Annotated in this window: 78 protein-coding genes (1 of these 78 cut by a window edge); 39 read left to right on the top strand and 39 right to left on the bottom strand. The window is 72.2% G+C overall.

Annotation, left to right across the window (positions count from 1 at the left end):
* Both ACGFIO_RS29160 and ACGFIO_RS29155 read left to right on the top strand, forming a co-directional pair.
* A partial coding sequence (locus tag ACGFIO_RS29160; protein WP_392830497.1) for a M36 family metallopeptidase occupies nucleotides 1–1668 on the top strand: 1668 nt, incomplete at its 5' end.
* Between the two features lie 37 nt (nucleotides 1669–1705).
* Nucleotides 1706–4744, top strand: coding sequence for a M14 family zinc carboxypeptidase (locus ACGFIO_RS29155; protein WP_392830494.1), 3039 nt, complete (start codon nucleotides 1706–1708; stop codon nucleotides 4742–4744).
* Nucleotides 4745–4956: 212 nt separating this feature from the next.
* Here ACGFIO_RS29155 and ACGFIO_RS29150 read toward each other — a convergent pair whose 3' ends face one another.
* Genes ACGFIO_RS29150 through ACGFIO_RS29125 form a run of 6 tightly spaced genes read right to left on the bottom strand, consistent with a single transcriptional unit; the run spans nucleotide 4957 to nucleotide 14540 of the window.
* Entirely contained in the window at nucleotides 4957–6132 is a 1176-nt protein-coding gene (locus ACGFIO_RS29150) for an MFS transporter (RefSeq protein WP_392830491.1), read from the bottom strand.
* A 22-nt stretch (nucleotides 6133–6154) separates the two neighbouring features.
* Nucleotides 6155–7642: a hypothetical protein gene (locus ACGFIO_RS29145; protein WP_392830489.1), complete on the bottom strand. Its 1488-nt coding sequence runs from the start codon at nucleotides 7640–7642 to the stop codon at nucleotides 6155–6157.
* Nucleotides 7639–9903: a Clp protease N-terminal domain-containing protein gene (locus ACGFIO_RS29140; RefSeq protein WP_392830488.1), complete on the bottom strand. Its 2265-nt coding sequence runs from the start codon at nucleotides 9901–9903 to the stop codon at nucleotides 7639–7641. The genes ACGFIO_RS29145 and ACGFIO_RS29140 overlap by 4 nt, the downstream gene beginning before the upstream one ends.
* On the bottom strand, nucleotides 9900–12878 hold the full coding sequence (locus tag ACGFIO_RS29135) for a hypothetical protein (RefSeq protein ID WP_392830486.1): 2979 nt from the start codon (nucleotides 12876–12878) through the stop codon (nucleotides 9900–9902). The genes ACGFIO_RS29140 and ACGFIO_RS29135 overlap by 4 nt, the downstream gene beginning before the upstream one ends.
* On the bottom strand, nucleotides 12868–13866 hold the full coding sequence (locus tag ACGFIO_RS29130; protein WP_392830484.1) for a hypothetical protein: 999 nt from the start codon (nucleotides 13864–13866) through the stop codon (nucleotides 12868–12870). Before ACGFIO_RS29130 ends, ACGFIO_RS29135 begins: the two co-directional genes overlap by 11 nt.
* On the bottom strand, nucleotides 13863–14540 hold the full coding sequence (locus tag ACGFIO_RS29125) for a DUF6338 family protein (RefSeq protein WP_392830482.1): 678 nt from the start codon (nucleotides 14538–14540) through the stop codon (nucleotides 13863–13865). Before ACGFIO_RS29125 ends, ACGFIO_RS29130 begins: the two co-directional genes overlap by 4 nt.
* 83 nt (nucleotides 14541–14623) lie before the next feature.
* On the opposite strand from ACGFIO_RS29125, the gene ACGFIO_RS29120 reads away from it, so the two are divergent.
* Together ACGFIO_RS29120 and ACGFIO_RS29115 are read left to right on the top strand one after the other, a co-directional pair.
* Entirely contained in the window at nucleotides 14624–14833 is a 210-nt protein-coding gene (locus tag ACGFIO_RS29120; RefSeq protein WP_392830480.1) for a hypothetical protein, read from the top strand.
* Entirely contained in the window at nucleotides 14815–15186 is a 372-nt protein-coding gene (locus tag ACGFIO_RS29115; protein WP_392830479.1) for a YciI family protein, read from the top strand. The genes ACGFIO_RS29120 and ACGFIO_RS29115 overlap by 19 nt, the downstream gene beginning before the upstream one ends.
* 59 nt (nucleotides 15187–15245) lie before the next feature.
* Here ACGFIO_RS29115 and ACGFIO_RS29110 read toward each other — a convergent pair whose 3' ends face one another.
* The 5 genes from ACGFIO_RS29110 to ACGFIO_RS29090 form a co-directional block, all read right to left on the bottom strand.
* Complete coding sequence (locus tag ACGFIO_RS29110; protein ID WP_392830477.1) at nucleotides 15246–16136, bottom strand: hypothetical protein; 891 nt, start codon at nucleotides 16134–16136, stop codon at nucleotides 15246–15248.
* The gene (locus ACGFIO_RS29105) at nucleotides 16133–16504 is read right to left on the bottom strand and encodes a hypothetical protein (RefSeq protein WP_392830475.1); all 372 of its coding nucleotides are present in this window, start codon (nucleotides 16502–16504) and stop codon (nucleotides 16133–16135) included. Before ACGFIO_RS29105 ends, ACGFIO_RS29110 begins: the two co-directional genes overlap by 4 nt.
* Before the next feature lie 10 nt (nucleotides 16505–16514).
* Complete coding sequence (locus tag ACGFIO_RS29100) at nucleotides 16515–20378, bottom strand: CHAT domain-containing protein (RefSeq protein WP_392830473.1); 3864 nt, start codon at nucleotides 20376–20378, stop codon at nucleotides 16515–16517.
* Nucleotides 20375–21136: a hypothetical protein gene (locus tag ACGFIO_RS29095; RefSeq protein WP_392830471.1), complete on the bottom strand. Its 762-nt coding sequence runs from the start codon at nucleotides 21134–21136 to the stop codon at nucleotides 20375–20377. The genes ACGFIO_RS29100 and ACGFIO_RS29095 overlap by 4 nt, the downstream gene beginning before the upstream one ends.
* Nucleotides 21137–21219: 83 nt before the next feature.
* Nucleotides 21220–21378, bottom strand: a complete 159-nt coding sequence (locus ACGFIO_RS29090; RefSeq protein ID WP_392830469.1) for a hypothetical protein — start codon at nucleotides 21376–21378, stop codon at nucleotides 21220–21222.
* Nucleotides 21379–21448: 70 nt separating this feature from the next.
* Between ACGFIO_RS29090 and ACGFIO_RS29085 the strand changes: the two genes are divergently transcribed.
* The 5 genes from ACGFIO_RS29085 to ACGFIO_RS29065 all read left to right on the top strand — a co-directional run bounded on the left by ACGFIO_RS29085 (nucleotide 21449) and on the right by ACGFIO_RS29065 (nucleotide 26029).
* Complete coding sequence (locus tag ACGFIO_RS29085; protein ID WP_392830467.1) at nucleotides 21449–22396, top strand: metal ABC transporter substrate-binding protein; 948 nt, start codon at nucleotides 21449–21451, stop codon at nucleotides 22394–22396.
* Between the two features lies 1 nt (nucleotide 22397).
* Nucleotides 22398–23150, top strand: a complete 753-nt coding sequence (locus ACGFIO_RS29080) for a metal ABC transporter ATP-binding protein (RefSeq protein WP_392830465.1) — start codon at nucleotides 22398–22400, stop codon at nucleotides 23148–23150.
* Nucleotides 23147–24034, top strand: coding sequence for a metal ABC transporter permease (locus ACGFIO_RS29075; RefSeq protein WP_392830463.1), 888 nt, complete (start codon nucleotides 23147–23149; stop codon nucleotides 24032–24034). Before ACGFIO_RS29080 ends, ACGFIO_RS29075 begins: the two co-directional genes overlap by 4 nt.
* Nucleotides 24018–24851 (top strand): metal ABC transporter permease, encoded by an 834-nt coding sequence (locus ACGFIO_RS29070; RefSeq protein WP_392830461.1) that lies wholly within the window; start codon nucleotides 24018–24020, stop codon nucleotides 24849–24851. Before ACGFIO_RS29075 ends, ACGFIO_RS29070 begins: the two co-directional genes overlap by 17 nt.
* An 83-nt stretch (nucleotides 24852–24934) precedes the next feature.
* A complete protein-coding gene (locus ACGFIO_RS29065) occupies nucleotides 24935–26029 on the top strand; it encodes a hypothetical protein (RefSeq protein ID WP_392830459.1) in 1095 nt (364 codons plus the stop codon).
* 17 nt (nucleotides 26030–26046) lie between these two features.
* On the opposite strand, the gene ACGFIO_RS29060 is transcribed toward ACGFIO_RS29065, so the two are convergent.
* The 4 genes from ACGFIO_RS29060 to ACGFIO_RS29045 form a co-directional block, all read right to left on the bottom strand.
* Nucleotides 26047–27126, bottom strand: coding sequence for a hypothetical protein (locus ACGFIO_RS29060; protein WP_392830457.1), 1080 nt, complete (start codon nucleotides 27124–27126; stop codon nucleotides 26047–26049).
* Entirely contained in the window at nucleotides 27123–27839 is a 717-nt protein-coding gene (locus ACGFIO_RS29055; protein WP_392830455.1) for a TIGR03943 family putative permease subunit, read from the bottom strand. Before ACGFIO_RS29055 ends, ACGFIO_RS29060 begins: the two co-directional genes overlap by 4 nt.
* Complete coding sequence (locus tag ACGFIO_RS29050; protein WP_392830453.1) at nucleotides 27836–28867, bottom strand: permease; 1032 nt, start codon at nucleotides 28865–28867, stop codon at nucleotides 27836–27838. The genes ACGFIO_RS29055 and ACGFIO_RS29050 overlap by 4 nt, the downstream gene beginning before the upstream one ends.
* Nucleotides 28868–29187: 320 nt before the next feature.
* Nucleotides 29188–30690, bottom strand: a complete 1503-nt coding sequence (locus tag ACGFIO_RS29045; protein ID WP_392830451.1) for a carboxylesterase/lipase family protein — start codon at nucleotides 30688–30690, stop codon at nucleotides 29188–29190.
* Nucleotides 30691–30753: 63 nt separating this feature from the next.
* Between ACGFIO_RS29045 and ACGFIO_RS29040 the strand changes: the two genes are divergently transcribed.
* Entirely contained in the window at nucleotides 30754–31350 is a 597-nt protein-coding gene (locus tag ACGFIO_RS29040) for a TetR/AcrR family transcriptional regulator (RefSeq protein WP_392830449.1), read from the top strand.
* 172 nt (nucleotides 31351–31522) lie between these two features.
* Here ACGFIO_RS29040 and ACGFIO_RS29035 read toward each other — a convergent pair whose 3' ends face one another.
* Nucleotides 31523–31702, bottom strand: coding sequence for a hypothetical protein (locus ACGFIO_RS29035; RefSeq protein ID WP_392830447.1), 180 nt, complete (start codon nucleotides 31700–31702; stop codon nucleotides 31523–31525).
* Between the two features lie 206 nt (nucleotides 31703–31908).
* On the opposite strand from ACGFIO_RS29035, the gene ACGFIO_RS29030 reads away from it, so the two are divergent.
* Complete coding sequence (locus ACGFIO_RS29030; RefSeq protein WP_392830445.1) at nucleotides 31909–33507, top strand: alpha/beta fold hydrolase; 1599 nt, start codon at nucleotides 31909–31911, stop codon at nucleotides 33505–33507.
* A 70-nt stretch (nucleotides 33508–33577) separates the two neighbouring features.
* Here ACGFIO_RS29030 and ACGFIO_RS29025 read toward each other — a convergent pair whose 3' ends face one another.
* Complete coding sequence (locus tag ACGFIO_RS29025) at nucleotides 33578–33940, bottom strand: MerR family transcriptional regulator (RefSeq protein ID WP_392830443.1); 363 nt, start codon at nucleotides 33938–33940, stop codon at nucleotides 33578–33580.
* A 58-nt stretch (nucleotides 33941–33998) separates the two neighbouring features.
* Between ACGFIO_RS29025 and ACGFIO_RS29020 the strand changes: the two genes are divergently transcribed.
* The 3 genes from ACGFIO_RS29020 (at nucleotide 33999) to ACGFIO_RS29010 (ending at nucleotide 36566) form a co-directional block, all read left to right on the top strand.
* Nucleotides 33999–34709: an SDR family oxidoreductase gene (locus tag ACGFIO_RS29020; RefSeq protein WP_392830441.1), complete on the top strand. Its 711-nt coding sequence runs from the start codon at nucleotides 33999–34001 to the stop codon at nucleotides 34707–34709.
* Between the two features lie 78 nt (nucleotides 34710–34787).
* Nucleotides 34788–35669, top strand: a complete 882-nt coding sequence (locus ACGFIO_RS29015; RefSeq protein ID WP_392830439.1) for an LLM class F420-dependent oxidoreductase — start codon at nucleotides 34788–34790, stop codon at nucleotides 35667–35669.
* 54 nt (nucleotides 35670–35723) lie between these two features.
* Complete coding sequence (locus ACGFIO_RS29010) at nucleotides 35724–36566, top strand: SGNH/GDSL hydrolase family protein (RefSeq protein WP_392830437.1); 843 nt, start codon at nucleotides 35724–35726, stop codon at nucleotides 36564–36566.
* A gap of 15 nt (nucleotides 36567–36581) precedes the next feature.
* On the opposite strand, the gene ACGFIO_RS29005 is transcribed toward ACGFIO_RS29010, so the two are convergent.
* The 3 genes from ACGFIO_RS29005 to ACGFIO_RS28995 are packed head-to-tail and all read right to left on the bottom strand — an operon-like array spanning nucleotide 36582 to nucleotide 40854.
* The gene (locus ACGFIO_RS29005; RefSeq protein WP_392830435.1) at nucleotides 36582–37208 is read right to left on the bottom strand and encodes a hypothetical protein; all 627 of its coding nucleotides are present in this window, start codon (nucleotides 37206–37208) and stop codon (nucleotides 36582–36584) included.
* Between the two features lie 31 nt (nucleotides 37209–37239).
* On the bottom strand, nucleotides 37240–38037 hold the full coding sequence (locus ACGFIO_RS29000; RefSeq protein ID WP_392830433.1) for a hypothetical protein: 798 nt from the start codon (nucleotides 38035–38037) through the stop codon (nucleotides 37240–37242).
* Nucleotides 38038–38076: 39 nt separating this feature from the next.
* Nucleotides 38077–40854, bottom strand: coding sequence for a BTAD domain-containing putative transcriptional regulator (locus ACGFIO_RS28995; RefSeq protein WP_392830431.1), 2778 nt, complete (start codon nucleotides 40852–40854; stop codon nucleotides 38077–38079).
* Nucleotides 40855–40924: 70 nt separating this feature from the next.
* Between ACGFIO_RS28995 and ACGFIO_RS28990 the strand changes: the two genes are divergently transcribed.
* The 11 genes from ACGFIO_RS28990 (at nucleotide 40925) to ACGFIO_RS28940 (ending at nucleotide 52885) form a co-directional block, all read left to right on the top strand.
* A complete protein-coding gene (locus ACGFIO_RS28990) occupies nucleotides 40925–41452 on the top strand; it encodes a hypothetical protein (protein WP_392830429.1) in 528 nt (175 codons plus the stop codon).
* A 103-nt stretch (nucleotides 41453–41555) separates the two neighbouring features.
* Nucleotides 41556–41723 (top strand): hypothetical protein, encoded by a 168-nt coding sequence (locus tag ACGFIO_RS28985; protein ID WP_392830427.1) that lies wholly within the window; start codon nucleotides 41556–41558, stop codon nucleotides 41721–41723.
* A gap of 290 nt (nucleotides 41724–42013) precedes the next feature.
* On the top strand, nucleotides 42014–43435 hold the full coding sequence (locus tag ACGFIO_RS28980; RefSeq protein ID WP_392830425.1) for a glycoside hydrolase family 15 protein: 1422 nt from the start codon (nucleotides 42014–42016) through the stop codon (nucleotides 43433–43435).
* A 34-nt stretch (nucleotides 43436–43469) separates the two neighbouring features.
* Nucleotides 43470–44384 carry a myo-inosose-2 dehydratase gene (iolE, locus tag ACGFIO_RS28975; protein ID WP_392830424.1) on the top strand — a complete coding sequence of 305 codons (915 nt, stop codon included), beginning with the start codon at nucleotides 43470–43472 and terminating at the stop codon, nucleotides 44382–44384.
* 50 nt (nucleotides 44385–44434) lie between these two features.
* A complete protein-coding gene (locus ACGFIO_RS28970) occupies nucleotides 44435–45466 on the top strand; it encodes a sugar phosphate isomerase/epimerase family protein (RefSeq protein ID WP_392830422.1) in 1032 nt (343 codons plus the stop codon).
* Nucleotides 45466–46293, top strand: a complete 828-nt coding sequence (locus tag ACGFIO_RS28965; RefSeq protein ID WP_392830420.1) for an MBL fold metallo-hydrolase — start codon at nucleotides 45466–45468, stop codon at nucleotides 46291–46293. Before ACGFIO_RS28970 ends, ACGFIO_RS28965 begins: the two co-directional genes overlap by 1 nt.
* A 29-nt stretch (nucleotides 46294–46322) precedes the next feature.
* Entirely contained in the window at nucleotides 46323–47981 is a 1659-nt protein-coding gene (locus tag ACGFIO_RS28960; RefSeq protein ID WP_392830418.1) for an alpha-keto acid decarboxylase family protein, read from the top strand.
* Nucleotides 47982–47990: 9 nt separating this feature from the next.
* A complete protein-coding gene (locus ACGFIO_RS28955; protein ID WP_392830417.1) occupies nucleotides 47991–49394 on the top strand; it encodes a glycoside hydrolase family 15 protein in 1404 nt (467 codons plus the stop codon).
* Nucleotides 49395–49422: 28 nt separating this feature from the next.
* Nucleotides 49423–51300 (top strand): GMC family oxidoreductase, encoded by a 1878-nt coding sequence (locus ACGFIO_RS28950; RefSeq protein ID WP_392830415.1) that lies wholly within the window; start codon nucleotides 49423–49425, stop codon nucleotides 51298–51300.
* Between the two features lie 14 nt (nucleotides 51301–51314).
* Nucleotides 51315–52421 (top strand): ferritin-like protein, encoded by a 1107-nt coding sequence (locus ACGFIO_RS28945; protein ID WP_392830413.1) that lies wholly within the window; start codon nucleotides 51315–51317, stop codon nucleotides 52419–52421.
* Nucleotides 52418–52885, top strand: a complete 468-nt coding sequence (locus ACGFIO_RS28940) for a hypothetical protein (protein ID WP_392830411.1) — start codon at nucleotides 52418–52420, stop codon at nucleotides 52883–52885. The genes ACGFIO_RS28945 and ACGFIO_RS28940 overlap by 4 nt, the downstream gene beginning before the upstream one ends.
* Here the strand turns inward: ACGFIO_RS28940 and ACGFIO_RS28935 are convergent.
* Nucleotides 52807–53838, bottom strand: coding sequence for a LysR family transcriptional regulator (locus tag ACGFIO_RS28935; RefSeq protein ID WP_392830409.1), 1032 nt, complete (start codon nucleotides 53836–53838; stop codon nucleotides 52807–52809). The two genes, ACGFIO_RS28940 and ACGFIO_RS28935, sit on opposite strands and share 79 nt — an antisense overlap.
* Nucleotides 53839–54012: 174 nt before the next feature.
* Between ACGFIO_RS28935 and ACGFIO_RS28930 the strand changes: the two genes are divergently transcribed.
* Nucleotides 54013–54957, top strand: a complete 945-nt coding sequence (locus tag ACGFIO_RS28930) for an NADP-dependent oxidoreductase (protein WP_392830407.1) — start codon at nucleotides 54013–54015, stop codon at nucleotides 54955–54957.
* 45 nt (nucleotides 54958–55002) lie between these two features.
* Here ACGFIO_RS28930 and ACGFIO_RS28925 read toward each other — a convergent pair whose 3' ends face one another.
* From ACGFIO_RS28925 to ACGFIO_RS28915, 3 genes are all read right to left on the bottom strand, one after another.
* The gene (locus ACGFIO_RS28925; protein ID WP_392830405.1) at nucleotides 55003–57186 is read right to left on the bottom strand and encodes a glycoside hydrolase family 97 catalytic domain-containing protein; all 2184 of its coding nucleotides are present in this window, start codon (nucleotides 57184–57186) and stop codon (nucleotides 55003–55005) included.
* A gap of 76 nt (nucleotides 57187–57262) precedes the next feature.
* On the bottom strand, nucleotides 57263–58198 hold the full coding sequence (locus ACGFIO_RS28920) for a trypsin-like serine peptidase (RefSeq protein WP_392830403.1): 936 nt from the start codon (nucleotides 58196–58198) through the stop codon (nucleotides 57263–57265).
* An 82-nt stretch (nucleotides 58199–58280) separates the two neighbouring features.
* Nucleotides 58281–59150 (bottom strand): helix-turn-helix transcriptional regulator, encoded by an 870-nt coding sequence (locus ACGFIO_RS28915; RefSeq protein WP_392830401.1) that lies wholly within the window; start codon nucleotides 59148–59150, stop codon nucleotides 58281–58283.
* Between the two features lie 99 nt (nucleotides 59151–59249).
* On the opposite strand from ACGFIO_RS28915, the gene ACGFIO_RS28910 reads away from it, so the two are divergent.
* The 5 genes from ACGFIO_RS28910 to ACGFIO_RS28890 all read left to right on the top strand — a co-directional run bounded on the left by ACGFIO_RS28910 (nucleotide 59250) and on the right by ACGFIO_RS28890 (nucleotide 64287).
* A complete protein-coding gene (locus tag ACGFIO_RS28910; RefSeq protein WP_392830399.1) occupies nucleotides 59250–60287 on the top strand; it encodes a zinc-binding dehydrogenase in 1038 nt (345 codons plus the stop codon).
* Between the two features lie 250 nt (nucleotides 60288–60537).
* A complete protein-coding gene (locus tag ACGFIO_RS28905; protein WP_392830397.1) occupies nucleotides 60538–61464 on the top strand; it encodes an ABC transporter ATP-binding protein in 927 nt (308 codons plus the stop codon).
* On the top strand, nucleotides 61461–62309 hold the full coding sequence (locus tag ACGFIO_RS28900; RefSeq protein WP_392830395.1) for an ABC transporter permease: 849 nt from the start codon (nucleotides 61461–61463) through the stop codon (nucleotides 62307–62309). The genes ACGFIO_RS28905 and ACGFIO_RS28900 overlap by 4 nt, the downstream gene beginning before the upstream one ends.
* A 26-nt stretch (nucleotides 62310–62335) precedes the next feature.
* The gene (locus ACGFIO_RS28895) at nucleotides 62336–63619 is read left to right on the top strand and encodes a histidine kinase (protein ID WP_392830393.1); all 1284 of its coding nucleotides are present in this window, start codon (nucleotides 62336–62338) and stop codon (nucleotides 63617–63619) included.
* Entirely contained in the window at nucleotides 63616–64287 is a 672-nt protein-coding gene (locus ACGFIO_RS28890; RefSeq protein WP_392830391.1) for a response regulator, read from the top strand. Before ACGFIO_RS28895 ends, ACGFIO_RS28890 begins: the two co-directional genes overlap by 4 nt.
* On the opposite strand, the gene ACGFIO_RS28885 is transcribed toward ACGFIO_RS28890, so the two are convergent.
* Complete coding sequence (locus ACGFIO_RS28885) at nucleotides 64284–64943, bottom strand: TetR/AcrR family transcriptional regulator (RefSeq protein ID WP_392830389.1); 660 nt, start codon at nucleotides 64941–64943, stop codon at nucleotides 64284–64286. The two genes, ACGFIO_RS28890 and ACGFIO_RS28885, sit on opposite strands and share 4 nt — an antisense overlap.
* Before the next feature lie 81 nt (nucleotides 64944–65024).
* Between ACGFIO_RS28885 and ACGFIO_RS28880 the strand changes: the two genes are divergently transcribed.
* Together ACGFIO_RS28880 and ACGFIO_RS28875 are read left to right on the top strand one after the other, a co-directional pair.
* Nucleotides 65025–66683: a CocE/NonD family hydrolase gene (locus ACGFIO_RS28880; RefSeq protein ID WP_392830387.1), complete on the top strand. Its 1659-nt coding sequence runs from the start codon at nucleotides 65025–65027 to the stop codon at nucleotides 66681–66683.
* Nucleotide 66684: 1 nt separating this feature from the next.
* A complete protein-coding gene (locus tag ACGFIO_RS28875; protein ID WP_392830385.1) occupies nucleotides 66685–67425 on the top strand; it encodes an SDR family NAD(P)-dependent oxidoreductase in 741 nt (246 codons plus the stop codon).
* 206 nt (nucleotides 67426–67631) lie between these two features.
* Here ACGFIO_RS28875 and ACGFIO_RS28870 read toward each other — a convergent pair whose 3' ends face one another.
* On the bottom strand, nucleotides 67632–69407 hold the full coding sequence (locus ACGFIO_RS28870) for an ATP-binding protein (RefSeq protein WP_392830383.1): 1776 nt from the start codon (nucleotides 69405–69407) through the stop codon (nucleotides 67632–67634).
* Between the two features lie 199 nt (nucleotides 69408–69606).
* On the opposite strand from ACGFIO_RS28870, the gene ACGFIO_RS28865 reads away from it, so the two are divergent.
* Nucleotides 69607–70260: a DUF4386 domain-containing protein gene (locus tag ACGFIO_RS28865; protein WP_392830382.1), complete on the top strand. Its 654-nt coding sequence runs from the start codon at nucleotides 69607–69609 to the stop codon at nucleotides 70258–70260.
* Here ACGFIO_RS28865 and ACGFIO_RS28860 read toward each other — a convergent pair.
* From ACGFIO_RS28860 to ACGFIO_RS28835, 6 genes are all read right to left on the bottom strand, one after another.
* Complete coding sequence (locus ACGFIO_RS28860; RefSeq protein WP_392830380.1) at nucleotides 70257–70931, bottom strand: SDR family oxidoreductase; 675 nt, start codon at nucleotides 70929–70931, stop codon at nucleotides 70257–70259. The two genes, ACGFIO_RS28865 and ACGFIO_RS28860, sit on opposite strands and share 4 nt — an antisense overlap.
* A gap of 22 nt (nucleotides 70932–70953) precedes the next feature.
* Nucleotides 70954–71892 (bottom strand): RNA polymerase subunit sigma-70, encoded by a 939-nt coding sequence (locus tag ACGFIO_RS28855; RefSeq protein WP_392830506.1) that lies wholly within the window; start codon nucleotides 71890–71892, stop codon nucleotides 70954–70956.
* Nucleotides 71893–72106: 214 nt separating this feature from the next.
* A complete protein-coding gene (locus ACGFIO_RS28850) occupies nucleotides 72107–73240 on the bottom strand; it encodes a Dyp-type peroxidase (protein ID WP_392830378.1) in 1134 nt (377 codons plus the stop codon).
* Complete coding sequence (locus ACGFIO_RS28845) at nucleotides 73237–73785, bottom strand: copper chaperone PCu(A)C (RefSeq protein WP_392830376.1); 549 nt, start codon at nucleotides 73783–73785, stop codon at nucleotides 73237–73239. Before ACGFIO_RS28845 ends, ACGFIO_RS28850 begins: the two co-directional genes overlap by 4 nt.
* Nucleotides 73709–74281: a hypothetical protein gene (locus tag ACGFIO_RS28840; RefSeq protein WP_392830375.1), complete on the bottom strand. Its 573-nt coding sequence runs from the start codon at nucleotides 74279–74281 to the stop codon at nucleotides 73709–73711. Before ACGFIO_RS28840 ends, ACGFIO_RS28845 begins: the two co-directional genes overlap by 77 nt.
* Nucleotides 74278–76251, bottom strand: coding sequence for a cytochrome c oxidase assembly protein (locus tag ACGFIO_RS28835; RefSeq protein WP_392830374.1), 1974 nt, complete (start codon nucleotides 76249–76251; stop codon nucleotides 74278–74280). Before ACGFIO_RS28835 ends, ACGFIO_RS28840 begins: the two co-directional genes overlap by 4 nt.
* Nucleotides 76252–76509: 258 nt before the next feature.
* Between ACGFIO_RS28835 and ACGFIO_RS28830 the strand changes: the two genes are divergently transcribed.
* Nucleotides 76510–77088, top strand: coding sequence for a copper resistance protein CopC (locus ACGFIO_RS28830; protein ID WP_392830373.1), 579 nt, complete (start codon nucleotides 76510–76512; stop codon nucleotides 77086–77088).
* 144 nt (nucleotides 77089–77232) lie between these two features.
* Here ACGFIO_RS28830 and ACGFIO_RS28825 read toward each other — a convergent pair whose 3' ends face one another.
* The 7 genes from ACGFIO_RS28825 to ACGFIO_RS28795 form a co-directional block, all read right to left on the bottom strand.
* Complete coding sequence (locus ACGFIO_RS28825; protein WP_392830371.1) at nucleotides 77233–78753, bottom strand: PepSY-associated TM helix domain-containing protein; 1521 nt, start codon at nucleotides 78751–78753, stop codon at nucleotides 77233–77235.
* An 89-nt stretch (nucleotides 78754–78842) separates the two neighbouring features.
* Nucleotides 78843–79808 carry a GlxA family transcriptional regulator gene (locus ACGFIO_RS28820; RefSeq protein WP_392830370.1) on the bottom strand — a complete coding sequence of 322 codons (966 nt, stop codon included), beginning with the start codon at nucleotides 79806–79808 and terminating at the stop codon, nucleotides 78843–78845.
* On the bottom strand, nucleotides 79798–80574 hold the full coding sequence (locus tag ACGFIO_RS28815; RefSeq protein ID WP_392830369.1) for an ABC transporter ATP-binding protein: 777 nt from the start codon (nucleotides 80572–80574) through the stop codon (nucleotides 79798–79800). Before ACGFIO_RS28815 ends, ACGFIO_RS28820 begins: the two co-directional genes overlap by 11 nt.
* Complete coding sequence (locus ACGFIO_RS28810) at nucleotides 80574–81644, bottom strand: FecCD family ABC transporter permease (RefSeq protein ID WP_392830368.1); 1071 nt, start codon at nucleotides 81642–81644, stop codon at nucleotides 80574–80576. Before ACGFIO_RS28810 ends, ACGFIO_RS28815 begins: the two co-directional genes overlap by 1 nt.
* The gene (locus ACGFIO_RS28805) at nucleotides 81641–82600 is read right to left on the bottom strand and encodes an ABC transporter substrate-binding protein (protein ID WP_392830366.1); all 960 of its coding nucleotides are present in this window, start codon (nucleotides 82598–82600) and stop codon (nucleotides 81641–81643) included. The genes ACGFIO_RS28810 and ACGFIO_RS28805 overlap by 4 nt, the downstream gene beginning before the upstream one ends.
* Entirely contained in the window at nucleotides 82597–83196 is a 600-nt protein-coding gene (locus ACGFIO_RS28800; protein WP_392830365.1) for a DJ-1/PfpI family protein, read from the bottom strand. Before ACGFIO_RS28800 ends, ACGFIO_RS28805 begins: the two co-directional genes overlap by 4 nt.
* Nucleotides 83197–83357: 161 nt before the next feature.
* Complete coding sequence (locus ACGFIO_RS28795) at nucleotides 83358–83906, bottom strand: sigma-70 family RNA polymerase sigma factor (protein WP_392830364.1); 549 nt, start codon at nucleotides 83904–83906, stop codon at nucleotides 83358–83360.
* Between the two features lie 263 nt (nucleotides 83907–84169).
* Here ACGFIO_RS28795 and ACGFIO_RS28790 point away from each other — a divergent pair, with 263 nt between their 5' ends.
* The 4 genes in view from ACGFIO_RS28790 to ACGFIO_RS28775 are tightly spaced (at most 31 nt apart) and all read left to right on the top strand, a layout consistent with a single transcriptional unit that may run on beyond the window.
* A complete protein-coding gene (locus ACGFIO_RS28790) occupies nucleotides 84170–84748 on the top strand; it encodes an ABC transporter substrate-binding protein (RefSeq protein ID WP_392830362.1) in 579 nt (192 codons plus the stop codon).
* Nucleotides 84726–85802 (top strand): FecCD family ABC transporter permease, encoded by a 1077-nt coding sequence (locus tag ACGFIO_RS28785; RefSeq protein ID WP_392830361.1) that lies wholly within the window; start codon nucleotides 84726–84728, stop codon nucleotides 85800–85802. The genes ACGFIO_RS28790 and ACGFIO_RS28785 overlap by 23 nt, the downstream gene beginning before the upstream one ends.
* The gene (locus tag ACGFIO_RS28780) at nucleotides 85799–87406 is read left to right on the top strand and encodes an ATP-binding cassette domain-containing protein (RefSeq protein ID WP_392830360.1); all 1608 of its coding nucleotides are present in this window, start codon (nucleotides 85799–85801) and stop codon (nucleotides 87404–87406) included. Before ACGFIO_RS28785 ends, ACGFIO_RS28780 begins: the two co-directional genes overlap by 4 nt.
* 31 nt (nucleotides 87407–87437) lie before the next feature.
* Nucleotides 87438–88194, top strand: the 5' portion of a protein-coding gene (locus tag ACGFIO_RS28775; RefSeq protein ID WP_392830358.1) for a tannase/feruloyl esterase family alpha/beta hydrolase. It continues 968 nt past the right edge of the window; only the first 757 of its 1725 coding nucleotides appear in the window; the start codon lies at nucleotides 87438–87440; its stop codon lies beyond the right edge, outside the window.

Raw genomic sequence — 88194 nt, 5'->3', positions numbered from 1 at the left:
GACCACCTCGAAGCCGCCCCGATCGGGTTCACCCCCGCCGCGGGTAACTACGAGACCGCCGACGGCGACCCGATCGAGGTCAACGCCGACGACGGCGCCGACACCGCCGACGGTTTCCCCGACATCGGCCACGCCGACAACGCCAACATGACCCCCACCCCCGACGGCGTGCCCGGCAAGATGCAGATGTATCTGTTCCCCGACCCGTCCTGGGCGCAGGACCCGTTCCTGGCAGCGAATTCCGGCGACGAGGCCGACGTGGTCTACCACGAGTACACCCACGGCATGTCGAACCGGCTCGTGGTCGACGCCGCCGGCAACTCGACCCTGACCGGTATCCAGGGCTACGCGATGGGTGAGGCCTGGAGCGACTGGTACGCCTTCGACCACCTGGTCGCCGGCGGCTACCAGAGCGACACCGCCAAGCCCGGCGAGGTCCTGGTCGGCCGCTACGTCAGCAACGAGCAGAACCTGATCCGGACCCAACCACTGGACTGCACCGTCGGCGCCTCCGCCGACGTCTGCCCCGGCACCGAGGGCGCCGGGGCCGGCGGCTACACCTACGGCGACTTCGGGAAGATCATCGGGTTCCCGGAACCCCACGCCGACGGTGAGATCTGGTCACAGACCCTGTGGGACCTACGCGCCGCGGTCGGTTCCACGCTGGCCGAGTCACTGATCACCCGGGCGATGGAACTGTCACCGGCCAACCCGTCGTTCCTGGACATGCGCAACTCGATCGTGATGGCCGACAAGGTCGTGCGAGACGGCCGCGACCAGGGCAAAATCTGGAAGACCTTCGCCGGCCGGGGCATGGGCTGGTTCGCCGCCGACCTCGGCGGCAACGACATCACCCCGATCGAGGACTTCTCCACCCCGCCGCGCCGTGACGCGTCACGAACCTCGATCACCGGCACCGTCACCGACACCGACACCGGCACGCCCGTCGCCGGAGCCACCGTCACCTTCGCCGGACACGCGTCCGGGTTCGCCGACTCCTACCAGGCCACCACCGACACCACCGGCAAATACACCATCACCAACGTGCTACCCGGCGGCACCTACCCCGAGGTCACCGCGACCGCACCCGGCTACGAACCAGTCAGCCGGGACCTACCCGTACACCAAGGCACCAACAAAACCGACTGGCAACTACGACGCGACTGGGCCGCGACCAGCGGCGGCAGCACGATCACCGAGGCCAACGGCGAGGACTACACCGTCATCGGTTGCGGCCCCGACGCCGCCCTCGACGGCCGGCAATCCACCGGCTGGAGCACCGACGCCGTCTACACCACCGACGGGAAAATCGACCCACGGCACCTGACCGTGCAACTACCAGCCACGATCGACATATCCCAAATCGCGATCAACCCCACCGGCAACTGCGGCGACGACGCCAGCGCCTCCACCGGCGACTACCGCCTCGAAACCTCAACCGACGGCCACACCTGGACCACCACCTCCGAAGGCCACTTCAACATCGACAACCGCAACAAAATGAACCCCCTCCCACTCACCCCCGGCACCACCACACAGATCAACTACCTGCGCTACACCATGCTCAGCACCCAAACCACCGAAGAAGGCATCACCTGCCCCGACCTCTACGCCGGCTGCTACTACGTCGACACCATCGAGGTCGGCGTCTACGGCACCGCCCACTGAGCGAACCCGTCCGGCCGTTTCGTTGTGAAGGAGACCCGTGCGCTGGTCACGTTGGTCCTTGCCCGCAGTCGTCGTACTGCTCGCAGCTGTTTTGAGTGTTCCGGTTTCGTCATCAGCTCAAGGTGCGTCCACGCCGGGAGACGGGTTCGAGGTCTACGTGGCCACGCTCAACCTCGCGCAATGGCGGAAACTGAGTGCCGCCGGTGTCGACGCCGGCGAGGTGAGCCGGCGGCCGGCTGCCGATGGCCGGCTGGCGGTCGAGGCGATCCTCGCGCCGGAGCAAGCGGCGAGACTGATGGCGGCCGGTCTGCCGTTGCGGGTCAAGCCGGTCACGCCACGGGTGCGGGCGTTGAAGAGACAGGCGCCGACGGTGTTCCGCCGGTACGGTGGGCCCGGCGGCATCCGCGAGGAGCTGTCGGCCACCGCGGCCCGCTATCCGCGGCTGGCCAAGCTGGTGACCGTCGGCCGTACCCTGCGCGGGGTGCCGATCGAGGCGGTCAAGGTGACAGTCGGCGCGCAGTCGGTGCCGGACGGGCGGCGGCCGGCCGTGCTGTACTTCGGAGCGCAGCATGCCCGGGAGTGGATCACCCCGGAGATGACGCGCCGGCTGATGCACCACCTCCTGGACGGCTACGGCACCGACCCGGCGATCACGAAGCTGCTGGGCAGCACCGAGCTGTGGTTCATGCCGGTCGCCAACCCGGACGGCTACGACATGACCTTCACCGATGACGAGCTGCGTTACCTCCGCAAGAACCTGCGCGACACCAACGGCGACGGCGAGTTCACCCCGGGGGAGGGGGTCGACCTGAACCGCAACTTCGCCGAGAAGTGGGGATACGACAACGAGGGCTCGACCGACGACCCCGTCGACGACACCTACCGCGGGACCGGCCCGAACTCCGAACCGGAGACGCGGGCGATGGACGCGCTGTTCCGGCGGATCGGCTTCAAATTCCTGGTCAACTACCACTCGGCGGCCGAGATGCTGCTGTGGGGAACCGGCTGGCAGGTCGCGACGATCAACCCCGACGACCAGATCGCGATGGCGCTGGCCGGGAACCGCGCCAACCCGGGCGTACCCGGGTATCAGCCGATGGTGTCGGCGCAGATGTACACCACCAACGGTGACACCAACACCCACGCGCAGGCCCGGTACGGCACCATCGGTTTCGCTCCGGAGATGTCGACCTGCCAGACGGCCGCCGCCTCGGACCCGCGCGACGGGTGGGAGCCCGACGACTGCCGGACCGAATTCGACTTCCCGGACGACGAGAACCTCATCCAGGCCGAGTACGCCAAGAACGTGCCGTTCGCGATGTCGGTCGCCGCCTCGGCCAAGGACCCGGCCCACCCGGTGTCGGCGGTCGGGCACACCAGTGACTTCGCCGTGCGTACGTTCACCGACTCGTTCGGTTCCAGCCAGCAGGTCTCGGTCATCGCGAGGCGGTCCCTGGGCAAGGTCCGGATGCACTACGTCGTCGACGGCGGCCGGGAGCGCTCGGTGGCCGTCCGCGAATGGCACGGCGGGAAGCGGTACGGCGGCACCGTGAACGAGTACTTCACCGAACTGCGTGGCACCGTGCCCCGCCAGCGGCCCAAGGACAAGGTCACCGTGTGGTTCACCGCCGCCGGCGCCCAGCCGAGCCCGCCGTTCAGCTACACCGTTGCCGACCGGATCGGTGGCGACGTCCTGGTCCTGGCCACGGAAGACGTCACCGGCATCGAGCCGGCCAGCACCGACGGCGCGACGTCGGCCCGGTACGCGGACGACATCGTGGCCGCGCTGCGGCACACCGGCCGTAGCGCGGACGTCTACGACATGGACCGGCACGGCCGCCGTGCGCCCGACGCGCTCGGCGTGCTGTCCCACTACCGTGCGGTGGTCTGGGAAACCGGCGACGACATCGTCCCGCGAAACCCCGGCCAGTCCGACTTCACCACCACCCGCGCCGAGGCCGACACCGAGACCGCCGTCCGCGACTACCTCAACGAAGGCGGCAAGCTGCTCTACACCGGCCAGTACGCCGGTTACGCCGAGGACAACGCCTACTATCAGCCCGAGGGCCCGAAGGAGTGCGAGGACCTCTTCGAGGATCAGACCTGTCAGCTGCTGAGCGACGACTTCCGCCAGTACTGGCTGGGCGCGGGCACCTACTACGACAACGGCGGCAGTCCGGCGGTGACCGGCCGCTCGGACGGGCTGGCCGGGTACGCGGCATCCGTCGGCGCCCAGCAGCACACCGCGTCGTTCCTCAGCACCTCGGCGATGCTCCCGGCGGCGCAGTTCCCGCAGTTCACCAGCACCGTCCCGCTGACCTGGCACCGTGACGCCCCCGGAGGGTTCGACCCGGTGGACGGCGACTGGTATCTGTTCAGCGGGCCGGCCACCGTCTTCACCGCCGCGTACAAGCGCCTCACCCGGACGGTCGACCTGACCGGCGCGGCACAGGCCCACCTGCGTTTCGCCTTCTCACGCGACGTCGACGGCGACGACTTCCTGTTCGTCGAGGCGCACGAGGTGGGCACCGACAACTGGACCACACTCCCCGATACGGGCGGACTGACCAGCACCGATGTTGGTTTCGGGTGCCAGTTCGACGGCTTCGGCCCGCATCCGTTCCTGGCTCACTACTGGGGACCGGACTGCGGCCCGGCCGGCACCACCGGCACCTGGAACGCGGTCAGCGGCCGCAGCGGCGGCTGGAAGAACTTCGACGCCGACCTGTCCGCCTACGCCGGCAAACGTGTCGAGCTGTCCATCACCTCGATGTCCGACCGGTACGCCAGCGGCTTCGGAAGCTTCCTGGACGATGTCGGCGTCGAGGTCGACGGGGGCAGTGTCACGCGGACCTCGTTCGAGACCGATCTGGGCGGCTGGACCCCGTCCGGACCGCCCACGGGCTCGCCGGCCAACCGCGAGGACTGGGCCCGCAGCCGGCAGGCCTACGACTTCGGCGCCGCGACGGCGACGGCGGACACCCTCTACCTCGGCTTCGGGATCGAGCGGCTGGCACCGGCCGACCGGGACGAGCTGATGTCACGGGCCATGCGCCACCTGCTGCCCAAGGGCTGACGCCGGCCGCGGGCCGTGGGCGGCGTGTGGCCGTGTGCGGCGTGCGGGCCGCGGAAGGTGATGCGTCGGTGTGCTCAAAGCGCTCTGAGCACACCGACGCATCACCTTCGCGGCCCCCGCACGCCGGCCGCCGCGGCGGGCGCTACGGGTGGATGCCGAAAGGGCCGACGAGCCCGGCCCTCGCCCGCGGTGTCCGGGCCGCCGCCCGGACGTCACGGGGCGACGGAGCTGGAGGTTCGGCGTCCGGGGCGGAGGGCGCCGGCGCTGGCCGCGACGAAGGCGGCCAGCACGACCGGGATCCACAGCGCCGTGGGCAGCCCGACCACGGTGGCGGCCGACCCGATGGCGATCGGCCCGATCAAAAAGCCCAGGTAGCCGATGCTCACCACGATCGACAGCGCCTGCCCGGCCCGACGTGGGTCGACTCCGGCGGCGGCCGAGAAGAACTGCGGGGCCACGCAGGACAACCCGATCCCGAGAAGGCCGAACCCGGCGACACCGGCCACGCGGTGGTCCAGCACGAGTCCGGCGCCCAGGCCGGCCGCGGCGACCAGCCCGCCCGTCCAGACCACGGCGACCGCCCCGAGGCGGCGGGCGAACCAGTCACCGAAGATCCGGCCGACGGTCATCATGACGGCGAACGCGGCGTAGCCGTACGCCGCGAAGGCTTCCGTGGTGGCGAGGTGGTCGCGGAGGTAGACGGCGCTCCAGTCGGCGGCCGCGCCCTCGCCGACCAGCGTGCAGAGCACCACCACGCCGTAGAACACCAGCAGCAGGTGGCGACCGCCCGGCGGCGGGCCGTCGGGGCCGGCCGCCGGGTCGGTCGGCGCCGGCCCGGACCGCAGCACCCAGCGGGACGCCGCCGCGGCCAGCAGCACCGCCGCCAGACCGACGCTGAGCAGGGTCACGCCGGCGCTCAGGCCGGCGCGCGCGAACAGGCTGCCCACCACGGCGCCGAGGAACCCGCCGATGCTGTAGGTGGCGTGGAAGGACGACATGACCGGCCGCCCCATGGCCCGCTCGATCTCGGCCGCGTTGGCGTTCATGGCGATGTTGAGGGTGCCGTGGACGGTGCCGAAGGCGAACAGCGCCACGCACAGCGTGACCAGGCCGGGGCTGACGCCGGGCGGGACGAGGAGAACACCCTCCAGAACCGCGGCCGGGACGAGCACCCGCGCGCTGCCGAACCGGTCGGTGAGCCGGCCGATCAGCACCATCCCGGCGATGCAGCCGGCCGCGAACGCGAGCAGCGCGAAGCTCAGCCGGCCGTCACTGAGCCCGAGATCCTCCTTGACCGCCGGGATGCGGGCGGTCCACACCCCGAGCGCCGTGCCGAACAGCAGGAAGATCAGGGAGGTGGCGATCCGGCCACGGCGCAGGGCGTCCATGGGCAGCACAGTAGACGGGCGCTCAGCCTCGCCGGGTGCGCGATTCGAGCACGGTTGCGGATCCGGCCGGATCGCGTCCAGCCAGAACGCGCAGCACCTCGGTGTGTTCCCGGGCGATGTCATCCGCGACTTCGGGCGGTGCGGCAGCCAGGGCCCGGGCGTGCAGGTCATGGAGGGCGCGGGCGATCGCCGGCAGCGGATCCTGGCCGGACATGGCCGCGAGCCGGCGCTCCGACGCCACGGTCGCGGCGGTGGCGCTGGCCCAGTCGCCCTCGGCCAGGTGGATCGCGGCGATCTCGTCGCCGAGGCGCCGCACGGTGTCGCGGCCGGCCTCGGTGGTGTCGTTGGCGCGGTACAGCTCGGCCGCCTCGGTCAGCGCGGGGATCCGGCCGTAGGTCTCGCCGACGTCCCGCCGGCAGATCGCGTTCCGGCGGAGCACCCAGGCCATGCTCGCCCAGTCGAGCGCGTCGTCGGTGCCGGTCTCGGAGCGAGCGATCCGCAGTTCGGCGCGCGACGCTTCCAGCGCCAGCCGGGGATGGCCCATGCGGTCGCCGTACACGGCCACGGTGCGTACGGTGATCCGGTCGCCCGGAGTGAACTGGGCGGGGTCGGTGGCACGCATCCGACCGAACACGTCGATCAGCCGCGGCACCAGTGTCGCGACGTCCTCCGGTGTGAGCCAGCCGCGGCCGGGGTCGCCGTCGACCAGGTCGCACCAGCGCTTCACCACCGATTCGTCGGAATACCAGCACAGGCTGGCGTTGCGCCGGTCCGCAGGCAGAAGACCGGGCGCCAGCCGCATCGCGCGGTCGGTCGCTCCCCGGGCCGCGAGCGTCGCGGCGGCGAGCGCGGCGTCCGGTGCGGAGGGGCCCTGAGCGGCCACCGCGGTGGCCCAGCCGAGCTCGGTGAGGGCCTCGGCGTACCGGCGCGCGGACGGTCGTCCCCGCCGGCGCAACCGGCGTACCGGCCGGAGCCGTTCGAATCCCGCGCGCGCCAGGCGGAACTGTTCGGCGGCCTCCGGGCCCTCCTCCCGGCTGCTCAGCGCCTCGGCCCATGCGAGCCGCGCGAACGGCCCACCGCCATTGCGCCACGCCGGGCCACCGTCGCCGGCGTACGCGCCGACGACCGCCTGGGTGAGCCGGACGCGGCGCCGCAGCGACGGGCTCCACCGGGCCCGCCCGCCGGCGTCGTCGAGCTCCCGCCGGGCCCGGTCGGTCCGGCCCTGTCGTGCGTCGGCCACGGCCATGAGCAGCAGAGCGGGCGTCGCGGCCCGGCCCAGGACGGCTTCGTCGACGGCGGCCTGCGCGCAGACCCGGGCCAGTTCGGGACAGCCCAGCGCGTACGCGAGATCCGCGGCCTCCATCAGGATCGGCCGGCGGCAGTAGGTGGTCTCGGGCTCGTGCTCGGCCAGGACGGCGAGGTAGTCGTCGAGCGCGGCCGCGAAGTCACCGCGGGCCCGCCGCCGCCGGGCCCGCTCGAGGGTCTCGCCGCCGTGCCGGCATCGCTTCACGACCGGCTCCGGGCGTCCGCGTGGGCCCGCCGCGCGGCCGGGGTCAGCACCGGCACCGGCATCAGGGGATGCCCGCTGTGCGTCGCGGCCGCGACGATGTCCTCGGGCGTGACGAAACGCTCGCCTCGCCTCGCCGCCCGTTCGCAGGCCGCCCGCGTGCTCGGCCCACCGGCGTGCTCGGCCGGATCGTCGCCGCGCAGCGCCCGGCGCAGATGTTCCAGATCGATGCCCCACTCGCCGGCCGCGTCGGCCGCCGATCGCGCGCCGGTGAGCACCACGCGAGCCGGGTGGCTGATCCGCACGGTGCCGCGACTTCCGCTTCCCGCCGGGATCAGAACCCCGCTCGGGTACGCGTCGGCGCCGCGGGCCAGATCGTCGGCGCCGAGGATACGGCCGGGCGTGGCGGCGGCGTGGTCGATCGCGTGACCGATGGCCAGCCAGGCCGGCAGGGTGAGCCGGTGCTGGTGGACGATCACACCGGCGGTGAACAGCGGAGCGGCCCGCCGCAGCAGGGCCGGGCCGGCGAGGGTGGCGTCGACGCGTACCCGGAGCTCGTCCAGGTCGGCGCGGGCGGCCCGCAGCACGGCGGCTCCGGCGTTCCGCTCGTCGGCGACCACGGCCATGAGCAGGTGGGCGGCGGACACCCGGGTGGCGCCGAGCCTGGCGGCGATCGTGGCCGCCCGCCCGGCCAGGGCGGTCAGATGCGGATCGAGGTCCGGTGCGGTGGTTCCGGAGCGGTCGTACCAGGAGGCGACGATCGTGCGCAGGTCCGGTTCGGCCAGGCCGAGACCGGCGAGGATCTCGGCGCAGTCGCCGTCGCGCGCGACCGCGAGCAGCAGATGTTCCGGGCCGACGTGGCCGTGGCCGAGCTCGCGGGCCCGGTCGAGCGCGAGCGGCAGGGTCCAGCAGCGGTCGCCGGCGGCCGCCGTCAGCAGTTCCATCCAGGACGGGTCAGGCTGGTGGACGCGCGGTACGGCCGGCTGGGCGGCTTCCGGTTCTTGCTCGCGCTCCGGCTCCGGTTCGGTGGTGACGGCGACGTCGAGGTTCGGCGCCAGCCGTTCCCGGGCCGGGCCGAACGTCTCCGGGTCCAGGACGGCCAGCCGGTCAAACAGCACCTCGGCCCGGGCCCGGGCGGCCTCGGCCTGCTCGCGTTCCGAGGCGGTGACCGGCCAGGGCGAGGTGACCGGGGGTTCCGCGACGCCCGAAGCGGAGTGCGCCGCGGCCGCGAGCTGCTCGCGCAGGCGTACCCACTCGATCTGCCGCCTCTGGTCGGTGAACGCGTGCAGGCTGAGGTCGGCGAACCGCCGGGCCCGCCGGATCCGCTCGGCGGCCTGCGTGGCCCGGCCGTGGCCGAGGTCGAACCGTGCCCGGTCCAGCAGCATCCGCGCGCCGGTCAGGTCCTCGTCGAGATACCAGGCCAGCTCGGTGGCGATGTCGGCCGCCGCGCTGTAGTCGGCGGAGAGCTCCTCGTCGCGTGCCAGCATCGCCGCGACCTCACCGGCCAGGGCGAGGGTGAACGTACGCCAGGCCTGCTGATGCTTGGCCGGAACCTCGACGGTGCCGTCCGGCTGCTCGGCCCACGAGGCCGACGGGTCGAGTTCCAGCTCCTCACCCACCACCCAGAACGCCAGCTCGGCGCCGTTCTGGTCACCGCTCTCAGCCAGCCGCCGGGCCAGCGCGATGGTCAGCCGGTCGAGCTCGAAGGACTGCCGGGCGGTCAGTTTCTGTTCGGTCAGGGCGCCGGCGAGCTCCTCGCTGAACTCGTGGTGGGTCCTGATCCGGCGGCCGGCCAGGCGCACCTCGGCCGCGATCCATCGCACGTACCGTTCGGTCGGCCGGCTGGGCTGGGTGATGCGCTGGGCCTGGCGGAGGCCGGCGGCGGCCGCGTCGAGATCGCCCAGCGCGGCGCGGGCGGCCGCTCGGGTCGCGTGGGCCCGTACGGCGATCACCGCGTCCCGGCCGATCGGATCGCGGGGCATTCCGCGTGCCGCGGCCGCGCTCAACTCGGCCGCGAGCGTGTGGTCGCCGGCGTAGCGGGCCGCCTCGGCCGTTCGCAGCCGGAGGATCCGGTCGCACGGGGTCGGGGCCGGATGGTCAGCGATGATCGCGAGATAGGCGTCGGTGGCCGCGTCGGCCAGCCCGATGCCGGCCATCCGCTCGGCGTCCCGGATCCGCCGGCCCAGGTCGTGCCCGCAGCGCAGGCGCGGTGCGGGTGCCGGCAGCCGGATGTGCCACTTGCGGGTACCGATCAGCTTCGTCACGGCGCGTCCCACCCGGTTCCGACGTACGCCAGCGACAACCACAGCATCGGATACGTGCGCTGCCCGTCCCGCCAGCGGGCCAGCTCGGCCAGCTGCACCCGGCGGAGTCCGGTCACCGGCGACCCGCCGGACGACAGGCCCGCGACCAGCGCGTCGGTCATCCGCTTGAGGTCGCCGCCGGCGTAGACGGTGTAGAGCGTGCAGCACACGTGGGAGGCGCCGGCGAGGACGACCGCCGATCCGATGCCGAGCCACTCGCCGGCCGGGGCCTGCCCGGCGATCAGGCTCGGGGGAGGGCCGATGCCGATGCTGCCGCAGGCGATCAGCACGACCCGTTCCGGCATGTCGAAGGACCGGCCGTCGGCGGCCGGGACGACCAGATCGTTCATGGTCAGCCGGTCCGGCCGGCCCGGCTCGGCGGCGGACAGGCGCAGCCCGCCGGCGGCGGCGTTGCCGGGCACCGTGTCGACGTGACCGATCAGGGTCAGCAACCATGCGCGATCGCCGTTCAGGGCGTACAACAGGTCGCGGCACTCCTGCTTGGTCAGCGGACCGCGGACGATCCGGTCCACGCCCGCCGGTTGTTCGAGCACCCGCAGATCGTCGTCGCCGTGCGGGGACACGATGGCCAGCCGGGCCGGCCAGACGTCCGGCGCCGGGCCGGGATGCGATCTGCCGGCCGCGTGCACGACACCCCAGGACGGCATGTGCACGACCGCCGCGCGTTCGACGACGCGAACGTCGCTGTCCGGGCCGAGCGGCAGTCCGGCCACGGGCAGGTGTCCGAGGGCGGTCGGCAGCGAGACGACGAGCGTCGCGGGAGCTGTCGTACGCCGTAGTCCCTCGGCCAGCGGCGGCGGCAGGAAGGCGGCGGCGACCCGGGCGAGCAGCGTGAACTCCGCCCGTGGCCCGGCGGTGCGGCCCAGTGCGCCGGCCACCACCCGGGCGCGCACCTGTGCGGCGTCCTCGCCGGGCAGTGCGAAGGGCAGGGCGTCGAGCAGGCTCTTGTACGCGGACGCGGCTGCGGTGCCGGCCGAGAGTGGGATGCGACCGTGGCTCCACCGACCGGCCGGGTCGCGCACGGCCCAGTAGCAGTCGTCGAGGACCGTGGCGGCGCTCCAATACCAGGTCCGGGGTCCGATGGCGTCGAGCTCGCGGTCCAGGGCGATCTCGGTGATGTCCGGGTCCAGGGCGGGCAGCCGCAGCCCGGAGCCGATGCGGACGCGCGGCGGCTGGCGTACCGGGCTGAGCCCTTGCAACGCCGCGACCACGGCGACGGTCCCGGCGACCTCGGCGACCTCCGGCCCGGCGACGTGCTCGACCTCGTCGGCGGTGGCGTCCAGGGCGGCGAGCGCCGACAAGGCACGCGCGTCGCTGACCGCCGGCAGCACCTCACCGCGGGTCAGCTCGATGATCTCCGCGACCAGGGCGCTGTCCTCGCCCGCGGCGGCCAGCGACAACGTCGTGGCATGCGCGTCGAGCTGGGTGCGGCTCCACGAGTCACGCCAGGCCGCCGACGGCAGCATGTACCGTCCGTGCTGCGCGGCGGCCAGGGCCGAGCCGGCCTGGGCCAGGGCCGACGCGCGTTCGCCGGCCGCGTCGTCGAGCTTGGCCAGCAACAGACGGCCGGTCGTGGCGGCGAGCGGCCGGGCGCCGGCGTCGAGCATCGCCATCGCGGTGACGACGTCGCGGCGCGGGTCGGCCTTGGCCCGGTCCAGGCGGTCCAGCTGCACGCTGGCCCGCAGCAACAGGTCGCTCGCGGTCTCGTCGCGGAGGCTGAACAGCGCGGTCCGGCCGTCTTCGCCGCCGACCAGCTGTTCCAGGGTGACGGCGGCCTCCTCGACCAGGCCGTGCGCGATCATCATCCGGGCCAGCCACATTTCGGTGAGCTGCAGCAGATCGAACTGGCGGCGCCGGACCGCGAGCAGCCGGTGGTGGTGCACCACGCGGATCGCGTCCTCGAACGGGGCGGCCACGACGTACTGCTGCGCCTCGGCCAGCCGCAGCCTGCGCGAATAGCGACGGCACGAGCGCGGGGTCAGCAGTTCGATCGCCTCCCGCCGCCACCGGCCGGCCTCCGGGTTGCCGGTCGCGGCCAGCAGGCCGGCGAGTTCGGCGAGACACCAGCCGCGGACCGTGTCCGGCATCGGCCGCTCGCGCGCGGTGGCCCGGGCGGCTCGGGCCAGCGCGTCCTCGATGTCGCCGCGGTCGAAGGCGATCAGGGCCCGGCCGATCTCCACCATCGGCTGCACGCCGGCCGGCAGGTCGTCGCAGCGGGCGACGAACGGCGCCGCCACCCCGGCCCGGGCCGAACCGGCCAGGTCGATGGCGTCGGCCAGCCGGGTCGACCCTCCGGTGAGCAGCAGCCGGATCCGGACCGGCAGCGGGACCACGCCGAGCACCGGACCCCGGTCCCACCACGGTCCGCGCAGCAGATCGGCCAGACCGCGGTAGGTGAACAGGAGCCACGCCAGCGGCACCGTCAGCAGGCAGTACCACCAGCCGCCCGGGCCGGCCGCGATCGCGCCGGCCACCGCGAGGACGACGAGAAGGATCGACGGCCGGTCCCGCCGACCGGCCAGGAGCAGCCCGGCGGCGAGGATCGTCAGCTGCAGGACGGTACGGAGGTCGGGCGGCCGCAGCAGCACGAGCAGGCCGGCCACGATGGCCAGCACCGTCGCGACGCGGTACAGCAACGGTGCCGCGAGGTCGCCGAGCGTCGGCCGTACCAGGTCGGCCGCGAACCAGCCGAACGCGTGCCGTCGGGTGCCCGCGGCCCGGATCGCGCCGCGGGCGCCCAGCGCCTCGAACAGGATCCCCACCGCGGCCCGGAATCCGATCATGCGCGCGGCGACCACCACGTCGACGTAGGTGAACAGGTCGTCGAGCTCGAGGCCGCGGGCGGCGTACCGCCGCAGCCACCGGGCCGGGTCGGTTCCGGCGTCCGGAAGACCCGTCCGGCGGTCATTCGTCATCGTCGGCCCCGAGCTTGCGCCACAGCATGGCCTCACCGGTGCGGCGGGTCGCGCGGCGGATGTCACCCAGCGTCGTCCCGGGCCGGCCGAGGTCGACGCGTTTCATCGCGAGCTCGTACCCGGCGCTGATCGCTCCGGCCGCGGCCGTCACACCGACCGCTACCGCGACCGGCACGGGGCACAGGATCAGCGCGGCCGCGTTGAAGGCCAGCCAGATCTCGGTCCGCAGGTTCATCGGCGTGCCGAACGCAGGAACCACCAGCAGGAAGAGCCACCAGTCGAGGCCGAAGCGCAGCGCGATCATCGCCGTGACGAGCACCGACGCCTGATGGACGACGTGGCTCCGGGCCCAGCGCCGCGCCCGTGCCATGCCGTACGGGGTCGACGTCGCGTCCGGCCCGGCCGGCATCCGGGTGTCCAGCAGCTGTTTGGCCGCGGCCGAACGGCTGCGCCTGGTCCGGGTCCGCAGGTCGGCGAGCTCGGGCGTTTCCGGGGCCAGGAACGCTGGTGGGGCCGGCAGCGGCGCGAACGCCCGGTCCTCGCGGGACGGGGTCGCGGTGACCCGGGCGGCGCCCGTACGCAGAAGGTCGAGATCTATGTTCCGGGCGCGAAGGGGCGCGAGCCCGGGATCGTCGGAATCCGCCAGCGCCGCCGTCACGTGAACTGAACCGATGACGTCGTCCCTGGTCCGGCGGCGTTGCTGGTCGGCGCGGGCGAGCAGGGTCCTGATCCGTTCGTCGGCCTGCTCCGCGCCGGCCGGCTCGGACGCGGGCCACTCGTCGAGCAGTTCCCGCGGCGGGAGGCCGACGGCGGTCAGCGCCGCGCCGGCCAGGCTGTCCGGCATGGACAGGACGGCAACGGCGATGTCGGAGAGCCGGGGCGCGGGCTCGTTCCGGAGCGCCGCACGGCCGCGGGCCTCGGCGAGCGCTCCCGACAGGACGTGGTTGACCTCGTACGCGCCCCACGACTCGGGCACGACCGCGGTCACGAAGGCTCCACATAGGTGACCGTGAGCAGGACGAGGCGCCGGGCACTGACCGTCACGGCGTTGACCGCGGGGAGGATCGCGGCCTCCGGGTCGTCCGGCGCCCGGTACGTGATCTCTCCGCTCAGCGTCAGCTCACGGTCCCCGTTCTCCACCGGGGCCTTGCTGTAACTGTGCAACCGTCCGGCGACGTAGGTGCCGTCGTCGAGCGAGCACCCGACGTGGATGGACGACTCGGGATGCTCGTGGAACAGCAGCCACCAGGCCGACTGCTGGTCGCGGACGCGGCGCGCACGGTCGTGGCGCCGCCGCTGCCAGCGCTCCGGGAGCCATCGCGCCCCCGGCTCCAGGCCGGACAGCACGGCGATGGCGATGGCCAGGGCGACGAAGGCGAGCAGCCACCAGCTGACCAGGGCCAGGTGCGCGGCGCTGTACTTGGCCGGTTCGAGCAGGAACCGGGACAGGTCCGGCGTGCGGGGCGCGGCCACGGCGGTCACCACTCCCAGCACAGCGGCCGCGACGAGATCGATGATCACGCCGACGAACACGATGGACAGCAGTTCCTGCACGGCGGTGTCCACTCGTTCGGGCCGCTGGCGCAGCACGAGCCTGTGGTACACATAGCCGGGAAGAGCGAAGACGACGGTGAGGAACAGACCGACGACCGTTGTTGGCATGCGCTCTCCAGATCATCGATTCCCGATGTCACGCACAGTAGGTTCGGTCTCACCGCGCTGTCCATAGCTCTCGAAGGCGGCAAATGTCAGACGATCAGCGGGCCGCTGACGACAACTCGACGTCCCTCGACAATCGTCCGGACGATGACGACCTGGGTGGTCCGCTCGGTCAGACTCCCGTGTCGACGGCCAAACCGCCGACCTCGCCGGTGGCCCCGCCGCCCTTGCCTCCGCGCGGCCCACGGTCCGAGCCGGACGCTCCGCCGAAGAAGAAGTGGCGCTTCAAGCGGTGACACCCGAGAAGCAGTCGGCCCTTCCGCAGTTCATGATTCTCATCTACGAACGCGAGGTACCGGACAGCGTGCGAGCCGCCCCGCCCACCGTCCTCGAGACCCACATGCGGCTACCGGGACGGATCGCCGAGACGGGCGGCCGGATCATCGGCGGCAACGCCCTCCGCCCCGCGTCGAAAGCCATCTCGGTGCAGGACAACGCCGTGGTCAGCGGCTCGATCGCCGGCTCGGCGCACACCCTGGCCGGCTACTTCATCGTCGAGGCGTCGGACCTCGACCACGCCGTCTGGATCGGCCGCATGGTTCCGGTCGCCGACGGCTGGGTCGAGGTCCGGCCCGTACTCATGAGTTGAACCATCGCCGGCCGGGAAGTGAATGGCCCGACGGCCGGAATCGGCCTTGGCCGCTCCGGTCAGCCGGGGAGCCGCAGGGGGAGATCCTTGCGCAGGGCGGCGGTCAGAGCCCGGCCGGTCTCGGCGTCCAGCCGCCCGGTGACCGTGAATCCCATGCGCTGGGCCAGCGTGGCCACGTGCAGGTCGACGGTGGACTCGACCATCTCGGCCAGCACGGCGGCGGCCCGCCGGATCCGGAACCGGGCGACCGCCAGCACCACCGCCCCGGCCACCGCGGACGGCGACCAGAGCAGGCCGAGCGCGAGGTAGAGCACGCCCCAGCCGGAGAGTCGCAGCGCCGCCCCGTAACCGTCCTGGGCCGCGCTGACCTGGGCGCGCGCCGGTTCGTCGGCGATCAGCCACAGCCGGGGCCAGACCGCGGACAGATCCAGCGCGTACGCCTCGGCCACCCGCTGGTCGACGGCCAGGAAACGGTCGGCCACCCAGGTCGGGCGGGCCGGTTCACGCAGACCGATCGCGTCCCGGGCCCGCAGGGCGTCGGCCAGTGGCGGGTACGGCCGGGTCACATCCCCGGCGGCGTGCCGCAACGCCTCCCGGGCCCGCTGGTCGGCCCGCTCCCAGCGGCGCCGCCGCCACCGGACCAGCGGCCCTGACCGCGCCTCGCACCAGCGTCCCGCGGCCGCGCCGAGCGCTCCGGCGGCCAGCCCGGTCGCCCCCGCGGCCAGCAGCGCACCGGCCGTCAGCAGCAGCACGGTGCCGCCGTTGCGGGCGGTCGGCGAGCCGGCGAGCGCGTCGAGCCAGCGGGTCAGCCGGGCCGCGTCGAACGGGTGCCGCTGCCCGAGCCGGACCGCGACCACCGCCGTGCCGAGCAGCAGCAGGCCGGGCAGGACGACCGTGGCCAGCCAGCGTTCGGCCAGCTTCTTGCCGAGTTCGCCGAGCAGCCCGGTCACGTCGGCAGCCGGACCGGGCGCAGCGGCCGGCCGGCGACACCGCAGGGCGGGGCCGGGTCGGCGGTCGAGGCGATCCGCGAGCAGCGCTCCAGCGGGCACGCGTACACCTCGACCACCGGATGCCCGGGGAGCCCGGGCAGCGGCCGGTAGGTGCGGCCGGTCCGGTCGAGCCCGTCCAGCCCGGCCCGGGCCAGCAGATCGTCGAGGTGGTCGAGCTCCCCGACCGGCGCGGCGGCGCCGGGGTCGTTCAGGGCGGTGACGATGCCGGTCAGTACGCCGGAGGCGCCGGCCTCGGCGGCCAGCGGCCGGAAACCGGGATCGTCGAGCGCGGCGCAGAACGCGGCCACCGCCGACCTGGCAACCTCCACTGTGCCCTCCTCACGCGCCGACGTGGACATGCGCCGCCCACCGGCTCGGCGTGGCCGGATATCTCTCGCGCAGCGCGCCGACCGCCGCGTCGAGGGCCTCGGCCGCTCCGTTACCACGCAGCAGAGCCGGGTAGACGGCCGCGGCGACCTGCGCGGCCGGCCGGTCGCCCAGAGTCCACATGGTAGCGATGACGTGCCGGTAGCCCGCCATCCGGAACGCGCCGGCCACGTGCACGGCCTCGTCGGCCAGCCGGTCGGTCGAGCGGGCGCTGTCACAGGCCGACAGGTAGGCCAGCTCGGCGCCGGGGATCCGCAGCGCCGCGATGTCGGCCGGCGTCACTGCCCGCCGCTCGTGGTCGTACAGCAGCAGCCTGATCTCGTCGGTCCGCACCGCCGAGCGGGTGATGTGACAGGCGAAGTGCACCCACCGGTGGGCCGGCAGCTGTGCGCGGACGGCGGCCCAGGTCGCCTCCTCGTCGGCCAGCACGGTGGCCGAGGGCAGCAGCCCGCGTACCGCCGCGGCCTCGGTCGCCGCCTGCGGGAGGTCGGCGGCCCCGGGAGTCCGGCCGAGCGCGACGACCAGCAACGGCGGCGGCACCGGCCGGTCCGCGGCCGTGGCACCACGCGGCGTCTCCGGCGGGCCGGGCAGGGTGCGGACGGTCGGGAGGTACGAGCTGACCGCCCGGTCCAGCACCGAGCGGCCGTCGCCGGGCCGGTCGTGGTGGCCGGCGGCGTGCAGCGGCAGGTCGACCAACGGCCCGGTGGGGATCCACCACAGGCGCGGTCGCCCGTGCGGCGTCGGAGTGAGGGCGGCGTCCAGAACGGGCCGGGCGATGGTGTCCCACAGCCAGACCAGCAATGCGCTCACCGATCGCTGAGCCGCCACCCGGTCGGCGACCGGTCCCTCGCGGGTGGCCGCCAGCGCTACCCGGAACGTGCCGGCCTGTGCGCGCACGGCGCCCAGTTCGGCGCCGGGGAGGCGGATCACCCGCGGTGCCGGCCCGGAGAGCAGGAGGGCGTCGGTACGGGTGTCGGCCACGTTGATCAGTACGACCGGGCGGCCGGCGCACCGGGCGATCAGGTCGGCGGCCGTCGGCGGGGCCAGGAACTCGGCGCCCCCGGGCCGGCGGCGGATCTCGGCGACCAGTTCGTCCAGGCGTTCCTGGAGGTCCCGGCGGCGTTGCGCGGACCGGGCCGGTGACTCGGCCGGGTCCGGGTCGAGGGCGTCGACCAGCGCGGCGAACTCGGCCGCCCGCTCCGGGCCGGCGACGGCCGGCCGGGACGGCCCCAGCGCCTGGTCGAGCAGCACGCCCCGGCCCTGCTCGAGCCACCGCAGGGCCAGGCCGGGGTCACCGGCGTCCAGGGCGACGGCGGCCGCCCGCGAGGCCAGACCGGCGAAGGCGCCCAGGTGCCGCTCGCGGTCGCCGCGGGTGAGACTGCGCCGGGCGGTGACCGGCAGCAGGGCGATGGCCTGGTCGTACGCCCGCACGGCGCCGTCCCGGTCGCCCAGGGTGAGCGAGACCGTGGCCCACTGGTCGGCCGCCCGCACCCGTTCGGTGGCCGGGACGTCCGGGTGGGCGGCCACCGCAGCCAGCTCGATCCGGGCCGCGAGCATCTCCGGCGCGTCCCCGGTCGCGACGGCTCGGGCCGCCAGCAGCCGGGCCACCGTGGTCCGGGCCGCGTCCCACTGCGGATGCCCCGGCGGGGTGGCCGCCGCCCACGTCTCGGCCGCCGCGACCGCCTCGTCCAGCGGTCCCGTCCCGGCCTCGAGGATTCGGGCCAGGACGCCCAGCCGGTCCGGGCGCTCCGGGTGGCCTTCCGGGGTGGCGGCGACGGCGACCCGGGCCAGCTCGGCCGCCCGCCGCCGGGTTCCGGGCGGACCGCCGCCGGCTGCGACCCGGTGCAGCGCCTGGGCCGCCGCGGTGGCGAATTCGGGCCGGCCCGGCTCGGCCCGCACCGCCGACAAGGCCAGCGCGGCCGCCTCCGGCGCGTGATCGTCGTCGGTCGCCAGCAGCAGCGCGGCGCTCAGCTCGGCCGCCGCCGCGGGCCGCTCCGGGTGGTCCTCGGGCAGGGCGCGCAGGGCGGTCCGGAACAGCTCGACCCCTTCCCGTACGGCCGGTGAGTCCTGTGTCGCCGCACCGACCTCGACGGCGATCGCGGCCAGCGCGCGTTCGTGTCCGGGGGCCGCCGTCCGGGCCAGCGCGAGCGCCCGCCGCAGGTCGTCGCGCCCGCCGCGACGCCGTACGCGCAGCCGCAACGCCTCGGCCAGCTCCAGCGGTGACCGGTCGAGCAGTTCGATCGCCTCGTCCAGGGTCGCGGGGTCGCCGGTCCGCCGGTAGAGCAGGGTGAGCGCGGCGCCGAGCAGCGACCGGTCGCCGCGCCGGCGCAGCCCGGTGATGGCGTACGTCAGCAGATCGAGCTCGCCGTCGCGGCGGTAGCGTTCCAGCGCCTCCTCGGCGGTGGCCGGCGGCGGGCCGGTCGGCGCCGTCGCGGCGATCAGGGCAGCGGCCACCCGGGACTGATACCGGTGCGCGGCGGGCAGAGCGGTGCGCGCCTCCTCGAGCAGGGCCCGGGCCTCGTCCCGGGTGGCCGGCGGCCGGTCCCAGCGCAGCAGCGCCTCGGCCAGCAGGATCTGCCGGACGGCCCGTTCCGGCGCGTCCGGCGGCGTGGCCGCCACGGCGGCCCGGTGGGCCAGGACGGCCGCCTCGGTCCGGCCCGCGGCCAGCAGCGTCTCGCCGTACCCGGACTGGATCTCGGCCGTTCGCGGGTCGCCCGGCCCGACCGCGGCCACGGCCCGCTCCAGCAGCGACCGGGCTTCGTCCGCCGACGGGGTGTGCCGGGCCAGCGTGACACCGAGCCGGGCCACGGCCAGCGGATAGCTCTCGTCGGTCGGCAACGCCTCGTCGACGGCGGCCCGCCCGTTCCGCAACGCCGCCGCCAGCACCGCTCGATCACCGTCGTGTTCGAAGGCCAGCCGTTCCAGGTCGCCGAGCAGCGACAACGCGCCGACGCGGGGATCGCCGTGCTGTTCCTCGGCTGCCCACCCGGCCAGGTCCCGGCCCAGCCCCAGATGGTCCGGCTGGCCGGTGGACAGGAAGACGCCGCGGGCCCGGGCCGCGCTGCCGGCCGGGTCGGTCAGGTCCACCGTGAGCGGTGACCGTGGCCGTGCCGGGTCGGTCGTTTCCACTGTGAGCGGTGACCGTGGCCGTGCCGGGTCGGTCGTTTCCACTGTGAGCGGTGACCGTGGCCGCGGCGGGTCGGTCGTTTCCACCGTGAGCGGTGACCGTTGCGGCGCCGGGCCGGGCGGGGACACCGGCCGCGCGCCGGTGGCGTCCGCCAGAACCCGGGACAGGAACGGCAGCTGCTCGGCCACGAGCGGGCTGTTCCAGTCGGCCGCGCGGCCGATCCAGGCCGCCGCCTCGTCCGCCCGCCCGCTCAGCGCCAGCTTCATGACCAGCGGATACAGCGCTTCCGGAACGGCCCGCGCGGCGGCCCGCCGGAAGTGGTCGAGGGCCCGCGCCTGGTCGCCGCGGCGCTCGTAGAGGGTGCCCAGGTTGTTGAGCGCGTCGCCGTCGCCGGCGTCGGCGGCCCGCCGCAACCACTGCTCGGCCTCGGCCAGCTCGTCGCGGCGGCGCAGCAGCGTACCCAGATTGTTCATGGCCGGCACCGAACCGGCCGCCGCCGCCCGGCGATAACAACCCTCGGCCCGCTCGGGGTCGTTCAACCGGCGCTGATAGATCGCACCCAGATCGAACAGCACCCGCGGATCGTCGGTGCGGGCCGCCTGCGCGAACCAGCTCCGCGCCCCGCTCTCGTCACCGTTGTCCAGGGCGGCCAGCCCGGCGCCGACCAGTTCCCGGTGGTCGGGGCTCACCCCCGGCCCAGCTGCCCCAGCTCGACCTGGATCTGCAGGCTGATCGTGGTGCCGGCGGTGCCGAGCGTGCGGGCCACCACCAGCCCCCGCTCCAGGGCCGTGCGGGCGAACCGGGTCTGGCCGGTGAGCCGGTACAGCTTGCCGCTGAGCAGCAGCGAGTTGGCGTGCTCCCAGTCGGCCACCGACGGGTGGGGGAGAGCCGCGGCCCGCTTCTGCCGGATCTTGACGGCCTCGGCCGCCGCGGTGGCCGCCCCGGCCCGGTCGCCGTGGTCGGCCAGAGTCACGGCCAGGTTGTGCTGGGCCACGCCGAGTTGTTCGGCGCCCTCCGGGTGTCCGGCCCGGACCAGCTGCTCGCTGAGCCCGACGGCCCGCCGGGCGTGGGCGACGGCCTGCTCGGAGTCGAGCGGCAGGGCGAACATGGCCAGGTCGGCGTAGCCCTGTGCCATCTCCCGGACCAGGCCGATGTCGCGGTCGCCCGAGCCTTCCAGCAGACCTTCCCAGATCATCGCCGCGTCCAGGCCGGCCGCCAGCGCGTTGGGGGCGGCGCCGATCGCGGCGTACGCGTTGGCCTGCCGCCACAGCGTGCGGGCCTCGCCCCGGCGGGCGGCCTCGTCCGGGCCCAGGGCGGCATAGATCTTCTGCGCCTGGTCGAGGACGGACAACGACCGGCGCAGGTCCCCGCCGCGCATCGTCGCGACGCCCTCGTCGAACAGCCGGTCGGCCTCGGCCAGCGAACGCGTACGCCGGAACAATCCCATCCCGTCAGGGTCCCCGCCATCGGCAACGACCACAAGGGAGGAACGGGCGCTTGGCCGCAAACGGTCACCGACGGCTCGGCTCGTTACTCGTCCGGGAGGCTCTTGGTTTCGCGGCGCAGCCGATCGGTGTCATCCCGGTCGGCCGCGCCGTGCGTCACTGGGGTGGGGTGCGCGGGATGTTCGACGGTGACCCGCGGTTCGAGGTGCTCGGCGAGGCTGCCGACGGCGCGCAGGCTCATCATCGTCTTGCCATTAGACGATTGATTGTGAAAACCATTACCGTTTTGCTCCTCAGGGACAGGAGCGAGACCCATGAATCACCGGCAACGCATGCTCTCGGTCGTGGCCGCCACGGCCCTCACCGCTCTCGCCGCCTGCGGCACCGGCGCGGATGACACGGGTCGGGCGGCTCCCGGCCCGTCCGGCGCGGCGCCGCTGGCCGTCGTCGCCACGACGCCCGAGGTGGCCGACTTCGTCCGCGACATCGGCGGGCCCGACGTGACCGTCACGCAGATCATCAAGCCGAACGTCGACCCGCACGAATTCGAGCCCACCCCGGCCGACATCAAGGCCATCGGCGAGGCCAAGGTGGTCGTGAAGAACGGCGTCGGGCTCGAAGGATGGCTCGACCGCACGATCGAGGCGTCCGGGTTCAAGGGCGCGGTGGTCGACTCCAGCCACGGCGTCACCCTGCGCGAGGGTGACGAAGAGGGCGAGGAACACGATCCGCACATCTGGCACGACCCGCGGAACGCCAAGATCATGGTCGCCAACATCGAGAAGGGGCTGGCCACGGCCGACGCCGCCCGGGCCGGCACGTTCGCGGAGAACCTGACCACGTATTCGGCCGAACTGGACCGGCTGGACGCCGCCAACCAGGCCGCGTACGCCAAACTGCCCGCGGCCGCCCGCAAACTGGTCACCAACCACGACGCGTTCGGCTACTACGTCGACCGCTACCGGCTCGAGTTCGTCGGCTCGGTGATCCCCAGCCTGGACACCTCGGCCGAGCTGTCCGCCAAGCAGCTCGCCGACCTGGTGGCAAAGATCAAGGCGACGGGTACGAAGGCCATCTTCACCGAGAGCTCCCTGCCGCCCAAGAGCGCCGAGGCGATCGCGCAGCAGGCCGGCGTCAAGGTCATCGGCGGCGAGGACGCCCTCTTCGGCGACAGCCTCGGCGAGCCCGGCACCCCGGAGGGCACCTATCTGGGCGCCGAGCGCCACAACACCGAGGTCATCGTCTCCGCGCTGGCCGGCTGAGATGCGCATCGCCCTGCGCTACACGGGGGTGAGCGTCGGCTACCACGGCACGCCGGTGCTCACCCACGTGGACCTCGAACTGCGGCCGGGACAGCGGCTGGCCCTGGTCGGCCCGAACGGCGCCGGCAAATCCACCCTGATCAAGTCGGTGCTCGGCCTGGTGCCGGTCCTCGGCGGTACGGCCGAGGTGCTGGGCCGTGAACCGGCGGCGGCCCGGGGCCGGGCCGGATACGTCCCGCAGACCGACACGCTCGACGCCGACTTCCCGGTCACCGTCCGCCAGGTCGTGATGATGGGCCGCTACCGGCGGATCGGCTGGTGGCGCCCGGCCCGCCCGGCCGACCGGGACGCCGTCACCGGCGCCCTGGAGCGGGTCGGGCTGGCCGCCCGGGCCGGGCATCGCTTCGGCACGCTCTCGGGCGGTCAGCGCCGGCGTGTGCTGCTGGCCCGGGCGATCGCCGCCGAGCCGCGGCTGCTGCTGCTCGACGAGCCGTTCAACGGCGTCGACGCGGTCAGCCGGGAGGCGATCGTACGGGTGCTGCGCGAGCTCAGCGCCGGCGGCACCGCGCTGGTGTTCAGCACCCACGACCTGAGCGTGGCCCGGGACCTCGCCGACCTGGTGTGCCTGGTCAACGGCCGGCAGCGGGCGGTGGGGCCACCGGCCGAGACCCTCACCGCCGAACCGCTGCGGCGGACGTACTCCGGCAACGCCGTCGACCTCGGCGACGGCGGCCTGGTGCTGGTCGAGCCGTGATCGAGCCGTTCGCGCTGCCGTTCATGGCCCGGGCCCTGGCCGAGATGCTGCTGCTGGCGCTGATCTGCGGCCCGGTCAGCGTGTTCGTCTTCGCCCGCCGGCTGTCGTTCGCGTCGGACGCGCTGACCCACACCGTGTTTCCCGGCGTGGTCATCGGGTTCCTGGCCGGCGGCGTCGAGGGCGTGTTCACCGGTGCGCTGATCGCCGCGATGCTCACCGCGGCCGTGCTGACCCTGCTCACCCGGGGCGGGCGGGTCTCCGACGACGCCGCCACGGCGGTGGTGCTGACCGCGATGTTCTCGGCCGGCGTGCTGCTGGTGTCGCGGCGGTCCTCGTACACCGCGGATCTGACGTCCTTTCTCTTCGGCCGGCTGCTGACCGTGACACCGCGGCAGATCGCCGAGACCGCCGTGCTCACGGCCGTGGTGCTGGTCGCGTTGCTGGTCGGCGCCCGCGCGCTGCTGTTCCGCACCTTCGACCCGGGCGGCGCGGCGGCGGCCGGGTTCCGGATCGGCCGGCTCGACCTGTGGCTCAACCTGATCGTCGCGCTGGTCGTGGTCGCGGCGGTCCGCGCGGTCGGCACGATCCTGGTCGTCGCGTTGCTCATCGTCCCGGCGGCGGCGGCCCGCATGGTTACCGACCGGCTGGTGGTCATGGCCGTCGCCGGTGCCCTGTTGATCGCCGGGGCCGGGTACGCCGGGCTGCTGCTGAGCTGGACGGCGTCGCTCGGCCGGGGCATCGCCCTGACCTCCGCCTCGTCGGTGGTCCTGTTGCTCGTCGCCGCCTACCTGCTGCTGATCCCGGTGCGTCTGCTGCGGACGGGCCGGCGCCGGGGGCGGCCGCCGGTCGTGGGAAGGAGCTCCGTCCATGAGCTGGTGGGATGACGCGCTGCACCGGGCCGTGGCCGAGGTGATCCTGGCCGGTGCGCTGGCCGGACTGGTCGGCGTGCACGTGGTGCTGCGCCGGCTCTCGTTCTTCACCCTGGCGCTCACCCACGCGACCTTCCCCGGCGTGGTCGCGGCCGCGATCATCGGGGTCGACATTCTGATCGGCGGGGCGGTGGCCGGGGGAGTCGTCGCGCTCGGGGTCGCCGCCCTGAGCCGGCGTCGCGGCCAGGATGCCGCCGCGGCCACCGGCGTCCTCGTGTCGGCTGGCTTCGCGTCCGGCGCCGTGCTGGTCGCCACGCAGAACGGGTTCAGCCGGGATCTGTCGTCGTTCCTGGTCGGATCGATTCTGACGGTCAGTGCCCGGGACCTGGCCACCACCGCCGCGGTCCTCGTGGTCGTCCTGGCCGTGCTGGTGGTGGCCGCCCGGCCGTTGACGCTGGTCGGGTTCGACCCTGCCGGGGCGAGGGCGGCCGGTCTGTCCACCGGGGCCTGGGACGTCGTGCTGCTGCTGACCATCGAGGTGGTCGTGGTGACAGTGGTACCCGCGGTCGGCACCATTCTCGCGTTGTCGCTGATCGTGGCGCCCGCCGCGGCGGCGCGGCTGTGGTCGGCCCGGCTGCCGGTGCTGACGGCGCTCGCGGTCGTCTTCGCCGTCGGCAGCGGACTGGCCGGCCTGTGGGTGTCGGCCCGCTGGAACGTCGCCGCCGGGGCGAGCATCTCGCTGGCCGCCGCCGCGATCCTCGCCGTGTCGTGGCTGCGTGCCCTCCCGGGACGGGCGCTGCGGGCCGGGCGGATCCGGGCGGCGCGGATCTGACCGGCCGACGAGGCCACGGTCCGGTCGCTCGACGAGGCGCCGCGGCACGCCGGCGACTGACCGCGCCTGGCTACAGTGTCGGTGTGACCGGAGCGGTTTCCGCGGGTTTTCGTGGCGGGACGAAGACGCTGCTGAGCCTGGTCGCCGCCGTGGCGGCGAGCAGCGTGCTGGTGCTGGCGCCGCCCGGCTCCAAAGGCTCCTCGGCCGCGCCGCTGACCGCGGGTATCGCCTGGCCCCGGGCCGAGCGCGGCTCCCTTCCGGCGACGCTGCCCGACGGCACCGCGTACACCCCGGCCTGGTTCGTCGACGCCCGCACCTCGATCGGCACCGCGCCCAGCCGCGACGGCGCCTTCCTGAGGTTGCTACTCCGCCGGTCCGACGGGTCGCTGCGACAGCTGCGCCGCCTGCCCGTCCGCGGCAATCCGTCGTTTACGGCGGTCACGGCGGCCGGGGACGTGGCCGCCTGGGCCGAGGGCGACGGAGGCCTGCGCCCGCAGCTGTGGGCGGTCAACCTCCGCGATGGACGGCCGCCGCGGCGGGTGACGGCCGACATGGGCGAGGCCCGCTTCTACCTCTCCGAGTACGACCTGGTCATCGCCGACGGGCGGGTGCGGTGGGTCGCCGCCGGCGGTGGCAACGAGAAGACCGAGGTGCGATCGGTCGCCCTCACCGGAGGCGCGGTGCGGGTCGAGGCGCAGCCGGGTACGTGGCAGCTGTCGGCGTGGCCGTGGATGGTGGACGGTGTCACGTCCGGCGGGGGTGCGACCACGCTGAAGAACCTCGCCACGGGCGGGGCCGTCGCGGTGCCGGCCGATCCCAGGGCGGTGACCAACTGCGGTCCGCACTGGTGCCGGGCGGTCTCGCTGACCGAGGACGGGGCACGGATCGACCTGATGCGCCCCGACGGTACGAGCCGGCGCGAAGTGGCCGAGGGCCCGGTCGAGACGGTCGTGGCCGACGTCGGGCCGCTGGACCGCTTCGAGGTGTTCGCCGAGACCGGCGGCAACGCCGACTTCTCCGGCAACGTACGACTGATGATCTACGACATCGCCGGCCGGCGCGCGGTTCAGGTCAGCCCGGACGCCGCCAACGTCGGATACCGCGGCGGGGTGCTCTGGTGGTCGACCGGCACCCAGGACGTGTTCCTGCGGCACAGCCTCGACCTGCGTACCGCCTGATCGTCATCTCCTCGGCCTCAGGCCGTCCGCAGGTCGACGCTGTGCCAGACGGTCTTGTCGTCCGGGCCGGTCGACCACCAGAGAATGCCGTTGTGCGTGAACGCCGCCCCGGCCGCCGCGGCCAGCGTGACGGTGTCGCCGGTGCTGAGGTCGTAGGCGAGCAGGGCCGCGGTGCCGGTCAGGTCGGAGCCCGGACCGCCCTCGGACAGGATCTCGAAGCGGTCGAGCAGGGCTACGTCGGTGACCGCGACCCGCGCGTCACCGCCGGCGATGCGGCGCCGGCCGGTGCCGTCGGGGTGCAGCAGGTCGATGCGTTCCAGGCCGGCGCTGCTCAGGACCATGGCCCGGCACCACGTCGGACCGCAGCTGAGGGTTTCGGTCGCGGTCGCGGCGACCGCCGTTTCGCGGCCGGTCACCAGGTTGAACAGGCGGGTGGCGCCGGTCAGACGGCCGGCGTCGTCGGTGAGCCACGGCCACGCCGACAGCGCCCACCGGCCGGGCTGAACCCGCACCCGGACCGGGCCGCCGGTCAGGGCGACCGAGCGGATCTCGGTGCGCTCGGCGTCCGCGCCGGCCGTCCAGTACAGGCGTCCGGCCGCGACGACCAGGTCGTACTGGTTGCCGTAGAACAGGGCGGCGCCGGTGTCGCCGGTCAACCGGCGCGGCTGACCACCGCGCAGCGGGGCGGCCCAGATCTCCTCGTGCCGCTGATCGGTGGTCTCGGCCCAGAAGATCTCGGCGCCGTCGGTGGTGACCGGCTCGAACCGCGGACCGGACGCGGCCGGCAGCCGGCGCAACTGCCGCAGAGTGCCGTCCGGGTCGCGGATCAGCAGGCGCAGCGCCGAGCCGTCGGGGGTGGGCGCGGTCCCCACGGCGGTGTGTACGTCGAGGAACAGCAGGGGCTGGAACAGGGGTCCGTCGGAGACGAAGCCGGGTAGGTCGGCACGGGCCGCGCCGGGCCACGCCTGCTCGGCCGTCGTACGCACGGGCTGATGCTTCTCGGTCCACGCCGGCGGTCCGTAGAACAGCAGGAGAGCACCGGCGAGCAGGGCGGGTACGAGGCCGGCGAGGGTACGGCGGCGGGTGGCGACGGTCATGCGTACGGTCGCTCCGGCTCTGTGGTCTCCTGCCACGACTTCACCTCGATGTAGGCGACCTTCGCGTCGTTGACCGGGTCCGTGCCGACCTTGCCGCTGTAAACGCCGTCGACCTGCACCCAGGTGTCCGGGGCGGCGTCGACCACGGGGTCGCCGGTGAGCCCGACCTTGATCGGCCGGCCGTCGGCGGCGCAGCAGGTCAACACCATCCGGGCCAGCATCGGCGTTCCGCCCGGTCCTTCGGTGATGAATCCGGTCAGCCGTACGGTGCGGCCGGTCAGGCTCTTCCCGTCGTCGAACACCGCCCGGGCCGCGTAGTCGAGCAGGCCCAGGGGCACCGGGTCGCCGGGCGGCAGCGGCGGATAGTCGGAGTCCGACTGCTCGGCCATGATCGAGCCGGCCTGCCCGGCCGAGAACGCGCCCAGCGCCGGCGGGGCGATCAGCAGCAGGCCGACGACCGGCAGGATGAGCAGCCAGCCGACCCGCGGTTCGTGGTGCCCATGCCCGCCGCCGGGGTCGTCGTGGTGGTGGCCGAGTGCGCGTAGCTCGTACCAGATGGTCATGACCGCCCCCGCGATCAACAACGTGCCGGTCGCCAGCAGGAAGGGCCGTAGGCCCTCCTTGACGTAGCGCAGGAACATGCCGGTGACCGTGGCCCGGATGATCGCGCCGCCGAACAGCAGCATGACGACGGCCTGGGTCAGCCGGTTCACAGCAGCACCGTTCCGAACCCGGCGCCGATCAGAACGGCGGCGGCGAGGGTGGCCGGCGCGAACCGGAACGCGAACCGCCGGCCGAACATGCCGGCCTGCATGGAGATCAGTTTGAGGTCGACCATCGGTCCCACGACCAGGAAGACCAGCCGGGCGGTCAGCGAGAACTGGGTCAGCGAGGCCGCGACGAACGCGTCGGCCTCGCTGCAGATGGACAGCAGGACGGCCAGTACGGCCAGCGTGATCACCGAGAGCACCGGGTCGCCGGCCAGCGCCTGCAGCCAGGCCGCCGGGACGACGACGTTGATCGTGGCGGCGGCGGCCGCGCCGACCACCAGGAACCCGCCGGCGTGCATCACGTCGTGCCGGCACGCCGCCCAGAACGCGCGGGCCCGCGACGCGTCGTCGAGGTCGGGCCGACGCGGGAGCCTGATCCACTCGGCCTTGCCCAGCCGCAGCCAGAGCCAGCCCATCGCGACCGCGACGACCAGGCTCGCGACCCCGCGGGCGACGGCCATCTCGGGCCGACCGGGAAAGGCGATCACGGTCGCGGTGAGCACGATCGGGTTGATCGCGGGCGCGGCCAGCAGAAAGGCCAGCGCGGCGGCCGGTGTGACCCCGCGGCGGATCAGCGAACCGGCGATCGGCACGCTGCCGCATTCGCAGCCCGGCAGGACCACCCCGGCCAGGCCGGCCGCGGGAACGGCGAGGGCCGGATGCGACGGCAGAGCCTTGGCCCAGAACGAGCGCGGCACGAACACCGCGATGACGGCCGAGAGTACGACCCCGAAGACCAGGAACGGCGCCGCCTGCACCAGCACGGAGACGAACACGGTGGTCCAGGTCTGCAGCCGCGGTCCGGAGACCACCCGGCTGAGCGGCTCCCGCAGGATCACCAGAAGAATGAGCAGGCCCGCCAGCACCTCCAGCGACCCGATTCGGCGCCGTGGCGCCGCCGGACGGGTCGGCCGGTCGATGTCCTCCGCGCTCTCAACAGCAGGGCCGGCCACGCCGCCAAGTGGGGTCAACGCCATGCTCCAATACCGCTTGTCACCAATGGCCGCGTCCGCGACAACCGCATCACAATACTCGTCCCGGCGGTATTTTCGTTCAATTCAAGAATTGCGCATATGTTCACCAATGCATATTTTGGCAAAAGGCTTCCCCTGTTTATCGCCGCTCTGGTGCGACCGCGATGATTCGGTACCGGTAAACCGATGACCGCGCAGATCCGACCGGAGAGCTCACCTCACCCGGAGCGGCATCGACATGCGCGGACCGCTGCTCGCGGGCATCGTCATCGGGGCCCTCGCCGCTATCGCCGCCGACCGGCGCGGCGGGCCTTCGGTCACGTCACTGACCCGCTGCTTTCAAGCAGGGTGGTGGCGACGAGCGGCTCCTCGTGGATGGGCTCCCGGCGAGCGATCTGGTAGACCGGCCGCGTCCGGGGGTCGAAGGGGGGCCAGGGGAGTTCGCCGGTGGCGGCGAAGTCGATCCAGAGCCGGTGGGTGTGGTCGGCGAGGGACTGCGGCGGGTTGTCGCCGGCTAATTTGCCCGGCCCGGTCACGGTGTCGAGGGTGTCGAAGACGAACGGCAGTTCCATGCCGTGTGCCGCGCCGAGCCGGCCGCCGGCCGCGGGCGATCGCCACTCGAACTCGTACATGTGGGTCCGGCCCGGATGGGCCTGGGCGAACTGCCGGGCCGGCCGGCGGAAGGAGAGGTCGGACAGCACCCGGATGAGCGTCGCGCCGCCGCGTTCGGCCGGGAAGGCGCGGGCGTACGCCGTGAAGAGTTCGTCCGCGCGCGGGGTCATGCGCCGCAGCAGGAATCGGGCCGCCGGGCGGGGCAGGTATTGCATCCGGGTCGGCCCGAACCAGAACCGCGCTTCCTCGCTCGTCGTCCCGATCAGGAGGTCGACGTCGGCGCCGGCGCCTCGCGCCAGCGCCCGCAGCGGATGGTGGGGGAGCACGTCGTCGCCGTAGACCGGGTCGATCTTTCCGAGGCCGAAGGAGGGGTCGTAGCCGTTGTCGTCGGTCAGGTCGAGCCGGCCCGGGCGGGAGATCCGGCTCAACGCGGCCACGGTCGGGCCGGGGCCGGCGGAGCGGAAGCCGTCGACCGACGCTTCGACGCCCAGCTCCTTCGCCAGCGCTTCCACGGTCCGTCGAGCGATCTCGAGGGGGTAGACGGCCGAGCCGTGACCGCTCTGGACCGCGGCGCGGCGGAACAGCCCGCGGCTCAGGGGGCTGGTCATTAGGCAGGCCACGGCGATGGCCCCGCCCGATTCGCCGAAGACGGTGACGTTCTCGGGATCACCGCCGAAGGCGTCGATGTTTCGCCGTACCCATCGCAGGCCCGCGAGCATGTCGCGCAGACCGAGGTTGGTCGGCGCCCCGGGGATCGGCAGGAATCCCTCGGCCCCGAGCCGGTAGTTGAGGTTGACCGCTACCACGCCGTCGCGGGCGAACCGGGCTCCGGAGTAGACGGCGGCGTCCTTGCTGCCGATCACCAGTCCGCCGCCGTGGATGTAGACCATGACCGGCGCGTTGTGCGCCGCGGCGGGCGCCCACACGTTCGCGGTCAGGTATTCCGGTCCGGGGCGCCACTCGGCTCCGGTGACCGAGAACATGTCGAGGCCGGCGAAGGTGCGACGAGCCTGCTGCGGAGCTGTCGGTCCCGGTTCGAGCGCGTCGCGCACGCCCGTCCACGGCGTGACCGGCGCGGGCTCGGCGAAGCGGAGTTCACCCACGGGTGCCGCCGCGTAGGGCACGCCCAGGAAGGTCTTGATGCCGTTGCCGAGCGCACCCCGGAGGGCGCCGTCGGCCGTGGTCACGGTGACGAAGCGGTCAGTCATGCGATCCATGGTGGCACGCTGTGCCAACAAGGCGCAACGTGCCAGGTCTGCTAGATTGAGTTCGTGCCTTCCCACGCCTCCCCGGACCTGCGCGCCCGCATCAAGCAGGAGATGCGCGAACAGATCCGGCTGAAAGCCATCGAGTTGATGCTGGAGTCCGGGTTCGCCGAGACGTCGGTGGACGACATCGTCAATGCCGCCGGCGTGTCCCGGCGGTCGTTCTACCGATACTTCGGCACCCGGGAGGACCTGGTCCTCGGCCGGACCGACGAGCAGATCGCGACGCTGGTGGACGCACTCACCGCCCGCCCGGCGGACGAAGACCCATGGCTCGCGCTGCAGCGGGCCGCCGAGAGCCTCCCGGACGCCGCGCAGCCCACCGAGCGGGCCCTGGCGTTCACCCGGCTCGTCAACGGCGATCCGGTCCTGCGGGCCCGCCACCTCGAGCAACGCGCCGCCTGGCGGGCCGCCCTGGCCCCGGTGATCGAGCGGCGGCTTCGCCGGCCGGGCGCCGAACCGGACCAGCTGGCCGCGACCGCCCTGGTGGCGGCCGCGCTCAGCTGCCTCGATGTGGCGGTCGAGGAATGGGTGCGCCGGGGCGGCTCGACACCGCTGCCCGACCTGTACGAACGCGCGGTCGCCGCGGTCCGCGGCCGGTGAGCGGGGCTGGGCTGCTTGACCGCGCCCGACCTGTACGAATGCGGGGTCTCCGCGGCCGGTGAGCGGGGCTGGGCTGCTTGACCGCGCCAGACATGGACGAGCACCGTGGACGCGGCCGCCGGCCCGCGAAACTCTCAGCGTTCCGGCGCGGCGCCGCCCTGCCTAGGCCTGATCAGCCCCCGGCGAGAAGGATCTGACGCTGTTCCTCGGAGCCCGCCGCCTCCGGCCGATCACGGGGCGACGTCGTCGCGACCGTCTCCACGGTGGTGGTGGGATGGATCCGCGCCGGCAGTTCGCCGAACCGGGCGGCGCGAACACGTTCGCTGTCGAGATCGCCGGGCTTCTCGTCCATCCGACAATGCTCGCACGCCGGCGCCGGTCGCGTGGAGGAACGCCCGCAGCGGCCGGAGCTGTGCGTACTCGAGAAATCTGCCCTAACGGACAGCCTCATCGCCGGGTCTGGATGGCTAGTCTCCGATGATCGCCCGAGTGCGGGCCGGCACCACGTGTGGCCTGCTCGCACCCCCTTTGCGGGCGAACGTGGACGAAGGGCTCGGTATGAGACGACTTCTGGCGGCAACCGTCGCCGCGACTGTCGGGCTGGTGATCGGCGGAAGCATGGTCCCGTCGGCGGCGCAGGCTCACAGCGGCACCCCGGGTTACACGCCGCCTCCGATCAACTGGGGCGCATGTGACAATTCGACACTGAAGGCGCGCGGCGCCGAGTGCGGGTTCGTGGTCGTCCCGCTGGACTACGCGCGGCCGGGCGGCACCAAGATCCAGCTCGCCGTGTCGCGGCTCAAGCACACGTCGGCCGCCGCCGACTATCAGGGCGTCATGCTGGTCAACCCGGGTGGGCCGGGCGGTTCCGGGCTGATCTACTCGGTGTTGCAGTCGGCGATCCCGAACGATGTGGGGCTCGACTACGACTGGATCGGTTTCGACCCGCGCGGGGTCGGCTCCAGCGTGCCGTCGCTGTCCTGTGACGGCAACGTCGCCGGCTACAACCGGCCCTACTACGTGCCGGTCACCGCCCAGCTGGAGAGGACCTGGCTGGCCCGGTCCCAGGCGTACGCGCAGGCGTGCCGGCGCGCCGGTGGCCCGCTGCTCGACCATCTGAAGACCACCGACAACGTGGCCGACATGGAGAGCATCCGCAAGGCGCTGGGTGAGAAGCAGATCAATTTCTACGGCTTCTCGTACGGTACGTACCTCGGTCAGGTCTATGCCACGCTGCATCCGGCCCAGGTGCGCCGGATGGTCTTCGACGGCGTCGTCGACCCGCGTGGCGTGTGGTACGACGCCAACCTGAGCCAGGACGTCCAGTTCGACAAGAACATGGACACGTACTTCGCCTGGGTGGCCCGGTACGACGCGGTGTACCACCTGGGTGCCACCGGCAAGGCGGTGAAGGCCAAGTACTACGCCACGCTGCAGAAGCTGCGGGCGGCGCCGGCCGCGGGCAAGATCGGCCCGGACGAGTGGAACGACATCTTCGTCTCGGCCGGCTACTACGTGTACGGCTGGGCCGATGTGGCCGGCGCGTTCTCGGCCTACGTCAACGACGGCGACGCCTCCGGTCTGCTCGACCTCTACCCGGAGCCCGGCCCCGGCACGGACAACGGTTATGCGGTCTACCTGGGCACCCAGTGCACCGACGTGCGGTGGCCCACGAACTGGAACAAGTGGGAGCGGGACAACTGGCGGATCTACGCCGAGCACCCGTTCATCACCTGGAACAACGCCTGGTTCAACGCGCCCTGCGTGTTCTGGAAGGGTGACGTCGGCACGCCGGTCGACGTCAACGGCAAGAAGGCCCCGTCGATCCTGCTGATCAGTGAGACCAACGACGCGGCCACGCCGTACGCCGGCAGCATCGAGATCCGCAAGCGGTTCCCCCGCTCGGTCCTGGTCGAGGGCGTCGGCGGCACCACGCACGCGGGCTCGCTGAGCGGCATCGCCTGCACCGACGACACGATCGCGGCGTACCTGGACAACGGCGCTCTGCCCAACCGGGTCCGCGGCAATCGGTCCGACAAGCAGTGCGACCCGGTCCCGCCGCCGGACCCGACGGCCGCGGCGGCCAAGACGCTCGCGTCCACCGGCAGCGGCACCCTCAAGGCGACGCTGCGTAAGGCGGCGCCCCCGGTGCGCTGACCCGCGCCGGAGCATCGAACGGCCCGGGAGTCCGAATGGGCTCCCGGGCCGTCTCGCTTCAGAACCGCGCTCAGGTGTAGTCGCATTGCGGGTTCGGCTGCGACGTCGCGTCGATGATGTCGTTGAGCCGGTCGCGGGCCATGATCAGTTCGGCGATCTGCTGGTCGACCCGGTCCCGCTCGGCCACCAGCCGCGCCTGCGACTCGGGCGTGCTGACCTTGGCGTCGACGCACGGCAGGAGGTCGGCGATCGTCTTGCTGGAGAGCCCCGCACCGTACAGCTGCTGAATCAGCCGGACCCGGTGGACGGCCGCGTTCTCGTAGAGCCGCTGCCCGCTGTCGCTGCGTGTCGAGGCCAGCAGTCCCTGTTCCTCGTAGTACCGCAGCGCCCGCACGCTCACGTCCGTCCTGGTCGCCAGGTCGCCGATCCGCACAGTGATCCACCTCGCAAAACTTGCCTCTGACGTCAACGTGAGGTTTTAGCGTAGTGGGATGCAGATCAACGGCACAACGGCCCTCGTCACCGGGGCCAACCGCGGCCTCGGCAAGGCATTCGCCGAGGCCCTCCTCGCCCGCGGCGCGACCACCGTGTACGCCACCGCCCGCCGGCCCGAAAGCGTCGACATCCCCGGCGTCGTGCCCCTCCGGCTGGACATCACCGACCCCGCGTCCATCGAGGCCGCGGCGGCCGAGGTGGGCGACCTCGACATCCTGATCAACAACGCCGGCATCTCCACCGACGCCCCCCTGCTCGGCCCGTCCACGGAGAACATCCGCCGCGAGTTCGAGACCAATTTCTGGGGCACGCTCGACGTCACCCGCGCCTTCGCCGCCCGGCTCGCCGGAGGTGCCATCCTCAACGTCATCTCGGCGCTGAGCTGGTATTCGTTCGCCCCGTCGAGCAACGGTTACGCCGCCTCCAAGGCGGCCGAGTGGTCACTGACCAACGGCGTCAGGCTCGAGCTGGCCGACCAGAAGACCCAGGTCACCGCCCTGGCCCTGGCCATCGCTGACACCGACATGATGGCCGCGTACGACATCCCCAAGCTCCCGCCCCGCGACGTGGTCGCCATGGCCCTGGACGGCCTGGAGGCGGGCCGGCTCGAGGTCGTCGCCGACAGTCCCACCGCCAACGTCAAGGCCTCCCTCTCGCGTGACCCCGCCCTCTTCTACGCCGACATTCCCGGCGCCCTCTTCGGCTGATCCCAGCCGTCCCCGCGTCGGCTCGGCGGTTCCGGATCCAGGCGTTCGCATCGGCCAGGATCGCGATAGGTTGCGATCATGAGCATGCGCTTCGGAGTGTTTGTGCCGCAGGGCTGGAAGATGGACCTGACGGAGATCGCCGACCCGGTCGAGCAGTACGAGGCGATGACCGCCGTCGCTCGCCGGGCCGACGCGGGGCCGTGGGACTCGGTCTGGGTGTACGACCATTTCCACACCATTCCGGAACCCACCCTCAACACCACGTTCGAGTGCTGGACGGTCACCTCGACCCTGGCCCGGGACACCAGCCGGGTCAACATCGGCCAGATGGTGGGCTGCAACGGCTACCGCCACCCGTCGCTGTACGCCAAGATCGCGTCGACCGTCGATGTGGCCAGCCACGGCCGGCTCTACGCGGGCATCGGCGCCGGCTGGTACGAGCAGGAGTGGAAGGCGTACGGCTACGAGTGGGCCGACGTGCCCCAGCGGATGGCCGCGTTCCGGGAGGCGGTCGAGGTGGTGCACAAGATGTGGACCGAGCCGCGGCCCGAGTTCTCCGGCAAGTACTACTCGATCGACCGGCCGATCAACGAGCCCAAGGGCGTACGCAAGCCGCACCCCTCGTTCTGGATCGGTGGTGGCGGCGAGAAGGTGACGCTGAAGCTGGTCGCCAGGTACGCCGATGCCTGCAACGTCGGTGGTGGCGATCCGGAGCTGATCCGCCGCAAGCTCGACGTGCTGCGTGGCCACTGCGACGATCTGGGCCGCGACTACGACCGGATCACCAAGTCGACCAGCCTGGAGCTCGACCTGAACGAGTCCTCGGCGGACACCGTGGGCCGGATCGAGCGGATGGCCGAGGCGGGCGCCGACTACGTGATCGTCTATGTGCCCCGGGTGGCGTACGACCACGAGCCCATGCAGCGATTCGCGCAGGAGGTCATCCCTCAGTTCGCCTGACCCGGCCGAGTTACCAGAGGTGATCCTTTAGTCACGCCGTGCGATAGTGGGCGGATGCGTCGGTGGCACGTCGGTTGCATCGCTCTGCTCGCCGTCTTCGCGCTGGCCTGTGAGGGCGGGGGCGGCGCCGCCCCCGCCCCGACCAGCCGGCCGAGGCCGGGCTACCCGGCCTCGATGGCCGCGCTCGGCGACTCGATCACCGCCGGAGTCGGCAGTTGCGTGACCCTGGTGGCGTGCAGCCGCAACTCGTGGTCAACCGGCGGCGGCTCCGCGGTGGAGAGCCACTACCTCCGGATCCGGGACGCCAACGACAAGATCAGAGGCAACAACGACAACTTCGCGGCACCCGGTGCGCGAGCCGAGGACCTCGCCGGTCAGGCCGATCGGGCGGTCCAGGCCAAACCCGCGTACGTGACAGTCATGATCGGGGTCAACGACGCCTGCACCGGCCGGGTGGACGACATGACCTCGGCGCGGGAGTTCCGGGCCGGCATCGACGCCGGCCTGACCCGGCTCAAAAAGGGACTTCCCAAGTCGCGCATCCTGATCGTCAGCCTCCCGGACGTCTACCGGCTGTGGAAGGTCGGCAAGGACGACGAGCGCGCGGTGCGGGCCTGGAGCAGGGGAGTGTGCCAGTCGTTGCTGAGCCGGCCGGCCTCGACCGCCGACGCCGACACGCAGCGCCGCGGCCGGGTCCGCGACCGGCTGGACGACTACGACGAGCAGCTCCGGCAGGCCTGCGCGGCGTACGGCCGGCGCTGCCGCTGGGACGGCGGCGCCGTCCACGCCGTACGGTTCGACCTGGACCTGGTCAACCAGCTCGACTACTTCCATCCCAACGCCAAAGGCCAGAACCGGATCGCCGACGCGACCTACCCGGGCCGCTTCACCTGGTAGCCCGCCGGCGCCGTTTCAGCGCCCTTTCAGCGGCCGTCGTTGACGTCGGCGAACCTCTCTTCCACTGTCTCGCACTCCCGGGAGGCGACCGACCCCGGCAATTGTCGTGGCTCGGGGCCGGTCGCCGGAAGCCGCAAAGCGGCCAGGCACCCACGGATTCCCGCCGGCCCGCCGCGCCGACGCTGACGGGCCTGACACCCACAGGTAGTAGAGACCGGGCGCGCTCCAGGTGGCCGGGACCACGACCTCGCAGAAATACCGCGACCACGTGCCGGCGGCCGCCCCGGCCGCTCCGGTCTCGTTGCACTGTTCGCCGTGGCCGTAGGAGCGGTAGCGGTAGTAGTAAGGCGGGGGCGAGGGCGGCGGGGCGGTCGATGCTCGCACCTCGACCAGCACCTGGTCCTCGGTGCCGCCGTACGGGCATCGGTACGGGAAGGTGATCGTCTGATTGGTCGGTGTCCACGGCGACGCGGCGATGTAGTCGTTGAGCGCCGGTGGGTTCCGGCACTGGAAGGTGACCCGGAAGCTGCTCGTGGCGTCACCGTTCACACAGGACGCGACGATGTTCGGATAGGTGGCGCTGGCGGTGCAGACCGGGGCCGCCGCGGCGGGACTCGCCGGTGCCATTACGCCGCCGAGCATCAGGACAAGGACAATGAGTGCACGTTTCACATCAGCCTCGCAGGTCGAAGACCATGACGCCGGAGAAGGCGGCCACGTAGGACCAGCCGGAAGGCGCCGGTGCGCAGGCCACCGCCGTGTCCGGCGTGTCCCGCACGTTGGTGCCGCCGGAACTGGTCGGCAGGAACGTCGTGTGGAAGTCCTGGTTACCGGAGTTGCGGTACACGCACTGGTGGAGGTTGAGATATCGGCCGGCGGTCAGGTCGAGCGCCGCGACTCCCGAGTTCTGCGGCAGATAGCCCCAGCCCGGCGCGGCCGGTACCACGCAGCTGGGGGCGCCGGCGGGAACGTTCGAGACGTTGGTGCCGGTGGACGCGGTCGGCATCAGCGAGGTGAGCATGTCCGGGTCGTTGTTGTTGTAGATCACGCACTGGTGGAGATTGAGGTAACGGCCGGCGGTCAGGTCGAGGGGGCGTACCTGCGACGCACCCCAGAGGTAGATGTAGCCGGCCGGGAAGCCCTCGGTCGGGGCGCCGGGCGGGAAGTCGAGATTCGACCGGCAGGTGACGCTGGTGTCCGCGCTGTTGGAGACGTTGGTGCCGCCGATGCTGGTGGGCCGGATGGTCACGAAGTGGTCGGCCAGCGCGGGCACGTAATACCGGCATTCGTGGATGTTGAGATAGCGCGGTGCTGAGGCCCGCGCCGGGCTCGGGACGAGAAGCTGCACCGTGGCCGCCGTTACCAGGGTCGCCAGTATCGCGAGGCGACCGAGTAGGCGGCGGTTGAGGTGGTGGAAGGTCGGCAACCGGGTCTCCTTCGACGGCGGGACATGCTCGAAGAGCATCCTCATGGACGCCGATGGACGCCGACTGGATGGTCGCTGGACGGTTTATCGGGTCCGAGCGAGCCGGGTCCTGGCGTCGTCGATGTCGCGTACGCCGAGGCCGTCCAGGGCCGTCACAGCCTCGGTCCACGCCGTACGCGCGGCCTCATGCCGGCCGTGGTCCTCGTGGTTGTCGCCGCTGCGGATCAACGTGATGCCGACCAGGTGCCGGTCCCCGATCTCGCCGTACAGCCGCACCGCCCGGCGGTAGCACTCGACGGCCTCGGCGTACTCGCCGAGATGGCGGTGCGCGTTGGCCAGGCTCTCCCAGGTGTTGGCCTGACCGTTCAGGTCGCCCAGATCGGTGAGGTCGGCGAGCGCGCGGGTGGAGAGGTCGATCGCCTCGCGATGTTCGTCGCGGAGGGTGAGGTACCAACCGACCGCGCTGAGGGCACGCGCGCGAACGGAGCGATCGCCGCCGGCCTCGACCAGGTCGAGGGCACGGCGGGCGTGGTGATAGGCCTGGTCCGGCCGACCGCGCCGCTCCATGACGAGCGACAGGGCGAGGTGGCTGAGGCTCTGGTCGGTCCGGTCGCCGAGGGCACGGCCGACGGACAACGCCTCGGACAGTTCGGTCTGCGCCTGGTCGAATCGGTTGAGCCGGGTGTACGCGCGCGCCAGCATCCGGTGGGCGACGGCCCGGCCAACGTGGTCGCCCGCGCGCCCGGCGGCCCGCAGCGCGGTCTGCTCGACGGCCGCCAGCTCGTGCCAGTGGCCGCCGCGGTCGAGGTAGGCGCCCAGGCAGACACCGAGTTGCCAGCACTGGGCATCCAACCGTTCGGCGGCGGCGAGATCGACGATTCCCAGGAGTACGGCGTGGTCGGCGCGGAACCAGGCGAGCGCTTCGGTCGTACCCGTGAAGTGCTCCGGCCGCGCGCCGGCAACCGGTCGGACCGGTGGGAAGCGAAGCTTGCCGCTGATCAGCGCGTCCGCGCGATAGGCGGTGTGCAGATAGTGGTCGACGATGAGGTGTGTGACCGCTCGGCGGCGGGGCGGCGGATCGATCCGGTGGGCCGTGTCGGCGGCGAACGCGCGAACGAGGTCGTGCAGCCCGTACCGGTCACCGGCCCGTTCCTGGACCAGATTGGCCTGGCCCAGTTCGGCCGCGGCGGCCTTGGCCCCGGCCGTGGGCAAACCGGCCGCGGCGGCCGCGCTCACCAGCGAACAGTCCGGGCCCGGGTGCAGGCCGAGACCACGGAACAGCCGGGCGGCACCCTCGCTGAGGGCGGCGTAGGACCAGGAGAACACGGTACGCAGATCGGCCGCCGGCTCTCCGGTGGACAGGGCATCGAGCGACCCGCCGTCCCGGCCGTCGCCCAGTTGCGCGGCCAGCGTGCCGAGCGACAGCGTGACGCTGGTAGCGACCCGGGCGGACGCGATCGTCAGGGCCAACGGCAGGCCGGCGCATTTCTCGACGATGTAGTCCAGGGCTTGCGGTTCGGCCGCGGCTCGGGCCGCGCCGACGCGAAGCGTCAGCAACCTCCGCGCGTCGGCGTCGGACATCGGCGGTACCGCAACGGGCCGCGCTCCCTCGACGGCGACCAGGTCGGCCAGCCGGTTCCGGCTGGTCACGACGACCACGCAGCCGGGGCCACCCGGAAGCAGGGGCCGTACCTGGGCCGAGTCCCGGGCGTTGTCGAGGAGCACCAGCACGCGCCGGCGATAGAGCTCGCTGCGGTACAGCGCGGTCCGGGCCTCGGGGTCGGCCGGGATCCGGTCGGCCGGTACGCCCAGCGCCTCGATGCAGCGCCGCAGCACCTCGTGCGGGTCCGCCACGGCCCCGGAGTCGTCGAATCCCCGCAGGTCGACGTAGAGGTGCCCGTCGGGGAAACGGTCGGCGGCCCGGTGGGCCCAGTGGACCGCGAGTGACGTCTTACCCACGCCGGCCGTACCGGAGATCACCCCCACCGCGCCCGCGCCGGTCAGCGCGTCGAGGTCGTCGAGCGCGGTCTCCCGGCCGGTGAAATCCGGGACGTCGGCCGGCAGCTGGGCCGGTGTCCGCGTCAGGACGACGGACGCCGGCGGGCCCTCCGGGGCCTCCTCCAGCAGCGTCCGGTGGACGGCCGTCAGCTCGGGGCCGGGCGAGACGCCGAGTTCGCCGGACAGCCGACGGCGGGTGACGTGGTACGCGCGGAAAGCGCGGTCGCGGCGCCCGGTGGCATGGTAGGCGCGGATCAGCCGGGCCTGCGCGACCTCGTCGAACGGCCGGCTCCGCGCCACCTCCTCCAACACGTCCACCGCCTCGCCGGCCCGATCCGCGGCCAGCATGGCCTCGCCGTACGCGCCGAGGGCGTCCTGCCGTTGAGCCGACAGGCCGGCGACCCGGGGGTGGTCGGCGAGATGCGGGACGTCGGCCAGCGGAGCACCGGTCCACAGGTCGAGCGCGTCACGCAGCAGCACGGCGGCCGCGTCGGGCTCGCCGGACCGCCGGATCTCGCCCGCCGTACGCACCAGCCGCTGGAAGGCGGCCACGTCGACGTCGTCGGCCGGCAGGTCGAGGACGTACCCGTCACCCACGCGGCTCAGCACCGTTCCCGCGGCGTGGCCCGCGCGGTCCGGTTCGAGTAGCCGCCGGAGCCGTTTGACGTAGGTCTGCAGGACGTTCGCCGCCGAGGCGGGTGGTCGCCGGCCGTACCAGACGCCGGCGAGCAGTTCGTCTCGCGACAGTGGCCGGCCGCGATCGAGAGCGAGGAGTCCCAGCAGCGCGCGTTGCGCGGGCGGACCGCCCTCCAACGCCTGGCCGTCGTGCCAGATCCGAACCGGGCCCAGGACCTGGATCCGCAACGCTTCTCCCCGCCGCTCGGAGGTCGTCGATGTTCCGGTCGCCGGGGGAATATACCTCGCTGACCGGCCAATGCGGACAGACCGGTTCCGGACCGACGTCGTGTTCGACGCGGTCGTCGGCCGGTACATCCTGCTGTACCTGCCGGCCCCGGCCGATGCTCTGCGCCATCTGGCGGGAATGCTGCGTAGCGGCGGCGTCTTGATCTTCCACGAGATCGACCTGACCGAAGCGCATCCGACCTGGCCGGTCTGTGACGTGTGGGACGACAGCTACCGGCTGCTGGCGACGGTCTACCGGGCCGCCGGCGCGACACCGGACTTCGGGCGGCGGATCCACCGGACGTTCCTCGACGCCGGCCTTCCGGCGCCGCGCATCGAATCGGTCACCCCGGTGGGCGGCCCGGATTCGATGGTCGTCGACTGGCTGGCCATGTCGCTGGTCAGCCTGGAACCCGCGCTGACCGCCGCCGGTCTGTCGCTGCCCGGCGGCCTGCGCTTCGACGATTCCCTCGGCGACCGGCTCCGCTCCGCCCTGGCCGAGCGGGACAGCGAGGTCATCGGCCCGGCCCAGTACGGCGCGTGGACACGTAAGCAGTGATGTCCCCACCCGTGGTTGGTGCTTTCCCGCGACGACGTTGCCGAGCATCGACGGCGGGAGGTCGCGGAGGACGCCGCGGCCGGATCGGGGGAGGGAACCCGCCGTGGCTGGGATACTCACACGCGTTGCCGACTTCTGTGTGCGGCGCCGCTGGCTGGTGCTGGCGTTGTGGCTGGTGGCGCTGGTGCTCGCGGCCGGTGGTGCGGCCCGTTTCGGCGAACCGCTGGACCCGGAACTGGTGGGTCCGGCTCGTCGGCCTTCGGCATCCTGATCGCCCTGGTCATCCTGTGAGCGGTTTCCCGGCGTCGAGGCGGTAACCAACGTTGATCGCGGCGAGTCCGGGTCTACGCCGAATCCAAGGGTCCCGGTGGGTCACGCGCCGTCCGCCCGGATCGGGGCCGGGGGTGGGCCGGCCGTCTCGCCCTATGTGGTCAAAGCACCGGAAAAGCGGCCGCGGGCCTGGCAGCATGTCGTTGTCGACGCCGCAATGAGCGCCTTCCGGTCTTCGCGAGCCGGGGCGACGCAGGACTCGTCAAGCACCTCACGAAAGGCGTACTCCGCATGTCCGCCTCCGCAATCGCTGTCAGCCCACCCGCCCGCACCAACCGCTCGGACGCCACCGCGCAGCCGCGGGCCGACGTCCAGAACTCCCTGGCTCCGGGGAACGTCGATCTGCCGTCCCTCGTGCCGCTCATGTTCGCACTCATGTTCCGGAACATCGCCAGTGACGGGTTCGCCTTCAGCGACCCGATGGCACCCGGCGACTACTCGAAGGATTCCAAACCGGGCTGCGTTCTCGCCGCCCCGTCGTTCCCGGCGGAGACCCCGGGCATCGACGAGGACTACGTCTTCAACTGGGTCCGCGACGGCGCCATCACCGCCATGGAGGTGGCCCGGGCCGATCTGCCGGCGCGCCCGGGCGGGACGGTGCAGACGCTCAACGACTACGTCCGGTTCGCCGCTCTCTGTCACTCCAACGCGCAGCCGACCCAGGGCCACGCCTGCTTCACGATCGCCGGGGAGTCCCGGCCGTGGACCGAGCAGAACGACGGGCCGGCCCTGCAGACGATCACCGTTCTGGCGGCGTTCGACCAGTTGGACGCCGCGACCCGGACGACCGCCGTGACCCTGGTCAACGCCAATGTCGCGTACCTGCTCACGGTCTATGACAAGCCCACCACCAACCTGTGGGAGGAGCACTTCGGCTTCAGCTTCTTCGCCCGGGCGGCTCAGTTGCGCTGCTTCGAGGAGGTGATGGCCACCTCGATCGCCGGTATCGACAAGCCGGGCGGTCTGGGACCGGCCGCCGACTGGCTGCGCCAGGCCCTCGCCGGTCACTGGGACGGCAGCAGGTACGTCAGCATGTTGGCCGTGCCGGCCGACGGCAGCCCGCCGAGCCCGCAGCACCCGGTGACCGACGGCTACGACCCGAACATCGACATCGTTCAGGCCTGCGTGTACGGCGCGGTGCCCTGCACCGACACCCGGATGCTGGCCACGGCCGCCCAGCTGCGTTCCCAGTGGGAGGAGGGCGGCATCGCCTTCTACCCGATCAACCAGGCCGACAAGCAGCTCGGCATCGGGCCGCTGTTCGGCCGCTACCCGGGCGACGTGTACGACGGCGACGCCGCCCACCCGGTACTGGGCGGCCACCCGTGGGCCCTGTCCACCTGCAACGTGGCCGAGCTGCACTATCTGCTCGCCGCCCAGATCCGGTCGAGCGGCCGGATCCCGCTCGACGAGCTGTCCGCGCCGTTCTTCGCCCAATCCGGGATCGACCGGTCGACCGCGGCCGGGGACGCCGTGAACGCCCTGCTCGCGACCGGCGACGCCATGGTGCGGGCGGTCATCTACCACAGCGACAACCTGGAGATCTCCGAGCAGTTCGACGGCACGACCGGGTACGAGCGCAGCGTCAACAACCTGACCTGGAGCTACGCCTCGTACTTGTCGGCCCTGCGGGCCCGTGCCGCGGTCGTCTGACCGAAGTGGACCACGATCGGAAAGAGGCAGTCACATGACAGGACTGGTCGGCGCTCTGGGCCCGGATCGGGTGAAGCTGGGCGTCTGCTGCACCCTCTGGTGGAACGACGATTTCCCGTCCATCGACGCCGGCATCCCGTTCGGGCAGGCCGTCAGCGAGATGGCCCTGGCCGGCTTCCAGGGCTGCAGCATCGGTCACAAGTACCCCACCGACCCGGCGGTGCTCAACGCCGCGCTCGCCCTGCGCGGCCTGCAGATCTCCGAGCCGTGGACGAGCACCTATTTCACCATCGCCAAGATGCGGCAGAAGACGATCGACAGTTTCGAGGAGACCCTCGCCCACATCAAGGCGCTGGGCGGCACCGAGCTGGTGGTGGCCGAGTTCGGGGCCTCGTCGCACCTGCTGCCGGTCGACGTGTTCGCCAACCGGCCGGTGTTCTCCGACGCCCAGTGGGATGCGCTGACGTCGGGCCTGGAGGAGCTGGGCAAGATCGCCACTTCGGCCGGGATGAAGCTCAGCTACCACCACCACATGGGTACCGGGGTGATGACCCGGGCGGACGTCGACCGGTTGATGGCCTCCACCGATCCCGCCCTGGTGCACCTGCTGCTCGACACCGCGCACATCGCCTTCGCCGGCGACGACCCGCTGGACCTGGCCCGGGCGCACGCCGACCGCATCGGCCACGTCCATCTCAAGAGCATCCGGCCCGAGGTCGTGAGCCGGGTGCGCGAGGAAGGCCTGTCCTTCCAGGATGCTGTCGAGCTCGGTGTCTTCACCGTACCCGGTGACGGCGCCATCGATTTCCGGCCGATCCTGGCGGTGCTGGCCGACGCCGGCTACCGGGGCTGGCTGGTCGTGGAGGCCGAGCAGGACCCGAACAAGGCGATCCCGCTCGAGTACGCCAAGAAGGCCCGCGCCTACCTTGCCGAGGTCCTGGGCTGGTAGCCGCGGCGCGGCATGTACGGACAACCACGGAAGAACAGCGAGCCACCGCCATGAGCGACAACACCAGGCGAGAGATCTTTTTCAGCTTCTTCATGTTCACCGCCGATCTGCGGCCGGACGACACCCGGTACACGCAGACCCTGATCAGTCATCTCAAAGCACTGACCGACATGGGCTACGACGGCTTCGACCTGCACATCGCGCCGGGGCCGGGCACGGCCGACCCGAACCTCGACGTCGACGGTTACGTCCGGCTGAAGCGGGCGTTCGACGCGGCCGGCCTGCGGGACGCCAAGTTCACCACCAACGTCGGGACGACGCGGAGCTTCGATCCCACGTCGCCCTACGAACAGCAGCGCAACCAGGCGCTGGCCTATCTGCGGTCGCGTGTGGACATCACCCGGGCGCTGGGCGGTCCGGCCATCATGTCCGGGCCGTTCCTCTACCCGTACGGTGTCTTCCCGTCGACCGACGCGGGCGAGCCGATCTGGAGCGACGCTCTGCAGGACTGGATGCGGCCACGCTACGCGGACGCGCGTTCACTGTTCCGGGAGCTGGCGGAGTACGCCGCGGTCAACGATGTGCGGCTCGCCCTGGAGCCGATCAAGAGCTGGGAGTCGCCGCCACCCAACATGGTGTCGGAGGCGCTGGACTTCCTCGAGGAGGGCGGCATCGCCCCGGCCGGTGTCACGGTCGACACGGCGCAGGTGGTGATGGAGAGCCAGGGCCCGGAGGTCTTCAAGCGGAACGTGGCCCGGGCGGCACGGCAGAACCGGCTGTTGTACGTGCACATCTCCGCACCCGACCGCGGCGCGGTGCGCGACAGCTGGATCCCGTGGGACCTGGTCCTGGCCGAGCTGGAGCCGGTCTACCGGGGCCCGTACCTGGTCGAGGTGTTCAACGCGATCCCGCCGTTCGACAGTTCGATGCGGATGGCCCGCCGGCGCTTCTGGCGGCCGGGGGAGGACGAGCCGGAACCGGGCCGGCCGAGCGCCTACGACGTGGCCGCCGACGCCCTGGCGGAGCTGCGCGAGCGGATCGGCGCGGTGTCGCCGGCGCTGCAGGCCGCGGGGAGGCCCTGATGCTCGGGCAGCTGCCGGATCCGATAACCATGCTGGTCAAGCGGGCCGGCGAGGTCCGCATCCACACTTTCGTCTCGGCCTTCACCGGCAACAACATCGCGAACGCGACGCACATCGTCGAGAGCCGCAACAGCCTCGTGCTCATCGACGGGCAGTTCCTGGCTCCCTACGCGAGGAGATTCCGCGAGTACGCGGACAGCCTCGGCAAGCCGATCGACCGGCTCTTCCTCTCGCACCGGCACCCTGACCACTGGTTCGGTCTGGGCACCGCGTTCCGCGACGTTCCCGTGCACGCCCTGTTCGAGACCGCGAGCTTCATCAAGGAGCACGGCGAGGACTCCCGCGAGGACCACTGGAAACTGGGTGACCTGGCGCCCGAGGGCATCGTCGTGCCGCAGGACATCGCCGAGCCGGGCGAGTACGCGATCGACGGTGTGCGCTACGTCCTCGACAAGGTCACCGAGACGGAGGTCGACTTCCATCTCACCGTCGGCCTGCCCGAGCTGGGCGTGTACTTCGCGCAGGATCTGCTCTACAGCGGCACCCACCTCTATCTGACCAGAGAGATGGAGCACTGGACCCGGGTGCTGGAGGGCCTGCTCGCCTCCGACTACGAGCTGTTCATGCCCGGTCATGGCCTGCCGGCCGACAAGACCGAGGTCGCCCGCAACGTCGAATATCTCGCCGCCGCCCGGCAGGCCGTCGCGGACGGGCTGACCGGGGACGCCTTCCGGGACTTCCTGGTCGGGCGGTACCCGGAGCGGCGCTGCCCGGGCATCTTCGACATCTATCTGCCGCGGCTGTTCGGCGCCGCGCGCGACTACTGAACGGGTTTCCCGTCTAGGAAGGCGTCACCGTGCAACCGGAATATACGGTAGGGCAGTACCTGGTCGACCGGCTCGGTCAGCTGGGCCTGGGGCACCTCTTCTCCATCGCGGGCGACTACTCGATCGAGTGGGTGAATCGCTATGTGACGCCCAGCCCGATCGAGGTCATCGAGGAGGTGAACGAACTCAACGCGGGCTACGCGGCCGACGGGTACGCGCGGCTCAAAGGGATCGGCGCGCTCTGTGTCACGTACTCCGCGGGTGCGTTGTCGGCGGTGAACGCCATCGCCGGGGCCTTCGTGGAAAAGGTCCCGGTGGTTCTGATCAACGGCACGCCGAGCATCAAGAAGACGCTCACCTTCGAGCAGACCGGTTTCAGCTCGCATCATTTCATCAGCGGGCGGGAGACCGATCTGCAGTCGTTCGAGCACATCACGGCGGCCACGGTACGGGTGGACAACCCCGACCTGGCGCCGATGCTCATCGACTACGCGCTCAGCCGGTGCGTCTCCGACAAGCGGCCGGTCTACATCGAGTTGCTCCAGGACATGGTGGATCTGGCCTGTGAGCCGCCGCGCGGGGTGCTGACCCCGGCGCGGGTCCTGTCCGACCAGGGTGCCCTGGAGCAGTCGGTCGCCCGGCTGGCGGAACGGCTCAGGAACGCCACCAACCCGCTGGTCTGGGTCGGCATCGAGGTGGACCGTCTCGGCCTGCACGACCGGGCCGAGCGCCTGGTCCGGCAGCTGAACGTGCCCTACGTCTCCGAGCTGCTGAGCAAGGCCGTGCTGTCCGAGGACGACGCGTTGTTCGCCGGCGTGTTCGACGGCCAGGCGTCGTCGACGGCGGTCAAGAACCTGGTGCGGGACTCCGACTTCGTGCTGGCGCTCGGGGTCTGGCTGACCGACATCAACTCGCTGGGCTGGGACGTCGACTTCGACAAGACCGCCTTCGTGTCGTTCGACACGGTCAAGGACGGCACCTTCTTCAGCGCCCAGGTCGCGCTCGAGCACGTGCTGGACGGACTGCTGGCCGCTCAGGTCACCCGCGGGACGCCGGAGCGGCCGCGGATGCCGGCCCGGGAACTGCCGTCGATGGCCCTCGACGGTGACGAGATCACCTATCAGGGCTTCTACGACACCATCCCGCAGTACGTCGACGAGAACACCATCATCGGCAGCGACGCGAGCCTGAACTACTTCGGGAGCCTTCTGCTCAGGGTGCCCGCGGCCGGTGGATTCGTCGCGCAGTCGTCGTACTCGGCCATCGGCTACATCGGCCCGGCCGCGACCGGGCTCTGTCTGGCCAAGGGCGACAAGCACCGGGTGCTGGTCTTCGCGGGCGACGGCGGGTTCCAGATGACCGCCCAGTGCCTGTCCGTGCAGACCCGCTTCGGCCTCAACCCGATCATCTTCGTGATCAACAACGGCGTGTACGGCGTGGAGCAGTGGCTCGCCGACGCGTCGGTCTTCGCCACCGACAAGCCGTTCTACCAGTCCTGCGTCCTGCACCCGTGGAACTACAGCAAGCTGGCCGACGTCTTCGGCTGCCAGGGCTGGAAGGCCACCACCTATGTGGAGCTGAAGGAAGCCATGGCCGGGGCGCTGGCCAACTGGGACACTCCCTCGATCATCGAGGTCGTGGTGGCCGACAAATCCATTCCCAGCAACGCCCGCTGGAAGACGAACTAGGAGCCGGACATGACCGCGACAATGCTGGAACCCGGCACCCACACCCGGGCCCGAACCGCCTCCGACAACGCCGTGCCCCGGGCCGGCAGTGCCACCGCGGTGGTACGGCGCACCGATTTCGAGACGGTCGCCCAACACATGCTCAACCTGATGATGCGCAACGTGGCCACCGACGGATTCCGGTTCGAGGATCCGGTGCAGCCGGGTCGCTTCTCCACGGCCGGATGCGTCATCGCCGCTCCCTCGTACCCGGCCAACTCGCCCGGCGTCGACCAGGACTACGTGTTCAACTGGACCCGCGACGCCGCGATCACGGCCATCGAGATAGCCGCGTCGAGCATCCCGGCCCCGCCGGCCGTCGGTGTCCAACCACTCGAGGACTACGTCCGGTTCGCCGCGATCTGCCAGGGCAACGCCATCCCGACCTTGGCCCACGCCTGTTTCACGATCGAGGGAAACTCGCGGCCGTGGACCGAGCAGAACGACGGGCCGGCCCTGCAGACCGTGGCCATCCTGCGCGCCTTCGGCCAGCTCGACGAGCCGACCCAGGATCTCGCGCGCCAGGTGATCGCCCGTAATCTCGATTTCCTCCTCGGCGTCTACCAGCAGCAGACCACCAACCTGTGGGAGGAGCACGCCGGCCACTCGTTCTTCGCCCGGGCCGCGCAACTGCGCTGTTTCCGCGAGGTGGTGGCCAACACGGTGGGCGTCGCCGTGCCGGCCGGGTGCACGGAGGCGGCTGACTGGCTGCGGAGCGCGCTGGACGGGCACTGGGACGGTTCCCGCTATCTCAGCCTCATCGGTGACACCCAGCCACCCACCGACCCGGCCGGTCCGGGCTACGACCCGAACATCGACATCGTGATGGCGGCGATCTACGGTGCCGTGCCCGTCACCGACCCGCGCCTGCTCGCCACCGCGGCCGAACTGCGCCGGCAATGGTCGGACCCGGCATCACCCACGGTCTTTCCGGTGAACCTGGCCGATCAGCAGCTCGGCGTCGGGCCGATGCTGGGGCGCTACCCGGGCGACACCTACGACGGTGACGTGTCCGACCCTGTGCAGGGTGGCCACCCCTGGGCGCTGACCACCTGCAACTTCGCCGAGCTGTACTACCGGCTGGCGGCCGAGGTGACCAGCGGGGGAGCGGTGCCGTACGACGAGCTCTCCGCACCCTTCCTCGGCCAGGCCGGCATCGCGGCGGACACCTCACCGCAGCTCGCGGCGGTCGCCCTGGAACAGGCCGGCGACCAGATGCTCCAGGCGGTCATCTACCACAGCGACAACCTCGAACTCAGCGAGCAGTTCGACGGCACCAGCGGCTACTGCCGCAGCGTGAGCAACCTGACCTGGAGCTACGCCGCCTACCTCTCCGCCGTCCGGGCCAAGACCGGCCTGGCCGTCCAGGGCTGAGCGGCTCCAACCGTACGGAGGAAATGCCGTGATCTTTCCCGAAGGGGCCAGCGCCCGCACCAGTCCGACCGACGTCGCCGACAAGGTCTACGACGTCGTCATCGTCGGAGGTGGCATCTCCGGCGCGATCATCGCCGACCGTCTCAGCCGGGAGGGCCGCTCGGTCCTGGTCCTCGAGGCCGCCCCGTCCGAAGACCTCACCATCAAGGGGTACGAGGCCTACCTGACCGAGTTCTACGCCGCGGCCAGCAAGGACAACCAGTCGCCGTACCCGGTCCTCGAACCGGTCCCGATGCCGCGCAGCACCGAGGCACGCCCGATACAGGGCGGCGTGCCCAACACCGACGGTTACCTGGTGCAGAACGGCCCGCACTCCACCGACACCACCTACACCCGGGTGCTCGGCGGCACCACCATGCACTGGGAGGCGAAGATCCTGCGGATGCTGCCGGAGGACTTCGAACTCACCGAACGCTTCGGGCAGGGCCCGGCCTGGCCGCTGGGGTACGCCGACCTGGAGCCGTTCTACCGCGAGGCCGAGCGCGAGATCGGGGTCTCGGCCGACATCGAGCACCAGCGCTACCTCGGCCTGACCTATCCGCCGGACTACGTGTTCCCGATGCGGGGCCTGCCACCGTCCTATCTCGACCAGGTGGTGGGCCGGGGCATCGACGGCACCCAGGTGCGGGTGGGCGACGAGGACGTCACGCTCAGGGTGCGCCCGTTCCCGCAGGGCCGGAACGGCATCCCGAACCCCGCGTACAACGCCGGCCGGGGATTCGTGCCGGTCGGCGCGGTCAGCACCAGCCAGGTCGAGGAGGGTGAACGCTGCCAGGGCAACAACAACTGCGTACCGCTCTGCCCGGTGCAGGCGAAATACCACGCCGGCAAGACGCTGGCCACGGCGCTCGGGCGCGGCGTCGACCTGCTCGCCCAGGCCGTGGCATACCAGGTGCACACCGATCCGGAGACGGGCCGGGTGACCCAGATCGAATACCGGCACTACCACGATCCCCACTCGGCCGAGTACCGGACCGGGTTCGCTCGCGGCCGCGCCTACGTGCTGGCGACCAACGCGATCGAGAACGCGCGGCTGATGCTCGCCTCCGGCCTGCAGAGCCGCAACGACCTGGTCGGGCGGAATCTGATGGACCACGCGTACCTGCTCACCTGGGCCCTGCTGCCGGAGATCGCGGGCACGATGCGGGGTACGAACTGCACGTCGGGCATCGTCGACCTGCGCGGCGGCCGGTTCCGCCGGGACCAGGCCAGCTTCAGCACCGACATCCACAACGACGGCTGGGGCTGGCCCACCGGCGCCCCGGTGTCCGACCTGATCCGGATCGTCGAGCAGAACCGGTACGGGTTCGACCTGCGCCGCTCGCTGGTCGACCAGGTCAGCCGGCAGCTGTTGTTCGCGCACATGATCGAGGTGTTGCCGGAACGGGCCAACCGGGTCACCGTCGACCCGCGCTACCGCGACCAACTCGGCAACATGCGTCCGGTGATCTCGTTCCAGGTCCCGGACTACACGATGCGCGGCGCCGCCTTCGCGCGGCGGCTGTCGCAGCAGCTGTTCCAGAAGCTCGGGGCCGAGGACCACACCGGCTACGACCCGTCCGACTACGGCTACGTGGAATTCGACGGCGAGGGCTACCGGATCCTCGGCGGTAACCACCTGGCCGGCACCCACATCATGGGCACCAGTCCCGGCACCTCGGTCGTCGACGTCAATCAGCGCAGCTGGGAACACGAGAACCTCTACCTGGCCGGCGGCGGCAGCATGCCCACCATCGGCACGGCCAACATCACCCTGACCGCCACCGCGCTCAATCTCCGCACGGCGCAGCACCTGATCCGTGAGCTGCGGCATCAGGACCGGCCGGTGGCCCTCGCCACCCACTGAACGTTAGGCACGAGATGACACAGCAGACCACGCTCCGGTCGAGCCGGCTACCGGCCGAGATCAGAACCGTCACCGATCTCGAGGCGTATCTCAACGCCGCGCTGCGGTTGGAGCACGCCACGATCCCGCCGTACCTGACGGCGCTGTACTCCCTGCATCCCGGCAGCAACTCCGACGCCCAGCACGTCATCCGGGTGGTCGCGGTCGAGGAGATGCTCCACCTGACCCTGGTGGCCAACGTCATGAACGCCGTCGGGCTCCCCGTCGACCTGACCGTCGACGACTTCATCGCCGACTATCCCGTGCACCTGCCCAGCGGCGAGGTCGACTTCCTGGTCAGCGTGCAGCCGTTCTCGGCGGCGGCGGTCACGACGTTCCTCAACATCGAGCGCCCGGCCAAGGCCCCCAGCGAGGACGCGCGCCTGCTGCCGCGTCCCGACCTCGGCGCGGGCACGGTCCTGGCGGCCAGCCCGCTCGATCCGAGCGTGCGCTACTACAGCATCGGTGAGTTCTACGACGAGATCGAGCGCGGTCTGCGCTACCTCGAACACGAGTACCGGGAGCGGGGCGAGGAACTCTTCGGGGGAGACATCGCCCGGCAGGTCGGCCCCGAGTACTTCTACTCCGGTGGCGGCGAGGCGGTGGTGGTGTGCGACCTGGCCAGCGCCCTGCGGGCCCTGACCGTGATCGCCGAGCAGGGCGAGGGCCTCGGCGGCGGCATCTACGACGGCGCCGGCGAACTCTCGCACTACTACCGGTTCGAGCAGATCCAGCTGGCCCGCTACTACCAGAAGGGCGACCTCGCCGGGCGCCCGAGCGGGCCACGACTGGACGTCGACTTCTCGGCGGTCTACCCGGTCGCGGTCGACACCAAGCTGACCGACTACCCCTGCGACTCACCGGCACGCGCGGCCGCGGAACAGTTCGGCCGGACCTACGACGACTTCCTGGCCTTCCTGACGGAGGCGTACAACGGTCAGCCGCAGAAACTGCTCGACGCCGTCCCGTGGATGTTCCGGCTGCGCGACGACATCAACCGGCTGATCCGCAACCCGTTCCCCGACCGGCCCGGTGTGAACGCCTCACCGGCCTTCGAACCCGCGTCCCGGAGGCGGTCATGATGCTGGACGACTTCGTCGCGTTCTCCTCGGAACTCACTGGATTCACCGAGTTCGACCTGGTCGGCACCGGTCAGGCCGAGTCCTACCTGCGGACCGTGACCCGGGTGGTCGGCGAGCGGACCGTGGCCGACCTGCTCACGACCTACCGCCAGAACGTGACCGAGCTCGACGACGAGCAGGAGCGGGCCGGGCAGCTGAATCGGGCGGTGCTCGACGACCCCCGCCTCGGTCCGATCGTCCGCAGCATCATCAAGCTCTGGTACTGCGGCGTCTGGTTCGGCATTCCCGGGTACGAGGGCACGTTCACCGCCTCGGCCCAGGCGTACTCCCAGGGCCTGCTCTGGTACGCGATCGGCGCCAACCCACCGGGTGCGCGTGCTCCCGGCTACGGCTCGTGGGCCTCCCCGCCGCGCATCCCGGAGCTCCCGCCGTCTCCCGTCCCGCTCTCCCTGACCCGGCGGTGACGGGCGGGGTCCCTGATCGGGTTCGGCGACGAGGTTCGCCGGGCCAGCCTGGTCGTGAGCGGCTTGACCGCGGTGCGTATGTGGTCGCGAAGCCATTGCGACGCTGGATCCTCGTCGAGGCGCCGATGCCAGCGGAGACCGACATCGACCCGCGGAAGCGACAGCGGGTAGTCGTGCCAGCGCAGAGGCATCCCGCGTTGGACGAGGTCCTCGGCCAGGACCCGGGGCGCGATGCTGATCACGTCGGTTTGCAGCGCCAGCAGGGCGGCGGCGGCGTAGTTCGGGACTACCGAGGTGACGCGGCGCGACAGGCCGGCCTCACGCAGTTTGTCATCGATGGGTCCGTACTCCAGTCCTCGCCGTGAGGCCGAGACGTGGGGGTAGCGCACCATGTCGTCGAGGCTCAGCTCGGCCGCCCGCCCGAGGTCGGAGTCGGCGGCGACCAGGGCGACGACCCGGTCGACGAACAGGGTGTGGGTGTTCAGGTCGGGTGGTGACGTGTTCGCGACGCCGAGGTCGAGATCCAGGGTGCCGTCGCGCAGGGGTTCCGGGTCCTTGGAGTCCTGAGCGACGAAACGCAGCGTGACGCCGGGCGCCTCGGCCGAGATCGGGCCGGCCAGACGGGCGCTGATGACCGGGGTGAGCCCGTCGTTGATGCGGATGGCGAACGTGCGCCGCCAGGTCGAGGGACTGTCGGCGGGGGCAGCCGGCAACTGGGCCGCCGTTTCGAGAAGTGCTCTCACCTGAGCCCTGGAACGTGATGCGAACGGTGTCGGTACGAGCCCTCGCCCCGCCCGCACCATGATCGGGTCGTTCATCGCTCGCCGCAGCCGGGCCAGCGCGCGACTGGTCGCGGGAGCCGACAGATGCAACTTGTCCGCGGCCGCCGCCACGCTGCCGGTCTCCATCAGGGCGTCGAAGACCCAGAGCAGGTTCAGGTCCAGATCGTTCATCGACGGAGTACCTCCGACTTCAACAAGTGCATCGAACGCACTGACAAGCTATCAATCATGCACTGGACGTCATGTCAGCGAGGCGATTCAGTTGATGTCGAACCGGCACCCGCGGCCGAAGCACCGAAGCACCGAAGCCATTGGAGCGTTGGCATGGCCCGTACGATCCGACCGATGTCTCACGGCGTCCCGGAAGTCCTCGACCTGGTCGAGGTGCCGATCCCCGTCCCGGCGGCCGATCAGGTCGTGGTCCGGGTGAAGGCCGCCGGGGTCAACCCGATCGACTGGAAGCTCTACAGCGGCTCGTTCCACGCCATCGACGACAAGTACCGGGACGAGGCCGGCGTCGGCGCGGACGCTCTCCCCCGGATCGGCCTCGAGTGCGCCGGCGTCGTCACGGCGGTGGGCGAGGAACGCGGCGAAGTCTCGATCGGCGACGAAGTCATCGTCTACCCCGTCACCGGCGCCTACGCCGACTATGTCGTGGCGAACCCCGGTTCGCTCATCAGCAAGCCGAAGCTCGTGGACTGGCCGGCCGCCGGTGCACTGATGCTGACCGGCACCACCGCCGCGCACACGCTGCACGCCGCCGGGGTCCGACCGGCCGACCGCGTCCTGATCCACGGTGGCTCCGGCGGCGTCGGGCTGATGGCCGTTCAACTCGCCGCCGACCTCGGCGCCACCGTCATCGCCACGGCGTCCGAGGCCAACCACGAGCTCTTGCGCGGTCTCGGCGCCAGGCCCGTGACCTACGGGCCGGGCTTGATCGATCGGGTCCGCGCGGCGGCCCCCGAAGGCATCGACGCCGCCCTCGACCTGATCGGCACCGACGAGGCCCTGGACACCTCCCTGGAACTGGTAGGCAACCCGGACCGCGTCGCTTCCATCGCCGGCGGCCCCCGGCGGGCCGAACAGGGCCTCAAGGTGATCGGCAACCAGCCCGGGGCCGACCTCGGTACCGAGATCCGCGCCGCCGCCCGGCCACAACTGGTGGAGAAACTCGTCCAAGGCCGGTTGCGGGTCGTCATCGCCGGCACGTACCCGCTGGAAAAGGCCGCGGAAGCCCACCGCGCCGGCATCGTCGGCCACGCGCCCGGCAAACTGGTCCTGCTTCCGTAGCCACCACCGGCCGCGTACACCCGCGGTCAGTGGCCGAGTGCGGGGTCAGGACCGCGACCACCGCTGGTTGCCTCCGCCGTGGCAGGGCCAGATCTCCAGTGGAGTGCCGTTGGCGGTCGCGGCGCCGGTCGCGTCCAGGCACTTGCCCGAGGCGACACCGACGATGGTGCCGTCGGCGTTGAGGATCCACTGCTGGTGGGTGCCGCCGTTGCAGTCGAAGATCGTGACGGCGGCCCCGTCGGCGGTGCCGGCGCCGTCGACCTCGAGGCATTTGGTGCCGTAGACCCGCAGCTCCCGGGCCGCCGTCGTCGCCCAGATCTGGTTGGCGCCGCCGTGGCAGTCGAACAGCTCTATCCGGGTCCGGTTGTCCTGACCGCCGAACGGCACGTCGGCGCAGCGGCCGGAGGCCTGGCCGCGCAGGACGCTGCCCACGTCGGGTCCGCAGCTGGTCAGGCCGGCGGTGTACGGGCAGGCGACGGAGGCGAACCCGCCGCGCTCCGGCATCGGCACGGACACGCTGGAGGCATTGGTGACGACCGTGGTCTCGCGTACCAGAGCGGAGCCGGAACCGTCCCGCACGGTCTCCAGCAGCCACTGACCGCCGCCGAGGAAGTTGAGCGGCGCCGACCAGGTGCGGGCCGGCTGGGCCGAGACTCCGCCGATGAACCACTTGCCACCGCTGCGCCGGGCGAAGTAGGCGTCCTGCCCGGGGCGGCCGCCGAGCAGCCGGGTCTCGTCCCAGGCGGTGGGCAGCTGGTTGAGGATGCGCAACGCCTCCGGGCGGGACTGGTAGCTCTCCGGGTTGTCGCCGAGGTGCTGCCAGCCCGACTCGAAGACGATGGCGGTGGCCAGTTCGTGGGCGGGCGTGGTGTCCCGGTTGTAGGGGCTGAAGACGACCGGCGTGTAGTCCATGCTCGAGATGACGTTGCGGGTGAAGGGCAGGATGGTGTTCTTCGAGGCCCGCAGGTATTGCTCCGCGCCGTGCACGGCCTCGGCCGTCAGCACGTGGGGCCAGGTCCGTTGCAGGCCGCGCGGGGTGGCCGAGCCATGAAAGTTGATCATGAGCTGCAGTTCGGCGGTCCGGGCCAGGATGGCGTCGTACCACTGCAGGGTCGGCTGGGTGTACTCGTAGCTGAAGTCGACCTTGACGCCGGCCACGCCCCAACCCTTGATCCGCGGCAGCCACGTCTCCCGTTGCGCCGCCGTCCACAGGGCGGCGGAGTTGAACCAGAGAATGACCTGTACGCCCTTGGATCGCGCGTACGCCACCACGCCGGGCGCCCAGCTCTCCTGCCAGCCCTCGTCGATGAGCACGTAGCCCCAGCCGTTGCGGGCGGCGAAGTCGATGTACTGCCTTTGCCGGCTCTCGCTGGACGGGCTGGCGTGTTCGGTCAGCCACGACCAGGTCACGGTGCCGGGTCGCACCCAGGACGGATCGGCGATCCGTGCCGGCGCGGCGAGGTCGTCGACCAGTGTCGACTGGGTGACCGTGGCCAGGGCGCCGACGGCCACGGTGCGCCACGGGGTCGACAGCGGCAGGGTCGTGGTCACCGTCGCGCTGTCCAGGACGGTGCCGTAGGTGCCCGAGCCGGCGGAGTGGGTCAGGCTCGCGCCGGCGTACCGGCCGTCGAGGTTCGTCTCGGCGACGAGGGCGTAGACACCGCCGGTCTCGAACAGCGCGGGCACCCGGAAGGTGCCGGCGGCGGCCGAGCCCGCGGTCGTCTGCACCGGGAATCCCTGGTCCTCGCGGTCGGCCGGCAACAGCCAGGCATTCGAGGCGGTGGGTACGGCCCACGACGATGCTTCCCGGCGCACGGTCACCGCCCCGCTGCCCGGCAGCACGTAACGGTAGGCGGCGCCGGAGTTCGAAGCGCGGACCACGATGTCCAGCCGGGCCCCGCCGGTGCCGGTGAACGACAGGGTCGCCTCGTGGTACGCGGTGGATCGGGCGCGTTGCTTACCGGTCGTCATCGTGTAGGCCTCGGTGACCGTGCGGTCGGCGCGGCCGGTGAAGCTCAGGTTGCGGGTCAGGTCGGCCGCGCCGGTCTCGATCCCGATGGCGGACGGCGACAGCACCGCGCGGCCGTCGTGCGACACGGCGAACGAGAGCGTGCCGTTGTCGTTCAGGGTGACCTGAGCCGCGACCGGTGAACCGGCCATCGGTCCGTCGACCGTCCAGGTCACGGCCGCGGCCGCGGGGGTGGCGTGGAAGATCGTCGCCAGCAACATCAGACCCATGGTGCGGTGCATACGGGTGCCTTCCTCGGCCGCCAACCCATAGACGTATCTCTATGTGTGGCCGAATCTAGTGCCTCCCGGCCTCCTCGTACAGATCGGAGGCGACGGAGTCCAGCTTCGGACCGGAGAGATCGGCGGTGTAGACGTCGCCGGTCTCCTCGTCCAGGTCCACAGTGCCCGCGCTGGTCACCGAATAGATCGTGCCGATGCCGGTATCCGGCTGGAAGCCGGTCAGCCAGGGACCTCCGCTGGAGCCACCGGCCAGGTCGCAGACCGCGCGCCACTGGTTCGGATCGCCGTTCGGCGCGGTCGGCACGTCGCACCATTCGAGGATCTGGCCGCGGGCCGTCCGGGAACCGGGATAGCCGAGAATCGACGCGTGGCCGTCGGGCGGGGCGGAGAACGCGATGTTCTGCGTACCCGCGGCCTGCGCCACGTGCCGGCCGGCGGCGGGGTCGAGCACGATCATCGCGATGTCGGGCGAGCTCTCGGCCTGATAGGACGCCGGGAACAGGTACGACCGTGCGGCGAAGACCCCGTACGGCTGCTCACCCTCGGCGTAGGCCGGCACGAACACGACGTCCGACACCTGGATCACCTCGTCGCGGCGGGTGTACCCGGGCCAGACGCAGTGCGCCGCGGTGACCACGACGTCGCTGGTCGGGCTGGGCACCGCGGTGGCCGTGCACCACTCGTCGGCGCTGGGGCCACTGGCGCCCTGTTTGACGACCATGAACAGCCGCCCCACACCGGCCGGCAGCCGCCCGGCCCAGGGCCGGCCGATGCGCTCGGGCCGCTCGACGGAGTCCGCCCCGGTCCGGCGCATGCGTTCCGGCGTCCAGTACGACAGCGCGCGGTCGCGGCCGGCCGCGGTGATGTCGGTCGTGACCAGCGGGGCGGCCTCGACATCGGCATGCGCTGAGGAACTGAGCACGATGGGTGTGACCACGATGGCCGGAGTGGCCAGGATCAACGCGGCGAGGTGCCGGGCGCGAAGCTTCATGGGATGCGGTTACCTGTCTCTTCCTCAGCCGGGACCAATGCCTGAGGCAAGGTACGCGGCCGCGCGTGAAGAAGGGGTTAGCTCACACGGCCGAGCGGGGGCCCGGCGACGGATCGTCGGTCCAGCTGGCCAGGAAGGCGAGCGCCTCGGCGGCCGGCGTGCCGGGGCGGGCGCTGAAGGTGAAGATCATGAGGTCGGGGTCGGACGGAAGGTCGAGTTGTTCGTAGTTGAGCTCGAGGTCGCCGGCGAGCGGATGGCGCAGGAGCTTGACCCCACTGCGGTGCAGCGTGACGTCGTGCGCGGCCCAGCGCAGCCGGAATTCCTCACTGCGGGTGGCGAGCTCGCCGATCAGCCGGGTCAGCCGGGCATCCTGCCGATGCCGGCCGGTCGCGGTGCGCAGATCGGCGACGATCGAGGAGGCCGCGTTCTCCCAGTCGATGAAGAACTCCCGGGCGCCCGGTTCCAGAAAGGTGAAGCGGGCCAGGTTGGCCCGCGGCGCGCCGTTGAACACGGCCGCGCACAGCTGGTAACCGAGGCGGTTGGCGCCGAGGATGTCGAGGCGGTGGTTGTTGACGAAGGCGGCGGCGCCGCTCATCGCGTCGAGCAGCTGCTGGACCACCGGCCGGACCCGTGTCGCGTCGCCCGGCGCCGGCGTGCGGGCCCGGCCCGAGCCGGCCGCCCGCGCCAGATCGAACAGGTGGGCACGCTCGGCGTCGTCGAGCCGCAGCGCCCGGGCCAGGCCCTCCAGCACGCTGGGGGAGGCCTTGCTCATGTCGCCGCGCTCGAGCCGGGCGTAGTAGGGCACGCTGATCCCGGCCAGCACCGCGACCTCTTCGCGCCGCAGCCCGGGGACGCGGCGTGTCCCGTAGGACGGAAGGCCGACGCTGTTGGGCGTCAGGCGTGCTCGGCGGGAGATCAGGAACTCCCGGATCTCGGCCCGCGCGTCCAGCATCAGTCGAGCGTACGGGCTCGGAGACCGGGTTGGGGCACCCTGCTGGGGTACCGTTGTCCGGGTCTGACACCGGCGCGGATCCGGTGCTTGGCTAGCCCCATGAAAGCGATCCACATGTACGGGGCGGGCGACGTCCGGAGCATCGACGTACCCGACCCGGCCCTCGAGAACGGCACCGACGCGATAGTCCGCGTGGTGCGAGCGTGTGTGTGCGGCAGCGATCTGTGGCCGTACCGCGAAATGCCGGCCGGCGCCGACGGTCAGGCGATGGGCCACGAGGCGATCGGCGTCGTCGAGGAACTCGGCCGCGACGTGCACGGCCTGCGTCGCGGCGACCTGGTCGTGATGCCCATGTTCGCCGCCGACGGCACCTGCGGCTTCTGCCGCGAGGGTGCGCCGTACGGCTGCGAGCGCATCACCTTCTTCGGCCGGGCCGGTTTCGCCGGCGCACAGGCCGAGGCGGTCCGGGTGCCGTTCGCCGCGGCCAATCTGGTGCGGGTCGGCGCGGAGGCCGACGACGCTCTGCTGGCATCCCTGCTGACCCTGTCCGACGTCATGGGCACCGGTCATCACGCGGCGGTCGTGTCCGGGGTGAAGGCCGGCGACACCGTGGTGGTGGTCGGTGACGGCGCGGTCGGCCTGTGTGGCGTGATCGCGGCCGCCCGGCGTGGCGCGGAGCGCATCATCGTGCTCGGGCGGCACCGGGACCGGACCGACCTGGCCCGCGAGTTCGGCGCCACCGATGTCGTGTCCGAACGCGGCGAGGAGGCGGCGCAACGGGTGCGGGAACTCACCGCCGGGACCCGTGGCGCCCACGCCGTGCTCGAATGCGTGGGAACCGAGGAGGCCACCGCGACCGCGATCGCCGTCGCCCGGCCAGGCGCCGGCCTGGCCCGAGTCGGGGTGCCGCACTATCCGGCCGTGCCGCAGGCGATGACCGCATGGGTCAAGAACTTGCGGGTGGGTGGCGGTCCCACGCCGGTGCGCGCCTACCTCGACGAGCTTCTGCCCGATGTGCTGGACGGCACGATCCGGCCCGGCCGGATCTTCGACCGGACGGTCGGCTTCGACGGGGTGTCCGGCGCCTATGCGGCGATGGCCGGCCGGGACGCGTTGAAGGTCCTGATCGCGCCCTGACCGGGGCCGGTCAGGAGACCGGACGCCGCGTTGCCTGGCTTACCGCTGGTCAATGACGGCGCGACCTATCAGCCGGTGCGGTACCCCCCCCGTCCGGCCCAAGTCCTACGACCGGGAACCTCACCGTGGTACCGCGGTACCACGGTGAGTCCGAAGATCCATCCGCGGTATGAAGGATCGCCGCTCGCCGGAACCTAGCGTTTGGAGCGCGACGCCGGACCACTCGGCGTGCAGGGTTCGAGGGGGAGCGATGATCGAGGCGAGACAGCTGACCAAACGGTACGGCGAGAAGACGGCCGTGGACGGGGTGGACTTCACCGTCCGGCCCGGGGCGGTGACCGGTTTCCTGGGGCCGAACGGCGCCGGCAAGTCCACCACCATGCGCATGATCATCGGGCTGGACGCGCCCACGTCCGGCACGGTGACCGTGAACGGCCGCCGGTACGCCCGGCATTCCGCCCCGCTGCACGAGGTGGGTGCGCTGCTCGAGGCGCGGTCCATCCACCCGGGGCGGTCCGCGTTCGACCACCTGATGGCGCTGGCGTACACGCACGGCATCGCACGGTCGCGGGTGGCCCAGGTGATGGAGATGACAGGACTGCACGCCGTGGCCCGGAAACGGGCCGGCGCCTTCTCGCTCGGCATGGGCCAGCGCCTGGGCATCGCTGCCGCGCTGCTCGGCGACCCGCAGACGATCATGCTGGACGAGCCGGTCAACGGGCTCGACCCCGAGGGCGTGCGGTGGATCCGCAACCTTCTCACCGGCCTGGCCGCCGACGGCCGTACCGTCTTCGTCTCGTCGCATCTGATGAGCGAGATGGCCCTGGTCGCCGACCATCTGATCGTGGTCGGCCGCGGCCGGGTCCTGGCCGACACGACCGTGCCGGAACTGGTCCGGCAGGCCGGCGGCGACGCCGTCCTGGTCGCCGGTGACGACCCCGGCGAGCTGCGCCGGGTGCTGGCCGGCCCGGGCGTAGAGATCACCGGGGAACCGGGATCCGAGACTCTGCGGGTGACCGGCCGCTCGGCCCGCGAGATCGGGCGCCGGGCCGCGGAGCACGGCCTCACCCTGTTCGAGCTCACCGCCAAGCACGTCTCCCTGGAGGAGGCGTTCATGGAACTGACCAGAGAATCCGTCGAGTACCACTCCGCCGATGCCCCCGCGAGGTCAGCATGAGCACTGCGACCGAAACCCAGCCCCGGCCGGCCACGGTGGCCCCGTCCCCGGCGATCACCCGGCCCGTGACCGGCCGGCGGGTGATGCGCTCGGAGTGGGCCAAGCTCTGGTCGCTCCGCTCGACCTGGATCACCCTCGGCCTCGGGCTGCTGTTCCTGGTCGGCTTCGGCGTCATCGCCGCCATGCGCTACCGGTCGAACCTCGACTCGGGCCAGCCGATGGACCCCGACTTCGCCGACGCCTCGGCGTACGGACTGGCGCTCTTCGGGGTGCCGTTCTCACTGATCACGCTGGGCGTGCTGGGCGTGCTCAGCGCGTCCGGGGAATACAGCTCCGGCATGATCAGATCGACCCTGGCCGCCGTACCGCGCCGGCTGCCGGTGCTGTGGTCCAAGGCGGCCGTGTACGGACTGCTGGCCTTCGTCGTCGGTGCGGCCGGCGCGCTCGTCGGGTTCCTCATCAGCAGCGCGGTTCTGTCCGGCACGCCCGTCGCGACGAGCCTGTCCGATCATGGCGTCCTGCGGGGTCTGGCCGGCCTGGGTGTCTATCTGGGCCTGGTCGGTGTCATCGGCGTGGCGCTGGGCTTGCTGCTGCGCTCGACCGCCGGTGGCATTTCGGCCCTGGTCGGCACGTTCATGCTGGTGCCCGGCCTGATGTCGCTGCTGCCGAAGTCCTGGCGGACCGACGTCACCCCGTACCTGCCCAGCAACGCCGGCGAATCGATCTACGCCCTGCAGCACGGGGCCGGCACGTTGTCGGCCGGCGCCGGGCTGCTGGTCCTGCTCGGCTGGACGGTGCTGGCCCTCGGCGGCGCGGCGTACCGGTTGATGCGGTCGGACGCCTAGAGCATGTCCTGTCGCCCTGAGCTGCGATGACGGACGATGATCGGGTGAGCTACGACGCCACCGCGGCCTCTGAGCCGGCCGGTCCCGCGCCGGCCGGCCGGCTGGCCGAGGCCGGGCGCAGGCTGCGGGAGTGGGACGGGCGGCACCGGTGGGTGCTGGACACCCTCGTGGTCGCCGGTCTCCTGGTGCTGTTCGGTGTGCCCGGCCTCTTCGACGATCGCGGGCCGTCGGATGCCCCGATCCCGCTCACCGAGGGGCCGCTGCCGTGGATGCTGCTGCTGCAGAGCGCGCTCATCCTGCCGTTGTGGTGGCGGCGACGGGCGCCGTATGCCGCGTTCTGCGCCGTCCTGGCGGTCTTCATGGCGCAGTGGGCGGCCGGGGTCATGCTGCGTGCCGACGTCGCCGTCCTGGTCGCCCTCTACAGCCTGGTGCTGCACGGCCGGCTGCGTCGGCTGCCCTGGGCCGCGCCGTGGGTGATTCCGGCGATCGTCCTGGTGGTGGTCCGGCTCTCCGGCATCGTGCCGGTGTGGGACGTCCTCTTCTTCGCCTTCACCAATGGCACGGCGGCGATCGCCCTGGGCCTCGCCGTCCGGATCCGGCGCGCCCAACTCGTCGCCCTGCGCGACCGCGCCGTCCGGCTCGAGATCGAGCGCGACACACGCAGCCGGCTCGCGGCGGCCACCGAACGGGCCCGGGTCGCGCGCGAGATGCACGACATCGTCGGCCACAGCCTGGCGGTGATCGTCTCACTCGCCGACGGCGGTGAGTACGCCGCGAGCGCCGACCCGGAACGCGGCATGGAGGCCCTGCGGCTGATCGGTGCGACCGGCCGCTCCTCCCTGGCCGAGCTGCGCCGGATGCTGGGAGTGCTGCGCGAGCAGACCAGCGAGCCCGACCTCAGCCCGCAGCCGGGCGTCGACGCGCTCGATCAGCTGTGCCGGCAGGTCCGCGCGGCCGGCCCGCGGGTCGAGTACCAGAGCACCGGGGCGCTGCACACCCTGGACGTGGGCGCGCAGCTGGCGGCATACCGGATCGTGCAGGAAGCGTTGACCAACGCGCTCAAGCACGCCGGCCCGCACACGCACATCCACCTGGCGCTGCGCCTGGACGGCGACCGGTTGCGGATCCGGGTCCGCGACACCGGGCCGCCCGCCGGCCGGCCACCGGTGGCGACGGCCGGTGAAGGCCTCGGCCTGGTCGGCATGAAGGAGCGCGCCGGGCTCTACGCGGGGACGGTCTCCGCCGGCCCGGCACCGGACGGCGGCTGGGTCGTCCAGGCCGACCTCGGTGTGGAGGGCGATCCGGCGTGATCACTGTGCTCATCGTCGACGACCAGCCTCTGCAGCGCTTCGGCTTCCGGATGCTGGTGGACAGCAATCCGGACACCGAGGTCGTCGGCGAGGCCCAGAACGGTGTCGAGGCGGTACGTCAGGCCACCGAACTGCGCCCGGACGTGGTGCTGATGGACGTGCGGATGCCCGGCCTGGACGGGATCGAGGCCACCCGGCGCATCCTGGCCGACGGCGGCCGGTCGCACATCCTCATGCTGACGACCTTCGACCTCGACGAGTACGTGTACGCCGCCCTGCGCGCCGGTGCCAGCGGTTTTCTGCTGAAGGACGCGTACCCGGAAGAGCTCCTGGCCGGGATCCGAGCGGTCGCCGCCGGTGACGCGGTGATCGCCCCGGCGCTGACCCGGCGCCTGCTCGACGCGTTCGCCGACCACCTCGACCCGGCCGCCGGGCGACCCGTGTCCGATCCGCGGCTCGACGCGCTGACCGGGCGGGAACGGGAGATCCTGGTCGCCATCGGCCAGGGCTGGGCCAATCGCGAGATCGCCGAGCGGCTGGTCCTGTCCGAGTCCACGGTCAAGACCCACGTCGGCCGGATCCTCGCCAAGATCGGGGCCAGGGACCGGATCCAGGCCGTCATCTTCGCGTACGACCTGGGCCTGGTCCGTCCGCACGACGACGGCTAGGCCGGCCGGCACAGGGCGTTGACCAGGGTCTGCTCCAGCCACGCCCGGTAGGCGGGCACGCCCATGTCGCCGTCGACGCACATCAGGTGGAAGGTCTGCGGGCTGGCCAGGCACCAGAGCGTGTCGACGACGTATTCCGGCTCCAGCCCCGGGCGCAGCCCGTCGGCGGGGATGTGCGGGGCCACGACGGCCATCGTGCGCCGGCGTTCCGCGTCGATCTCGTGCCAGTCGGCTGCGACCTCGGGGTCGGTGGCCGCGGCGTCGCGTTGCAGCTGCCAATAGTCGGAGGTGCGTTCGGCCACCCGGACGAAGAGCGTGCTGACCGCGGCGAGGTACGACCGGGCGGTGGCCTCGTGGTCGTTCGCGGCCAGTTCCGCGTCGACGGTGGCGCGCCACTGGTCGGGCTCGACCGGTGTGTCGGACGCCGCCAGCGCGGCCTGGGACGCGGCCCGCAGCAGCGCTCGTTTGTTGCCCCAGGCGAGGTAGAGCGTCTGCAGTGACACGTCGGCGAGCTCGGCGATCGCCGCGACGGTGGTGGCCGGGTAGCCCTGCTTGCGGAACAGCGTGTCCGCGGCGGTCAGAAGCCGTTGGCGGGTCGCTTGCCGGCTGGCCGCTCCCGCCGCACGTCGCCGGCGATACGGGTCGGCGGAAGTCATAGGCGCCATTGTGCCCCAGCCCTCAATAGAGTCTAGCTCTAACCGCTTGAGTGTCACTCAAGTGAGGAGTTTACTGGCGTCATGGAATTCCGTTCCCGCACCCCGTTCGGCATGGCGTGGCGCAACATCGCACGGATCGTGAAGCCCGACGTCACGATCACGACGGCGCCCGCCGGTCTCACCTTCGACCAGGACGTCGAGGTCCCGGTCCGCGACGGCACGGTGCTGCGGGTCGACGTCCAGCGGCCGGCCCGCCCCGGCCGCTATCCGGTCCTGCTCAGCGCCCAGCCGTACGGCAAGGGCGACATGCCCGCCGCCGGCCGCGGCGGGCGCCGGAAGCCGGTGCAGTACTTCCTGGCCGCCAACGCGGCCCCGATCGTCCACTCGAGCCTGACGCCCTGGGAAGCCCCCGACCCGGCGTTCTGGGTGCCCCGCGGATACGTCGTTGTCACTGTCGACCTGCGCGGCTGGGGCAACTCCGACGGCTTCGGCGAGGTGCTGAGCCGGCAAGAGGGTCTCGACGTGCACGACGTCATCGAATGGGCGGCGGTCCAGCCTTGGGCGAACGGGAAAGTCGGCATGAGCGGCGTCTCCTACCTGGCGATCACCCAGTGGGCGGCCGCGGCGACCCGGCCACCGCACCTGGCGGCGATCTGCCCCTGGGAAGGCTTCACTGACGCGTACAGCGACTTCGCCTATCCCGGCGGGGTCCGCGAGGACGGCTTTATGGTGCTCTGGAGCGCCCTGCAGCGCCGCCAGAAACCGAAGTCGGTCTCGTTCCGGGCCGAGCAGAAGAAGCACCGGCTGCGCGACGAGTGGTGGGCCGCCCGCGCGGCCGACCTGGAGAAGATCGAGGTGCCCGCGCTGGTCTGCGCGAGCTTCACCGATCAGGGCCTGCACTCACGGGGATCGTTCGAGGGCTACCGCCGCATCGGCTCGGCGCGGAAGTGGCTGTACACCCACCGTGGCCCGAAATGGGCTACGTACTACAGCGCCGACGCGGTGCAGACCCAGGCGCGGTTCTTCGACCACTTCCTGCGGGGCGACGACACCGGTGTCACCGAGGAACCGGCCGTACGGATCGAGGTCCGCGCGAGCCGCACCGATGTCGTCCGCGTGATCAGAACCGATCAGTGGCCGCCGCGCGAGGTGGAGCCGGTCGAGTTGCATCTGGACGGCGACACCCTGGCGCCCGAGCGGCCGGTGCGTACGAGAGTGCTCCCGGTGCCGCGCGCGGGGCGGCAGTTCGCCTGGACCTTCGATCGTGACACCGATGTCATCGGCCCGATGCGCCTCCGGGTCCGGGTCAGCGCGGAAGGGCCCGACGTGCAGCTGATCGCCGCCGTCCGCAAGCTTCACCACGGACGCGAGGTGACCTTCGAGGGGGCGTACGGCTTCACCGGAGACGTGGTGACCCGCGGCTGGCTCCGGGCCTCGCACCGGGCCGTCGACGACCGGCGCTCGACCGAATGGGAGGCGTGGCATCCGCACGACCGGGCCGAGCCGCTCGCACCCGGGCAGACAGCCGACCTCGACCTCACCCTGCTGCCGTCGGCCACCCGCTTCGCCGCCGGCGACCAGCTGCTGCTGCACCTCAACGACCGTTGGCTCTTCCCCGGCAACCCGATCACCGGTCAATGGCCCGCGGTCTACGAGCGACCACGACGTCAGCGCTGGAACGTGCACACCGGCGGCGCCATGGCGTCGCTGACGATCCCTGTGTGGAATGGAGCGATGTGACATGAACGACGACAGAGTCACGGTGGTGACCGGAGCCGCCGGGGGCATCGGAGCCGCCGTCGTCGCGAGACTGCTGGCCGACGGCGACACGGTGATCGCCACCGACAACAACGCCGACGGTCTGTCGGCCCTGCGACGGGACCGGCCCGACGCCGGCCGCCTGCTGACCATCGTCGCGGACATCTCCCGCGAGGACGACTGCGACGCCGTCGCCCAACTGGCCCGCGACCGCGCCGACCGGCTCGACGTGCTCGTCAACTGCGCCGGCTACTTCCCGTTCCGGCCCTTCGAACAGATGACGCCGGGCGACTGGCGCCAGGTCATCGACATCAACCTGACCGGTACGTTCCTGATGACCCGGGCCGCGGTCCCGCTGATGAAGCAGCGCGGATGGGGCCGCATCATCTCGTTCGGCTCCGGCGGCTACTTCGTCGGTGTGCCGGCTCAGGCGCACTACATCGCGGCCAAGGCCGGCATCGTCGGGTTCTCCCGCTCGATCGCGCGCGAACTCGGCCAGCACGGCATCACCGTCAACGTGGTGACTCCCGGCGTCACCCTCACCCCGAACGCGAAGCAGACCGCGCCGCCGGCCCTGCTGGAGGCGCAACGGCGAGCGCGCGGCATCCACCGCGACGAGTACCCCGAGGACCTCGTTGGAACGGTGGCGTTCCTCGCCTCCCCGGACGCGGCCTTCATCACCGGTCAGACGATCAACGTCGACGGCGGCGCCAACGCCACCTGAGCCGGCCCGCTCGGCAATCAGGGCAGCCTGTCGACGGGCCGGACCAGGCCGTTATGAGGCGTGCTGAGAACCAGATCAGAGCGGATGACGGCCGTTTCCCGCGTGTCCGGAGCTGGTCAAACGAATATCACGCAACTGCTGACGCCGCGGCTGTTCGGCGTGAGTCTCCAGATCCGGGGGCTGATCGGCCTGGCGGTGGTGATCGCCTACCGCGACCATGCCCGCGCCGCGGGAACCGTGGCGGGCAAGACGACCCGGAACGTGCTGCCGCCGTGCCGGTTGCCGACCACGTCGATGGCGCCGTGGTGGCGTTCGACGATGCGGTGCACGATGGCCAGGCCGAGGCCGGTGCCGGTGTAGGTCTCGCTGCCGCTGGCGCGGGTGAACGCGGTGAAAACCTCGGCCCGCTGCTCGTCGGGGATCCCGATGCCGTGGTCGGACACCTCGATACGCCAGCGGCCCCGCTGCTCGTCGCCCTGCGCGGTGACCTCCACCTGGGGCGCCTGGCCGGCGCGGGTGTACTTGCAGGCGTTGCCGATCAGGTTGTCGAACACCTGGCGCAGCAGCGTGGGGTCGCCGGTCACGGTGGGCAGGGGGCCGACGACGACGGTTCCGTCGGTGGGTGCGATGACGCGTTCGGCGACGATGTCGGTGACTATTGCCTGCAGGTCGACGGGGACCGAGGTCAGGGGCCGGTTGTCGGCGGTCGCGTAGTCGAGCAGGTCGTCGAGCAGGGATTGCATGCGGGTGGCGCCGCCCCGCAGGCGTTCGAGGAAGCCGCGATGCTCGTCGTTCCAGGCCGGGGCGGCCTCCTCCCGCAGGAAGTCGGAGTAGGCGCTGATCCGGGCCAGCGGGCCGCGCAGGTCGTGGGCGACCACACCGGCGAAGCCGACCAGTTCCTGCTCGCGGCGGCGTAGTTGTTCCTCCACCCGGGTCCGGCGTGCGATGTCCTCCCGCAGCGCCGCGGTGGCCTCCTCGACACTGAGCATGAGCCGATCCCGTGACGTAGTGACGGTGGCGGCCAGGATCGCGAGCAGGAGCGTGAGGACCGCACCGGTCACCCAGGCGGCGGTCCGCATCTGTACCGCCGTCTCCGGCAGGAGCTTGTCGGTCGCGCTGACCCGCAGTTGCCACTGGCGTTGCGGTGCCTCGACCGTCGTCGTCCGGCTGGTCCGCTGCTCGACGGTCACGCCGGGCGGGGTCCAAGCGGCCAGGACGATCTGGCGCCCGTCGGCGGCGGTGTCGCGCAAGGTGACGGTGACGGTGTCGCGGGCGACCACGCCGATGCTCTGGCGCAGGAAGTCGCCGCCCCGTACGCCGAGAACGATCCAGCCCCGGAATTGTCCGACGTCGGGCGCCGCGCGGGAGGTGGCGTAGACCGGCGCGGCCAGGACGGTCGAGAGCTGTTGCTGGTCCGGTGGCAGATGCGCGTCCTTGAGGAACAGGTACGGCTGGCTCGCGGTGAGCTGACGGGTCTGCCGGGACAACTCCAGGGTGCGTACCGCGGCGGTGGCCGGTGCGAGGTCGCGGCCGACCGAGGGCGCGCTGCCGTCCAGGGGGTGCACGAAGACGGTGAACCAGTGCGAGGTCGCCCGTGGCGCCGGTTGCAGTGTCAGGCCGGCGGCGCCGCGGGCCCGCCATCGGGCCTGCACCTGCGGGATCTGCCCGGTGCCGGCGGCGACGATCAGCGAGACGCCGGTCGCGCCGGGCAGCCGGGAGCGGTCGACCGGCGCCACGATCGCGGCGAACTCGTCCGCGTCCAGTTCGGCCTGGGCACTGACCGCGGCGGTGACGTCCCGGAGAGCTTCGCCGTACCGGCGGATCTCGGCCGAGACCGTCTCGACCACGGTCTGTGTCCGTTCCGAGAGTGTCTGCGCGGCTCGGTTCTGGTCGCCGCGCCGCAGCGCCGCGACCGCCAGGACCGTACCCAGCAGGCCCAGGAGCACCACCGCCACCAGCACCAGCATCGACCGGCGGCGCACGGGTCGGCTGGACCCGGCTGACCTCGCTCGCTGCCGACCGGCCACGCCCCGACGCTACGCCCGGCCCGGGGGCGAGGGGCGGAACCGGTCGGATCGGACAGCAGGAACGCATGCTCGCTCTCAGCTGTGCGGGCCGTCTTGACAGCTTGACCCACGTGCCTATTCTACGTTGTAGACCTACAGCGTAGAACAGAGGGCCATGATGAACCCGGTTCGAAGGACGTCGATCGCGACGGGAGTCCTGTTTCTGCTCGCTACGGTGGCCGCGCTCGCCGCGGGCGCCGTCGTGCCCGTTCTCACGGGACCGGACGCGCCGACCGGCCTGGCCGGCCAACACGATCGGCTGGCCGCCGCCGCGCTTCTCTACCTGGTCGCAGCCGGCACCAGTGTCGGCATCGCGGTCGCGCTCTACCCGTTGCTGAAAACGCTTCACGCCGGCCTGGCACTCGGATCCGTGGTCTTCAGAACCATCGAGGCGGTGTTCTATGCCGTCGCGGTCGTGGCCCTGCTGTCCCTGCGGTCGATCGCCGAGCCGAGCGTCGCCGACTCGGTCATCAGCATGCGCGACAGTGCCTCGGTCGTCGGCGTCCTGGCCTTCTGCACGGGCGCTCTGATGTATTACGTCGTGTTCTACCGATCGCGACTCGTTCCCCGATGGTTGTCGGGATGGGGCATGGTCGGCGTGTTCCTGATGGCTGTCGCCTGTTTACTGGCATTGTTCAGCGGCAATCCCGTCACCGGGTACACCCTCCTGGCCCTGCCCATCGGCGTCCAGGAGATGGTCCTGGCCGTGTGGCTGCTGGCCAGGGGTTTCAGCCAGCAGCACATCGTCGCCGGCGCCGCGTCCGACTAGGGCGCATCTGACGGATCACCCAGGGCCGCGGCGTGGCCCAGAGCCCGCAGGCCGTCACCCTGCCATGCATAGGCCCCTGATCCGGTGGGCAGGGCGATCACGGCGGTGGCCACGGCCTCGGGGGTCGGTCCGCTCCTTCTTCCGTACGCCGCCATCGCCGTCGCCCCGACTCCCGTACCGGGCGTGATCGTCGGCAGCACCGTCGTCATCGTGATGCCGAGATCCTCCGCCGCGGCCGCCGCGTAGCCGGTGATCATCCGGATCGTGGCCTTCGCGCCCGCGTACCCGCCGCTGAGCGGAGAACCGCTGTGCAACTCGGCCGCACTGCCGAACACGATCACCCGGGAGCCGGGCGCCAACGGCAGCCGCATCGCCGCCCGCAACCAGACGAAGGCGATCCGGACGTCGGCGTTCCAGTTCGTCGAGAACGTCTCCCACGAGTGCTCGGTCAGCGGCCGCATCACCGGCACCGCGCCGGCCGTGACCACCAGCAGGCGGGGACGGTGCTCGGCCAGGACCTTGTCGGCGAACGCCTCGTCGGTGGCGTCACCCGCGACCGCACCCGACCGCGCCACCGTGGTGACCCGTGCGCCGGCCGCACGGGCCGCGTCGGCCACGGCACGTCCCAGGCCGCGGGTGCCACCGACCACCATCACGTTCTCGTCTTTCATCGGTTCCTCCTCAGCAGACGTTTCAGCTGAGGAGATCCCGGCCGGAGGCCAGAGTCACCGGCTGCCCGAACATCGGGAACAGTTCCGGCTGCAGGAAGATGTGGACGTGCCGGAACCCGCTCCGGTCCACGTCGAGGACCTGCAGCGCGTGCGCGTCGGGCCCGGCGTAGAGCGCGATCGTCGGCTGCCCGTTGGCCGGCGGTGTCACCGGGGCGACCGTGAACCGGCGCCGCAGCACGCGTGAGCCGAGGAAGCCGAGCACCGCTTCCCGCCCGGCGAACCAGGTGGCATGCGGCGGCATCTCCAGTGTCACGTCGTCGCGGAGGACGGCGGCGAGAGCCTTCACGTCGGCCTGCCGGAACGCCGCCTCGTACCGCAGAACCTGGCTCTTGATCTCGGTGCTCTCGGGGTCGCTCATGCTGGACCGGTCGGGCGTCTCCCGCGCGATCCGTTCCCGGGCCCGCAACAGGGCGCTGTTCACCGCGACCGTCGTCGTCCCGAGCGCCGCCGCCACCTCGTCGGCCGGCAGGTCGGCGACGTCGCGCAGGATCAGGGCCGCGCGCTGCCGGGCCGGCAGATGCTGCAACGCCGCGACGAAAGCCAGCCGTACGCTTTCCCGATCGCCGGCCACCTCCGCCGGGTCGACCGGTAGCGGACCCACCCACCGCGTCTCGGCCCCGGCCGGTCGGGCCGGCAGGTGCCAGTCCTGTTCCGGCTCGCCCAGCCCGGCGGGAAGCACCCGCCGCGCCCGCTGCTCGACGAACCGCAGGCAGACGTTCGTGGCGATGCGATACAGCCAGGTACGCACCGACGCACGACCCTCGAACCGATCGAACCCCCGCCACGCCCGCAGGAACGCCTCCTGCACGGCGTCCTCCGCGTCCGCCGCCGAGCCGAGCATCCGGTAGCAGTGCACCAGAATCTCCCGCCGCAGCGGCCCGGCGGCCTCCGTGAAACCCATGTCATCCACGTGCACACCTCCACCCGTACAGATCCGGGCCGCCGCCGGAAATCACCGGCCCTGTCTACATCACGGGCGGGAGGCGCCCCGGGCGGGAGGCGCCGCGGGCAGGGGGCGTCACGGGCAGGGGCGCCGCGGGCAGGGGGCGCCGGGCGGGAGGCGCCGCGGGCAGGGGGCGTCACGGGCGGGAGGCGTCACGGGCGGGAGGCGCTGGCTAAGCGAGGATCCGCTCGCCGATCCAGCCGCCCTCGGCGCAGCCCGGCGGGACGGCGAAGACGGCCGAGCCGATCGGGGTGATCCACTCGTTGAGGAGGTCTTTGTCGGCGAGGCGTTTCTGGATGGGTACGAACTGGCGGGCGATGTCGCGCTGGTAGGCGGCGAAGATCAGGCCGGCGTCGGGGATCCCGGCCGTGTCGGGCGCGCCGTCGTAGTTGTAGGGGCGGCGCAGGATCTTGAGGGACGGCTCGCTGACATGGGCCCGGGTGACGTGCGCGAAGTCGGGCATCGCGGGCAGGCCCGAGGCGTCGAGCCGGGTGAAGTCGGGCTCGTCGTGTTCGGCGGTGCCGCTGAGCGGGGCGCCGGTGTCCATCTTGCGGCCGACCGACAGCTCCTTGTCGGTGACCGAGAGCAGGTCCCACTTCTCGATTTCGGCGCGGATCCGGCGTAGCACGAGGGTGGTGGAATTGTCGGGGTTCCAGACCGCGTCGTCCATCACCGCGCCGCGCGGGTTGGCCGTGCCGTCGAGCTGGCCCATCACGTTGCGCTGGGTGTGCTCGGGCGCCTGCACGCCAGGACTGCGGCGGAACCCGGTCTGGACCCAGCGCACCGCCCCGAACGGGCGGGTGTCCTTGATGAGCATGCGCTGGGCGTGGGTCACGGTCAGCGGGTCGTCGGCACAGATCTGCAGCAGCAGGTCGCCGCCGGACCAGCGCCTCTCGAGCCGGTCGATGGCGAAGGCGGGCAGGTCGGCGACCGGTGACCTCGTTCCGGCCCGCCGGTAGAGGCCCGGCCCGAACCCGAAGGTGACGGTCAGCCGGGCCGGCAGCACCGCCAGCTGCGCGTCGGTGTCACCCAGGGCCGGCCGGCCCTGGGTGAGGCGGGCGGCGTCGTCGGTCAGCAGGCGCAGCATCCGTCCGAGGCCGCGCTTGTCCGTTCCGGCGGCCAGAGTGAAAGCGACGAACGCGGCGTGCGCGGGCGGATCCTGCGTGACGCCGGCCTGCCGGGAGCCGTGGAACGGCACCACCGCCTCGCCCGTACCCGGAGCGGCGGACGCGGGTGAACCCGGGACGAGGGAGGCCGCGAGGCCGGCGGCAGCGCCGCCGGCCAGCAACCCACGCCGGGTGGTCACGAGGGCGAGCCCGGCATCTTCATGCCCGGGTCGTAGCTCTCGCCCGCGCCCGCGAACGGCTTGGCGATGGCCTTGAAGTCCACCGTCTTGCCGCCGGCCAGTTTCAGGGTGAAGGTGACCTCGTCGCCGGCCTCGATCGCCGCGGCCGGCTTCATCAGCATCAGGTGGTCGCCGCCGGGGCCGAGCTCGTGGGTGCTCTTGGCCTTGATGACGAAGCCGCCCTCCTTGGGCCGCATGATCATCTTGCCGTCCTTCATGGTCATCTCGTGCAGTTCCATCGGGGACGCCGGTGACTCGGCGCCGGTCACTGTCACGTCGGCGTCGGTGTCGTTGACCAGCACGCCGAACGCGGCGGTCATCACGCCGGCGCCGGAGGCCTTCACCCAAGGGTCCTTCACGGTCAGGGCCTGGGCCGCGGCGGCCGCGGAGGGCGTGGTCGCGGGGGCGCCACTCGCGGCGTCCGTGGTGTCACCGGCGCAGCCGGTCAGGGCGAGGGTGGCGAACGTGGCGGTCAGGGCGATCGTCGCCAGCTTGCTTGTGCGCATGAAGTCCGTTCCTTTGTGAGGTCTGCGATTCGTTTGTCGCCGCCCGGTCCGGCGGAGTTCCCCGCCCCGGCGACATTTCCTCGACCGGTGTCGATCGGCGAGTCAGGCGTACGACCAGAAAGAAGCCGACGAGCAGCGACGTGTGAGTGCTGAGGCGGGCGAGACCGACCTGTCCGGCCAGCAGGTCGGTGACGGTGAGGACGGTGAGCATGGCGACGAACGCGGTGAGGACGGCCAGCACGGCCGGGGAGCAGCGGCCGGCCCGGGCCACGCCCAGCAGGGCCAGCCCCAGCGCGACGTTCCAGGCCGCCGACTCGTTGCGCACGTGTTCGCCGCTGACCGCGTCGAGCAGGTGCACCCCGGCGATCTGAGCGACGCCCAGCGCCAGCTGGGACACCGCCACCGCGGCCAGCGCCCGCCGGACGAGGTCGCGCCGGCGCGGCGCCCGCTCGTCGTCGCGGACCAGCCGCAGCCGGGGCCGCTGATCAGTGCTCATGCATCGGTAGTCGACGCCGCGGCCCGTTCGGTTCCCGCGGCGTCGCGCGGCCTGGCCTCGAGGCGGTCGGCCGCGCGGTCGAACCGGGCCTGCTCCCGTTCGTCGGCCCGGATCCACTGCCGGATCAGGAGCAGCACCACGATCGCGCCCGGGATCTCGCCGAACGCCCACGCCAGTCCGGCGCCGAGATGCTGATCGATGAGCAGGTCGGAGGCCCAGGCGGGGTGTACGGCCGGATACCAGTCGGCGCCGATCACGGTGGTCGACTGCAGCAGCACGAACCCGAAGAACGCGTGCGCCGCCATGGCCAGGAACTGCACACCCAGCAGCAGCGGTGACGGCAGCCGGCGGCGGCCGGGGTCGACGCCGATCAGCACCCAGAACAGCAGGTAGCCGGAGAGTACGAAGTGGACGAGCATGGCCAGGTGCCCGAGGTGGTAACGCATCAGCGTGCCGAGCAGGCCGCCGAAATACAGTCCGTACAGACTGACCACATAGATCCCCAGCGCGACCAGCGGATGGCTGAAGAACCGCAGCACCCGGCTGTGCACGACGATCAGCAGCCACTCGCGGGCGCCGCGCACCTGCGGGTCGGCCGGCCGTCGCAGGGCCCGCAGCGCGAGGGTGACCGGTGCGCCGCCGACCAGCAGGACCGGCACCGCCATGGACAACACCATGTGCTGCACCATGTGCACGCTGAACAGCATGTGCGCGTACTTGGCGACGCCCAGGCAGGTGATGGCGGCGAGCAGCGCCAGCCCGCCGGTCCAGGAGGCGGTCCGCCCGAGCGGCCAGTGGTGGCCCGCCCGGCGCAGCCGGCGCACGCCCACGAGGTAGAAGGCGATCCCGGCGACCGCCGCGGTCAGGAAGAACAGGTCCGGTAGCGGGCTGCCCAGCATCGTCGCGGCGCTGGGCGGACCGGGCGGGGTGAAGCCGAGCAGTTCCACCAGCGGATCCGGGCGGGTGAGCGGGTCGTCCTTCGGCGTGGGGGTACGTGACAACGCGACGGCCAGCCCGACGGTGGCGCCCAGCACGACGAGCTCGCCCGCGGCCAGGCGCAGGAAGGCGTGCGGCGCCCCGCCGCGGACGGCGGGGAGGGTGCGGCCGCGATGAGCCGCCCCGATCACGCCGACGATCAGGAGCGCGAAGACCTTCAGGATGACGAGTACGCCGTACCGCGACGTCACCAGGGCCGGCCACGAACCGAGCCGGACCGCCGCGTTGACGACCCCGCTGAACCCGGCGACCACGAAACAGGCCAGCGCGAGGCGGCTGTACCGGGCCGCCGTGTCCGCGAAACGGCGATGCCCGCGTACCGCCAGCAGACCACCGAGACCACCCACCCACAGCGACGCCGACAACACGTGCAGGGCCAGGCTGGTGACCGCGAGCTGATGGTCGCCGGCCGAGGCGGCATGGCCGGTGAAGGCGGGCGGCAGCACCGCCGCCCCGGCGACGACCGCGGCCGCCGCGGCCACCGCACGAGAGACCCCGGCCCGCGACAGCACGGCCACCAGCAGCGCGAACCCGGCCTGCACGACAAACGCCTGCCCCTGCCCGATGGAGGTCGCGAAGCTGACCACCGAGGCCTCGCTGAGCCGTGCCACCGGGACGCCCAGCACGTCCGAGACGGTGAGCGCCACCGAGGCCAGGGCGGCCGCCGCCCACAGCAGCGCCGCCCAGGTGGCCCGGCGCAACAGCCGCCAGCCGTGCGCGGCGACGCTCGGACCGTCGCCCGGCAGCAGGAACGCCGCCGTCACGGTCAGGCCGACGACCAGCACCCCGGCCGCGTTGGCCAGCGTGGTGACCGCCGGCAAGGCCCACTCGGTGACCGGTCCCGGGTTGGGGATGCCCGGCAGCACGGTGTCGTCGACCGCGCCGCCGGCCACCAGGGCGGCGGCGAGCACCGCGGACGACGTACCCGTCACCACCGCGACCAGCGACGGTGTTCTCCATTCAGCGCGCACCACCAACTGTCGTCCGGGGTGGGCGAAAAGTTCCCGGCGTGATCCACGCCTCCGCCGCGACGGGCAGGTGGGGCGGCGCTCGGAGCCTTGAAGGTACGCCGCCCCACTCACCACCAAACGTCGTCCGGAGGCGGCGGAAAGTTCCCGCCGGGTCCGGTCCGGCGCCCGATCACCGCGAAGCGGGCGGATGCCCGGCTCCCGGGAACTTTCGTGGCGCGGCGGCCGACTAAGACCGGAGACCTCCGGAGCGAAGGGCGGGACATGACAGTGGAGCGGACCGATCGGCGAGCGGTGGCCGGCGTCGGACGAGTGATGCTGGGGCTGGCCGTGGCCGGCGCCGTGCTGCTGCCGGGCACGCCCGCGCTCGCGCACAACGCGCTGGTCTCGTCCACACCGGCCGGTGACGCCACGCTGACGGTCGCGCCGGCCTCGGTCAGCCTGGTCTTCACCGAGCGGCTCAACCCCGACTTCACCACGGTGGCGGTCAGCGACGCGGCCCGGGCGCGGGTCGCCACGGGTACGCCGGTGATCGACGGTGCCACCGGCGTCGTCCCGGTGACCCAGCCGCTGGCCAACGGCAGTTACACGGTCGCGTACCGGGTCGTCTCGGTCGACGGGCACAGCGTGCAGGGCTCGTACCGCTTCACCCTGGCCGACCCGGCCCTGCCGCCGGCCGCCGCGCCCGCCGTGTCCGGCCCGGCCGCGGCCGCCCCGCCCGCGTCGTCGTCCGGCCTTCCGGTCCCGGTGCTGATCGGCCTGGTCGCCGCCGCGCTGCTGCTCATCGCGGTCGCCGCGGTCGTCTACCGGCGCGGTCGTCGCCGCGCCGGAGCCGAGGCGTAGCACCGGAAAATCGTTGCGGCCGCTCGACGCGCAGCGGCCCGGTCAGGAGATGTTCGACGATGTCCGGTTCGACGATGCCCGACCTGTCGGCCTACCGCCGGGCCGGCCGCCTGAGCCGCCGGCCCGCTGGCCCCGGGCCGCGGGTCAGCCCGCTGCCTCCTGCTTGTCCACCATCTTCACCTCGCCCGCCGCGACTGTTTTCGCCTCGCCCGCCGCGAGTGTCTCGGCCTCGGCCGGTGCGGGGGAGACGGCTGGCGTGGGGGAGACCGCCTTCATCCCGGCCGGTGCGGGGGAGACCGGGATGGCCGCGCCGCGGCGTCGGCCGCGGACCGCGCTGACGATCAGGTCGAAGGCCAGGAACGCGACCAGCGGCAGGCCGAACATCGGCAGGAAGTAGCCGATCGCCAGCACGACCGGGACGCCGGCGACGATGGCCCAGGTGGGCAGCTGCTGCCAGGCGCCGGGGCCGACGGGCGGGGCGCCGACGAGGGCGCGGGTGCCGTCGCGGGTGGGGCGGCGCTGCCACCACATGCGGTAGCCCCAGACGATGACCGTGATCAGGCCGATCGCCAGTGCGGCCAGCAGGAGCTGGTTGGGCAGGCCGAACAGGTCGCCCATGTGGGCGTAGATGCCGATCTGGGTCAGCTTGGCCATGACCGGCCAGTCGGCGTAGTCGATGCGGTCGGTGACCTGGCCGGTGGCGCCGTCGACGGCGATGCCGTCGCGGTGCATGGGCCACCGGGCGCCCATCTCGGTGATGTTCCAGGCGGTGTGGTTGTCGGCCGGGACGGTGATGGCGGGGCTGCCGGTGATGCCGTTGGCCTCGGCGACCTGCCAGACCTTGTCGATCTGGGTCAGGTCGGCGGGAGTGTCGGCGGCGGCGGGTGCGGCACCGCCGCCGTGGTGGCCGCCGCCGGCCGGAGCCGGGGTCACGGCGGCGAGTTCGGTGTCGACGGCGGGGCGGCTGCCGTGCAGGGCGTCGACGGCGTTGCCGAAGTTCTCGCCGGCATAGTTGGACCAGGTCAGGCCGGTGGCCGACAGAAACAGCAGACCGATGGAGAGCCAGAGGCCGGTGGAGGCGTGCCAGCTGCGGGTTCGGCGTACCCCTCGCTTGGCCTTGAGATCGGGGCGCAGCATCCGTTTGCCGCGCTGGCGGCGGAACCACAGGATGACGCCGCCCAGGGCGACGACCCACAGCCAGCTGGCGGCGAACTCGGAGTAGAAGAAGCCGGCGGTGCCGAGGTTGAGGTTGGTGTGCAGGTCGTCGAACCAGGTACGCAGCGGCGATTCGCCGTACCAGGTGGTGAGTTGCCCGGTGACCTGGCCGGTGTATTCGTTGACGAACACGGTGTGGGCGTGTTCGGAGTCGAGCTCGGGCGAGGTGAAGTCGATCTGGGTGGTGGCCTCGCCGCGGCCGGGGCGGATGGCCGTGACACTGCCCTCGGGATGTTTTGCCCGGGCCGCGGCGAGCTGCGCGGACAGCGGCTTGACGGCGTCGCCGGGAGAGGAGACGACGTACTCGTCGGCGTAGTAGGCGCGTTCCATCTGCGGGGTGAACGCGTACGCGATCCCGGTCAGCGCGGCGACCAGCAGGAACGGAGCGACCAGGACACCGGCGTAGAAGTGCAGCCGCAGCAGCAAGGGGCCGAAGCCGGTGGCGGACATAGGGTCTCCTCGATCCGGTGCTGAGGCGGCGTGATCGGTTTATCGGTCGGCGCCCGCGCCGGATTAGTTCCCGGAGACACTCGAAAAGTTCAGGGGCGCTCACCGAAGCCGCGCCGGTAGTGGTCGGGGCTGATGCGCAGGCGGCGCCGGAAGTGGGCGCGCAGCGCGGTGATCGAGCCGTGCCCGCTGCGCGCGGCCACGGTGGCCACCGGGAGGTCGGTGGTCTCGAGCAGGCGGCGGGCCAGGTGCAGGCGTTGCTCCTGGAGCCAGCCGAGCGGGCTGGTGCCGGTCTGCTCGCGGAAGCGGCGGGTCAGGGTGCGGGTGCTGAGCCGGGCGTGGCGGGCGATGTCGGTGAGGGTCACGGGGTCGGCGGCGTGCTCGGCCAGCCAGGCCAGGGTCGGGGCGAGGGATCCGCTGGTGCCGGCCGGGGCGTGCTCGATGAACTGGGCCTGGTCGCCGTCGCGGCTGGGGGCCATCACGACGACGCGGGCGGTGCGGGCGGCGACGGCGGCGCCGAGGTCGCGGCGGACCAGGTGCAGGCACAGGTCGAGGCCGGCGGCGACACCGGCCGAGGTGAACACCCGGCCGTCGCCGAGGTAGAGCGACGCCGCGTCGACCTCGACCCGAGGGTGGCGGCCGGCCAGTTCGGCGGCGGCGGCCCAGTGGGTGGTGGCCCGGCGGCCGTCGAGCAGGCCGGCCTGGGCCAGGACGAACGCCCCGGTGCAGATCGAGACGGTACGGGCGCCACGGGCGGCCGCGGCCCGGAGCAGGGCCAGCACCGGTTCGGGGGCCCGCCGGGGCACGGCCACGCCGGGAACCACGATCGTGTCGGCGTCGGCCGCCGCCTCCAGCTCGTACGGGGCCTGGATCCGGTAGTAGCCGGTGCCCGACGCGCTGGCCCGGACCGTGTCCCGGACCCCGCAGACCCGCACCTCGTAGGGTGGGCGGCCGTCGGCCCGCCGGGTGCTGCCGAAGACCTGGCAGGGGATGGCCAGGTCGAACCCGACGACGCCGTCGAGGGCGAGGACAGCGACGGTGTGGACGTCACGGGACAAGGCCGGTCCTCAGCGGTCGCGTGGTGATGCGCGGGAACCCGTCGTCGGCCTGGTCGACGGTCGCGGCCACGCCGAACACCTCGCGGATGAGCCCGGGGGTCAGCACTGTGGACGGCGCGCCGGCGGCGACGACCCGCCCCCGGTCGAGCACGATCGCGGTGCCGGCGTAGCGGGCGGCCAGGTCGAGGCCGTGCAGGGCCGCGACCACAGTCACCCCGAGACCCCGGACGAGCTCCAGGATCTCCAGCTGGTGGCGTACATCGAGATGGTTGGTCGGCTCGTCCAGCACGAGCATCCGGGGCTGCTGGGCCAGCGCGCGGGCCAGCAGCACTCGTTGCCGTTCACCGCCGGACAGCTCACCGACGCGGCGCCCGGCGAAATCGGTCAGGCCGGTGGCGTCGAGCGCCCGTTCCACCACGTCGTGGTCGGTGCGGGTGAGCCGGTCCAGGTTCTTCAGATGCGGGGTACGCCCCATGGTGACGGTTTCGGTGACGGTGAACTCGAAGCCGGCGTGGCTCTCCTGGGTCAGCACGCCGGTGGTGCGGGCCGACCACGCCGCCGGCCTGGTCCAGATGTCACTGCCGTCGACCAGTACCCGCCCCGCGTCCGGCCGGCGCGCCCGGTAGACCGTGCGCAGCAGCGTCGACTTCCCGCTGCCGTTGGGGCCGAGCAACGCCGTGAACCCGCCCTCGGGCACGGTCAGCGACACGTCGTCGAGCACCCGGGCCCGGCCCAGCGTGACCGACACCCCCTCCACCCGCAGCATCACGGCGCCCCGTCCGCGGCCAGCCCCCGGGCGTGCATGACCAGCAGGAAGAACGGCACCCCGAGGAATGCGGTGAGGATGCCGATCGGCAGTTCGGCCGGTGAGATCAGCGTCCGGGCGGCCACGTCCGACCAGAGCAGGAACAACGCGCCCAGCCCGGCGGTGACGGGCAGCATCCGGCGGTGGTCGGCGCCGACCAGCATCCGGGCCAGATGGGCCACGATCAGCCCGACGAACCCGATGCCGCCGGACACCGCCACCACCGTGCCGACCAGCAGGGTCGTCACGAGGAGCAGTTCGAGGCGCAACCGGCTGGCGTCGACGCCCAGCGCGGCCGCCGCCTCGTCGCCCAGCACCAGCACGTTGAGCCGCCGCGCCCGGACCGTCAGCAGCACCAGTCCGCCGGCCACGACCGCCGCCGGGACCGCGAGCACGTTCCAGCCCGCCCCGGACAGGGCACCGAGCAGCCAGAAGACGATCTGCTGCTGGGCCGCGCTGTTCTGGGTGCTGACCAGCAGGAACGACGTGACGCCGCCGAGCAGTTGCCCGCAGGTCACCCCGACCAGGATCAGCCGCAGAGGCAGCAGCCGGCCCCGGTGCCGGGCCAGCAGCAGCACCACGGCCATCGCCCCGGCGGCCCCGGCGAACGCCGCCACCGGCAGCGTCAGCGCGCCGAGCACGCTCACCCCGGTGGTGATCACCGCGACGGCGCCGACCGACGCGCCCGAGGACAGGCCCAGCAGGTACGGGTCGGCGACCGGATTGCGGACCACGCTCTGCACCACCGCGCCGGCCAGCGCCAGCCCGGCCCCGGCGACCGCGCCGAGCAGCACCCGTGGGAACCGCAGCCGCCACACGATCAGGTCCGCGTTCGCCGTCGTGTCGCCACCACCGGCGAGGTGGTGCACCAGGATCCGCCCCACCTCGCCGGCCGGCACCCGCACCGGCCCGACACCGGTCGCGACCACCACCGACAGCAGCACGGCCACACCCAGCAGACCCACGATCAGCGGGTACGGGACGACGGCGGCCCGGACACGGCCGCGGGCGCTCGGGACGGCGACGCTCACGGGCGCAACCCGGCCGCGACCTGCTCGAGCGCGTCGACGTTGAGCGGGCTGGGGAACTGGGTCAGGAACTGCGACACCGACAGCACCCGGCCGTCGCGGACCGCGGACGTGTGGGCCAGCAACGGGTTGGCCCGGATGGAGTCGACCAGCGCCCGCCCTTTCAGCTTGACGAAGCTGTAGTCGGTGACCACGACGATGACCTGCGGGTCGCGTTCGACGATCTGCTCCGGCGACACCTGCACGCGGGTGCCGGTGACGTCGGCGAAGACGTTCACGCCGCCGGCCGCGGTGACCACGCCGCTCGGGATGGTCGACGGGCTCGAGGTCGGCACCGGCTGCCCGGCCACCGGGTTGTCCGGCAGGATCAGCACCGTCGGCTTCGGCCCGGCCGGGGCCGTCACCGCCCGCTCGCGGGCCTGGAGCTCGGCGACGAGCTGCTCGGCGCGCTGCTCGACCCGGAACACCCGGCCGATCCTGAGCAGGAAGTCGTACGCGGGTCGCAGGCTGGTCAGCGGCCCGTCCGGGACGCAGGCGGCCAGCCCCTTGGCGTTCATCGTGGCCAGATCGGACTCCTTCGGGCTGCCCGGCGCCCCGCCGAAGGTCTCGGCCGAGGTGATCACCAGATCGGGTCGTTGCGCGGCGACCAGCTCGGTCGCCGGGATCGAGCCGGCCGTCAGCACCGGCAGCCGGGCCAGTTCGGCCCGGATCGGGCCCTTCTCGACCGAGAACGGCGCGGTGAACCCGACCGCGGTGATCCGGTCGCCGAGCCCGAGGCGGACCATCGACTGGGCGGCGTATCCGTCGAGGACGACGACCCGTTCCGGCGCCTCGGGGAACATCACGTCCCGGCCCGCGCAGTCGGCCACGGCCATGCCGGCCTCGGGCGCGGCCGGTGCGCCGGTGCCGCAGCCGGCCAGCGCCAGCACCAGCACAGCGGCGGTGAGAGCGCGCCTCACGACCGCCACACCTCGCCCCGGCGCTCGTATTCCAGGCCGTCCGCGACCCGGGTCGCGACCTCGGCGCCGTGGAAGCGTTCCAGCAGCCACAGGGCCAGGTCGAAGCCGGAGGTGATGCCGCCGGCGGTGACCAGGTCGCCGTCGTCGACCACGCGAGCGTCGACCGGTTTCCCGCCGGCCTCGGACAACCGGCCGGCCAGCCGGTGGTGGGTGGTGCACGGGCGCCCGGTCAGCAGCCCGGCCGCGCCCAGCAGCAGAGCCCCGGTGCAGACCGAGGCCAGGATCAGGCCCGGGCGTACGGCCGCCCGCAACGCGTCGGGCAGGCGGCCGGTGCCCAACTCGGCGGCCACCCCGGCCGCCCGCCCGGCGCCGGCGCCGCCTCCGGGCACGAGCAGGACGTCGGCGTCCACCGGGGACCACGGCTGGACCGGCCCGAGGCGCAGCCCGTGTGCGGTATCGACCTGCGGTGTGCCGCTCGCGGACACCAGCCGCACGCCGACGTCCACACCGGCCCGCCGGGCCATCGACCACGTCTCGTACGGGGCGATCACATCCAGGTCGTCCACTCCGTCGAACACCACCACGTCTATCCGCACGCAAACCTCCTCGGCTGACACCGGACATCAGTCCACCGGCTCGCGTCGGTCGCGGGGGAGTGGTCCGCGGGCCAACCTGCGCCCGCTTCGCGCCACGCCGCCGGGCGCACCGCACCTCGTACATCAGTCGCCGGCGCGGCCCCTCGGGTTCCCCGCACCTCTCATCCGGCCGCGCGGTCCTGCCCGAGGGCGGCGATCAGGTCCTCGCGGGCGCGGGCCACCCGGGAGCGGATGGTGCCGACCGGGCAGCCGCAGACCTCGGCCGCCTCCGCGTAAGACAGGCCGAGCACCTGGGTGACGACGAACGCCTCGCGCCGGTCCGGCGGCAGCCGGTCGAGCAGGTCGACCAGCGCGTGATGGTCGTCGAAACGGATCCGGGCGTGCCGTCCGGCCGACTCGGCCACGGCCACCCAGTCGGGCACGGCGGCTTGCGGCGGCCGGCGGTAGAGGTGGCGCAGATGGTCGGCCACGGTACGCCGGGCGATGGCGAACAGCCACGTCCGGACCGACGACCGCCCGGCGAAGGCCGGCAACGCCCGCATCGCCCGCAGAAAGGTCTCCTGCGTCAGATCCTCGGCGTCGTCGAGGCCGTTGAGCGACACCACGAACCGGTGGACCTGCCGCTGGGTGGCCCGGATCAGGCCGGTCACGGCATCGTGGTCGCCGCGTCCGGCGGCGAACGCCAGCGCGAGCAGGTCCGAGTCGTCCATCGGGGGTGCCACGCCCAGTGGTCGCCCCGGAAGCCGGGAAAGTTCCAGGGAGGCCGTTTCGGGTCGCGGCAATTCACGGGAACCATCGAGAGGGAGGCGGCGACTATCTCTGATGTCGGCCGCCTGATTTTCCCCTGAGTGGACGCACGCCGGCGCGCGCCCCGGAATCCTCCGGCGTGGACCTACGGCAGAACTGCGAGTCCTCCGATGGCACGAACCGGTAGACCGGTGATGCGCTGGCCAAGGCCGGCATCAACAGCTTCGTGACGCCGTCCAACTGCGCGAACGGCGCGGTCTCGCCGCGGCCCGGGGACGTGACGACGTACGCCAACCGGTCGGTCGAGTCGTCGTTCGACCTGCTGACCCAGCTCGGGGTGATCTTCGACGTCCAGGGCCGGGCGGCGCAGATCGTGCGCGAGGCACGCGCCTCGCTGGCCGCCTTCCCGCCGCCGCCCGGCGAACGCAAGCGGGTGCTGGTCGCGTACCCGGGCATGTCGATGGCGATGGGGCTCACGGTGCCGGCGGTGTTCGGTGGCGGGATCTTCGACGACATCGTCAACCGGGCCGGCGGCGTCAACGCGTTCGGCGGACTCAGCGACCAGCAACTCGGCGCGATCAACGTCGAGGCCCTCGCCGCCGCCGACGTCGACGTCCTGGTGGTCGGGCTGTACCAGCCGGACGACAACGCCGACAAGTACGCCGCGAAGTTGTTCGCGCAGTTCCCGCGATGGCCGGCGTCGAGGACCAAGACGTACACCTCGGTCTCCGACAGCTTCTACCTCGGGCCGTTGAACGCGGTCGCGGTCAAGCGGATCAGCGATGTCGTCCGCGCCGCCGGCTGAGCGGACCCGGCCGTCCGGCGGCCCGCACCTCGTACCCGACAGTGCCTTTCCGCTGTTGATCGTTCTCCTGGCCGGCGCCCTCGGGCTGGCCGCGGCGGTCGCGATCGCCGTCGGAACGGTCCCGGTGCCGCTCGGTGACGTGGTCGCGGTGACGTGGGCCCATCTCACGCCCGGGGACACCGAGCGCAGCCTGCTCTACGACCAGATCGTGTGGGACTTCCGCACGCCGCGGGTGCTGCTGGCCGGAGTGGCCGGCGCGGGCCTGAGCATCGCCGGGGTCTGCCTTCAGGCGTTGGTACGCAACCCGCTCGCCGATCCCTATCTGCTCGGCATCTCCTCGGGCGCCTCGGTCGGCGCCGTCCTCGCGCTGACCTTCGCGCCCGCCGTGATCGCCGGCCTGGGCGTGGCCGGCGCGGCGTTCACCGGGGCGCTGGCCAGCGTGGCGCTGGTCGTGAGCCTGGCGCAGCGGGCCGGCCGGGTCGCGCCCGGCCGGCTGATCCTGGCCGGTGTGGCGATCAGCTACCTGGGCTCGGCCGTCACCAGCTACATCCAGCTGCAGGCCAGCCCGACCGACCTGCGGGCCATCATGTTCTGGCTGCTCGGCTCGGTGGCCACGGCGTCCTGGGGCGACCTGCCGGCGCCGGCCTTCGCCCTGACCTGCGGCCTGTTCTGGCTGCTGTCCGACGGGCGCCGGCTGAACGCGCTGACGATGGGCGAGACGTCGGCGGCCGGGCTCGGCATCGACGTCAACCGGCTGCGGCTCGGGCTGCTCGCCGCCGCCTCGCTGCTGACCGCGACGATCGTCAGCGTGGCCGGGGGCATCGGCTTCGTCGGGCTGCTCGTGCCGCATGCGGTCCGCCTGCTCGTCGGGCCCGACCACCGGCGCTTGGTGCCGGTGTCGCTGCTGGTCGGTGCCGTGTTCCTGATCCTGGTCGACCTGCTCTCGCGCACGCTGGACCGGCCCAACGAGCTGCCGATCGGTATCTTCACCGCGGCCCTGGGCGCGCCCTTCTTCCTGTGGCTGCTGCGCCGCCGGTCCGGTGCGGTCCAATGAGGGTCATCGCGACCGGTGTCTCGGTGAGCATCGACGGCACGCCGATCCTCGACGATGTCTCATTCGACGCCGCCACCGGCCGGGTCACCGGGCTGGTCGGGCCGAACGGGTCGGGCAAGAGCACCCTGCTGCGCTGCCTGTACCGGATCATCCGCCCGCGGCAGGGCGCGGTGCTCATCGGCGGCGACGACGTCTGGCGGGTCCCCGCGCGCCGGGCCGGGCAGCTACGGGCCGTGGTGGCGCAGGACCAGGAGCTGGACAACGACTACAGCGTCCGCGACATCGTCAGCATGGGCCGGATCCCGCACCAGCGGCTGCTCGTGCGCGAGAGCGCGGCCGACCGCGCCATTGTGGACGGGGCGCTGGAGCGGGCCGGCATCGCGTGGGCCGAGCACCGGCGGTTCGCCACGCTGTCCGGCGGCGAACGCCAGCGGGTCCTGCTCGCCCGCGCGCTGGCCCAGGACGCGCCCGTCCTGCTGCTCGACGAACCCACCAACCACCTCGACATCGGCGCGCAGCTCGAACTGCTGGACCTGATCCGCGAGCTCCGGCTCACCACCGTGGCCGCCCTGCACGACCTCGACCACGCGGTGGCCTACTGCGACGCCGTGGTGCTGCTGGAGCACGGGCGGGTCGTCGCGGCCGGCCGGCCCGTCGCCGTACTCACGCCCGAACGCCTGGCCGAGGTCTTCGGCGTACGCGCGGCCGTCCTCACCCATCCCCTCACCGGCCGTCCGCACTTCGCGTTCGCGACGGCCGCGGCCCGGCCCGGTCCCGAAAGGACGACCAACGTGAGCACTCACGACACCTTCGACGAGCCCGTCCCCGACGCCCGGCTCACCGCACCGCTCGACCCGCCCGCGACCGGCGCCATCACCGTCGCGTTCCTCCTCTCGTCCCAGGCCGAGCTGGTCGACTTCGCCGGCCCCTGGGGCGTGTTCGAGTACGCCCAGCTCGACGACCGGCCCCACCCGTTCACGCTCTACACGGTGGCGGCGACGACCGATCCCGTCCGCGTCTCCGGCGGCATGGTCCTCGTACCCGGACACGATTTCGAAAGCGCACCCGCACCGGACATCGTGGTCGTCCCGGCCGTCGACATGGAGAAGATCGCCCCCGAGGCTCTGGACTGGTTGCGGCGCGTCCACCACGACGCCGCCGTCACCATGTCGGTCTGCAACGGGTCCTTCGTGCTCGGGCGGGCCGGCCTGCTCGACGGCCGGACCGCGACGGCCCACCACGCCGCCTACAAGGCGCTCGGGGCACTGTTTCCCGAGGTCGAGGTCGTCCGCGGGGTGCGCTTCGTCGAGGACGGCCCGATCGCCACCGCCGGCGGGCTCACCTCCGGCACCGACCTGGCCCTGCGGATCGTCGAACGCTACTTCGGCCGGGCCGTCGCCCAGCGGACCGCCACCTACCTCGAATACCAGGGCACTGGCTGGACGCATCCCGGCAGCAACGCGGAGTTCGCCTCGATGAGCTCACCGGAACAGCCCGCGTGCCCGGTCTGCGACATGCCGACCACCTCGTCCTTCTGCGGCGACTGGTGCCGGGAGCAGTACCAGGCCGCGCCGGAACGGTTCAGCGGCGCGGCCCGGCCATAATGGACTCTCCGCGTTCGTCGGAGGGACACACATGCGCCTACGTGTACAGGGCCGGACCGGAGTCGGTGCGCCGGCGGTCGTGCTCGCCGTCCTCATGACGGTCGGCGGTGCCCAGGCCGTGGCCCGGGTGGTGCCCACCTCATCCTCCGGCCCTCCCGTGGTTCTGCCGACGGTCGGCTGCGCGACCCTCGCCGGCCAGGATCTGTCGGGTACGCCCGGCGCCCCGGCGGTCATCGGGTCCGCGACCGAGGCGACCTCGCCCGACGGCTCGGCGGCGTGCGAGGTCAAGGGAACCGTGGCGCCGCAGATCCAGTTCGACGTGTTCCTCCCCACGAAGACGTGGCGGCAGCGCTATCTGCAGCTCGGGTGCGCGTCGCTGTGCGGGAACATCGACTTCTTCGCCGACGCGGCCGACGGATGCGTGCCGCTCACCCGCGGCGACTTCGCCCTGGCCACCACCAACCAGGGCCACGCCGGCGTCTCCGGCTTCGACGCCACCTTCGGCGCCGACCCGCAGCTCCGGGCCGACTTCGGCTATCGGGCCGACCACGTCGTCGCGCTCGTCGCCAAGCGGCTCATCGCCCTCTACTACGGGCAGGGCCCGCGCTACTCCTACTTCGACGGTTGCTCGCAGGGCGGCCACCAGGGCCTGACCGAGGCGCAGCGCTACCCGCACGACTTCGACGGCATCGTCGCCGGCGCCCCCGCGTCGCTGCTCACGTCGCTCATCGTGTGGTCCACGGGCTGGCACGCCACCGCCAACACCGACGCGCTGGGCCGGCCCATCC

It is taken from the genome of Actinoplanes sp. NPDC049265, assembly GCF_043197135.1.
Lineage (GTDB): Bacteria > Actinomycetota > Actinomycetes > Mycobacteriales > Micromonosporaceae > Actinoplanes.
This window is presented reverse-complemented; position numbering and strand designations above follow the sequence as displayed.

Coding starts and splice junctions, on each gene's coding strand:
- ACGFIO_RS29150 (WP_392830491.1), bottom strand. CDS start 6,132: ATGGACGCCCTGCGCCGTGGCCGGATCGCCACCTCCCTGATCTTCCTG.
- ACGFIO_RS29135 (WP_392830486.1), bottom strand. CDS start 12,878: ATGACGAATGACCGCCGGACGGGTCTTCCGGACGCCGGAACCGACCCG.
- ACGFIO_RS29125 (WP_392830482.1), bottom strand. CDS start 14,540: ATGCCAACAACGGTCGTCGGTCTGTTCCTCACCGTCGTCTTCGCTCTT.
- ACGFIO_RS29120 (WP_392830480.1), top strand. CDS start 14,624: ATGTCAGACGATCAGCGGGCCGCTGACGACAACTCGACGTCCCTCGAC.
- ACGFIO_RS29095 (WP_392830471.1), bottom strand. CDS start 21,136: ATGGGATTGTTCCGGCGTACGCGTTCGCTGGCCGAGGCCGACCGGCTG.
- ACGFIO_RS29090 (WP_392830469.1), bottom strand. CDS start 21,378: ATGATGAGCCTGCGCGCCGTCGGCAGCCTCGCCGAGCACCTCGAACCG.
- ACGFIO_RS29085 (WP_392830467.1), top strand. CDS start 21,449: ATGAATCACCGGCAACGCATGCTCTCGGTCGTGGCCGCCACGGCCCTC.
- ACGFIO_RS29080 (WP_392830465.1), top strand. CDS start 22,398: ATGCGCATCGCCCTGCGCTACACGGGGGTGAGCGTCGGCTACCACGGC.
- ACGFIO_RS29070 (WP_392830461.1), top strand. CDS start 24,018: ATGAGCTGGTGGGATGACGCGCTGCACCGGGCCGTGGCCGAGGTGATC.
- ACGFIO_RS29060 (WP_392830457.1), bottom strand. CDS start 27,126: ATGACCGTCGCCACCCGCCGCCGTACCCTCGCCGGCCTCGTACCCGCC.
- ACGFIO_RS29045 (WP_392830451.1), bottom strand. CDS start 30,690: ATGACTGACCGCTTCGTCACCGTGACCACGGCCGACGGCGCCCTCCGG.
- ACGFIO_RS29035 (WP_392830447.1), bottom strand. CDS start 31,702: ATGGACGAGAAGCCCGGCGATCTCGACAGCGAACGTGTTCGCGCCGCC.
- ACGFIO_RS29030 (WP_392830445.1), top strand. CDS start 31,909: ATGAGACGACTTCTGGCGGCAACCGTCGCCGCGACTGTCGGGCTGGTG.
- ACGFIO_RS29020 (WP_392830441.1), top strand. CDS start 33,999: ATGCAGATCAACGGCACAACGGCCCTCGTCACCGGGGCCAACCGCGGC.
- ACGFIO_RS29015 (WP_392830439.1), top strand. CDS start 34,788: ATGAGCATGCGCTTCGGAGTGTTTGTGCCGCAGGGCTGGAAGATGGAC.
- ACGFIO_RS29010 (WP_392830437.1), top strand. CDS start 35,724: ATGCGTCGGTGGCACGTCGGTTGCATCGCTCTGCTCGCCGTCTTCGCG.
- ACGFIO_RS29005 (WP_392830435.1), bottom strand. CDS start 37,208: ATGCTCGGCGGCGTAATGGCACCGGCGAGTCCCGCCGCGGCGGCCCCG.
- ACGFIO_RS29000 (WP_392830433.1), bottom strand. CDS start 38,037: ATGAGGATGCTCTTCGAGCATGTCCCGCCGTCGAAGGAGACCCGGTTG.
- ACGFIO_RS28990 (WP_392830429.1), top strand. CDS start 40,925: ATGCGGACAGACCGGTTCCGGACCGACGTCGTGTTCGACGCGGTCGTC.
- ACGFIO_RS28980 (WP_392830425.1), top strand. CDS start 42,014: ATGTCCGCCTCCGCAATCGCTGTCAGCCCACCCGCCCGCACCAACCGC.
- iolE (WP_392830424.1), top strand. CDS start 43,470: ATGACAGGACTGGTCGGCGCTCTGGGCCCGGATCGGGTGAAGCTGGGC.
- ACGFIO_RS28970 (WP_392830422.1), top strand. CDS start 44,435: ATGAGCGACAACACCAGGCGAGAGATCTTTTTCAGCTTCTTCATGTTC.
- ACGFIO_RS28965 (WP_392830420.1), top strand. CDS start 45,466: ATGCTCGGGCAGCTGCCGGATCCGATAACCATGCTGGTCAAGCGGGCC.
- ACGFIO_RS28955 (WP_392830417.1), top strand. CDS start 47,991: ATGACCGCGACAATGCTGGAACCCGGCACCCACACCCGGGCCCGAACC.
- ACGFIO_RS28945 (WP_392830413.1), top strand. CDS start 51,315: ATGACACAGCAGACCACGCTCCGGTCGAGCCGGCTACCGGCCGAGATC.
- ACGFIO_RS28940 (WP_392830411.1), top strand. CDS start 52,418: ATGATGCTGGACGACTTCGTCGCGTTCTCCTCGGAACTCACTGGATTC.
- ACGFIO_RS28935 (WP_392830409.1), bottom strand. CDS start 53,838: ATGAACGATCTGGACCTGAACCTGCTCTGGGTCTTCGACGCCCTGATG.
- ACGFIO_RS28930 (WP_392830407.1), top strand. CDS start 54,013: ATGTCTCACGGCGTCCCGGAAGTCCTCGACCTGGTCGAGGTGCCGATC.
- ACGFIO_RS28925 (WP_392830405.1), bottom strand. CDS start 57,186: ATGTTGCTGGCGACGATCTTCCACGCCACCCCCGCGGCCGCGGCCGTG.
- ACGFIO_RS28920 (WP_392830403.1), bottom strand. CDS start 58,198: ATGAAGCTTCGCGCCCGGCACCTCGCCGCGTTGATCCTGGCCACTCCG.
- ACGFIO_RS28915 (WP_392830401.1), bottom strand. CDS start 59,150: ATGCTGGACGCGCGGGCCGAGATCCGGGAGTTCCTGATCTCCCGCCGA.
- ACGFIO_RS28910 (WP_392830399.1), top strand. CDS start 59,250: ATGAAAGCGATCCACATGTACGGGGCGGGCGACGTCCGGAGCATCGAC.
- ACGFIO_RS28905 (WP_392830397.1), top strand. CDS start 60,538: ATGATCGAGGCGAGACAGCTGACCAAACGGTACGGCGAGAAGACGGCC.
- ACGFIO_RS28900 (WP_392830395.1), top strand. CDS start 61,461: ATGAGCACTGCGACCGAAACCCAGCCCCGGCCGGCCACGGTGGCCCCG.
- ACGFIO_RS28895 (WP_392830393.1), top strand. CDS start 62,336: ATGACGGACGATGATCGGGTGAGCTACGACGCCACCGCGGCCTCTGAG.
- ACGFIO_RS28885 (WP_392830389.1), bottom strand. CDS start 64,943: ATGACTTCCGCCGACCCGTATCGCCGGCGACGTGCGGCGGGAGCGGCC.
- ACGFIO_RS28880 (WP_392830387.1), top strand. CDS start 65,025: ATGGAATTCCGTTCCCGCACCCCGTTCGGCATGGCGTGGCGCAACATC.
- ACGFIO_RS28875 (WP_392830385.1), top strand. CDS start 66,685: ATGAACGACGACAGAGTCACGGTGGTGACCGGAGCCGCCGGGGGCATC.
- ACGFIO_RS28865 (WP_392830382.1), top strand. CDS start 69,607: ATGATGAACCCGGTTCGAAGGACGTCGATCGCGACGGGAGTCCTGTTT.
- ACGFIO_RS28860 (WP_392830380.1), bottom strand. CDS start 70,931: ATGAAAGACGAGAACGTGATGGTGGTCGGTGGCACCCGCGGCCTGGGA.
- ACGFIO_RS28855 (WP_392830506.1), bottom strand. CDS start 71,892: ATGGGTTTCACGGAGGCCGCCGGGCCGCTGCGGCGGGAGATTCTGGTG.
- ACGFIO_RS28845 (WP_392830376.1), bottom strand. CDS start 73,785: ATGCGCACAAGCAAGCTGGCGACGATCGCCCTGACCGCCACGTTCGCC.
- ACGFIO_RS28840 (WP_392830375.1), bottom strand. CDS start 74,281: ATGAGCACTGATCAGCGGCCCCGGCTGCGGCTGGTCCGCGACGACGAG.
- ACGFIO_RS28830 (WP_392830373.1), top strand. CDS start 76,510: ATGACAGTGGAGCGGACCGATCGGCGAGCGGTGGCCGGCGTCGGACGA.
- ACGFIO_RS28825 (WP_392830371.1), bottom strand. CDS start 78,753: ATGTCCGCCACCGGCTTCGGCCCCTTGCTGCTGCGGCTGCACTTCTAC.
- ACGFIO_RS28815 (WP_392830369.1), bottom strand. CDS start 80,574: ATGCTGCGGGTGGAGGGGGTGTCGGTCACGCTGGGCCGGGCCCGGGTG.
- ACGFIO_RS28795 (WP_392830364.1), bottom strand. CDS start 83,906: ATGGACGACTCGGACCTGCTCGCGCTGGCGTTCGCCGCCGGACGCGGC.
- ACGFIO_RS28785 (WP_392830361.1), top strand. CDS start 84,726: ATGTCGTCCGCGCCGCCGGCTGAGCGGACCCGGCCGTCCGGCGGCCCG.
- ACGFIO_RS28780 (WP_392830360.1), top strand. CDS start 85,799: ATGAGGGTCATCGCGACCGGTGTCTCGGTGAGCATCGACGGCACGCCG.